The sequence below is a fragment of the Cryobacterium sp. 10S3 genome (assembly GCF_034344045.1).
In the GTDB taxonomy this organism is placed as follows: Bacteria; Actinomycetota; Actinomycetes; order Actinomycetales; family Microbacteriaceae; genus Cryobacterium; species Cryobacterium glucosi.
The window spans coordinates 745,714-857,745 of record NZ_CP133773.1; the positions used below are offsets into that span (position 1 = coordinate 745,714).

At 68.3% G+C, this 112,032-nt stretch carries 108 protein-coding genes and 1 riboswitch (1 of these 109 only partly in view); of the genes, 59 read left to right on the forward strand and 49 right to left on the reverse strand.

Features of this window, described 5'->3' with window-relative positions; genetic code table 11:
* From RHM57_RS03445 to RHM57_RS03470, 6 genes are all read left to right on the forward strand, one after another.
* Window positions 1-163: the 3' portion of a winged helix-turn-helix transcriptional regulator gene (locus RHM57_RS03445; protein ID WP_134448280.1), read on the forward strand. Its footprint begins 479 nt before the window's first position; the window shows 163 of its 642 coding nt (coding positions 480-642); the start codon falls outside the window, past its left edge; its stop codon occupies window positions 161-163.
* Between the two features lie 82 nt (window positions 164-245).
* On the forward strand, window positions 246-602 hold the full coding sequence (locus RHM57_RS03450; RefSeq protein WP_134448281.1) for a VOC family protein: 357 nt from the start codon (window positions 246-248) through the stop codon (window positions 600-602).
* Window positions 603-659: 57 nt separating this feature from the next.
* Window positions 660-1,547: a PRD domain-containing protein gene (locus RHM57_RS03455; RefSeq protein ID WP_134448283.1), complete on the forward strand. Its 888-nt coding sequence runs from the start codon at window positions 660-662 to the stop codon at window positions 1,545-1,547.
* A gap of 201 nt (window positions 1,548-1,748) precedes the next feature.
* On the forward strand, window positions 1,749-3,608 hold the full coding sequence (locus RHM57_RS03460) for a beta-glucoside-specific PTS transporter subunit IIABC (RefSeq protein WP_322136224.1): 1,860 nt from the start codon (window positions 1,749-1,751) through the stop codon (window positions 3,606-3,608).
* Between the two features lie 97 nt (window positions 3,609-3,705).
* Window positions 3,706-5,133 (forward strand): glycoside hydrolase family 1 protein, encoded by a 1,428-nt coding sequence (locus RHM57_RS03465; protein ID WP_134562015.1) that lies wholly within the window; start codon window positions 3,706-3,708, stop codon window positions 5,131-5,133.
* Window positions 5,134-5,211: 78 nt separating this feature from the next.
* Window positions 5,212-6,069, forward strand: a complete 858-nt coding sequence (locus RHM57_RS03470) for a Cof-type HAD-IIB family hydrolase (protein WP_134448287.1) — start codon at window positions 5,212-5,214, stop codon at window positions 6,067-6,069.
* Between the two features lie 53 nt (window positions 6,070-6,122).
* On the opposite strand, the gene RHM57_RS03475 is transcribed toward RHM57_RS03470, so the two are convergent.
* Complete coding sequence (locus tag RHM57_RS03475; protein WP_134448289.1) at window positions 6,123-7,136, reverse strand: LacI family DNA-binding transcriptional regulator; 1,014 nt, start codon at window positions 7,134-7,136, stop codon at window positions 6,123-6,125.
* 243 nt (window positions 7,137-7,379) lie between these two features.
* Here RHM57_RS03475 and RHM57_RS03480 point away from each other — a divergent pair, with 243 nt between their 5' ends.
* From RHM57_RS03480 to RHM57_RS03500, 5 genes are all read left to right on the forward strand, one after another.
* Complete coding sequence (locus RHM57_RS03480; protein ID WP_134558264.1) at window positions 7,380-8,627, forward strand: sugar ABC transporter substrate-binding protein; 1,248 nt, start codon at window positions 7,380-7,382, stop codon at window positions 8,625-8,627.
* Window positions 8,628-8,666: 39 nt separating this feature from the next.
* A complete protein-coding gene (locus RHM57_RS03485; RefSeq protein ID WP_134448291.1) occupies window positions 8,667-9,650 on the forward strand; it encodes a carbohydrate ABC transporter permease in 984 nt (327 codons plus the stop codon).
* On the forward strand, window positions 9,650-10,468 hold the full coding sequence (locus tag RHM57_RS03490; RefSeq protein WP_322136219.1) for a carbohydrate ABC transporter permease: 819 nt from the start codon (window positions 9,650-9,652) through the stop codon (window positions 10,466-10,468). The genes RHM57_RS03485 and RHM57_RS03490 overlap by 1 nt, the downstream gene beginning before the upstream one ends.
* A gap of 75 nt (window positions 10,469-10,543) precedes the next feature.
* Window positions 10,544-12,232: an amylo-alpha-1,6-glucosidase gene (locus RHM57_RS03495; protein WP_322136218.1), complete on the forward strand. Its 1,689-nt coding sequence runs from the start codon at window positions 10,544-10,546 to the stop codon at window positions 12,230-12,232.
* 17 nt (window positions 12,233-12,249) lie between these two features.
* Entirely contained in the window at window positions 12,250-14,178 is a 1,929-nt protein-coding gene (locus tag RHM57_RS03500) for a glycoside hydrolase family 127 protein (protein ID WP_322136217.1), read from the forward strand.
* Window positions 14,179-14,272: 94 nt separating this feature from the next.
* On the opposite strand, the gene RHM57_RS03505 is transcribed toward RHM57_RS03500, so the two are convergent.
* Entirely contained in the window at window positions 14,273-14,926 is a 654-nt protein-coding gene (locus RHM57_RS03505; RefSeq protein WP_198413436.1) for a TetR/AcrR family transcriptional regulator, read from the reverse strand.
* A gap of 124 nt (window positions 14,927-15,050) precedes the next feature.
* Between RHM57_RS03505 and RHM57_RS03510 the strand changes: the two genes are divergently transcribed.
* Window positions 15,051-16,511: an MFS transporter gene (locus RHM57_RS03510; protein ID WP_134563969.1), complete on the forward strand. Its 1,461-nt coding sequence runs from the start codon at window positions 15,051-15,053 to the stop codon at window positions 16,509-16,511.
* A 59-nt stretch (window positions 16,512-16,570) separates the two neighbouring features.
* Here RHM57_RS03510 and RHM57_RS03515 read toward each other — a convergent pair whose 3' ends face one another.
* Window positions 16,571-17,251: a cation transporter gene (locus tag RHM57_RS03515; protein ID WP_134558269.1), complete on the reverse strand. Its 681-nt coding sequence runs from the start codon at window positions 17,249-17,251 to the stop codon at window positions 16,571-16,573.
* A gap of 251 nt (window positions 17,252-17,502) precedes the next feature.
* Here RHM57_RS03515 and RHM57_RS03520 point away from each other — a divergent pair, with 251 nt between their 5' ends.
* Entirely contained in the window at window positions 17,503-18,555 is a 1,053-nt protein-coding gene (locus tag RHM57_RS03520) for an iron-containing redox enzyme family protein (RefSeq protein ID WP_322189591.1), read from the forward strand.
* 11 nt (window positions 18,556-18,566) lie between these two features.
* Here RHM57_RS03520 and RHM57_RS03525 read toward each other — a convergent pair whose 3' ends face one another.
* Window positions 18,567-19,841, reverse strand: a complete 1,275-nt coding sequence (locus RHM57_RS03525) for an MFS transporter (RefSeq protein ID WP_241987485.1) — start codon at window positions 19,839-19,841, stop codon at window positions 18,567-18,569.
* Window positions 19,842-19,905: 64 nt separating this feature from the next.
* Window positions 19,906-20,316, reverse strand: coding sequence for a GNAT family acetyltransferase (locus RHM57_RS03530; protein WP_135100929.1), 411 nt, complete (start codon window positions 20,314-20,316; stop codon window positions 19,906-19,908).
* Window positions 20,317-20,375: 59 nt separating this feature from the next.
* On the opposite strand from RHM57_RS03530, the gene RHM57_RS03535 reads away from it, so the two are divergent.
* Window positions 20,376-20,660, forward strand: a complete 285-nt coding sequence (locus tag RHM57_RS03535) for a helix-turn-helix domain-containing protein (protein WP_134558272.1) — start codon at window positions 20,376-20,378, stop codon at window positions 20,658-20,660.
* A gap of 42 nt (window positions 20,661-20,702) precedes the next feature.
* On the opposite strand, the gene RHM57_RS03540 is transcribed toward RHM57_RS03535, so the two are convergent.
* Complete coding sequence (locus RHM57_RS03540; RefSeq protein ID WP_134448309.1) at window positions 20,703-21,188, reverse strand: aminoacyl-tRNA deacylase; 486 nt, start codon at window positions 21,186-21,188, stop codon at window positions 20,703-20,705.
* A gap of 51 nt (window positions 21,189-21,239) precedes the next feature.
* Window positions 21,240-21,983, reverse strand: coding sequence for an SDR family oxidoreductase (locus RHM57_RS03545; protein ID WP_134448311.1), 744 nt, complete (start codon window positions 21,981-21,983; stop codon window positions 21,240-21,242).
* Between the two features lie 209 nt (window positions 21,984-22,192).
* On the opposite strand from RHM57_RS03545, the gene RHM57_RS03550 reads away from it, so the two are divergent.
* Complete coding sequence (locus RHM57_RS03550) at window positions 22,193-23,056, forward strand: helix-turn-helix transcriptional regulator (RefSeq protein WP_322136213.1); 864 nt, start codon at window positions 22,193-22,195, stop codon at window positions 23,054-23,056.
* Between the two features lie 11 nt (window positions 23,057-23,067).
* Here RHM57_RS03550 and RHM57_RS03555 read toward each other — a convergent pair whose 3' ends face one another.
* On the reverse strand, window positions 23,068-23,994 hold the full coding sequence (locus RHM57_RS03555) for a Ppx/GppA phosphatase family protein (protein ID WP_134448313.1): 927 nt from the start codon (window positions 23,992-23,994) through the stop codon (window positions 23,068-23,070).
* 36 nt (window positions 23,995-24,030) lie between these two features.
* Window positions 24,031-26,199, reverse strand: a complete 2,169-nt coding sequence (locus RHM57_RS03560; RefSeq protein WP_322136212.1) for an Ig-like domain-containing protein — start codon at window positions 26,197-26,199, stop codon at window positions 24,031-24,033.
* Between the two features lie 237 nt (window positions 26,200-26,436).
* Between RHM57_RS03560 and RHM57_RS03565 the strand changes: the two genes are divergently transcribed.
* The 3 genes from RHM57_RS03565 (at window position 26,437) to RHM57_RS03575 (ending at window position 30,815) form a co-directional block, all read left to right on the forward strand.
* Window positions 26,437-27,687 (forward strand): alanine racemase, encoded by a 1,251-nt coding sequence (locus RHM57_RS03565; protein WP_322136211.1) that lies wholly within the window; start codon window positions 26,437-26,439, stop codon window positions 27,685-27,687.
* On the forward strand, window positions 27,684-28,997 hold the full coding sequence (locus RHM57_RS03570) for a D-arabinono-1,4-lactone oxidase (protein ID WP_134562006.1): 1,314 nt from the start codon (window positions 27,684-27,686) through the stop codon (window positions 28,995-28,997). Before RHM57_RS03565 ends, RHM57_RS03570 begins: the two co-directional genes overlap by 4 nt.
* Window positions 28,998-29,150: 153 nt before the next feature.
* Window positions 29,151-30,815 (forward strand): glycoside hydrolase family 1 protein, encoded by a 1,665-nt coding sequence (locus tag RHM57_RS03575; protein ID WP_322136210.1) that lies wholly within the window; start codon window positions 29,151-29,153, stop codon window positions 30,813-30,815.
* A 55-nt stretch (window positions 30,816-30,870) separates the two neighbouring features.
* Here the strand turns inward: RHM57_RS03575 and RHM57_RS03580 are convergent, their stop codons facing one another.
* Both RHM57_RS03580 and RHM57_RS03585 read right to left on the reverse strand, forming a co-directional pair.
* Entirely contained in the window at window positions 30,871-31,605 is a 735-nt protein-coding gene (locus RHM57_RS03580; RefSeq protein ID WP_134449479.1) for an ABC transporter permease, read from the reverse strand.
* On the reverse strand, window positions 31,602-32,408 hold the full coding sequence (locus tag RHM57_RS03585; protein ID WP_134449480.1) for an ABC transporter ATP-binding protein: 807 nt from the start codon (window positions 32,406-32,408) through the stop codon (window positions 31,602-31,604). The genes RHM57_RS03580 and RHM57_RS03585 overlap by 4 nt, the downstream gene beginning before the upstream one ends.
* 171 nt (window positions 32,409-32,579) lie before the next feature.
* On the opposite strand from RHM57_RS03585, the gene RHM57_RS03590 reads away from it, so the two are divergent.
* Together RHM57_RS03590 and RHM57_RS03595 are read left to right on the forward strand one after the other, a co-directional pair.
* The gene (locus RHM57_RS03590; protein ID WP_134449481.1) at window positions 32,580-33,146 is read left to right on the forward strand and encodes a LemA family protein; all 567 of its coding nucleotides are present in this window, start codon (window positions 32,580-32,582) and stop codon (window positions 33,144-33,146) included.
* A gap of 12 nt (window positions 33,147-33,158) precedes the next feature.
* Window positions 33,159-34,043 (forward strand): M48 family metalloprotease, encoded by an 885-nt coding sequence (locus RHM57_RS03595; protein ID WP_134449482.1) that lies wholly within the window; start codon window positions 33,159-33,161, stop codon window positions 34,041-34,043.
* Window positions 34,044-34,052: 9 nt separating this feature from the next.
* Here the strand turns inward: RHM57_RS03595 and RHM57_RS03600 are convergent, their stop codons facing one another.
* Complete coding sequence (locus RHM57_RS03600; RefSeq protein WP_322140704.1) at window positions 34,053-35,264, reverse strand: winged helix-turn-helix domain-containing protein; 1,212 nt, start codon at window positions 35,262-35,264, stop codon at window positions 34,053-34,055.
* A 59-nt stretch (window positions 35,265-35,323) separates the two neighbouring features.
* Between RHM57_RS03600 and RHM57_RS03605 the strand changes: the two genes are divergently transcribed.
* Both RHM57_RS03605 and ilvA read left to right on the forward strand, forming a co-directional pair.
* A complete protein-coding gene (locus RHM57_RS03605) occupies window positions 35,324-36,667 on the forward strand; it encodes an AI-2E family transporter (RefSeq protein WP_134449484.1) in 1,344 nt (447 codons plus the stop codon).
* Entirely contained in the window at window positions 36,664-37,899 is a 1,236-nt protein-coding gene (ilvA, locus tag RHM57_RS03610) for a threonine ammonia-lyase (protein WP_134449485.1), read from the forward strand. Before RHM57_RS03605 ends, ilvA begins: the two co-directional genes overlap by 4 nt.
* A 96-nt stretch (window positions 37,900-37,995) precedes the next feature.
* Here ilvA and greA read toward each other — a convergent pair whose 3' ends face one another.
* Both greA and RHM57_RS03620 read right to left on the reverse strand, forming a co-directional pair.
* Window positions 37,996-38,487: a transcription elongation factor GreA gene (greA, locus tag RHM57_RS03615; protein ID WP_134449486.1), complete on the reverse strand. Its 492-nt coding sequence runs from the start codon at window positions 38,485-38,487 to the stop codon at window positions 37,996-37,998.
* 144 nt (window positions 38,488-38,631) lie between these two features.
* A complete protein-coding gene (locus RHM57_RS03620) occupies window positions 38,632-39,063 on the reverse strand; it encodes a DUF4307 domain-containing protein (RefSeq protein WP_134449487.1) in 432 nt (143 codons plus the stop codon).
* Between the two features lie 69 nt (window positions 39,064-39,132).
* On the opposite strand from RHM57_RS03620, the gene mca reads away from it, so the two are divergent.
* Both mca and RHM57_RS03630 read left to right on the forward strand, forming a co-directional pair.
* A complete protein-coding gene (gene mca / locus RHM57_RS03625; protein WP_322136209.1) occupies window positions 39,133-39,996 on the forward strand; it encodes a mycothiol conjugate amidase Mca in 864 nt (287 codons plus the stop codon).
* Complete coding sequence (locus tag RHM57_RS03630) at window positions 39,993-40,295, forward strand: hypothetical protein (RefSeq protein ID WP_322136208.1); 303 nt, start codon at window positions 39,993-39,995, stop codon at window positions 40,293-40,295. The genes mca and RHM57_RS03630 overlap by 4 nt, the downstream gene beginning before the upstream one ends.
* On the opposite strand, the gene trhA is transcribed toward RHM57_RS03630, so the two are convergent.
* On the reverse strand, window positions 40,286-41,041 hold the full coding sequence (trhA, locus tag RHM57_RS03635; protein ID WP_134449489.1) for a PAQR family membrane homeostasis protein TrhA: 756 nt from the start codon (window positions 41,039-41,041) through the stop codon (window positions 40,286-40,288). The genes RHM57_RS03630 and trhA overlap by 10 nt on opposite strands.
* Before the next feature lie 68 nt (window positions 41,042-41,109).
* Between trhA and RHM57_RS03640 the strand changes: the two genes are divergently transcribed.
* From RHM57_RS03640 to RHM57_RS03650, 3 genes are all read left to right on the forward strand, one after another.
* Window positions 41,110-41,895, forward strand: coding sequence for an isoprenyl transferase (locus RHM57_RS03640; protein ID WP_134449490.1), 786 nt, complete (start codon window positions 41,110-41,112; stop codon window positions 41,893-41,895).
* An 8-nt stretch (window positions 41,896-41,903) separates the two neighbouring features.
* A complete protein-coding gene (locus tag RHM57_RS03645; protein ID WP_134558102.1) occupies window positions 41,904-43,025 on the forward strand; it encodes an aminotransferase class V-fold PLP-dependent enzyme in 1,122 nt (373 codons plus the stop codon).
* A 246-nt stretch (window positions 43,026-43,271) separates the two neighbouring features.
* Window positions 43,272-44,570, forward strand: coding sequence for a PhoH family protein (locus tag RHM57_RS03650; protein ID WP_241984953.1), 1,299 nt, complete (start codon window positions 43,272-43,274; stop codon window positions 44,568-44,570).
* An 80-nt stretch (window positions 44,571-44,650) separates the two neighbouring features.
* On the opposite strand, the gene RHM57_RS03655 is transcribed toward RHM57_RS03650, so the two are convergent.
* The 5 genes from RHM57_RS03655 to xseA are packed head-to-tail and all read right to left on the reverse strand — an operon-like array spanning window position 44,651 to window position 49,003.
* Window positions 44,651-46,069: a class II fumarate hydratase gene (locus tag RHM57_RS03655; RefSeq protein WP_134449492.1), complete on the reverse strand. Its 1,419-nt coding sequence runs from the start codon at window positions 46,067-46,069 to the stop codon at window positions 44,651-44,653.
* A gap of 49 nt (window positions 46,070-46,118) precedes the next feature.
* Window positions 46,119-46,778 carry a carbonic anhydrase gene (locus tag RHM57_RS03660; RefSeq protein ID WP_370294599.1) on the reverse strand — a complete coding sequence of 220 codons (660 nt, stop codon included), beginning with the start codon at window positions 46,776-46,778 and terminating at the stop codon, window positions 46,119-46,121.
* Between the two features lie 23 nt (window positions 46,779-46,801).
* On the reverse strand, window positions 46,802-47,464 hold the full coding sequence (locus tag RHM57_RS03665; RefSeq protein WP_134558101.1) for a DUF4245 domain-containing protein: 663 nt from the start codon (window positions 47,462-47,464) through the stop codon (window positions 46,802-46,804).
* Window positions 47,461-47,706 carry an exodeoxyribonuclease VII small subunit gene (locus RHM57_RS03670; RefSeq protein ID WP_370294584.1) on the reverse strand — a complete coding sequence of 82 codons (246 nt, stop codon included), beginning with the start codon at window positions 47,704-47,706 and terminating at the stop codon, window positions 47,461-47,463. Before RHM57_RS03670 ends, RHM57_RS03665 begins: the two co-directional genes overlap by 4 nt.
* A 10-nt stretch (window positions 47,707-47,716) precedes the next feature.
* Window positions 47,717-49,003 (reverse strand): exodeoxyribonuclease VII large subunit, encoded by a 1,287-nt coding sequence (gene xseA, locus RHM57_RS03675; protein ID WP_322140705.1) that lies wholly within the window; start codon window positions 49,001-49,003, stop codon window positions 47,717-47,719.
* An 89-nt stretch (window positions 49,004-49,092) separates the two neighbouring features.
* On the opposite strand from xseA, the gene RHM57_RS03680 reads away from it, so the two are divergent.
* On the forward strand, window positions 49,093-50,133 hold the full coding sequence (locus tag RHM57_RS03680; protein ID WP_134449618.1) for a 4-hydroxy-3-methylbut-2-enyl diphosphate reductase: 1,041 nt from the start codon (window positions 49,093-49,095) through the stop codon (window positions 50,131-50,133).
* A 45-nt stretch (window positions 50,134-50,178) separates the two neighbouring features.
* Here the strand turns inward: RHM57_RS03680 and RHM57_RS03685 are convergent, their stop codons facing one another.
* The 3 genes from RHM57_RS03685 to fbaA are packed head-to-tail and all read right to left on the reverse strand — an operon-like array spanning window position 50,179 to window position 52,802.
* Window positions 50,179-50,730 (reverse strand): DUF6264 family protein, encoded by a 552-nt coding sequence (locus RHM57_RS03685; RefSeq protein WP_134449496.1) that lies wholly within the window; start codon window positions 50,728-50,730, stop codon window positions 50,179-50,181.
* Window positions 50,708-51,757, reverse strand: coding sequence for a class I SAM-dependent methyltransferase (locus tag RHM57_RS03690; protein ID WP_134558099.1), 1,050 nt, complete (start codon window positions 51,755-51,757; stop codon window positions 50,708-50,710). Before RHM57_RS03690 ends, RHM57_RS03685 begins: the two co-directional genes overlap by 23 nt.
* A 19-nt stretch (window positions 51,758-51,776) precedes the next feature.
* Window positions 51,777-52,802, reverse strand: a complete 1,026-nt coding sequence (gene fbaA, locus RHM57_RS03695) for a class II fructose-bisphosphate aldolase (protein ID WP_134449498.1) — start codon at window positions 52,800-52,802, stop codon at window positions 51,777-51,779.
* A 246-nt stretch (window positions 52,803-53,048) separates the two neighbouring features.
* Between fbaA and glpX the strand changes: the two genes are divergently transcribed.
* Window positions 53,049-53,981, forward strand: a complete 933-nt coding sequence (gene glpX / locus RHM57_RS03700) for a class II fructose-bisphosphatase (RefSeq protein WP_134449619.1) — start codon at window positions 53,049-53,051, stop codon at window positions 53,979-53,981.
* A gap of 126 nt (window positions 53,982-54,107) precedes the next feature.
* Here the strand turns inward: glpX and rmuC are convergent, their stop codons facing one another.
* The 3 genes from rmuC to RHM57_RS03715 all read right to left on the reverse strand — a co-directional run bounded on the left by rmuC (window position 54,108) and on the right by RHM57_RS03715 (window position 56,818).
* Window positions 54,108-55,463, reverse strand: coding sequence for a DNA recombination protein RmuC (rmuC, locus tag RHM57_RS03705; RefSeq protein WP_134449499.1), 1,356 nt, complete (start codon window positions 55,461-55,463; stop codon window positions 54,108-54,110).
* Window positions 55,464-55,563: 100 nt separating this feature from the next.
* Complete coding sequence (locus RHM57_RS03710; RefSeq protein WP_322136205.1) at window positions 55,564-56,175, reverse strand: hypothetical protein; 612 nt, start codon at window positions 56,173-56,175, stop codon at window positions 55,564-55,566.
* Window positions 56,176-56,200: 25 nt separating this feature from the next.
* Window positions 56,201-56,818, reverse strand: coding sequence for an exonuclease domain-containing protein (locus RHM57_RS03715; protein ID WP_134449501.1), 618 nt, complete (start codon window positions 56,816-56,818; stop codon window positions 56,201-56,203).
* A 63-nt stretch (window positions 56,819-56,881) separates the two neighbouring features.
* On the opposite strand from RHM57_RS03715, the gene ychF reads away from it, so the two are divergent.
* Window positions 56,882-57,955, forward strand: coding sequence for a redox-regulated ATPase YchF (ychF, locus tag RHM57_RS03720; protein WP_134449502.1), 1,074 nt, complete (start codon window positions 56,882-56,884; stop codon window positions 57,953-57,955).
* 394 nt (window positions 57,956-58,349) lie between these two features.
* Here the strand turns inward: ychF and RHM57_RS03725 are convergent, their stop codons facing one another.
* Window positions 58,350-58,676, reverse strand: a complete 327-nt coding sequence (locus tag RHM57_RS03725) for a hypothetical protein (protein ID WP_322136204.1) — start codon at window positions 58,674-58,676, stop codon at window positions 58,350-58,352.
* On the opposite strand from RHM57_RS03725, the gene RHM57_RS03730 reads away from it, so the two are divergent.
* Window positions 58,666-59,340 carry an SDR family NAD(P)-dependent oxidoreductase gene (locus RHM57_RS03730; RefSeq protein WP_322136203.1) on the forward strand — a complete coding sequence of 225 codons (675 nt, stop codon included), beginning with the start codon at window positions 58,666-58,668 and terminating at the stop codon, window positions 59,338-59,340. The genes RHM57_RS03725 and RHM57_RS03730 overlap by 11 nt on opposite strands.
* A 221-nt stretch (window positions 59,341-59,561) precedes the next feature.
* Here RHM57_RS03730 and RHM57_RS03735 read toward each other — a convergent pair whose 3' ends face one another.
* Window positions 59,562-60,344 (reverse strand): SDR family oxidoreductase, encoded by a 783-nt coding sequence (locus RHM57_RS03735; RefSeq protein ID WP_134449505.1) that lies wholly within the window; start codon window positions 60,342-60,344, stop codon window positions 59,562-59,564.
* 231 nt (window positions 60,345-60,575) lie between these two features.
* Between RHM57_RS03735 and RHM57_RS03740 the strand changes: the two genes are divergently transcribed.
* The 3 genes from RHM57_RS03740 (at window position 60,576) to RHM57_RS03750 (ending at window position 63,408) form a co-directional block, all read left to right on the forward strand.
* A complete protein-coding gene (locus RHM57_RS03740; RefSeq protein ID WP_322136202.1) occupies window positions 60,576-61,256 on the forward strand; it encodes a hypothetical protein in 681 nt (226 codons plus the stop codon).
* A gap of 63 nt (window positions 61,257-61,319) precedes the next feature.
* Window positions 61,320-61,784, forward strand: a complete 465-nt coding sequence (locus RHM57_RS03745; protein ID WP_322189592.1) for a phage tail protein — start codon at window positions 61,320-61,322, stop codon at window positions 61,782-61,784.
* A gap of 175 nt (window positions 61,785-61,959) precedes the next feature.
* Entirely contained in the window at window positions 61,960-63,408 is a 1,449-nt protein-coding gene (locus tag RHM57_RS03750; protein WP_322136200.1) for an HNH endonuclease signature motif containing protein, read from the forward strand.
* Between the two features lie 22 nt (window positions 63,409-63,430).
* On the opposite strand, the gene RHM57_RS03755 is transcribed toward RHM57_RS03750, so the two are convergent.
* From RHM57_RS03755 to RHM57_RS03775, 5 genes are all read right to left on the reverse strand, one after another.
* A complete protein-coding gene (locus RHM57_RS03755; RefSeq protein ID WP_322136199.1) occupies window positions 63,431-64,195 on the reverse strand; it encodes a DUF2306 domain-containing protein in 765 nt (254 codons plus the stop codon).
* The gene (locus RHM57_RS03760; protein ID WP_134449509.1) at window positions 64,192-64,443 is read right to left on the reverse strand and encodes a hypothetical protein; all 252 of its coding nucleotides are present in this window, start codon (window positions 64,441-64,443) and stop codon (window positions 64,192-64,194) included. The genes RHM57_RS03755 and RHM57_RS03760 overlap by 4 nt, the downstream gene beginning before the upstream one ends.
* A 33-nt stretch (window positions 64,444-64,476) precedes the next feature.
* Window positions 64,477-65,163 carry a hypothetical protein gene (locus RHM57_RS03765; protein WP_322140706.1) on the reverse strand — a complete coding sequence of 229 codons (687 nt, stop codon included), beginning with the start codon at window positions 65,161-65,163 and terminating at the stop codon, window positions 64,477-64,479.
* Window positions 65,164-65,274: 111 nt separating this feature from the next.
* Window positions 65,275-67,989, reverse strand: coding sequence for a LuxR C-terminal-related transcriptional regulator (locus RHM57_RS03770; RefSeq protein WP_322189593.1), 2,715 nt, complete (start codon window positions 67,987-67,989; stop codon window positions 65,275-65,277).
* Between the two features lie 48 nt (window positions 67,990-68,037).
* On the reverse strand, window positions 68,038-69,150 hold the full coding sequence (locus RHM57_RS03775) for a hypothetical protein (protein ID WP_322136195.1): 1,113 nt from the start codon (window positions 69,148-69,150) through the stop codon (window positions 68,038-68,040).
* Window positions 69,151-69,388: 238 nt separating this feature from the next.
* On the opposite strand from RHM57_RS03775, the gene RHM57_RS03780 reads away from it, so the two are divergent.
* A complete protein-coding gene (locus RHM57_RS03780) occupies window positions 69,389-69,961 on the forward strand; it encodes an HhH-GPD-type base excision DNA repair protein (protein WP_322136194.1) in 573 nt (190 codons plus the stop codon).
* Between the two features lie 63 nt (window positions 69,962-70,024).
* On the opposite strand, the gene RHM57_RS03785 is transcribed toward RHM57_RS03780, so the two are convergent.
* Window positions 70,025-70,717 (reverse strand): hypothetical protein, encoded by a 693-nt coding sequence (locus tag RHM57_RS03785; protein ID WP_322140707.1) that lies wholly within the window; start codon window positions 70,715-70,717, stop codon window positions 70,025-70,027.
* Between the two features lie 252 nt (window positions 70,718-70,969).
* Between RHM57_RS03785 and RHM57_RS03790 the strand changes: the two genes are divergently transcribed.
* Both RHM57_RS03790 and RHM57_RS03795 read left to right on the forward strand, forming a co-directional pair.
* Window positions 70,970-71,398, forward strand: a complete 429-nt coding sequence (locus tag RHM57_RS03790) for a DUF1761 domain-containing protein (RefSeq protein WP_322189594.1) — start codon at window positions 70,970-70,972, stop codon at window positions 71,396-71,398.
* 38 nt (window positions 71,399-71,436) lie between these two features.
* Window positions 71,437-71,802 (forward strand): zinc ribbon domain-containing protein YjdM, encoded by a 366-nt coding sequence (locus tag RHM57_RS03795; protein WP_134449516.1) that lies wholly within the window; start codon window positions 71,437-71,439, stop codon window positions 71,800-71,802.
* Between the two features lie 32 nt (window positions 71,803-71,834).
* Here the strand turns inward: RHM57_RS03795 and RHM57_RS03800 are convergent, their stop codons facing one another.
* The 3 genes from RHM57_RS03800 to RHM57_RS03810 all read right to left on the reverse strand — a co-directional run bounded on the left by RHM57_RS03800 (window position 71,835) and on the right by RHM57_RS03810 (window position 74,363).
* The gene (locus tag RHM57_RS03800) at window positions 71,835-73,277 is read right to left on the reverse strand and encodes an FAD-binding oxidoreductase (RefSeq protein ID WP_134559093.1); all 1,443 of its coding nucleotides are present in this window, start codon (window positions 73,275-73,277) and stop codon (window positions 71,835-71,837) included.
* 122 nt (window positions 73,278-73,399) lie between these two features.
* Window positions 73,400-73,900 carry a DUF2231 domain-containing protein gene (locus RHM57_RS03805; RefSeq protein WP_322136192.1) on the reverse strand — a complete coding sequence of 167 codons (501 nt, stop codon included), beginning with the start codon at window positions 73,898-73,900 and terminating at the stop codon, window positions 73,400-73,402.
* 112 nt (window positions 73,901-74,012) lie between these two features.
* Window positions 74,013-74,363, reverse strand: a complete 351-nt coding sequence (locus tag RHM57_RS03810) for a LysR family transcriptional regulator (RefSeq protein WP_134449519.1) — start codon at window positions 74,361-74,363, stop codon at window positions 74,013-74,015.
* 92 nt (window positions 74,364-74,455) lie between these two features.
* Between RHM57_RS03810 and RHM57_RS03815 the strand changes: the two genes are divergently transcribed.
* From RHM57_RS03815 to gcvP, 5 genes are all read left to right on the forward strand, one after another.
* Window positions 74,456-76,132: an ABC-F family ATP-binding cassette domain-containing protein gene (locus tag RHM57_RS03815; protein ID WP_322140708.1), complete on the forward strand. Its 1,677-nt coding sequence runs from the start codon at window positions 74,456-74,458 to the stop codon at window positions 76,130-76,132.
* A 61-nt stretch (window positions 76,133-76,193) separates the two neighbouring features.
* Window positions 76,194-76,796 (forward strand): LON peptidase substrate-binding domain-containing protein, encoded by a 603-nt coding sequence (locus RHM57_RS03820; RefSeq protein ID WP_322140709.1) that lies wholly within the window; start codon window positions 76,194-76,196, stop codon window positions 76,794-76,796.
* 149 nt (window positions 76,797-76,945) lie between these two features.
* Window positions 76,946-77,041: riboswitch (glycine riboswitch) on the forward strand.
* A 169-nt stretch (window positions 77,042-77,210) separates the two neighbouring features.
* On the forward strand, window positions 77,211-78,338 hold the full coding sequence (gcvT, locus tag RHM57_RS03825) for a glycine cleavage system aminomethyltransferase GcvT (RefSeq protein WP_134449522.1): 1,128 nt from the start codon (window positions 77,211-77,213) through the stop codon (window positions 78,336-78,338).
* A 98-nt stretch (window positions 78,339-78,436) separates the two neighbouring features.
* The gene (gene gcvH, locus RHM57_RS03830; RefSeq protein ID WP_134562225.1) at window positions 78,437-78,808 is read left to right on the forward strand and encodes a glycine cleavage system protein GcvH; all 372 of its coding nucleotides are present in this window, start codon (window positions 78,437-78,439) and stop codon (window positions 78,806-78,808) included.
* Window positions 78,809-78,941: 133 nt separating this feature from the next.
* The gene (gcvP, locus tag RHM57_RS03835) at window positions 78,942-81,824 is read left to right on the forward strand and encodes an aminomethyl-transferring glycine dehydrogenase (protein ID WP_416172973.1); all 2,883 of its coding nucleotides are present in this window, start codon (window positions 78,942-78,944) and stop codon (window positions 81,822-81,824) included.
* 56 nt (window positions 81,825-81,880) lie between these two features.
* Here the strand turns inward: gcvP and RHM57_RS03840 are convergent, their stop codons facing one another.
* Both RHM57_RS03840 and RHM57_RS03845 read right to left on the reverse strand, forming a co-directional pair.
* Window positions 81,881-82,654 (reverse strand): CPBP family intramembrane glutamic endopeptidase, encoded by a 774-nt coding sequence (locus RHM57_RS03840; protein ID WP_322136191.1) that lies wholly within the window; start codon window positions 82,652-82,654, stop codon window positions 81,881-81,883.
* On the reverse strand, window positions 82,651-83,046 hold the full coding sequence (locus RHM57_RS03845) for a DUF393 domain-containing protein (RefSeq protein ID WP_322136190.1): 396 nt from the start codon (window positions 83,044-83,046) through the stop codon (window positions 82,651-82,653). Before RHM57_RS03845 ends, RHM57_RS03840 begins: the two co-directional genes overlap by 4 nt.
* A 237-nt stretch (window positions 83,047-83,283) precedes the next feature.
* Between RHM57_RS03845 and RHM57_RS03850 the strand changes: the two genes are divergently transcribed.
* The 6 genes from RHM57_RS03850 (at window position 83,284) to RHM57_RS03875 (ending at window position 91,336) form a co-directional block, all read left to right on the forward strand.
* Entirely contained in the window at window positions 83,284-84,894 is a 1,611-nt protein-coding gene (locus tag RHM57_RS03850) for an ABC transporter substrate-binding protein (RefSeq protein ID WP_322140711.1), read from the forward strand.
* A gap of 137 nt (window positions 84,895-85,031) precedes the next feature.
* Entirely contained in the window at window positions 85,032-85,961 is a 930-nt protein-coding gene (locus RHM57_RS03855) for an ABC transporter permease (RefSeq protein WP_322136188.1), read from the forward strand.
* Window positions 85,951-86,898, forward strand: coding sequence for an ABC transporter permease (locus RHM57_RS03860; protein ID WP_322136187.1), 948 nt, complete (start codon window positions 85,951-85,953; stop codon window positions 86,896-86,898). Before RHM57_RS03855 ends, RHM57_RS03860 begins: the two co-directional genes overlap by 11 nt.
* Window positions 86,895-88,646, forward strand: coding sequence for an ABC transporter ATP-binding protein (locus tag RHM57_RS03865; protein ID WP_322189595.1), 1,752 nt, complete (start codon window positions 86,895-86,897; stop codon window positions 88,644-88,646). Before RHM57_RS03860 ends, RHM57_RS03865 begins: the two co-directional genes overlap by 4 nt.
* A gap of 234 nt (window positions 88,647-88,880) precedes the next feature.
* Window positions 88,881-90,791, forward strand: a complete 1,911-nt coding sequence (gene typA, locus RHM57_RS03870; RefSeq protein WP_134449530.1) for a translational GTPase TypA — start codon at window positions 88,881-88,883, stop codon at window positions 90,789-90,791.
* A 98-nt stretch (window positions 90,792-90,889) separates the two neighbouring features.
* Window positions 90,890-91,336 (forward strand): hypothetical protein, encoded by a 447-nt coding sequence (locus RHM57_RS03875; RefSeq protein ID WP_322136186.1) that lies wholly within the window; start codon window positions 90,890-90,892, stop codon window positions 91,334-91,336.
* Between the two features lie 37 nt (window positions 91,337-91,373).
* Here RHM57_RS03875 and RHM57_RS03880 read toward each other — a convergent pair whose 3' ends face one another.
* The 6 genes from RHM57_RS03880 to efeU (RHM57_RS03905) all read right to left on the reverse strand — a co-directional run bounded on the left by RHM57_RS03880 (window position 91,374) and on the right by efeU (RHM57_RS03905) (window position 98,019).
* A complete protein-coding gene (locus tag RHM57_RS03880) occupies window positions 91,374-92,399 on the reverse strand; it encodes an NADPH:quinone reductase (RefSeq protein WP_322140713.1) in 1,026 nt (341 codons plus the stop codon).
* A gap of 64 nt (window positions 92,400-92,463) precedes the next feature.
* The gene (locus RHM57_RS03885) at window positions 92,464-93,240 is read right to left on the reverse strand and encodes an alpha/beta hydrolase (protein ID WP_322136185.1); all 777 of its coding nucleotides are present in this window, start codon (window positions 93,238-93,240) and stop codon (window positions 92,464-92,466) included.
* 58 nt (window positions 93,241-93,298) lie between these two features.
* On the reverse strand, window positions 93,299-94,165 hold the full coding sequence (gene efeU / locus RHM57_RS03890; RefSeq protein ID WP_134449622.1) for an iron uptake transporter permease EfeU: 867 nt from the start codon (window positions 94,163-94,165) through the stop codon (window positions 93,299-93,301).
* A 219-nt stretch (window positions 94,166-94,384) separates the two neighbouring features.
* Complete coding sequence (efeB, locus tag RHM57_RS03895; RefSeq protein WP_322136184.1) at window positions 94,385-95,803, reverse strand: iron uptake transporter deferrochelatase/peroxidase subunit; 1,419 nt, start codon at window positions 95,801-95,803, stop codon at window positions 94,385-94,387.
* Complete coding sequence (gene efeO / locus RHM57_RS03900; RefSeq protein WP_322136183.1) at window positions 95,803-96,996, reverse strand: iron uptake system protein EfeO; 1,194 nt, start codon at window positions 96,994-96,996, stop codon at window positions 95,803-95,805. The genes efeB and efeO overlap by 1 nt, the downstream gene beginning before the upstream one ends.
* A 165-nt stretch (window positions 96,997-97,161) precedes the next feature.
* Window positions 97,162-98,019: an iron uptake transporter permease EfeU gene (gene efeU, locus RHM57_RS03905; protein ID WP_134559108.1), complete on the reverse strand. Its 858-nt coding sequence runs from the start codon at window positions 98,017-98,019 to the stop codon at window positions 97,162-97,164.
* A 103-nt stretch (window positions 98,020-98,122) separates the two neighbouring features.
* Here efeU (RHM57_RS03905) and RHM57_RS03910 point away from each other — a divergent pair, with 103 nt between their 5' ends.
* The 4 genes from RHM57_RS03910 (at window position 98,123) to RHM57_RS03925 (ending at window position 102,318) form a co-directional block, all read left to right on the forward strand.
* A complete protein-coding gene (locus RHM57_RS03910) occupies window positions 98,123-99,262 on the forward strand; it encodes a hypothetical protein (RefSeq protein WP_322136182.1) in 1,140 nt (379 codons plus the stop codon).
* 97 nt (window positions 99,263-99,359) lie between these two features.
* Entirely contained in the window at window positions 99,360-99,677 is a 318-nt protein-coding gene (gene fdxA / locus RHM57_RS03915) for a ferredoxin (RefSeq protein ID WP_104099174.1), read from the forward strand.
* Between the two features lie 6 nt (window positions 99,678-99,683).
* Window positions 99,684-100,790, forward strand: coding sequence for a succinyldiaminopimelate transaminase (gene dapC, locus RHM57_RS03920; RefSeq protein ID WP_255454132.1), 1,107 nt, complete (start codon window positions 99,684-99,686; stop codon window positions 100,788-100,790).
* A 217-nt stretch (window positions 100,791-101,007) separates the two neighbouring features.
* A complete protein-coding gene (locus RHM57_RS03925; protein ID WP_198413359.1) occupies window positions 101,008-102,318 on the forward strand; it encodes a citrate synthase in 1,311 nt (436 codons plus the stop codon).
* A 72-nt stretch (window positions 102,319-102,390) separates the two neighbouring features.
* Here RHM57_RS03925 and dapD read toward each other — a convergent pair whose 3' ends face one another.
* Window positions 102,391-103,371, reverse strand: a complete 981-nt coding sequence (gene dapD, locus RHM57_RS03930; protein WP_322140714.1) for a 2,3,4,5-tetrahydropyridine-2,6-dicarboxylate N-succinyltransferase — start codon at window positions 103,369-103,371, stop codon at window positions 102,391-102,393.
* Window positions 103,372-103,445: 74 nt separating this feature from the next.
* Here dapD and dapE point away from each other — a divergent pair, with 74 nt between their 5' ends.
* The 3 genes from dapE (at window position 103,446) to RHM57_RS03945 (ending at window position 106,152) form a co-directional block, all read left to right on the forward strand.
* Window positions 103,446-104,573 (forward strand): succinyl-diaminopimelate desuccinylase, encoded by a 1,128-nt coding sequence (dapE, locus tag RHM57_RS03935; protein WP_322141113.1) that lies wholly within the window; start codon window positions 103,446-103,448, stop codon window positions 104,571-104,573.
* Window positions 104,574-104,680: 107 nt separating this feature from the next.
* The gene (locus RHM57_RS03940) at window positions 104,681-105,871 is read left to right on the forward strand and encodes a hypothetical protein (protein ID WP_134449539.1); all 1,191 of its coding nucleotides are present in this window, start codon (window positions 104,681-104,683) and stop codon (window positions 105,869-105,871) included.
* Between the two features lie 104 nt (window positions 105,872-105,975).
* Window positions 105,976-106,152 carry a DUF3117 domain-containing protein gene (locus RHM57_RS03945; protein ID WP_134449540.1) on the forward strand — a complete coding sequence of 59 codons (177 nt, stop codon included), beginning with the start codon at window positions 105,976-105,978 and terminating at the stop codon, window positions 106,150-106,152.
* A gap of 93 nt (window positions 106,153-106,245) precedes the next feature.
* Here the strand turns inward: RHM57_RS03945 and RHM57_RS03950 are convergent, their stop codons facing one another.
* On the reverse strand, window positions 106,246-106,878 hold the full coding sequence (locus RHM57_RS03950; RefSeq protein ID WP_134449541.1) for an O-methyltransferase: 633 nt from the start codon (window positions 106,876-106,878) through the stop codon (window positions 106,246-106,248).
* A gap of 85 nt (window positions 106,879-106,963) precedes the next feature.
* Here RHM57_RS03950 and RHM57_RS03955 point away from each other — a divergent pair, with 85 nt between their 5' ends.
* On the forward strand, window positions 106,964-107,353 hold the full coding sequence (locus tag RHM57_RS03955) for a Sec-independent protein translocase TatB (RefSeq protein WP_134449542.1): 390 nt from the start codon (window positions 106,964-106,966) through the stop codon (window positions 107,351-107,353).
* A gap of 24 nt (window positions 107,354-107,377) precedes the next feature.
* Here the strand turns inward: RHM57_RS03955 and RHM57_RS03960 are convergent, their stop codons facing one another.
* Window positions 107,378-108,277 carry a helix-turn-helix domain-containing protein gene (locus RHM57_RS03960; protein WP_322140715.1) on the reverse strand — a complete coding sequence of 300 codons (900 nt, stop codon included), beginning with the start codon at window positions 108,275-108,277 and terminating at the stop codon, window positions 107,378-107,380.
* A gap of 122 nt (window positions 108,278-108,399) precedes the next feature.
* Here RHM57_RS03960 and ppk2 point away from each other — a divergent pair, with 122 nt between their 5' ends.
* The 3 genes from ppk2 to RHM57_RS03975 all read left to right on the forward strand — a co-directional run bounded on the left by ppk2 (window position 108,400) and on the right by RHM57_RS03975 (window position 110,710).
* Entirely contained in the window at window positions 108,400-109,233 is an 834-nt protein-coding gene (gene ppk2, locus RHM57_RS03965) for a polyphosphate kinase 2 (RefSeq protein WP_174774610.1), read from the forward strand.
* A 118-nt stretch (window positions 109,234-109,351) separates the two neighbouring features.
* The gene (locus RHM57_RS03970) at window positions 109,352-109,627 is read left to right on the forward strand and encodes an ATP-dependent DNA ligase (protein ID WP_241975346.1); all 276 of its coding nucleotides are present in this window, start codon (window positions 109,352-109,354) and stop codon (window positions 109,625-109,627) included.
* Window positions 109,628-109,717: 90 nt separating this feature from the next.
* Entirely contained in the window at window positions 109,718-110,710 is a 993-nt protein-coding gene (locus RHM57_RS03975; protein WP_322140716.1) for a bacteriorhodopsin, read from the forward strand.
* 100 nt (window positions 110,711-110,810) lie between these two features.
* Here RHM57_RS03975 and RHM57_RS03980 read toward each other — a convergent pair whose 3' ends face one another.
* A complete protein-coding gene (locus tag RHM57_RS03980) occupies window positions 110,811-112,010 on the reverse strand; it encodes a P-loop NTPase (protein ID WP_134449546.1) in 1,200 nt (399 codons plus the stop codon).
* Between the last annotated feature and the right edge of the window lie 22 nt (window positions 112,011-112,032).

Genomic DNA, 112,032 nt, shown 5'->3' on the forward strand with positions numbered 1-112,032 from the left:
CGGGCCCGTCGACCTCGCCTTCGCCGCTGGTCCGGGCATCCGCCGGCTCATTTCCGGTGAGCTCGGCCCGGAGCGCGCGATCGAGACCGGGGTCGTCGAGGTGCTGCGTGGTCGCCGTGCCCTCCTCGGTCGCTTCGCGAGCACGTTTCACCTGGCCGCCTGAGCCGAGCGCGGTACCGCTACGGCTGCACCCGGAATGCCCTGCGTCTGGACCTGGGGTCGCGGCCCGGCGTAGTGTGTCCGGCATGTCGCTGTTCTGGGAAGAAGTCGTCGTCGATTGTCGCGACCCGAAGGGGCTCGGGCGATGGTGGCAGGAGGCTCTCGGCTGGATCGTGGTCGGCGAGAGCGACGACGAGCTCGAACTCGCCGCGGCCGAGGGTGCGCACCCGACCCTGCTGTTCGGCGCTGTCCCCGAGGGAAAGACCGTGAAGAACCGGCTCCACCTCGACTTCGTCCCCGACGACCAGGCCGCCGAGGTCGGGCGCCTGCTCGGCCTCGGGGCGACCCGTGCCGATGTGGGCCAGCGAGACGTCCCCTGGGTAGTCCTGGCGGACCCGGAGGGCAATGAATTCTGCGTGCTCTCGGCCCGCACGGTTGGTTAGCGCCCGTGTCCGTCGAGCAGGGCGGCCGCGAAAAGGCGAGCGCCCTAAACTAGCGTTATGGCGAGGCAAGACGGGGCAGCACGCACACCGGACAAGGTGGTGCACAAGGTGCTCAACAACAACGTCGTCATCTCGATCGACGAGTCCGGTCAGGAACGCGTGCTGATGGGACGCGGGCTGGGATTCCAACTGCTTCCCAGCGACACGATCGATCCCGCCAAGGTCGAGAAGACCTTCGTCCTCGATCAGGGCAGTGAAGCCGACCATGCCCGCCAACTCCTCGCGTCCGTGCCGTACCCGGTCATCGAAGCGGTCACGCGGGCGGTCGACGAGGCGGAACGGACCCTGGGCCGAAGCCTCGGTCGCCGATTGCCGCTCGCCATCATCGACCACATCCAATTCGTGCTCGAACGGATGCAGAAAGGCATCCGCATCCCGACGACGTCGATGCCCGAATTACGCGTCCTGCATCCGCAGGAGTTCGACGCCGCGACGGCAATGGCCCGATCGGTCAGCGCCAGCCTGGACACCGCCCTCCCGGACGAGGAAGCGGTGTTCCTCACCATGCATCTCCTCAACGCGACCAGGGACGAGCCCAATGGAACCGCGGCACTGCTCTTCCGTCGGGTGCAGCACGTGGTGACGACGGTCGAGGGCGGCCTCGGCGTGCACCTGGACACGGCGAGCCCGGACTACGCGCGGTTCATCCTGCACATCCAATTCCTCCTGCAGCGGCTGGTGGCGAAGTCGATGTTGCGCGGCTCGGACACGTCCTTCTTCGAATTCGCCAAACACAGCTACCCCCGCTCCTACGCCATCGCCGCCGACGTCAAGTCGTACGTCAGTGCCGCCACCGGCTCCGACCTCACCGACGAAGAGCTCCTGTACGTGATCGTGCACGTCGAGCGACTGGCGAACCAGATGGTGGATGGCGCCGCCACCTGATCGTGTGCTACGTTGAGACCGCAGGGCGACGACGCTCTGTGGAAGCATTTTCGGATTGTTACCGCATCAGCGGGCAAAACCTGAACTCGCATCGCCAGTACGGCGATGAATGAGTTCAGGTCTTTTTTTTGCCCAAAACACCGATTGATCGCTTCCTGAGCATGGAAGTCGCGATGTCGCGGCGGAAGGTGAATGAGACCGATGGACTACTCCAAGACCGCAGCTGCGGTCCTCAAGGGTGTGGGCGGCGAAGAAAACGTCCAGTCGCTCGTGCATTGCGCGACGCGGCTGAGATTCGTCATCAAGGACGACGCGAAGGTCGACAAGGCGGCGGTCAAGGCCACACCCGGCGTCATCGCGACGGCCGAGGCCGGCGGTCAGTACCAGGTCGTCATCGGCAATGAGGTACCCGAGGTCTTCGCCGAGATCACGAAGATCTCGAAGCTCGGCGGCGCCTCCTCCTCCGGCGGCCAGGCCGCCCAGGACGGCCCGAAGGGCAACCTCGTCAACCGCTTCATCGCGATGATCTCGGCGATCTTCACCCCGCTGGTGTGGGCGCTCGCGGGCACCGGCCTCCTGAAGGCCTTCCTGGCGGCAGCGGTCACGTTCGCCTGGATCGACAACACGACGACGACGTACACGATCCTGAACGCACTCTCGGATGCCTTCATCAACTTCCTGCCGCTGGCGCTCGCGATCACCGCGGCGAAGTACTTCAACGCGAGCCAGTTCACGTCGCTCGCCATCGCCGGTTCCTTCGTGTACCCCTCGATCGTCGCGCTCAACGGCGCGCCGGACATCACCTTCTTCGGCATCCCGGTGACGATGGTCAGCTACGTCTCGAGCGTCATCCCGATCATCGTCATCGTGTGGTTGCAGAGTCACGGAGAGCGGTTCCTGTACGCCGCACTGCCGGCCGCGATCCGCCGATTCGTGACACCCATGATCATGGTGATCATCCTGGTACCGCTCACCTTCCTGGTGATCGGCCCGCTCTCCAACCTGATCAGCACGGGACTGGCCGGCGGTATCGGCTGGGTCTTCACGGTCGTGCCCTGGCTCGGTGGAGCCATCATGGGCGGCCTCTGGCAGGTCTTCGTCATCTTCGGCCTGCACTGGGGCTTCGTCCCGCTGATGACCGCCGAACTGCAGAGCACCGGGTTGATCTACATCACCGCGCCGCTCTTCGCCGCGGTGCTGGCACAGGCTGCGGCCGTCGCCGGGGTCTGGGTGCGCACCCGCAACTCGAACCTGAAGTCGCTCGCTGCCCCGGCCACCGTGTCGGGCTTCCTCGCCGGTATCACGGAGCCGGCCATCTACGGCGTGAACCTGCCGCTCAAGCGGCCGTTCGTCTTCGGAGTCGTCGGTGGTGTCCTCGGTGGAGCCCTGATCTCGGCCGGCGGCGTCGCCGCGAACGCCTTCGTGCTGCCCTCGCTGCTGGCGCTGCCAGCCCTGTTCGGTACCGGAAACACCGTGATGCTGATTCTGGGCCTTCTCGTCGCCATCATCGTGCCGTTCGGCCTGACCGTGATCCTCGGATTCAAGGATCCGGCCAACGAGGCCGCCGCAGTCGTGGACGGCACCGACCTCGAGGTGCTGAGCCCGCTCGACGGCACCGCCGTTGCACTGAGCGAGGTTCCCGACGCCGTCTTCGCCGGCGGCGACCTCGGCAAGGGTGTTGCGATCATTCCCCGTGTCGGCGCCGTCTACGCCCCGTTCGACGCTCTCGTCGTAGCCGCATTCCCGACCGGGCATGCCATCGGGCTGCAGCACGCGGATGGAGCGGACGTGTTGATCCACGTCGGCATCGACACGGTCAAGCTCGGTGGCAAGTACTTCTCCCTGAAGGTGGAGAAGGGCCAGCAGGTCAAGGCCGGCGATCTCCTTCTCGAGTTCGACATCAACGCGATCACGGCAGCCGGATACGACATCACGACGCCGGTCATCATCACGAACCCGAAGAAGTATCCGGCCATCGGCTCACCAGCCTCGGGCCCGGTAGCGCACGGAGACCCCCTCTTCCTGGCGATCGCCGAGGAAGAACTGGCCACCGCGAAGTAAGCGAGGGCGGTTTGTACGTCCCGGTGGAGGAGCGGCTCGGCTGCTCCTCCACCGGCCATCTGCGTAATACGTAGTCAGTAGTAAAAGGAGTACACGAATGACCGATTCAACACCCGTCACATTCCCGCAGGGCTTTCTCTGGGGCGGTGCGACCGCCGCGAACCAGATCGAGGGTGCATACAACGAGGGCGGCAAAGGCCTGTCCATCCAGGACGTCATGCCGCAGGGAATCACGACGCCGCGCACCGCGGGCCCCACGGACGACAACCTCAAGCAGGTGGCCATCGACTTCTACCACCGCTATGCCGAGGACATCGCCCTGTTTGCCGACATGGGCTTCCGGACCTTCCGCTTCTCGATCGCCTGGAGCAGGATCTTCCCGCTCGGCGACGAGGCGGAGCCCAATGAGGAGGGCCTCGCGTTCTACGACCGCGTCATCGACGAGTGCGAGAAGCACGGCATCGAACCGTTGGTCACCATCTCGCACTACGAGACCCCGCTGCACCTGACGGAGACCTACGACGGTTGGGTCAACCGTGACCTGATCGGATTCTACGAGCGGTACGCGCGGGTGCTCTTCGCCCGATACGGCGCCCGGGTGAAGTACTGGCTCACCTTCAACGAGATCAACTCCGTGCTGCACGCCCCGCTGTTGTCTGGCGGCATCAACACACCGAAGGACCAGCTCACCCGGACCGACCTGTATCAGGCCGTGCACAACGAGCTGGTGGCGAGTGCGCTCGCGACCAAGGCCGCCCGCGAGCTCGCCCCGTCCGCCCTGATCGGCTGCATGATCCTCGCGATGCCGGTCTATCCGTTGTCGCCCGATCCCGACGACGTGATGGCCTCGCTCACCACCGAGCGCACCAACCTCGCCTTCGGCGACATCCACGTGCGCGGAGAATACCCGGGGTACTACCTGCGCAGCCTGCGCGACCAGGGCGTCGAACTGGTGATCACCGACGACGACCGGGCACTGCTCAAGGAGAACACCGTCGACTTCGTCTCCTTCAGCTACTACGTGAGCGTGGCGGAAACCGCCGACACATCGAATCGTGTCACGGGCGAAGGGAACATCTTCCCCGGGGTCGCCAACCCGACGCTGAAGGCATCCGAGTGGGGCTGGCAGATCGACCCGGTCGGCCTGCGCATCGTGCTGAACCAGTTCTGGGACCGCTGGCAGAAGCCGCTGTTCATCGTCGAGAACGGTCTCGGAGCGAAGGATGAGCTCGTCACGGTCGACGGCCGGAAGACCGTCATCGACGACTACCGCATCGAGTACTTCAACGATCACCTCGTGCAGGTCGGCGAGGCCGTCGCCGACGGCGTCGACGTGATGGGCTACACCTCCTGGGGGTGCATCGACCTCGTCAGCGCCAGCACGGCACAGATGAGCAAGCGGTACGGGTTCATCTACGTCGACCGCAACGATGACGGAACGGGCACCCTCGACCGTTTCAAGAAGAAGTCGTTCGACTGGTACGCCGAGGTCATCCGATCCAATGGTGCGAGCCTCACCCGATAGCGTAGAACCAAACGGGTTCGTCCCGTCGGCTGCCTCCTGGATGCACTGTCCCGGAGGCGGCCTCGTCTGGAGCAGATCATGATTTCCCCCCGCATCGCTTTCCTCGACGTCGACGGCACCCTCATCGACTCCGGCGAGGCGATCGCACCATCGTCGATCGAGGCGGTGCGCAGCGCCCGGAAGAACGGTCACCTCGTGTACCTCAGCACGGGGCGGGCGTCGGTGGAGATCTACCCGGCGATCCGGGACATCGGCTTCGACGGGGCGATCAGCGCCGGCGGCGGGTTCGCCGAAGTCGGCGGCGACGTCGTGATCTCCCGCACGATGCCCGAACCGGCGGTGGCGCGAATGGTCGGGTTCTACGAGGCCGCGGGCTACGACTTCTACCTCCAGTCCTACGACAAGCTCTACCCGAGCCCCGGGGTGCGCTCGCGCTTCGCGACCTACCTCGAGGACGACAGGGAACGAAAGGGTGATCCCCGGCCCGACCTCGCCTCCGTCACCGGGGCCGAGGAACACCCGGTCCTGAAGGCTTTCGGGGACGTGCGGCCGCTGTCATTCACGGGCATCGCCAAGTCGGTCTTCCTGGCCGGTGACCTTCGGGCCTTCGATCGAGTCTCGAACGCGCTCGGCGACGATTTCCACGTCATCACCGGCACCATTCCCCACATGGGTCGCGGCAGCGGCGAGGTGACCCTGGGGGGGGTGAACAAGGGCAGCACGATCCTGAAGTTGCTCGACCTGCTCGGCCTCGACGCGGCATCGGCCATCGGCATCGGCGACAGCAGCAACGACATCGAAATGCTCCAGGTGTGCGGTGTCGGCATCGCGATGGGCAATGCCACCGACGAGGTCAAGTCCCACGCCGACGAGGTCACCACCGCCGTGCTCGACGACGGGGTCTGGAACGCCTTCCGCCGCCATGGCCTGATCTGAGCGGATGCCGGTACCGACAGGGCGCGGCGTCGCCGGTGTGCGAAACGACGGGGTCAGAGCCGCGTCGTGGATGCGCGCGGGATGAGGCGCACCGGGACACGGTGCACTCCCGGATGCGGCTGTCCCTTGATGGCGTCGATGAGTTCGCGTGCCACCGCCCGGCCCAGCTCCTGGAGATTCATGTCGATCGTGGTGATCGGCGGGCGTGAATGCACGCTGAACAGTTCCCAGTTGTCGTAGCCGACGACGGCGACGTCCTCGGGCACGCGGAGGTTCTCATCGCGCAATTGCTCGATGGCGCCCCGGGCGATCTGGTCGCTGGCGCAGAAGATCGCATCGAAGTGGTGCCCGGCCTCGATGAGGGCATGCACGCACTGGCGGCCCCAGTCCTCGCTCCAGTCGCCGTACAGGTTCTCACCGCCGACGAGCTGCAGGCCATGCCGCTTCATCGCCTGGGTGGCGCCGGTGAGCCGTTCGACGGCCGCCGAGAAGGTGGGATCGCCGCTGATCGCGACGATACCGCGTCGGCCCCGGGAGACGAGGTGGTCGATGGCGAGATCGGTGCCCTGGGAATTGTCCGTCGTGAATGAGGAGTCCTTCGGGTCCTGGCTGGCGGCGAACGCATAGGCGACCGGTACCGTCACCTGTTCCGTGATCGAAGGGCGGGACGTGTCACTGTCGCCCAGGACGATGATGCCGTCGACGCGTTTCGCCATGAGGGTGCGCAACTGGTGCGACTCCCGGATGGAGTCGTTCCGGGCATCCGTGAGGATGACCGACGTGGAGTCCGCACCGAAGGCGTCCTCGACGCCGAGAAGAATCGGAACGACGAACCGGTTGGCGAGGTCTGCGGTCAGGACGCCGATGGTACCCGTGATCGACGAATTGAGTGCGCGGGCGAACGGGTTGGGCGTGAAGGCGAGGCTCCGGGCCACCTCCTCGACGTGCTGCCGGGTTGCCTCGCGCACGACGGTCTTGCCGTTGAGAGCCTTGGACGCCGTCGCAATGGACACGCCGGCGGCACGCGCCACGTCGGCGAGGGTGACTGCGTCATTCGTCTTGCCCATGGTGTCCTTTCGCCTATGAAACCGATGTCGAGGCCGGGTCGTTGTTCGGCCGAGTCGCGTGAAACCCTACGAGAAAAGACTGTACCCCGCGTGCCCCGCAATTCACTGACAAAAGAGACAAATTCCGATTGACGTACCGGGAAGCTCAGTGCTAGCCTCGCCCTATTGAAACTAGTTTTATTTGTTTCACAATTCTGCTCTGATATTCCTGCCCTATTCCAATGAAGGAAAAACGTGATGACAATGAAGTTCGTACGTAGCACGATGGCAGTCGCCGGGGTCGCGACCCTCGCACTGGCCATGGCCGGATGCTCGGCTGCCGGTGGCAGCTCCAGCAGTGCCGGCAGCACCGAATACACAGTGTGGGATCCGTATCCCCAGCACGACGCCAGCTCCGACTGGGCCAAGCGCATCGATGCCTGCGGTGTCGACGCCGGCGTGACCATCAAACGCACGGCGTACGACTCCCAGTCGTTGACCAACCAGTCCCTGCTTGCCGCCCAGGAGGGCACCGCAGCCGACGTCATCCTCCTCGACAACCCGGCCGTGACGACCCTGGCAGACACTGGCGCCCTGAACGACATGGAGTCCATCGGGCTCGACACATCCGCGATCGACCCCAATCTCCTCGGGGCCGGTGTCCTCGACGGCAAGACGTACGGCATTCCCGTCGGCGCCAACACCCTCGCGCTCTATTACAACAAGGACGTCCTTGACGCGGCGGGCGTCAATCCTGCGACGGTCACGGACTGGGCCAGCCTCACCGCAGCCCTGCAGCAGGTCAAGACCGCCGGTCACAAGGGCATCACCTTCGCCGGCTTCGCGAGTGAAGAAGGAACCTTCCAGTTCCTGCCGTTCTTCTGGGGAGCCGGAGCCAACCTCAACAAGCTCGACTCGACCCAGGCGATTTCTGCGTTGACACTGTGGACCGACTGGGTCAGCCAGGGCCTCGCGCCGAACTCAGTCATCACGAATTCGCAGAACACCAACTGGGAGGAATTCCTCACCGGTGACTTCGGCTTCGCGGTGAACGGCACGTGGCAGGTCAACAGCGCAGCGAAGGCCAGCTTCAAGACCGGCTACATCACCATCCCGGCCGAGGCCGGGGGAGCGGCTCCCGCACCGACCGGCGGCGAATTCATGGTCATCCCGACCCAGAAGGACACGGCGCGCTACGACGTGTCCAAGAAGATCGTCGAATGCATGAGCACCACCGCAGGCCAGGTCAAGACCGCCGACACGTTCGCGTACTACATCCCCGCGACCACGGCAGGCCAGGCCGCCCTGCTTGTCGAACACCCGGAACTCTCGGTGTGGGTCGACGCCGTGAAGGCAGCCAAGGGGCGCACCAGCGACAACCTCGGTGCCAACTACCCGAAGATCTCAGAGCAGGTCTATACCGCCATCCAGAACGCACTGAGCGGTGCGATGACGCCCACGGAAGCGCTGAAGGAAGCCCAGACTGCTGCCGCAGCAGCTATCGCCAAGTAGACCGAAGCCTCCCACCGAGAACACGAAGGGCATCCCACCATGACCACACTTCCTGCCCGCGTCGGGGCCGCACGCCCCGACGCGGGTGGGGCGGTCGGCACATCCGCTCCACTCCCCCCGAAAAAAAGATCGAGGCGAACTTCTTTCGGCACCAGCCAGTGGGTTGCCCTGGCCTTCGTCGCCCCTCTCATCGCCTACCTCATCATCTTCTACGCGTTCCCGCTCTATCGGAACATCGAACTGAGCCTCCACGACTACACCCCGCGCGCCTTCGTGCAGGGCAATGCCGCGTTCGTCGGCATCGAAAACTATGTCGCCGTCTTCGGATCGAAAACGTTCGCCAAGGCGCTGACCAACACGGCGCTGTTCACCGTCGTCTCAATCGCGTTCCAGTTCGGCATCGGCCTCATCCTCGCCGTCTTCTTCCGGAACAACTTCCGACTCAACGGCGTCTTGCGAGGGTTGTTCCTGGTCCCGTGGCTGCTCCCGCTGATCGTGTCCGCGTCGACCTGGTCGTCCATGATGAACTCGGACAACGGGGTGATCAACTCGGCCCTCAGCGTGATCGGGGTCGCACCCGTGAACTGGCTGACCTCGCCCGATCTGGTGCTTGCCTCCGTGATCATCGCGAATATCTGGCTGGGGATCCCGTTCAACCTCGTCGTCCTCTACTCGGGTCTGCAAAACATTCCCGAAGACCTCTACGAGGCTGCCTCCCTCGATGGTGCGAACGCGTGGCAGAAATTCTGGCGGATCACCTTCCCGTTGCTGCGTCCGGTTTCGCTGATCACGATCCTGCTCGGGCTGATCTACACGCTGAAAGTCGTCGACATCATCTGGATCATGACGGCCGGCGGCCCGGGGGATTCCTCGACCACCTTCGCCACCTGGTCGTACCGGGAGGCCTTCGGAACGGGCAACCCCGACTTCAGCCCGGCTGCAGCCGTGGGCAACGTCCTGATCCTGATCGCCCTGATCTTCGGGTTCATCTATCTGCGCATTCAGAACAGGACGGAGAAATAATGTCTCATCGACGCTCCTGGTGGAACACCGCGATCGGACTCCTCCTCACCGCTGTCATGCTCTTTCCCGTGTACTGGATGATCAACGTCTCCTTCACGAAGACAAGCGATCTGCGCGATTCACCGCCCAACCTCTTCCCATTCTCACCGACGCTCGACGGCTACACCGCGGTGCTTTCGCAGCAATTGCCATACCTCGGCACGAGTCTGCTGATCGGCCTCGGCACGGTTGTCGTCACGCTCGTCATCTCCGCGCCTGCCGGCTACGCGCTCGCCAAATTGCGCTTGCGAGGTGCTGCCCCGCTCACGTTCATCCTGCTGGTCGCGCAGATGATCCCCGGAGTCGTGATGGCGATGGGGTTCTACGCCATCTACCTGAACAGCGGACTCCTCAATACCGTCGGTGGCCTGATCCTCGCTGATTCGACGATCGCCGTTCCGTTCGGTGTCCTCCTCTTCACTGCCTTCATGTCCGGTATCCCCAACGAACTCATCCAGGCGGCCACGGTCGATGGAGCAGGACCGTGGCGCACCTTCCGGTCGATCGTGCTGCCCGTGAGCCGGAACTCCGCGATCACGGTCTCCCTGTTCGCCTTCCTGTGGGCGTGGTCCGACTTCATCTTCGCGTCGACCCTCTCCCGGAGCGGGCAATTCCTGCCGATCACCCTGGGTATCTACAAGTACATCGGCAACAACACCTCGCAATGGAACGCGATCATGGCTACCGCAGTCGTCGCGTCGATACCGGCGGCCATCCTGCTCATCGTCGCCCAGCGCTACGTCGCCGCCGGCGTGACCGCCGGCGCAGTAAAGGACTGACTCATTCCAGGCCAGGGCATCACCGTCCCCACACCCAACCCGACCCCGTCGGGGCCTGACCTGCCGGCCTTCGATGTGCGTGACATTCCCTTCAGCGCGAGGGGAGCGTGGTTCGACATCTCGCCCGTCGTTGCGCTGCACACCGTGCATCAGGACCTGCATCTGGTCGCCCACCAGAACGGAATGCACGCGGTCTTCATTCTCGTGCCGCAGGTGGACGGCGTCCGGACGGAGACGACCGTCACGGCCTCGCCTGCACTCCTGTCGTGGACCGCGGCAGAAGGAAAGATCGATGCGGCCTTCGACGGGGTGGCCTGCCTGCGCATCCGCGGTCGCGGCGTCGACCTGACGATTGGCGATGCGTCGACGGGGCTGACTCCGTTCACGGGCTCCTACCTCTTGCGCGACCCGATGGACGGCGCCGCCGTCTTCACCTCCTACGAAACGGGTCGCCGCTACCGGGTCACGAGCCTGCGCGGCGAGCTCGACGTGCACGGCGCCGAGGCCCTCGGTGCGCATGTCCGTGACGTCGTCGTTTCCGGAGCCGACGGCTGGGAAGTGGCGATCGAGGAGTTCGAGTCCGCCCGGCCGAGCTATCGCCCGGCTCTCTCATTCGACCAGGTCGTCCTGTCGACCCGCCAGGACTTCGCGGGGTACCTGGACCGTGTGGCGGGCTGGAGCGACGCGCGCACGCCGACCGCCGCGCTCGCCGGCTACGTGATGTGGTCGGCGACGGTTCGCCCGCTCGGCTTCCTCGAGCACGAATCCATCCTGATGTCCAAGCACTGGATGGACAAGGTCTGGAGCTGGGACCACTGTTTCAACGCGCTGGCCCTGGCCCCCGGCGATCCCGGCGCTGCGCTCGGCCAGTTTCGGCTCATCTTCGACCACCAGGACTCCTCCGGCGCTCTACCCGACTCCGTGACGCACTCAGAAATCCTGTACAACTTCGTGAAGCCGCCGATTCACGGTTGGGCATTCGACAAGCTGCGCCAGCGGATGCCCGACGCCATTCCCGTGGACGTCCTCGCGGCCGTATACGACCAGTTGTCGGCCTGGACGGATTTCTGGCTCAACTCCCGGCGCATCGCCGGGCACGAGCTCGCGCACTACCAGCACGGCAATGACAGCGGTTGGGACAATTCCTCGACCTTCGACCGCGACCGCGTCATCGAGGCCCCCGACCTCGCCGCCTTCCTGATTCTGCAACTCGACACTCTCGCGCGGCTCGCGGACGAACTGGGCCGGGACGACGGAGCCAGCAGGCGCGGCCAGCGTGACTCCATGGCGACCGCCCTGCTGGCCGAGCTCTGGGACGGCGAGCACTTCGTGGCCCGCGCCCCGCTGAGCGGGCGCACGAGTTCCACGACGAGCCTCCTCAACCTGTTGACGATCGTCGCGGCGGATTTCCTACCGGTGGAGGTGCGCGAGCGTGTGGCCGATTCCATCACGGGTCATCTCACCGATTGGGGACCGGCGACCGAGCTGCCCTCATCACCGCTGTACGAATCCGACGGCTATTGGCGGGGCCCGATCTGGGCGCCCTCCACCGTGATCGTCGAAGACGGGTTACGCAGGGCAGGCTTCGCGACACTCGCGGATACCGTCAGCGAGCGCTTTCGCCGCCTCTGCGAAAGGTCGGGGTTCGCTGAGAATTTTGACGCGCTGAGCGGCGACGGTCTCCGCGACCGTGCATACACCTGGACCGCGAGCTCCTACCTCCTGCTCGCGCACGAAGCGTTCATCCGAGCGTCCGACAACTGACCGAAAGAACACGACACATGCCTTCTCTTATCGCACCCCCGACACTCCGCGGAGGCCCCGTGCGGCCGTCGACGAGCGCGCTGCGGGCACTCGGACCGGACGAAGTGTCTCTCACCGGGGGATTCTGGCAGGAGAAGCAAACCCTGAACTCCGAAGTCATCCTCGACCACTGCCAGCGGTGGATGGAGCGGATCGGGTGGATCGGGAACTTCGATCGCGCCGCCAACGGCGCGCTCGGCAGCGACCACGCCGGGATCGAGTTCGTCGACTCCGAAGTGTACAAATTGCTTGAGGCTCTGGCCTGGGAACTCGGACGAAAGCCCGACGCCGATCTCGAATTCAGATACCGCGCCCTGGTCGCCCGTGTCGAGTCGGCCCAGGAGGCCGACGGATACCTGCACACGAGCTTCGGGCGCTCCGGGCAACCGCCGCGCTATTCGAACCTGGAATGGGGACACGAGCTCTACTGCTTCGGGCACCTCATCCAGGCTGCCGTCGCGCGGCTACGGTCCGGTTCCGATGACGAGCTCGTGCGGGTGGCTCGGCGTCTCGCCGACCACGTCTACGGCGAGTTCGGGCCGGACGGTCGTGACGCCGTCTGCGGGCATCCCGAGATCGAGGTCGCCCTCGTTGAATTCTCCCGAGCGACAGGCGAGCCGCGCTACCTCGAACTCGCCCGCATCCTCGTCGAACGTCGTGGGCGCGGCCTGCTCGTACCCGACAGGTTCGGAGCAGAGTATTTCCTCGATGACATGCCGGTGCGGGACGCCACCGTTCTCCGCGGTCATGCGGTGCGTGCGCTGTACCTGGCTTCGGGCGCCCTGGACGTGGCCGTCGAGACCGACGATTCGGCGCTCGCGAGCGCGGTGGCCGCGCAGTGGGACAACACCGTGGCCAGGCGCACGTACATCACCGGCGGCGTTGGATCACACCATCTCGACGAAGCATTCGGCGAAGACTACGAGCTGCCGCCGGACCGCGCCTACGCGGAGACCTGTGCTGGAATCGCATCGGTGATGCTGAGCTGGCGCCTGTTGCTGCAGACCGGCGACGCCAAGTACGCGGACCTCATCGAGCGCACACTCCTCAACAACATCCTCGCCTCCCCGCGCGCCGATGGCCGGGCGTTCTTCTACACCAACACCCTTCACCAGCGCGTGGACGGTACCGTGCCGGAGGAGGATGAAATCAACGCGCGCGCGCAGTCCAGCCTTCGTGCTCCCTGGTTCGAGGTGTCGTGTTGCCCGACGAACATCGCCCGCACCCTGGCCAGCGTCAACCTGTACTTCGCAACCGCAACGGAAACCGGGGTGCAACTGCACCAATACGGCGACTATGACGTCGCGACGAATCTTGCGACCGGCCAGATCGCCCTCGAGGTGAGAACGGGCTACCCGTTCGACGGTACCGTCTCGGTTCACATCCGCGAGGCGCCGGAAGCGGAATCATCGGTCTCCCTGCGCATCCCACGGTGGGCCATCGGCCGCGCCGTCGTCACGGTCAACGGGGCACGAGTCGATTGCTCCGGATCGACGGTCACCATCAGTCGCGCCTTCCGCGCAGGTGATCAATTGACGCTCGACCTGCCGATGGCGCCGCGGGTGACCCACCCGCATCCGTCGATCGACGCGGTCCGCGGAACGGTCGCCATCGAGCGTGGCCCACTCGTGATGTGCCTGGAATCCTGCGACCTCCGGGAGGGACACGACCTCGCAGGCGTGTCCATCGACGATCGCGTCGGCCTGACCGAGACCGTGCGGGGAGCGCGGGTGCACGCGCAGTCAGCCCAATCGCCGAATCCTGACTGGCCCTATGGCCACGACGGCGGGTTCACGGCTGAGAATGCCGCCTGTGACGTCGAGCTCATTCCCTACTTCGACTGGGCGAACCGTGGCCCGTCCACGATGCGCGTCTGGCTCCCGGTCGCGACGCGCCCTGATCATTGAACCGAGTGTGATGCGAGCCCGGTGACAGCCTCGCAACGAGCCGTCGTTCCCAGCTGTTGCCTTCTCGGGAAAACCTGACCCCACCCGGCGGAAGTCAGGGGCGGGCGTCGGGTGCAGGCTCCAGGAGTGCGGCGAAAACGTCGCCGAGTGGACCGGCCAGGTCTCCTGCGGAGGCCGATGACAGGGCCTCCAATCCCGAGGTGGTTCGCAACAGCACGATGCCGAAGCCGACGGACAGGGCGATCTGGGCGCGCAGCATGAGATGCTCGGTTTCGGCGTCATCCGGCCGCCAGCCGGCGGCCGCGGCCAACCGTTCGGCGAAATGACGGAACGTATTACGGCGGATCCGTTCCGCCGATTCATCCCCGGAGGAACGCAAGAGCAGGAGGAGCCCGAGCGGATGCTCACCGCTCGGCAGCTCCGCGAGGTGCCTGAGCATGGTCTGCAGCATCAGCTCAACGGTGTCGCTCTCCGGGATCGGGCGGTCGAGCTCTTCAACGGCACGGGTCAGGCACGCCTCGAAGAGGCCTTCCTTGGATGTGAAATACCGGTTGATCAGTGCCACGTTCACGCCGGCGTCCGTGGCGATGTCCCGGACCGTCGTCGCCGCGTAGCCGTCGTGCGCGAATCGACGCCGTGCCGCCTGCAGCAGGCACTGCCGCGTATTGGCGGCGTCGCGCTGCCGGACGCCGCCCGGGGCGTCGGACTCGGAGGGGGCGGCATCGATGGTCGGCATACCCGGTGTCATGGCATCCTTTCGTTCCCCTCCACGGTACAGGCCGGCAGAACCGATGTAAACATGCTTTGACTTACGGGCGATCATGGCTATGCTGGCCTAAGTCGCCAACTGTTTACATAGCATCCGGAGAGATATGTCCCAAACAACCGAACGGCCGGCCACGGGCTCGATTCCGACGCCCGCCCGTAGCCGAAACAGCACGCTCATCGTCCTCTACCTGTCCCTCGGTGGCCTGGCCTTCTCGGTCCTGCAGTCGCTCGTCGCCCCGGCACTCGCGACGATCGGGAAAGACCTCGGCGCCTCGACCGCCGATGTCAGCTGGATCCTGACGGCGTATCTGCTGTCGGCATCCGTGTTGACGCCCATCCTGGGACGTCTCGGCGATATGGTCGGCAAGCGCCGGATCATGATCGTCGTGCTCGCCCTGCTCCTCGCGGGCACCGTATTGGCGGCGCTCGCCCCCAACCTGGGTGTCCTGATCGTGGCCCGCGTGCTGCAGGGTGCGGCCGGTGCGGTGATGCCGCTTTCGATCGGCATCGTGCGCGATGAACTTCCGCACGAGAAGGTCGGGGTGACCATCGGGTTGCTGTCGGCGATCTTCGGCGTCGGTGCCGGGGTCGGCATCGTCGCCGCGGGACCCATTGTGGAGAACCTGTCCTGGCCGTGGCTGTTCTGGCTGCCGGGAATCCTCGTCGTCATCGCCCTGCTCGGTGTCATCTTCGGGATGCCGGAGTCACCGGTCAAGCGACCCGGCCACCTCGACGTGCTCGGTGCTGTCATCCTGACGGTCGGCCTCGTTTCGCTTCTCCTGGCGATCAGCAAGGGACAGTCCTGGGGCTGGGACTCCGGCAGCACGATCGGCCTCCTGGCCCTCGGCGCCCTCGCCCTCGTCGTGTTCGTGTTCGTCGAGCTGCGGGTGAAGGAACCCCTGATCGACATGCGCCTGTTCAAGATCCGCGGCGTGTGGACGGCGAACGTGGTGGGACTCGTCTTCGGTTTCGCCATGTTCGGCACCTTCGTCCTCGTGCCGACGCTGCTCCAGCTGCCGACCGTGACGGGCTACGGCTTCGGCGAGTCGGTGTCCTCTGCCGGCCTGTTCCTGCTCCCCACCGTGCTCATGATGGTGGTCTTCGGTCCCGTCGCCGGCATCCTCGTGCGCAAGATCGGCCCGAAGCCGCCGATGGTCTTCGGCGCCCTCTTCGTGACCGCCGCATTCGTGATTCCCGCACTCAACCACGCCGAACTCTGGCAGGTCGTCGTGTCGGGCCTGCTCACCGGTGCCGGCATCGGCCTGGCCTTCGCAGCGATGTCCAACGCGATCATCGAGAGCGTGCCGATCCACCAGACCGGAGAGGCGAGCAGCGTCAACACGATTGCGCGCACCATCGGCAGCAGCATCGGCACAGCCGTGATCGCCGCGTTGATCACGTCGCACAGCACCTCGCAGGGCCTGCCCCTGGACGACGCCTTCACGATCGGCTTCTGGGTCTGTGCCGCCGTGGCCGTTGTCGCGATCATCGCAGCGCTCGCAGCGCCGTCGATGAGCAAGCGCCGCGAGCAGGCACTCGCCCTCGGCGTCGAAGACCTCGACTGAACGCAGTGCCCGGACCGGGACCCCTCGGGGACCCGGTCCCTTCGGCTGTCGGAGAGAGCTCAGTCGCAGGGATCGACCGTGCGTTCGCCGGTCAGTGCGGCCACGGGAACGGCGCAGGTGTCGCCCTTCCACGCTTCGATTCCTTCCCGGACCGCGAAGCCGGCGATGAACAGCGCCGCGAGCGAGTCCGCCCACGCCCAGCCGAGCAGGGTATTCAGTAACAGCCCGATCAGAAGAGCGGCCGAGAGGTAGGCGCAGATCAGGGTCTGCTTGGAATCAGCCACGGCTGAAACCGAGCCGAGTTCGGTCCCGGTGCGACGTTCCCACCAGCTCAGGAACGGCATCACGAGCAGGCTGGCCATGGCGAGCCCGATGCCGACCGGGCTGTGCACGGCCTCCCGGACTCCGAAGAGGGACAGGGTGGCGTCGACACTCACGTAGGCGGCGAGCCCGAAGAACGAGAAAGCGATGACCCGCAGGGCGACCCGTTCGCGCTTCTCCGGATCGGGTGCGGAGAACTGCCACGCGATCGCGGCGGCGGACAGGACCTCCACGATGGAATCGAGGCCGAACCCGATCAGCGCGGCCGAGGTGGCGACGGTTCCGGCGGCGAGGGCGATGATGGCCTCGACCACGTTGTAGCTGATCGTGATAGCGACGATCCAGCGGATCCGGCGCTGCAGGACTCCTCTGCGCCGGGGATCCAGGCCGCGCGACGGCGCACCCGTCTCTGGCTTCATGCTCGGGTATCGCGGCAGAATGGAACACGACTCAGCATTCCCTGACTGTATCGCAGAGCATGACGCGTCGGTGAGGAAGCAACATTCGGATGATCGTGACGATTCGCCTTCGGGGTACGTCCTATTAGTGACTGTTCCCAATTCCGATCCGGCGAACAGTCCACGCCTGCCCCCTCTCTACGGTGGAGGGCGTTTGAATCGTCCCGCCGGCCTGCCGGCGCGACTCGATCGCAGTACTGGAACGAGGCTTCATGCTCCCCTCCACCCTTGCCCGTGCGGCCCTGTCGGCCCGCGGCCCGGTCAGCGAGCGGCTCCTCGCCGCGCTCTCCGAGTCCACTGAAACGGGAGGGTCCGGCCTGGCCGGGTTCGAGGCGCTGGCCGCACGTGCCCTCGGCCGAGTCCCGGACATCCTGGTCGACGAGGACCTGCAGCTGACTCTGTTCCTGCTGTACCGCCTGCACTACGACGGTGTCGTGCCGGGCGACGACGAGTGGGAATGGCATCCCGCCCTCCTGGCTGCACGTGTCGTCCTCGAGCGCGGTTTCGAGGCCGCATTGCGGGCCTCGGCGCCGCAGCCTCCGATTCCCGCGGCGACCCGCGACGACGTCGCCCGTGCACTCTTCACCCTGACCGGGCACGAGCACAACCCAGGCCTGGCACTCTACGTGGCGCGCGCGGCCACCGGGCAGCAGGCCGTCGAGTTCCTCGTCCACCGCTCGGTCTACGCGCTCAGAGAGGCGGATCCGTACGCCTGGGGAATCCCGCGCCTGGCCGGCCGGTCCAAGTCGGCACTCATCGAAATCCTTGCCGGTGAATACGGCGGCGGCCGGGTCGAGCGGATGCATTCGGTCCTTTTCGCGGATGCCCTGAGGGCGGCGGGGCTCGAGGGAGACTACGTCGCATCCGTCGACGCGGTGCCGGCTGTCACGCTCGCTTCCGTCAACGCGATTTCGATGTTCGGGCTCAACCGGCGCCTGCGTGGCGCGCTCGTCGGGCACCTGGCCGCGTTCGAGATGACGTCGGCGATTCCCAGCCGCTTGTACTCCGATGGATTCCAGCGCCTCGGTTTCGACGACAGTGTGGCCCGGTACTTCGATGTGCACGTCGAAGCCGGCTTCGCGCGTGAACAATCGGCCTGCCGGGCCCTCGCCGGTTCGCTCGCCGAAGATGACCCGGAGGCGGTCGGCGACATCATGTTCGGAGCGAGCGTGTTCCTGACTCTTGATGACCGTCAGTCGGCGCATCTGCTCGGCAGCTGGGCGGGCGGCTATCCCTCACTGCGAGCGGAGCGGAGCAGCCGGTAGACACGGCATGCTCAGGCAGCAGCGGTGCGGCGGGCGCCGGCGGCCCGGTTGATCGACCAGGTCACGACGACGCCCACCAGGATCATGGTGGCCAGGCCGAGGCCGGAATAACCGACGGCGCCGAGCACCAGACCGGCCAGGGCGCCGCCGAGGGCGCCGGCCGCGTTCATCGACAGGTCGGAGAAGCCCTGCAGGGCCGCCCGGTCATTCAGCCCGACCGCCTCGCCGATGAGGGCTGAGCCCGCGACGACGGATGCCGACCAGCCGAGGCCGAGCAGGATCAGGCCAGCGGTCATGGCGGTGCTCGAGTCTCCCGCGAGCCAGAAAAGCGTGAGCGACGACAACAGCAGGGCCTGGCCGGCGAGGATGACGGGCATCCGTCCTACCCGGTCGGCCAGCCAGCCGAACACGGGGGAGAAGGCGTACATGCCGGCGACGTGGAGGCTGATCGTGAGCCCCACGACGGTGAGGGTGGCGCCGTGCTCGCGCAGGTGCACCGGAGCCATGGACATCAGGGCGACCATCGTGGCGTGGCTCAGGGCGATCACCGCGACGGCATAGCGCGCGGAAGGGGTGGAGCGCAGGATGTCCAGGCCGCCGCGTGGGCGCGGCGCGGCGGAATCCGTCCCCCGGGACCTGAGCGCCGTCAGCAGTGGGTCGGGCCGGAGCCCGACCGTGTACACGATCGCCGCGCCCACCGTGGCGAGCAGGGAGAACGCGAAGGCACCCGTCATCGGGGGCAGGCCGAGGAAGGCGCCGACGACCTCGCCGGGGCCGAACAGGTTCGGTCCGAGAACGGCGCCGATCGTCGTGGACCAGACCACAATCGACAGATCGCGGGCCCGGAAGGCCTGGCTCGCCAGGTCTGTGGCGGCGAATCGGGCCTGCAGGTTGGCGGCCGATCCGGCGCCGAGCATCATCAATGCCAGGAGCAGGAGAGCGAAGACGTTGACGGAGACCGCGGTGATCGCAAGCACGGCGCCGGCGCCGGCAACGAGCGAACCGGTCGCAAGGGAAAGTCGCCGCCCCCTGGCCTGGGCGAGCCGGGCGAGGGGCACGGCGACGAGGGCCGCGCCGAGAGTGCTCATCGTGGCGGCCATGCCCGACCAGGAGCTCGACCCGGAGAGCTGAGCCGCCAGAAGGGCACCGAGGGAGAGTGTCGCCCCCATGCCTATTCCGCCGAGAATCTGCCCCGCGACGAGTACGCCGACGACCTTGCGCTGCAGCGGTCCGTGGGCGGGTTGCCCGGCCAGCGAGGTCTCGGCGGCTGACGGTTCGTTGGACACAGGTGCCTTCCGTTCGTTGCTGATTCCGGCATACCCATAGGGGTATCGATGACAGGCTATCGCTTCAGCGGAGCCATTTCGCGCGAACCTGGACATCGGCATCCTCGTAGCCGAGGCGATCATAGAAGGACAGTACTGCCGCATTGGCCGAGCGGACCATCAGCTGCAGCTTCACGACGCCACGTTCCCGGAGCCAATCCTCCGCGGCGACCATCAGTCGCCGTCCGAGTCCGGTACCGCGGTGGGTGTCGTCGACGGCGAGGTAGTACACCCAGCCTCGGTGGCCGTCGTGGCCGACCATCACGGTTCCGACGAGGGTCTTCCCGTCGAACAGCCCGAGCACGGTCGATGTCTCCCCGGCCAGCGCGCGCAGCAGGTCGAGCTCGGGCGGGTTCCAGGGTCGGGTGAGTCCGGCCTGGTCCCAGAGCGCGGATGCGCTACCGAGGTCCGCCGGAGTCAGATCGGCTATGTGCATGACCCGATTCTTCCACTTCCGGTCGGAGGCTCTTTCGGAGCGCGACAGATGGCGGTTGAATGTCCGCGACAGCCGCTGTGTCACCCAGCCACCGTGCGATGCGGGAGGAACCGATGCTCGAGCATGCGCCGCGCCGAAGCGCCAGGATCGCCGAGGAGATCCGCGGCGAGATGGGGTACCAGGGCCGGACCCTGAAGGAGCTGTCGGCGGCGACCGGAATCTCGATGGCCATTCTGCGTCGACGGCTCACCGGGGAGAAATCGTTCTACGTCGAGGAACTCGAGCGGATCTGTCGCTACCTGAACATCTCCGTGATCGACCTCATCGAACGCACCGAGCTGTAGCCGGCAGCCGGCCGTCGCCGGCGCTGCGGTTACGCGCCGTGGTTACGCCCGCGGCTTGAACGGGTCGGTGATGTCGGCCACGGTTGCGCCGTAAGCGTCGATCAGGGCGTCGGCGTCGACGAATGCGGAGTAACCATGCTCGCCCGCGCCCATCGCGACCCGGTTGCCGCGCAGGCGTTCGTCGGCGAAGACGGGCCAGGGGGTCGTGCTGCCGAGCGGGGTGATGGTGCCGCGGGAGTAGCCGGTCGCCGCCAGGGCGACGTCCTCGTGCGGGAGCGAGAGCTTGTTCACGCCGACGAGTGCGCGCAGCTTCGCCCAGCTGATCTGCCGGTCGCCGGGCACGAGCGCAAAGAGATAGTCGCCGTCATGCCGCTTGACGACGAGCGACTTGACGATGCCGGACGGGTCGATCCCGAGGAGCCGTGCGGCGCTTTCGAGGCTGTCGGCCGCGGGCCGGGGGACGATGTCGATGTCGAGTCCGCGGGCGCGGGCATCCGCCGCCACCCGCTCACGCCCCGTTTCAGTCATGGGGCGAGTCAACCACATGCGGGGTCTGAGCGGTCGGCGACCCCGCCCGGCTCAGTGACCGCCGAGCAGCCGGAGCACCCGGTCGTACGCGCCGTCGGCCTCAGCGAACCGCAGGAACTTCACGTTCTCCACCGTGACCTGCTCGACGTCGGGTTCGGCCTCGAGTATGCCCATAACCTCCGACAGGAAGTCGTCCAGCGGCATGGCCTGCTCGCTGTTCTCCTGGTTCAGGAGCGTCGTGCGGACGGCGGGGGGAATCAGCTCGAGCACCTGCACCGAGGTGCCGGACAGCTGCACGCGCAGGCTTTCGGTCAAGGAGTGGATGGCGGCCTTGGTCGCGTTGTACGTCGGCGTCATCGGCAGCGGAACGAACGCCAGTCCCGAGGACACGTTCATGATGACCGCGTCGGGCTGTCCGATCAGGAACGGCGTGAACGCGCTCAGCATCCGCAGCGGCCCGAGCAGGTTCGTCGTGACCGTCGCTTCTGCGGTCGCCAGAAACCCGGAATCGAGCAGGTTCTCGGGGAGCATGATGCCGGCCATGTTGACCAACACATTGAGCTCGGGGTGCTCGGCGGTCACGGTGCGGAATGCACTCGCTATCGAGTCCGGGTCCGTGACATCGAGAACGAGAGACTCGATGCCGTCGTTCTCGGCGACGATCGCGTCGAGGAGTTCCTGTCGGCGCCCGGCGACGATCACCGTGTTCCCGGCCTGGTGGAAGCGCAGCGCGAGGCCGTGCCCGATGCCGGACGTGCCGCCGGTGATCAGAATGGTGTTGCCTGTGGTCTTCATGGTGTCGCTTTCTCTCATGCGCTCGTCGACGGTGTCGACGGTGCCGGGTGTCAGTTGTCGCGCGGCGTGCGCCGCCGGTGACGGATGCGCGGTGTTACGACTCTGCCGCCTCCTGTCCGCCGGCGGGAGAGGAGCCCTTGTCCACGGACCGGCGATCCCTGTCACCGGTCGCGTTAAGCGGTGATGATGGGGAGATGGACGTACGAGGAATGGACAGACCGGGGCTGGCCGATTTCCTGCGCAAGCGCCGCGAGCTGCTGCAGCCGGAAGATGTCGGTCTCATGAAGGGACCGCGGCGGCGGGCCACCGGCCTGCGGCGGGAGGAAATCGCGAATCTCGCCGGCATGTCCGTTGACTATTACGCCCGGCTGGAACAGCAGCGTGGCCCCCAGCCATCCGACCAGATGCTGGCCGCCATCGCCCGAGGACTCCGCCTGAGCCTCGACGAACGCGACCACCTCTTCCGGCTGGCCGGTCACACGGCGCCCCCGCGGATCCGGCGGACCGACCACATCAGCCCGGCCCTCCTGCGCGTGCTCGACAGGCTCGACGACACTCCCGCCCTCGTGCTGTCCGACCTCGCAGACACCCTGGTGCAGAACCGGCTCGCCACCGCACTTCTCGGGGACCAGACCCGCCATTCCGGCCTGGCCAGGAGCGCCTTCTACCGGTGGTTCACCGATCCCGACGAGCGCCGGTACTACCCGGAGGCCGCCCATGCCCACCAGGGCCGGATCCAGGCCGCAGGTCTCCGGCTGGCGTTGACGGCCGGCGGCCCCGACCACCGGGCCGAACAGATCGTGGCGCGGCTGCTGCACCTCAGCCCGGAGTTCGCGGCCCTGTGGGACCAGCACGAAGTCGCCGCACGCTTCGACGACCACAAGACCATCGTGCATCCCGAGCTCGGCGAGATCGAGCTCGACTGCCAGGCGCTGTTCACCGAGAACCAGGCTCAGACTCTCCTGGTGCTGACGGCCGCGCCCGGCACCCCCGGCTACGACAAGCTGCAACTACTCGCGGTGCTCGGCCAGCAACGATTCGCTCCCGATCCGTCGGCCGCAGCGGGTGCCTAGCCCAGCCGGGGTCAGCCGAGCCGGTCGAGGTAGCGGAGGATGATGCCCTCGCGGAGGGCCCAGGGCGAGACCTCGAGTTCGTCCACCTTCAGGGCGGCCATCGCTGCCTGGAGCACGATCCCGCCCGCCACGATCTGGAATGTGCGGTTGGCGGTGATACCGGGCAGGGCGGGGCGGGCGTCCGCAGGAATGCGGGCCAGCCGGGGTACCCAGTCCGCAAGCTGGGCGCGGCTGAGCAGCATCCGCTCACCCGAACCGAAACCGTCCGAGGTATACCCTGCGAGCTTCGCCAGGGACCTGATCGTCTTGGACGAGCCGACGACGTGGTGCGGGGCCGGCTGTCCGGCGAAGGATGCGACGGCCTCGGCGAGCACGTCGGCCGCGTGTGCGCGCAGGGCCGCAACCTCCTCGGCGAGCGGGGGATCGTGGTGCAGGAATCCCACGGTCGTGCGCCCGGCGCCGAGCGGGACAGAGAGGGCCACCGCCGGTGTCTCATTCGCGCCGGCGGCGATCTCGAGCGACCCGCCGCCGATGTCGAACAGCAGGATGTCCCGAGCCGACCAGCCGTACCACCGTCGCACCGCGAGGAAGGTGAGGCGGGCCTCGTCCTCGCCGGAGAGGACCTGCAGGGCGACGCCGGTCTCCCTCTCGATCGTCGCGAGCAGTTCCGGGCCGTTCGTGGCGTCGCGGAGGGCGGAGGTCGCGAAGGGGAGCAGGTCGTCGACCTCGTGCCGGCTCGCGACGTCGGCCGCGTGCTGCACCGCGGACAGCACGGCAGCGCAGCCCTCCCCGGTGATCGCCCCTTCCGGGGTGAGATACCGCATCAACCGGAGGACGGCCTTGTCGGAAGCCATCGGGACCGGCTGGGCGCCGGCATGGGCGTCGACGACGAGCAGGTGGACGGTATTCGAACCGACGTCAATGACTCCGAGGCGCACAGTCTGACGATACCAAGCCGGAGGACACGTCGTCGCCTACAGGGTGGGCTCAGGGACCACGAAGCGCTGCCATGCCCAGGCGCTGACGCTGAGGGCCGCGAAGAGACCGGAGGCGACCCACATCAGGGTCACGCTGCCCTCGCCGTGCCACAGTCCGACGACGGGGTTCAGCACGGCGAACATGATCGTGAAGGCGGCGAGGGTCAACCCGATCCAGGCGAGCGGCGACCAGGCGACGATGCTGCGCCCGCTCGTGCTGCCGATCGGGATGAGCACGAGAAGCGCCGATCCGATCGCGGTCAGCACGACGCTGTTGGCGACCTCGGCGGCGAGCAGGTCCCCGAAATCCGCGCCGGTCGGCAGTATCCCGAGCACGAGCCAGCCGAGGAGCGCGAGCGCGAGCAGGCTTCCGGCACGCAGCGCCGCAAGCTGGCCGCGATGGATCGCGCTGTGGCCGCTCGAGACGGCGACGCTGCCGAGCAGCCCGAAGAGCAGTGCCGGATGGATCTCGAACGCGCGCGAGCCGAGCGCGGTCACCGCGACGAGCAGCAGGTACCGCGGCAGGAATGTGACGGATGCCGGCACGCCCCACACCCGCGAGCTCCACCACTGCGGCACGAGGGCTCCGACCGTGTTGACGACGATGAGGGCGAGCATGACCGCGAGCAGCAGTCGCAGGAAGGCCGGCTGACTCGACACGGTGCCGGAGAGCATGATGAGCGTCGCTGCAGCGGCGACCGAGGCGGCCGCGATGAGCCAGCGGTTCACGATCACGGTGGGGGCCTTGTCGAATTCCTCCCTCGCCTGGTTGCGGCCGGAGAGGGCGGCCGTGTTCCAGAGCGGGCGGCCGTCCCGTGCCCGCACGATCGTGCCGCTCAGCAAACGGGCGGGAATGACGAGGAGCACGAGGGCGCCGATGGCGAAGAGTACGGCCTCGAGCCAGGAGAAGTCGGCGTTCGCGCCCGGCGGCAGTACCGCGCTCGTGAACTGGGTGGGGTCGTTCCAGCCGCCGGGGAGGGCGGGATCATGTCCGGATGACGAACCGCCGCCCGGTGGTGCCGGTGCGACCGCCGTCGGGGTCGCCGAGGGTGCCGGGGTGGCGGTGGCGCTCTCGGACGGTGTGCCGGGCGCCGACGCCGGAGCCGTGGCTGTCGGGGAGCTGCTCCCTGCCTCGGCAGAGGGCGACGACGACGGAGGGGTGGCCGACGGTGATGCGTCCGGTGCGGGACCGAAGTCGACGCCGAGGCCGGGGCTTCCCTGGCTCTGGTTGCCTGCGGCATCCTGTTGGGCGGCGATCACGAGGTGGTTGCCCGCGGCGACCGTGCCTGTCGCGGTGCAGGCCCAGGCTCCCGCGGCGACGGCGACGGTGCACAGCGAGTACGGGCCGGCGAACACGGTGACGGTGGCGCCGTCCTCACCCGTCCCCGTGTACGTCGACCCCGTCTGGGCCACCCGCGCGCCGGCGGTCGGTGACGAGACGACGGGAGCGGCGGGCCGGTCGAAGTCGAAACGGATACTGAGCGCTGCACTGTCGTTCGACCAGGAGGGCGCGCTGAACCCGGTCTGCTGCGCTGCCGTCACGGTGTGGATGCCGCTGCTCGGCAGGTCAGGGAAGGTGCACGCCCACGCCCCTCCCGTGTCTGCCGTCGCCGGGCAGCTCTCGCCGGTCGACACCGTGGCGACGACGGATGCCCCCGGGTACGCGGACCCCCGGACGGTTCCGTTCGACGCCGGGTTGCCGAGCGGCCCGCCCGTCACGACGGGTTCACCGAGGACGTCGATGGTCTCCTCGGCGGTGAGGCTCGAATCGCCTGTCACGACGACCTTCAGCCGGACGTTCTGCCCGCTCGGGAGGTTTGCGGGGCAGGACCAGTCCGTCGACGGGGTGGCTTCGATGATGCAGAGCGGGTCGCCCTCACCGGGGTTGAGGAGCTGGATCTCCTGATTGGCCGCGCGAGTGCCGGAGACCGTCGTGGTCGAGCGGCCGACGAAGGTATGGGCCGGAGGACTGTCGATCGTGGGGGATGGCGAAAGCGGGGTTGCGGCCGGCCCGCTCGGGGGCGGGGCGGGGGAGGTCGCGGCGCGGGCGGCATCCGTGCCCGGCAGGAAACCGCCGAGGCTCAGGAGCAGAAGCGCCGCGGTGACGAGGAATACCGGCGCGACCAGCCGGATCGGTGACCGGGCGTGACGAAGCGCGATGGGCATCCGCCGCGGCCGTCGACCATGACGGGCCTGCGGCGGGCCGGGGCAAGCGAAACGTGAGCGATGCATAGGTCCCCCCTGCCTCCATTTCAGGGGTCATCTCCCCGATTGTCAACGTGCAACGCGCAACAGGCACGATCCCGCACGGGATTGTTATCCGGCGCGGGACGCGGGCGTAGGGCATACTGACGGACACGAGGCGGATTCGCCGCCCCTCCGTGAGACAGGCCCGATCTCGCCATGACGCTTCCTGACCTGCGCGTTCCCGCCACCGGAGCGCCCTGGCTCCGACCGGAGAGCTACTGGCCGGCCCTGACCGAGGCCACTCGCCATCTCGACACGCCCGTCGCGGCGCTGCACCTCGGAGCGCTCCGCCACAACACCCACGACATGCTGCGACGCGCGGGCGGAACCCCGATCCGCGTTGCTTCGAAGTCGATCCGCGTCCGTGGCGTGCTCGAGGCCATCCTCGCCGTGCCCGGCTACCAGGGCGTGCTCGCGTACACCCTCGCCGAGGCGCTCTGGCTCGCGGAATCCCTCGACGACATCGTCGTCGGCTATCCGAGCGTGGACCGGGGGGCGATCGGGGTCCTCGGCCGCTCGGCACTGCTCGCCTCCCGGGTCGCCCTGATGGTCGACTCGCTCGCCCAGCTCGATCTCATCGACACGGTGATCCCCCCGCACCGGCGCGAGACCATCCGACTGTGCATCGAGCTCGACGCCGGCTGGAAGAACCCGGTGCTCGGGCACCTCGGCGTGCTGCGCTCGCCGGTGCATACCGCCGCGGAGGCCAGGGACTTCGCGGCGGCCATCGTCGCGCGCCCCGGCTTCGCTCTCGTCGGCCTGATGGCATACGAATCGCAGGTCGCCGGCCTCGGTGACCGGCCGGCCGGTCGCCGCCCCCGTGCGCTCACCACCGGGATCGTGAACCGATGGGTGCGTCGCCACTCGATCGCCGAGCTCGGAGTGCGCCGCGCCGCCGCCGTCGCGGCCGTGCGCGAGGTCGCGCCCCTGGAATTCGTCAACGGTGGCGGCACCGGTTCCCTCGAGAGCACCCACGCGGATGCCTCGGTCACCGATATCGCCGCGGGCAGCGGCTTCTTCGGCGGCCACCTCTTCGACAACTATTCGGCATTCACGCCCGCTCCCGCCGCGGCATTCGCCCTCTCCGTCGTGCGGAAGCCGAGCGCGGCGACCGCAACGCTCCTCGGCGGCGGCTGGGTCGCATCCGGACCGCCGGGTGCCGACCGGATGCCTGCCCTCGCCTGGCCGCCCGGGCTCGCCGTCGTGACGCGGGAAGCGGCCGGCGAGGTGCAGACCCCGCTCGCTGGCCCCGGAGCCGCGGCCCTGGACGTCGGCGACCGGGTCTGGCTGCGGCACACCAAGTCCGGGGAGCTCAGCGAACACGTGACAGAATTCGCAGTGGTGGACGACGGGCGGGTCGTCGACATGCTGCCCAGCTACCGCGGCGAGGGAAAGGCGTTCCTGTGACGAACACCGGTGCTCTCTGGCAGAACTGGGCGCGCAGCGAGTCCGTACGTCCGGCCAGGGTTGAGCGGCCCACGAGCGTCGCGGCCGTGCAGCGTGCGGTGATCGCCGCCGCGAAATCCGGGATGCCGATCAAGGCCGTCGGATCGGGGCACAGTTTCTCCGGCATCGCCGTCGCCCCCGGCGTGCTCCTCGACCTGGCCGACCTCTCCGGCATCGTCGGCGTCGACACGGCCACCGGCCGTGTCACCCTCGCCGCCGGCACCCGACTGCACCGGATCCGCGGCTTGCTCGCGCCATACGGGCTGGCGCTCGCCAACATGGGGGACGTCGACCGGCAGACGATTTCCGGTGCGACCTCGACGGGAACCCACGGAACCGGGTCGGCCTTCGGCGGACTCGTCACCCAGATCGTCGGCCTCACCCTCGTCACCGGCGACGGCGAACTCCTGCACGTGAGCGAGACCGAGAACGCGGAGATCTTCCCCGCCGCCCGCCTCGGTCTCGGCGCGCTCGGGATCCTCGTCGACGTGACGATCCAGTGCGTCCCGGACTTCCTCCTGCACGCCGTCGAACAGGCCGAGCCGCTCGGCGAGGTGCTCGACACCTTCGACGAGCGCAGCCGCGCCGCCGACCACTTCGAGTTCTACTGGTTCCCGCACACCGAGAAGGCCCTCACCAAGACGAACACCCGGCTAAACCCGGCCGCCGGGCGCGCGCCGCTCGCGCCGGTCTCCCGCTGGATCGACGACGAACTGCTCGCCAACGGCGTCTTCGGGGCACTCTGCACGATCGGAGCCGTGCTCCCGCAGTCCGTGCCGACGATCAACCGGGTGGCCGAGCGTTTCATGGCCCGGCGGGATTACACGGATGCCTCGACGCGCATTTTCGTGAGCCGGCGCGCCGTGCGTTTTCACGAGATGGAATACGCGCTCCCGATCGCCGCGATTCCGGCTGCCGTGCGCGAGGTCCGCGAACTCATCCAGCGCTCCGGCTGGCGGATCTCGTTCCCGATCGAGGTGCGGTCCGCAGCCGCGGATGACGTGTGGCTGTCCACGGCCCACGGCCGTGAGACCGGGTACATCGCCGTGCATCGTTTCTACCGGGAGAAACCGGCCGAGTACTTCACCGCCGTCGAGGCCATCATGCGCTCCCATGACGGGCGCCCGCACTGGGGGAAGATGCACACGAGGGACGCCGAATCCCTTCGCGAGACCTATCCGCACTTCGACGATTTCGTCGCCGTACGCGACAGGCTCGACCCCGAGCGCCGTTTCACGAACCGGTACCTCGAACGGGTCCTCGGGCGGTAACCGGCCGGCCGGGCGACCTCGGGGTGCGAATTCTCGCGCCGCGCGTGACAGGCTGGTGACCGCGGCCCACGGCCGCTCCACGAACCGGTCGACCGCCCAGCACCCGACGGACCGCACAGCACCCGACCGACACAGTACAGAGAGTCCTCCGAGATGAGCAGCAAGCCGATCAACACCAACACGGTCGCCGGCCGGGCCTGGCCGCACCGCGCCAGCGAACTCGGCGACCGGCTCCCCGACGGCTTCACGATCGGGGTCGCGAGTTCGGCGTTCCAGATCGAGGGCGCCGCCCGCGACGGCGGGCGCGCCGAGTCGGCCTGGGACCCGTTCACGGCGACCGCCGGCCGCATCGTGGACGGGTCGAACGCATCCGTTTCTGCGGACCACTACAACAAGCTGCCCGGGGACCTCACCCTCCTGGGCGAGCTCGGCGTCGACGCCTACCGGTTCTCGTTCGCGTGGTCCCGGGTGCAGCCGGACGGACGCGGGGCGCTCGCGCGCACCGGACTCGCGTTCTACGACCGGCTCGTCGACGGGCTGCTCGCGGCCGGCATCCGCCCGATGGCGACGCTGCACCAGCGCGACCTGCCGCTTGCCCTGCGCGGCGGCTGGCTGAACCGCGACACCGCCTCGCGCTTCGCCGACTACGCCTACGAGCTCGGGGCCGTGTTCGGCGACCGGGTCGATGCCTGGGTCACTCTCGACGAGCCGGCGACCGTGACGCTCGCCGGCTACGCCCTCGGCACGGATGCCCCCGGCGAGGCCCGCCTCTTCGCCGCACTGCCGGCCGCGCACCATCAGCTCCTCGGCCACGGCCTCGCCGTCCAGGGCCTGCGCGCCGCCGACGTGCGCGGCGGCATCGGAATCGCCAACGCGTACTCGCCCGTGCAGCCGGCGAGCGACAGAGAGGCAGACGAAGTCGCCGCCGCGCTCTTCGACCTGCTGCACAACCGCGTTTTCGCCGACGCCGTCCTCCTCGGGAGCTACCCGGTGCCGCCGGAACCCTACGAGACCGAGCTGCGGCTGCTGCTCGAGACGGAGCCGGAGGACCTGCGCACGATCCACCAGCCGCTCGACTTCTACGGTCTCAACTACGTGCAGCCGTCACGGGTGGCGGCCGGGCCCGTTCCGGTCGTGAGCGGTGCGGTCGCCGGCGGCGGCCCCTCCGGCAACGGAGCGGGCGGGGCGCGCGGGGAGGCCGGCGCTGGCTCGGGTCCGCGCGGCCCCGGCTCCCGCGGTCCCGGCTCCCGCGGTCCCGGCTCCCGCGGGCCGGCGAGCCGGGCGGGCGGCCCTGGCGGACCGGGTGCCGCCGGCTCGGGCGTCGGGCCGCGGACCGCCGCGAACGCAGGCAGGGTCGACGAGAACGCGCCCGTGGTCTCCTTCCCGTTCCACGTGCTCCCGTTCCGCGAGTTCACGGTCACGGGGGCGGGACGCGCGATCGCGCCGGCCTACCTCGGCGTCGCCCTCACCGAGCTCGCGACCCGGTACGGCGACGCACTCCCGCCGGTGTACCTCACGAGCCTCGGAGCGAGTTTCCCTGACCAGGTCGACAGCCGCGGCGCCGTCGACGACCCGGCCAGGATCGACTACCTCGCCGAACACCTCGTGGCCGCACTCGACGCCGTTGCACCGGGCAAGCCGGCGGCGGGGGTGAGCATGCGCGGGGCCTTTGTCTGGTCGCTGCTCGACGGCTTCGAGTGGACCGCGGGCTACACCCAGCGTTACGGCCTGGTGCGGGTCGACTTCGCAGACCCCGAGCGGAAGCGCACGCCGAAGTCCTCGTACCGCTGGCTCCAGAAGGTGCTCGCCGCCCGCTGACCGGCGTCCGGTTCCCGCCCGTTCCCGCCCGCCGAAATCCGCGGCGGGGGATGGGTCAGGGGGTGCGGCGGCGGAGCGTGATCGAGCCGACGACGACCGCTCCCACGATCCACGCCCCGATGATGAGCAGTTCGCCGCCGATGTACGCGGCGTCCTGCGAATTCGAGGCGACCGCCTGGAGGGCGTCGATCGCGTGCGAGAGCGGAAGCCAGTCGCTGATGATCCGCAGGGCGTCCGGAAGCTGGTCGCGGGGGAGGAAGATACCGCCGAGCAGGATCTGCGGGAACACGAGCGCGGGCATGAACTGCACGACCTGGAACTCGGTGCGGGCGAACGCGCTCGCGAGCAGCCCGAATGTCGTGCCGAGAACCGCGTCGGCGACGGCGACCGCGAGAAGCAACCAGACCGAACCGGCGATCGTGAGGCCGCAGACCCAGACCGCGTACCCGACCGCGACCGCGGACTGCAGCACCGCGAGCAGCCCGAAGGCGAGGGTGTAGCCGAGGATGAAGTCGCCCTTGCCGAGCGGCATCGAGAGCAGCCGTTCCAGCGTCCCGGTGCGGCGTTCCCGCAGGGTCGTGATGCTCGTCACGAGGAACATCACGATGAACGGGAACAGGGCGATCATCGCCGGCCCGATCCTGTCGAACACGGGCGTGTCGGAGAAGATCCACGCCACCAGGCCGATCAGCAGGCTCGGGACGACGAGGAGCAGCACGATCGTGCGGGGGTCGTGCCGGATCTGGGCGAGCACCCGTCCGGCCGTTGCGAGCGTACGGCGCGGGTTCACAGCGCACCATCGAATCCGGTCGACCCGGTCCCGGTCGGCCGGCCTTCGGACGACGGGTCATCGGCTTGCGGGTCTTCTGGCGACGGATGCCGCCGGATCAGGCTCAGGAACGCCGCCTCGACGTCGTCGGTCGCGGTCGACGCGAGCAGCCCGGCCGGGGTGTCGTCTGCGAGGATCTCACCGTCCCGCATCAGGAGCAGCCGGTCGCAGCGGCTCGCTTCGTCCATGACGTGGCTCGACACGAGCAGGCTCGTCCCTCCGGCCGCGAGCCGGTGGAACAGCTCCCAGAGCTCCACCCGGAGGACCGGGTCGAGGCCGACGGTGGGTTCGTCGAGCACGAGCAGCTCGGGGGACCCGAGCAGGGCGCCGGCGAGCGACACCCGGCTGCGCTGGCCGCCCGAGAGCGAACCCGCCAGCTGGCCGGCATATCTTCCCAGGTCGGTCGCGTCGATCACCCGGTCGACATCGCTCGCGGGGGCGCCGAGCACCGACCGGAAGTACCTCAGGTTCTGCCGCACGGTGAGATCGTCGTAGACACTCGCATCCTGCGTGACATAGCCGACCCTGTTCCGGAGCGAGACGGAGCCGGCGGGGCGGCCGAGCACGGTGACCTCCCCGGACTGCACGAGCTGGACGCCGACGATCGAGCGCATCAGGGTCGTCTTGCCGCATCCGCTCGGCCCGATCAGGCCCACGACGAGGCCACGGGGCACCGTGAGGCTCAACCCGTGCAGCACCGGATGCCTGCCCCGGCGGGCGAACAGGTCCGTCACGTGGACCGCGGGTGCAGACAGATGGCTCATGCCTTTGATTATTCGCCGGTTCGGCCGGAAAGAACCATGGATCGGGGGTGTTTCTTGGAGTCTGGTGGGAAGCGGATGAGAGTGTCAGGCGGCGTCGTTATGATGGCACCATTGTTCGTATGCCGCCGCGGCCCGCTCGCTCGCACCGCTGAAATACAAGGAGACGCTGCCATGGAATGGCTCATCCCGCTACTCATCGTTGTTGTGCTTGTCGTCATCGTCGGAATCTACTTCTGGGCGACGTACAACTCCCTCGTGACCCTCAAGGTGCGGGTGGACGAAGCGTGGAGCGACATCACGGTGCAGCTCAAGCGGCGTGCCGACCTCATCCCGAACCTCATCGAGACGGTCAAGGGCTACGCGGCGCACGAGAAGGCGGTCTTCGAGAACGTCGCCAAGGCCCGCGCCGAGTCGATCAGTGCGACGACCCCTGCGGATGCCGCAGCCGCCGAGAACCACATGCAGTCCGCCCTGCGCAGCATCTTCGCGGTCGCGGAAGCGTACCCGCAGCTCCAGGCCAGCCAGAACTACCTGCAGCTGCAGGCTGAGCTCGTCGACACCGAGGACAAGATCCAGGCGTCGCGCCGCTTCTACAACGGCGGGGTGCGGGAGCTCAACACGAAGATCCAGGTCTTCCCGAACAACCTGATCGCGAAGAACCTCGGATTCACCCAGCGCGACTTCTTCGAGGTCACCGACTCCGCAGCCATCGCGGAGCCGCCTCGCGTCCAGTTCTAGCGGCAGGCCCAGATGTACAGTGCGATCGCGCGGAACAAGCGCAACACCGTTTTCATCATCATCCTCTTCCTGGGGATCATCGCCGGCCTCGGCTGGATTGCCAACGCCGTCTACGGTCGCGGCGGCTACGGCATCCTGATCCTCACGATCGTCGTCGCCGCGGGTTACGCCCTCGTGCAGTACTTCGCGGCCGGGCGCCAGGCGATCGCGATGAGCGGCGGCATCCGGGTGAACAGCAAGGCGGAGCATCCGCGGCTCTGGAACACCGTCGAGAACCTGTCGATCACGACCGGAACGCCGATGCCGGAGATCTACATCATCAACGACCCCGCGCCGAACGCGTTCGCGACCGGGCGCGACCCGCAGCACGCGATCGTCGCCGCGACGACGGGCCTGCTCGCCATCATGGATGACTCCGAACTCGAGGGCGTGATGGCCCACGAACTCGGGCACGTCCGCAACTACGACATCCGGGTGTCGATGGTCGTGTTCGGCCTCGTCGTCGCGGTCGGCTTCATCTCGGACATGTTCCTGCGGATGGCGTTCTTCGGTCGCAATAACAACAACAACGGCAACCCCGTCGTGATGGTCTTCGGCCTGGTCGCGATGATCGTGGCACCGCTCGTCGCCAGCATGGTGCAGCTCGCCGTCTCCCGGCAGCGCGAATACCTCGCCGATGCCACGAGCGCGCTGACGACGCGGCATCCGGATGCCCTCGCGAGCGCCCTCGCCAAGCTCGAGACCTACGGGCGCCCGATGCAGAAGCAGAACACGTCGATGGCGCACCTGTGGATCGCGAACCCGCTCAAGCCCGGCATGATGGCGAAGCTGTTCAGCACGCACCCGCCGATCGAGGACCGGATCGACCGCCTGCACGCCATGGGCAACAAGTTCTGACGACTGCGCTCAGGCGAGAAGGGCGGCGAGTGCCGGCGCGAGAGTACCCCGCTGCGCGACCGTGATCTCGGTGAGCCCCTGCCAGAGGGCGGTCGCGCGCAGCACCGGCGCGAGGCGCTCTGCGGTGTCGGCCGGGGCATCCGCTTCGGCCCACGCCGCCTGAACGCGCAGCACGCCGGCCTGCCGGTCGTTCTTGAGGTCGACGCGCCCGACGAGGGTGTCGCCGAGCAGGATCGGCAGCGAGTAGTACCCGAAGACCCGTTTCGGTTCGGGGGTGTAGATCTCGATGCGGTAGTGGAATCCGAACAGGCGGAGAGCCCTGGCCCGGTCCCAGACCATGGGGTCGAACGGCGAGAGCACCGCCGCGGCGTCCAGGGCCCGCGGCAGCCGGGCGTCCCGGTGCAGCCAGGCGGCACCGGGCGTGCCACCCGGGCCCCAGCCGGGCACGACGACGGGGATCAGCTCGCCGGCGTCCTCGAGTTCATGGATCGCGACGAGAGTCGCCGGCGTCTTCAGGCGGAAGTAGTCGGCGAAGTCCTTCGCCGTGCCGATGCCGTGCGCCCGCGCCGACCGGCGGACGAGTTCGCGATGTGCATCGTCCCGGTGCACCCGGCGGGCCAGCAGCTCCTGGGAAAGAACCTGTCCAGGCAGCGCGTAGACCCGCTCGAACCGGCTGCGGCCCGCGGTGACGACGTCGCCCCAGCGGAACAGCGTCTCGAGACCGCTCTTGACGTCCGACCAGCCCCACCACGGGCCGCTGCGCTTGTTCGCGTCGTGCTCGATCGCACTCGCCGGCAACGGGCCCTTATCGGCCAGTTCCGCGAGCAGCCAGTCGAGCATCGGCCGGTTGCCCTGCGACCAGGCGCCCGGCGTCCGCGCCGACCGCTCGCGGAAATCGTCCATCCGCCAGGCGAACAGCGGCCAGCTCTCGAGGGGCACGAACGAGGCCTCGTGCGCCCAGTACTCGGTATAGCGGGCCTGCTTGCCGACAGCGAAGGTCAGCCGGTCGAGCTGCGCCTTGTCGTAGCCGCCGAGCCGACTGAAGGCCGGCAGGTAATGGCTGCGCTCGAAGACGTTGACCGAGTCGATCTGCAACAGGCCGAGCCGCGTCACCAGGGCGTCCAGCTGGCGGATGCCGGGGACGGCCGGGACGGGACGCCCGAATCCCTGGGCGGCCAGGGCCACGCGCCTGGCGAGTGCGGGGGAGAGGGACTGGACCATTCCTCGACCCTAGCGAGGACCGGGGACAGTGACTGCCTCCGATTGCCTAGACTGGTCCGATGACGGAATCCGCGGGTAGGCCGGGCTGGAGCGCACTCCTCACCGGGCGGCGCAGACGTGCCGCCCCGATCGGCCGGGAGCCCGGCAGCGGGCCAGGTACGGGAGCTCGCACCGCGGCCGGCGAACGGGCCGGAGCGGCAGCGATCGCCGTCGTCTCTGCTCCGCCGAACGGCGTCGATGAGAACGTCCCGGCGGGAATCCGGCTCGCCGGCGCGTGGTCGTGGCGGCTCCTCGCCGTCTTCGCCGTCATCGCCGTCTTCCTGTTCGTCGTCGTGCAGCTCCGGCTCATCGTCATCCCGCTGCTCATCGCCGTGCTGGTCTCCTCGATCGTGGCGCCCTTCGTCTCCTTTCTCGTGCGGCACCGCTGGCCCAAGGGCCTGGCCATCGCCGTCGCGGTGCTCACCACTCTCCTCGTCCCTGCCGCCCTGATCACGCTCGCGGCGACCCAGCTCGCCGGCGGCCTCTCCGGCCTCAGCGACCGGCTCGCCGGCTCCTACGGCGACCTCAAGGCGTTGCTGCTCGCGTCACCGCTGCACCTCACGGAACCGCAGATCAACGACTACCTGCAGCAGGCGCTTGCGGCGATCCAGGCCGACAGCCAGGTCTTCCTGAGCGGCGCACTCTCGCTCGGCACCTCGCTCGGCCACGGTCTCACCGGGCTGCTGCTCACGCTCTTCAGCCTGCTCTTCCTCCTGATCGACGGCCCCGGAATCTGGGCCTGGATCGTGCGGATCTTCCCGAGGCGGGCACGGGCGGCGATCGACGGCGCCGGGCAGGCCGGCTGGACCACCCTCGGCAATTTCGCGAAGGTGCAGATCCTCGTCGCCTCGATCGACGCCCTCGGCATCGGGCTCGGCGCGTTCCTGCTCGGCGTCCCGCTCGCCATCCCGATCGGTGTCCTGGTCTTCCTCGGTTCCTTCATCCCGATCGTGGGCGCCGTCGCGACCGGCGCCGTCGCCGTCGTGATCGCTCTGCTCTTCAACTCCTGGCCGATCGCGCTCGCCATGCTCGGGGTCGTGCTCCTGGTCCAGCAGGTCGAAGGGCACGTCCTCCAGCCACTCATCATGGGAACGGCGGTCAAGGTGCATCCGCTCGGCGTTGTGCTCGTCGTCGCTGCGGGTTCGTTGCTCGCCGGGATCCCGGGGGCGCTCTTCGCGGTTCCGGTCGCGGCCGTGCTCAATGTCATGATCAACTACATTCAGGGCGGCAGTTGGCGTGCCGACCTCCCTGACGTTCCGCGGGGTACCGGATCGCCGCTGTGGCGGACCGTCCCGCAACGACCCGGCTTCACCAGGACCAGAAGAAATCCGTCCAGCACGACCACTACCGAAGGCACCCCATGACCAACCTGTCCCTCGTCGGGCCGAGCCTCGCCGAGTTCGAAGCCGCCCGCGCCGTGGTCTCCCAGGTCGCCGCCGTGACCCCGATGGAAGGCTCCCGCTACCTGAGCGCGGTCCTCGGCGCCGAGGTGCACCTCAAGTGCGAGAACCTGCAACGCACCGGTTCGTACAAGATCCGTGGAGCGTACAACCGCCTCTCGAAGCTCACCGACGAGGAGAAGGAACACGGCGTCGTGGCGGCCTCGGCCGGGAACCACGCCCAGGGCGTTGCGTTCGCCGCCCGCGAGCTCGGCATCAAGGCCACGATCTTCATGCCCGTCGGCGTCGCCCTGCCCAAGCTCCAGGCCACCAGGGACTATGGCGCGCACGTCATCCTCCGGGGCAGCACGGTCGCCGAGCCGTTGCTTGCCGCCGCGGCGTACGCCGCGGAGACCGGTGCGATCCTGATCCCGCCGTTCGACCACGCGGACGTGATCGCCGGCCAGGGAACGCTGGGCCTCGAGATCCTCGACCAGGTTCCCGACCTGCACACCGTCGTCGTCCCGATCGGCGGCGGCGGACTCATCTCCGGCGTCGCGAGCGCGCTGAAGCAGAAGGCGCTCCTCGACGGTCGCACGATCCGGATCATCGGCGTGCAGGCCGCCAACGCCGCCGCCTACCCGCCATCCATCGAGGCGGGGAAGGCGATCGAGGTGCCGATCCTGCCGACGATCGCCGACGGCATCGCCGTAGCGAAGCCGGGGCTGCTCAACTTCGAGATCATCAGGGACGTGGTCGACGAGATCGTCACCGTCACAGAGGACGACACCGCCCGTGCGCTTCTCGTGCTCCTCGAACGCGCGAAGCTCGTCGTCGAACCGGCCGGCGCCGTCGCGGTCGCAGCCATCCTGGCCGGCAAGGTCACCCCGGATGGCCCCACCGTTGCGATCCTCAGCGGGGGCAATATCGACCCCCTGCTGATGCAGCGTGTCATCAGCCACGGCCTTGCGGCATCCGGTCGGTATCTCACCCTGCGCATCATGCTGCCGGACCGCCCCGGACAGCTCGCCCGCATCTCCGAGCTGCTCGCCGAAGCGCACGCCAATGTCGTCGAGGTCCTGCACACCCGGCACGGCGTCGGACTGCAGATCAGCGAGGTCGAACTCAACGTCAGCGTCGAGACCCGCGGCCCCGACCACCGCCAGCACGTCGTCGACGTACTCACCTCGGCCGGTTACGACCCCCAGATCGACTGAGGGTCGCGTCGCGGGACGACTGTGGCCGTTACGGTCGACTGCGGCCCGTGCACGGGGCGCAGTCGACCGTAACGGCCACAGTTGCCGCGGATGCTGCTAGTCGCCGCCCCAGGTTTCGACGGCGAAGATCTCCACGGCGATTTCCTTGCCGTTCGGGGTGGTGTAGCTCGTCTTCGATCCGACCTTGAGGCCGAGGATCGCGGCGCCGAGCGGGCTCTGCTCGCTGTAGACGTTGAGGTCGCTGTCGCCGGCGATCTCGCGGCTGCCGATCAGGAAGCGCTCTTCGTCACCGGCGATGGTGGCGGTGATCACGGTTCCGGACTCGACAACGCCCTTGCTCTCGGGGGCGTGGCCGACCTCGGCGTTGCGGAGCAGCACGATGAGCGTGCGGATGCGCGCCTCCTGCTTGCCCTGTTCGTCCTTCGCCGCGTGGTACCCCGAGTTCTCCTTGAGGTCGCCCTCTTCACGCGCGGATTCGATCTTCTTCGCGATCTCGATCCGGCCGACGGTGCTCAGGGCCTCCAGCTCGGAGGCGAGGCGGTCGTACGCCTCCTGCGTCAGCCAGGTGACGGTGGTTTCAGTAGTCATGGGTGGGTCTCCTCCTCATGCTCGAGTCATGCGTGTGGTACCGGATGTGCGTGATCGTGCGGTGTTGTGTGCGTGATTCCGGGCGGATCGCAGCAGGAAAACAACGCTCGCCCCGGCGAAGAACGTCGGGGCGAATACGTCAGTCTAGGTCAGCCAGCACCGGTAAATCAATCCGGTGGTGGCGGGCTCGCTCGTCAGTAGCTGCTCCGTGAACGTACGTGAATACTGGTCACTCGGCGGCAGGTCGATCACCTTCCACCCTACGACCGCGAAGCTCTGGTTGAGCGCCTCGACCGCGCAACTCGCCGGTGACCCCACCGGAATCGAGGCCTCGAAGGTCACCGTCACGTTCCGGTCGTCCTGGACGACGTTGCGGATGTCCCTGGTTTCGAGCAGGGGCTGGGAGGCGCCGAGCCCAACCCAGACGACCCAGCCCACCAGCACGACGGCGAAGGCCCCGGCGGTGATCCACAGGGACCGACGGTCGCGCAGGCGCCGGTTCGGGGCGCGACCGTACCGGGAATCCAGGGTGCCCTCGCTGCGGGTACCGCTGTCGACGTTCCTGCTGCCGGTCACTCAGACTCCACACTCACGGTTCAACGATTAGTCTTGTCCCTAGGTTATCCGCCATTTCTGAGGAGTCCGATGACACTGCGCCTCCTGGCCGTTCACGCCCATCCCGACGACGAGTCGAGCAAGGGGGCTGCGAGCTATGCGTACTACCGGAGCCGCGGCGCCGAGGTCATGGTCGTGAGCTGCACGGGCGGAGAGGGCGGCAGCATCCTCAACGACGCCCTCGCCGACACGGCGATGGCCGAGCGAGACATGGCCGGCCTGCGCCGACGGGAGATGCGCCAGGCGCAGAAGGCCCTCGGCATCGAACACCGGTGGCTCGGCTACCAGGATTCCGGCATGAACGAAGACGGTTCGGTCCCGCCGAATTCCTTCTCGACCATCGACCTCGAGTTCTCCGCGGAACCGCTCGTGCGGATCATCCGCGAATTCCGCCCCCAGGTCCTGATCACGTACGACGAGAACGGCGGATACCCGCACCCGGACCACATCCGCTGCCACGAGGTCTCGATGGCCGCGTATCGCGCCGCCGCGGACCCCACCCGGTACCCGGGTGACGGGGAACCATGGCAGATCGACAAGCTCTACTACGATCGCATCTTCAACCTCGAACGCATCGATGCCCTCTTCCTGCTGCTGAGCGTCAAGGAACCGGAGTCCCCGCTGCTCGAGCCGCTCGGGGAGGCCCGCGACTGGATGAAGAACTACCCGGCCCTGGCGACGACCCACGTTCCGGTCGGCGACTTCCTGGACGCGAGGGACGCGGCGCTGCGGGCCCACGCGAGCCAGGTTTCCCCCACGAGCAGCTTCTTCTTCTGGCCGAACGACCTCATCCGTGAGGCGTGGCCGTACGAGGACTTCCAGCTCGTCGAATCGAAAGTTGAAACGGTCATGCCTGAATCAGATCTGTTCGCCGGTATCCGGGACGAGGCATGAGCGCCGTCCTGTTCCCGCACCTCGTCGACGCGGTGACGGGCTTCATGCTCGCCAACACGCCGCCGCCCGAATTCAACCCCGACACCGTCACGCCGGGGCCCGCCGGCTTCCTGGCGATCCTCTTCGTCGTGGTCGCCGTCGTGCTGCTCGGCTTCGATCTGGTCCGCCGCATCCGCCGCACGACGTATCGCGCGGAGATCGCCGAGCGCCTGCAGGCGGAACTCGCTGCCTGCGTCGAGGCGGAGACGCACCCGGGTGAGGCATCCACCCCGCGGGAGACCCAGCAGCCTCAGGGGTAGAGCGGATGCGTGGCGATGATCAGGATCGCCGCCCAGTGGCAGAGGAACGCGACAACGGTCAGGCTGTGGAAGATCTCGTGGAACCCGAAGACCCCGGGAAACGGGTTGGGCTTCTTGAGCGCGTAGATGACAGCGCCGACCGAGTAGCACAGGCCGCCGATCATGATGAGGGTCATCATCGCGGCGTTCGCCTGGAAGAAGTCGACGATGAACATCAGTGAGCCCCAGCCGAGAAGCAGGTACAACGGCACGTAGAGCCAGCGCGGTGCGGTGATCCAGAACACCCGGAAGGCGATGCCGAGAAGTGCGCCGCCCCAGACGAGGGAGAGCAGGAGCACGGACTTCGACGGCGGTAGCGCGAGCACCGTGATCGGCGTGTAGGAACCGGCGATCAGCAGGAAGATGTTGGCGTGGTCGATGCGCTTGAAGACGAGCTTCGTGCGCGGCTTCCAGTTGATGCGGTGGTACAGCGCCGAGTTACCGAACAGGAGCAGGGAGCTGATCACGAAGACGAGGCAGCTCCACTTCGCCGCGGGTCCCTCTGCGAGGGACAGAAGCACGATCCCCGCGACGATCGTGACCGGGAAGGTGCCCGCGTGGATCCAGCCGCGCCAGGTGGGCTTGAGATCCTCCGGCCGGGGCACCTCCGACTCGAGCAGCGGCAGCTGCGGGATGAACTCGTCGTCGGGCGCCTTCAGCGGCTGTCGTGCGGTTGCGTCGTCCCCGGTGCTGCTCTCTGCGGCCATGCAGCCAGAATACGACAGCGAACATGCCGGAAGAAGCACGGGCTGCCCGAGTGGGCTAGCGTAAATACGTGCAGAAGAGGCAGGTCCCCTTGGCGCGCGACATCCTCTACCGGTTGTACGAGCGCCGCCTTCGTCGCGGGCTGACGCCGGAGAACCTGCCACGCCACGTCGCGATGATCATCGACGGCAACCGCCGCTGGGCCCGGCAGCTCGGGCTCGAGTCCGCCGCACACGGCCACCGTGCCGGCGCGGCGAAGATGCGGGAGTTCCTGAGCTGGTGCGACGACCTCGGCATCTCGGTGGTCACGCTCTACCTACTCTCCTCGGACAACCTCACCAACCGCCCGAGCGAGGAACTCTCCGAGCTCACCAAGATCATCGCCAAGCTCGCCGAGGAGCTCTCGCGCCAGCGCAACTGGCGGGTCCAGCAGGTCGGCACGAAGAAGGGCCTGCCCGCGCCGCTCATCGCGGCGCTCTGCGACGCCGAGACCCGCACCGCGGGCAAGAAGGGCATGCACATCAATCTCGCGGTCGGCTACGGCGGACGCACCGAGATCACCGACGCCATGCGCAGCATCGTCGCCGCGCACCTCGAGAACGGGCACACCCTCGCGGACCTCGCTGAGACGCTTACTCCCGAGCTCATCGGCCAGCACCTCTACACCGGTGGCCAGCCCGACCCCGACCTCGTGATCCGCACCTCCGGTGAGCAGCGGATCAGCGACTTCATGCTCTGGCAGAGCGCCCACAGCGAGTTCTACTTCGTCGAGGCGCTCGGACCCGACCTCCGCCAGGTCGACTTCCTGCGCGCCCTGCGCGACTTCGCCAAACGCCAGCGCCGCTTCGGAAGCTAGGAGACCGGATGACCGAGATCGATGCCTATGCCGCGGGGTTCGTCGAGGAGCCCGGTTACCTCGACTACGGCCGCGTCGGACCGCTCTCGGCGACGGTGGTGGCCGAGAGCCTCGGCCAGACCGAGATCCTGTCCCGCGCCCGCTTCGGCAGCCTCGACCACCTCTTCCAGCAGGACGAGCGGATGCGCGAGGCCGTCTCCGCCGTGACCGGTTTCCGGGCCGACCAGGTCGTCTGCGAGCCGAACACGACGACCGGCATCATGCAGGCCATGTTCGGCCTGACCGGGGGCGTGCTGCTCTCGCCCGGCGATTTCCCCACCGTCCCCTTTGCTGCCGTGCGCGCGGCTGAGGCCCTGCGCGTCGTGACCCCGATCTGGCTGGGGACCGAGCACGGCAGGGTGACCCCCGGCGAGATCCGCGAGCAGCTCACTCCCGCGACGGTCGCCGTCGCGGTCTGCCTCGTCGACTCGCGGACCGGATTCCGGGTGGACCTCGACGGCATCCGCCAGGTGATCGGCGACCGTCTGTTGATCGTTGACGCGATCCAGGGCTTCGGTGTCACCGACGCAGCCTATGAGATGGCGGATGTCGTCGCATCCGGTGGCCAGAAATGGGTGCGCTCGGGCTGGGGCACCGGTTTCCTGGCGCTGAGCGACCGTGCGGTCGAACGACTCGTTCCGGTGTTCTCGGGCTTCGCGGGAACGGACGTTGCCGAGCCGTGGGACGAGGTGCTGCCGCCCAGCCACAGCGCCCGCGCATTCCGGGTCAGCAATGGAGACGCGATCGCGCAGGCGCGGTTCTCCGCGGCTCTCGAAGAGATTGCCGTGACGGGCATTCATAACATCGAGGCCGCGGTCGCGGACAACGTGTCGCAACTGATCGACCTCGCCGACGAGTACGCGGTACCCGTGGTGTCGCCGAGGGATGAACGCGAGCGGGCCGGGATCCTCGTGCTCGAGCCCCCTCCCGCCCAGCTCAACACGCTCACGATCGCCCTGCACAACCACGGGATCACCGCAACGACCCGCGACGGCCGGGTGCGGCTCAGCGCCCACGCCGTGCTCAGCGTCGAAACCGTGGACATGCTGCGCGGGGCATTCACGTCGTATGCGACGGCGGCCATTTACTGAGTCCCAGATGCCGCGCCCATTAACGTCTGGTGACAATGTGTGTGTCGCACTTCCGATATTCACCGAGTGTAAGTAGCGTCATCCCCATCAGGTACGGCGCCTGATCGAGACGGCCACATAAGTACGGCTCGAGAACCCCCGTGGCCAGCTCGCCAACACAATCCGCGCCTTTCGAGGCACGGGGTGGGAGTGGTTGTGACCGCTAATCAGACCGACTATCAGGGTTCGAACCAGACGGCTTCCGACATCAAGCAAACCGAGCGCACCTTCGTGCTGGACACCTCGGTCCTCCTGTCGGATCCCAAGGCGATCTTCCGGTTCGCCGAGCATGCCATCGTGCTGCCGGTCGTCGTGATCGCCGAACTCGAATCCAAGCGCAACGACCCGGAGATCGGGTACTTCGCCCGCCAGGCCCTCCGGCTCCTGGACGAATTGCGTGTCAAGCATGAACGCCTCGACTTCCCGATCCCGGTCGGAGAGGGTGGCAGCCTGCGTGTCGAGCTGAACCACTCCAACATGTCGGTGCTCCCCTCGGGCCTGCAACTCGGCGACAACGATTCGAGGATCCTCGCGGTCGCGATGAACCTCGCCAACGACGGTCTCGCCGTCACGGTCGTCTCCAAGGACCTGCCATTGCGGGTCAAGGCGGCATCGATCGGCCTGCTCGCGGATGAGTACCGACACGAGCTCGCGGTCGATTCCGGCTGGACGGGGATGGACGAGATCACTCTCGGGTCGAACCAGATCAGCGAACTCTACGACAACGAGGTGCTCAACACCCGTCTGGTGCAGGACATGCCGATCAACACCGGCCTCGTGGTCCATTCTGACCGCGGCTCGGCGCTCGGCCGGGTCACCGGCAAGGGCGAAATGCGGCTCGTGCGCGGCGACCGGGACCTGTTCGGCCTCAAGGGCCGGTCGGCGGAGCAGCGCCTGGCGATCGACCTGCTGCTCGACCCTGAGATCGGGATCCTCTCCCTGGGAGGGCGAGCGGGGACGGGGAAGTCGGCGCTCGCGCTCTGTGCGGGACTCGAAGCCGTCCTGGAACGCCAGCAGCATCGCAAGATTATGGTGTTCCGCCCGCTCTACGCGGTCGGCGGCCAGGAACTCGGCTATCTGCCCGGTGACGCGAGCGAGAAGATGAGCCCGTGGGCCCAGGCGGTCTTCGACACCCTCGGCGCGCTCGTGTCCGAGAACGTGCTCGAAGAGGTCCTCGAGCGGGGGATCCTCGAGGTCCTGCCGCTCACCCACATCCGGGGCCGTTCGCTGCACGACGCGTTCGTGATCGTCGATGAGGCGCAGTCCCTCGAGCGCAACGTGCTGCTCACGGTGCTCAGTCGCATCGGGCAGAACTCGCGGGTGGTCCTCACCCACGACGTCGCCCAGCGGGACAATCTCCGGGTCGGCCGCTTCGACGGCGTCGCATCCGTGATCGAGACGCTCAAGGGGCATCCGCTGTTCGCCCACATGACGCTCACCCGCTCGGAGCGCAGCGCGATCGCCGCGCTCGTCACCGAGATGCTCGAGGGCAACGACCCGAACTGACCCCGCGATCCGGCGAAGGTGCCCTTTCCGGTCGAGAGTGACCCGCGGAAAGGGCGCCCTCGACCGGAAAGGTACCGGGGCTAGGCGGTGCGCGCGGGGGGACGCGTCATGCTGAGCAGGTCCAGGGCCGTGTCGAGCTGGGCCAGGGTGACTTCGCCGCGTTCCACGAAACCGAGGTCGATGACGGCCTGGCGCACCGGGACGCCGTGCGCGACCGCGTGCTTGGCGACCTTCGCCGCGGCCTCGTAGCCGATCACCCGGTTGAGCGGCGTCACGATGGCGGGGGAGGAGCCGGCCAGGGCCTTCGCCCGGTCGAGGTTGGCCTCGAGCCCGTCGATGGTCTTGTCGGCGAGCACCCGCGTCGCGTTCGAGAGCAGGCGGATCGACTCGAGCAGCGCGGTGCCCATCACGGGGATGGCCACGTTGAGCTCGAAGGAGCCAGACGCGCCCGACCATGCCACGGTCGCGTCGTTCCCGATCACGCGGGAGCAGACCATCAGCACGGCCTCGGGGATGACCGGGTTGACCTTGCCGGGCATGATCGAGGAGCCGGGCTGAAGATCGGGGATCTGCAGCTCGCCGAAGCCGGTGTTGGGGCCGGAGCCCATCCAGCGCAGGTCGTTGCAGATCTTGGTGAGGCTGACCGCGATGGTGCGCAGGGCACCGGATGCGTCGACGAGGCCGTCGCGGTTGGCCTGCGCTTCGAAGTGGTCGCGCGCTTCCGTCACGGGAAGCTCGGTCTCGGCGACCAGGAGCTCGATCACGAGCTGGGGGAAGCCGGCGGGGGTGTTGATGCCGGTGCCCACTGCAGTGCCGCCCAGGGGCACCTCGGCGACGCGGGGGAGGGCGCTGCGGATGCGCTCGATGCCGAGCCGCATCTGGCGGGCGTAGCCGCCGAACTCCTGGCCGAGGGTGACCGGGGTCGCGTCCATCAGGTGGGTACGGCCGGCCTTGACGGCATCGGCCCAGAGCACCGACTTGGCCTCGAGGGCGACGGCGAGGTGGTCGAGCCCGGGGATGAGGTCGTCGATGAGCGCGCTCGTGACGGCGAGGTGCACCGACGTGGGGAAGACGTCGTTCGAGGACTGCGAGGCGTTGACGTGGTCGTTCGGGTGCACCGGGCGGCCGAGGGTGCGGGTGGCGAGGGTCGCGAGCACCTCGTTCATGTTCATGTTCGAGGAGGTGCCGCTGCCGGTCTGGTAGACGTCGATCGGGAACTGGTCGTCGTAGAGACCGGTGATGACCTCGTCTGCTGCTCCGGCGATCGCCTCGGCGATGTCGCCGTCGAGCACCCCGAGCTGCGCGTTCGCGAGGGCGGCGGATTTCTTGATGCGGGCGAGGGCCGAGATCTGCGCGGGTTCGAGGACGGAGCCGGAGATCGGGAAGTTCTCAACGGCCCGCTGGGTCTGGGCGCCGTAGAGGGCGTCGACGGGAACCTGCACCTCGCCCATCGTGTCGTGTTCGATTCGGTAGCCGGCATCTGCGGTTTTTTGCACCACTGTGTGTAAGACCTTTCGATTGGGAGACGGTACTGCCCGGGCTGTGGGATCAGACGTTGCCGACGACGACGTCGGGAACGGCCCGGCCTTCGAGCAGTCGGTAATTGGCGCCGACGATAGCCAATGTACCCGCTGCGACGGCGTCGCTGATCAACTCGGACTGTTCCAGGAGCTCGGTCACGGTGTCGCGCAGGTGTTCTCTGCCGACCATGAGTGCATCGATGCTCCCGGGTTCGGTCAGCGTCGCATCCGTCGCCGCGACCACCCGGTGCACGGCGGGCACGATCTTCTCAATGATCCGGCCGATGTGCACGGGCAGGGGAGCCGCCCCGGGCGCCTGCGCGTCAACGGCGGCCTGGACCGCGCCGCAGCCGTCGTGGCCGAGCACGAGGATGAGCGGGACCTTGAGCACGGCGACCGCGTACTCGAGGGAGCCGAGCACGGAATCGGAGATGACCTGCCCGGCGTTCCGCACGACGAAAAGGTCGCCGAGGCCCATGTCGAAGATGATCTCGGCGGCGAGACGCGAGTCGCTGCACCCGAAGAGGGCCGCGGCCGGGGTCTGCGCGGTCGCGAGCTCGGTGCGCCGGTCGACGTCCTGGCGCGGATGCTGCGGCTCGCCGTCCACGAATCGCTGGTTGCCGCGCTGCAGCCGGCTCCACACCGCTGCCGGGCCCACGGCGTCGCCCGGGGCCGCAGCCTGGCTGATGAGCACGTCTTTGCCCCGTCCGGTCACTGGGTCACCGCCTGTCCGTTGGCACTGATCTGGGCGGCGATCGCGGTCGCGACCGCCGCGAATTCGTCTTCGTCTGCCGTTCCGACGAGCAGGTAGCTGCTCGTCCCTGCGCTCGTCACGAGGGCGTATTCGAAGTTGCCGCGGTCCTTCTCGGCCGCCGGGTTCCGGTAGACGTCCCAGGTGACTCCTGCGAGGGTGAGCGTCTGGGCTGCGGGGGCGTCGTTCAACTGCTGCCCGATCCAGGTCGGATTCGCGCCGAGGGCCTGGGTGAGGCCGATGAACTCGTTGCGGGGGGTCAGCAGGCCGATGTACCAGGACGGGATCTTGTCTGTGCCTCCGAGACGCCACTGGGCGGCATTCGCCCGCCAGCCATCCGGGAGCTCAGGGACCACAAGCGGCTCGTCGATCCCGACCTGCACCTGGCTCGCGACGGCGGCGAAATCGACGGTGCGGTCGACGGGCCCGTCGCTGCGCGGGACGAGGAGGACGAGAACGAAGACCGCACCGAGGGTGGCGAGGAGGGACAGGACCAGGTTGTTGACGGTCTTGCGCGACCGGTAGTTCCGCGAGTTCGTCGCGAGGCGGTCCGCCGTCTCCTGGGCGGTCTCAGGCCTGCCGAGCTCGGCGACGACCCGGGGCGGGCGCTTCGTGGTGGTCATTCGGTGCCGGGGCCGGTCGAGGGGGAGGCGGAGTCCAGTTGGCGCGCGCGAGCGGCGTCGAGGCGGGCCTTGGCTCCGATCAGCCATTCCTCACAGCGGCTCGCGAGTTCCTCGCCGCGTTCCCACAGGGCGAGGGACTCTTCGAGGGTCGAAGAGCCCTGTTCGAGGGCGCTCACGACCCGTACGAGTTCGTCCCTGGCCTGCTCGTAGCTCAGGGTGGAGATGTCGGCGGGAGCGGTCATGGCGTCCATTCTATTGAGTCCTGGCTGTCGTCTTCGGCCCGGTGGCCGGGTCAGCTGCCGGGTCCGCGGCCGGGTCTGCGGCCGGCTCGGCGGACGGGCCTGCTGTGGCCGCGAGGGTTCCCGCGCCGAGCGTGATCCTGAGCCGGGTACCGTCCGGAGCATCGGCGGCGGCACGCAGCACGTGGCCGTCCCGCACCTGCACGATCGCGTAACCGCGGTCGAGGGTGCCCTGCGGGGACAGCGTGCGGAGCCTCGTGCGGAGCTCCGTGACGACGCCGGCGGATGCCTCGACGACGCGTTCCACTAGCTCCGTTCCCCGGGCGACGTACCGGGTGAGGTCCTCGGCACGGGAATCGACGATCCAGGCCGTGCTGCTGAGCACGGGGCGTGACCGGAGCTGGCCGATCCGGTCGACCTCGGCGGCGAGGATTCCGGTCAGCCGGGTGCCCAACCGGGCCCTGGCCTGCTGGACGCGGTTGAGCTCGTCCGAGACGTCGGGAACGACCCGCTTGGCGGCATCCGTCGGGGTGGAGGCCCGGAGGTCGGCGACCTCGTCGAGCAGGGGCCGGTCGGCCTCGTGGCCGATCGCACTGACCAGGGGGGTGGTGCAGGCCGCCGCGGCGCGGAGCACGCGTTCGTCGCTGAAGCCGAGCAGGTTCTGGAAGTCGCCGCCGCCGCGGGCGACGATGATGACGTCGACGTCGGGGTCGGCATCGAGGCGCTGGATCGCGGCGACGACCTCGGCCACCGAGCGGTCGCCCTGCATGGCCGCGTACGCGAGGTGGAAATCGACGGCGGGCCAGCGCAGCTGGGCGTTGCGGATGACGTCCTTCTCGGCGTCGGAGTCCTTGCCGGTGACGAGGCCGATGCAGTGCGGCAGGAACGGGAGCGGTTTCTTGCGGGAGGCGGCGAAGAGGCCTTCGGCCGCGAGCTGCTTGCGGAGACGCTCGAGGCGTTCGAGCATGTCGCCGAGGCCGACGTGGCGCAGGTCGAAGACCTGCATGGTGAGTGTGCCGCCCTTGACCCAGTAATTCGGCTTGACCAGGGCGATGACGCGGTCGCCCTGCTTAAACTCGTCGCTCAGCCGGGCCTTGACGGACGACCACACGGTGAAGCCGACGGTGGCGTCCTCGCTGAGGTCTTTGAGCTTGCCGTACACATTGCCGCCACTGACGCCCCACTGGGTGATCTCACCCTCGACCCAGGCTGTGCCGAGCCGCTCGATGTAGCCGCGGATCTTGTTCGCCAGCAGGGCGACGGGCCACGGAGCCTCGAGGGTGGGTGGTGCATCGGTCATGAATCGTTCCTCCCACGGCCTGTCCAGCCACGCACCCATAGAATGAGCCGGTGACTATCAGCTCGGATTCAAGCGTTATCGGCCTCGGCATGCCCCGGATTCCCCGGGCACGCAACGTCCTCAAGGATACCCCGGTGGATGGGCCGAAACGGGTGCTGCTCGCTGCCCCGCGCGGCTACTGCGCGGGTGTCGACCGGGCCGTCATCGCGGTCGAGAAGGCGCTCGAGCTGTACGGAGCGCCCGTCTACGTGCGCAAGCAGATCGTGCACAACGTGCACGTCGTCTCCGAACTCGAGAAGCAGGGCGCCATCTTCGTCGACGAGGTCGATGAGGTGCCCCGCGGCTCGCACCTCGTCTTCAGCGCCCATGGAGTGTCGCCGGCCGTCGTCAGCGCGGCCGCTGCGCGGGGGCTGCGCGCGATCGACGCGACCTGCCCGCTCGTCACCAAGGTGCACCGCGAGGCCGTGCGCTTCGCCCGCGATGATTTCGAGATCCTGCTGATCGGCCACGAAGGACATGAAGAGGTCGAGGGCACGGCAGGGGAGGCACCGGAACACACGACCCTCGTGGGCAGCCCGGACGAGGCCGACACGATCGTGGTGCGCAACCCGGAGAAGGTCGTCTGGCTGTCGCAGACCACCCTCAGCGTCGACGAGACCATGGAGACCGTGAGCCGGCTCCGCGCCCGGTTCCCGCTGCTGCAGGATCCGCCGAGCGATGACATCTGCTACGCCACCCAGAACCGGCAGGTGGCGATCAAGAAGATCGCCGAGGCCTCAGACCTCGTGCTCGTCGTCGGTTCGGCGAACTCGTCCAATTCGGTGCGCCTCGTCGAGGTCGCCCTCGAATACGGCGCCCGCGCCGCCTACCGGGTCGACTTCGCGAGCGAGGTCAAGCAGGAGTGGCTCGACGGCGTCGCGACCGTCGGAGTGACGAGCGGGGCATCCGTGCCCGAGGAACTCGTGACCGAACTCCTGCGCGACCTCGCCGGCGCCGGATTCGGTGACGTGCAGGAAGTGAAGACCGCCGAGGAGGACCTGCTGTTCTCGCTCCCGAAGGAACTGCGCAAGGACCTTGCGGGCAACAACGACGCACGGGCCCTCGGCGGGCGAGTGACCCGGGTCGAGTAGCGCCGATCATCGTGGGGCGCCGGTGGGGGGCGCCCGCGTGGATGCCTACGGCTGGCTGTAGAAGTCGATCAGCGTCGGGTCGGTGGTCACGACGACCATCATGAAGGCGAAGATCACCACGAGCGCGATCACCGCGCCGATCACCGGGACGTAGAACGCCCGCTTGCGGCGTGAGATGAGCAGGATCGCCGCGGCGGCGGTGAGCAGCCAGACGATCGCTTCGGTGATTCCGCCCGCCGTGACGAGCCCGGCGACGGAGGAGTCCGGCACGTAGGTACCGAGGTGGGACTGGGTGTAGAGCATCTGGATGGCGTCGGGGAGGGCGTTGAGCACCCCGATCGACATGAAGGTCGCGGCGAGGCCGAGCGCGAGCAGGCCGAGGGTGACCCGCCGGTCCCAGGCGGGAACATCGGGCCTGGCCGGTCCGGTCAGAGTACCAAGCGACGGCGCGGAGACAGCGGAGTTCGGGCCAGCGGTTGGCGAGCGTGGCGTTGTGACGCCCGGATCCCAGCTCCAGCCCTCAGGGGCCAGCTCCCCGTAGCGGGGCTGGGGCCGGGGGTCCCGGCGGGGGCTGTCAGGGACGTTTTCGCTGGGCACGGGGGAGCCGTTCGACTAATTTGCGGGTGAGGAAGGCGACGGGGTGCGTCTTCATATAGGTGAGGTGCGCCCGGAGACCGGCTACTTCGCCGGCCAGGGCATCCCTGGCGGCGGAGGTGGCGACGAGCTCGGCCGTCGCGGCGTCCCGTTCGGCCAGGGCGGTTGCTTTGTCAGCGGCGAGGAGGTCCGCCTCGAGGCGGGCCTGGGCGGCTGTGACGAGGGCGGCATCCGTGTTCTTGAGCGCCTCGTTCTCGGCGGCGATCCGGTTCGCGAATCCGAGGATCTCGTCGGGTGGTGTTGCACGCGTGCGGATCGGCGCGGTGTTCCGCGGCAGGGAGGCCAGGGGGATCGCGACTCCGACGTACTGGTAGACGTGGCTGTCCGTGGCCTTGAGGAGGTCGAAGAACGTCTCGTCCGCGGTGAGTCCGAGGCCGGCAAGACGTTCGGTCACCCAGCGTTCCGGATATTCCGAGACGACGGGGTCCTCCTCACGGATGCCGTAACCGGCGGCCGTGAACATGTCTTCGATCTCGAAGGCATCGTAGAAATGCAGGTGGGTCTTGTCGAGCAGCCCGGTCTCCGTGTAGGTGAACCGGCCCTCGAGCAGGTCCAGCCGTACGGAAAGGTGACCCATATTGGGAATCGAGTAGACCACTACTCCGCCGGGCCGCAGCAGGGCGCGAATGGCCACGAGGGTCGCGCGCGGGTCTGGCAGGTGTTCGAGGACGTCGGCGAACAGCACGACGTCGAAAGCTCCGAGCCCGGCGACGGCGGCCGTGTCGCTCACGTCGAGCACGTAGGCCTCGGAGATCTTGCCCCGCGCCTCGTCGATGTCGACCGGATTCAGGTCGACACCGACGACGGTGCAGTTATTCATCTGTTCCAGGGCTTCACCGAAATTTCCGGCCGAGCACCCCACATCCAGCACCCTCGATCCTTCAGGAATGAAGGAGAGCATGTTGGACCAGCTGTTGTTGCGGGTTCCCCGCACGAACAGGTGGCTGGAGTACGCCGATGTTTCGCCCATTGGATGAATTTACTCCGGATTAGCTCTCCGAGTGTCCAGCGGAGCCGAGCTGCTGGGTGGCTTCGACGACGCGGGCGGCCATCGCCGTCTCGGCGACCTTGCCCCAGGCGCGCGGGTCATACAGCTTCTTGTTGCCGACTTCGCCGTCGATCTTGAGGACGCCGTCGTAGTTCTTCAGCATGTAGCCGGCGACGGCACGCGTGAACGCGTACTGGGTGTCGGTGTCGATGTTCATCTTCACGACGCCGTTGGCGACGGCTTCGGCGATCTCGTCGGCGGTCGAGCCGGACCCGCCGTGGAAGACGAGGTCAAGCGGCTTCGGGCCGGTGCCGTACTTGGCGGCGAGGCCGTCCTGGATCTCCTTGAGGAGCTCCGGGCGCAGCTTCACGTTGCCGGGCTTGTAGACACCGTGGACGTTGCCGAAGGTCAGCGCGGCCATGTAGCGGCCGTCTTCGCCGAGGCCGAGGGCGTCGATCATGGCGCTCGCGTCGGCGAGGGTCGTGTACAGGTTCTCGTTGATGTCGCCCTCGACACCGTCTTCTTCGCCTCCGACGGCGCCGATCTCGACCTCGAGGATCGCGTTGATGTTCTTGGTGCGCTTGAGGATGTCCTTCGCGATGACGAGGTTCTCGGCGAGCGGGATGGCGGAACCGTCCCACATGTGCGACTGGAAGATCGGGTTGCGCCCGGCCTTGACTTCGGCTTCCGAAGCGGCGATGAGGGGGAGGACGAAGTCGTCCAGGGCGCCCTTGGGGCAGTGGTCCGTGTGCAGGGCAACGGTAACGGGGTAATTGTCGGCGACGGACTGCACGAAGTGAGCCATGGCGAGCGCACCGGATGCGCGGTTCTTGACCGTGTGGCCGGCGAAATAATCGGCGCCACCGGTGGTGACCTGGATGATGCCGTCGGAGCCGGCTTCAGTCAGGCCCTGCAGGACGGCATTAATGCTCTGGGAAGACGCAACGTTGAACGCCGGGTAAGCGAAACCCTGGGTCTTGGCTTTGTTGAGCATCTCTGCATACTGGTCTGGGGTTGCGATGGGCATGTTTCTGCGTCTCCTCGGTTGTACAGATTCGGTCTTCCCATCCTACCGATGGCGGCTGGATGGCTGGACGGGAAACATCAGCCGTTCCCGCTGGGCGGGCGCTAGGCTCTTAAACGGCAGCGCTGGGCGACCGGCGCCGGCCCAACGCTGGGCCTTGCCACTGCCGCACTCTTCGTCCGGGAAGGACCATCTGTGAACAGCCCCGAAATCGCCCCCAATTTCACCCACCCGGACCGAAACCTGGCCATGGAGCTGGTGCGCGCGACCGAAGCCGCGGCTATCCGCGCGGTGCCGTTCATCGGCCGCGGAGACAAGAACGCGGCTGACAAGGCCGCCGTCGACGCGATGCGAGTCTTCCTCGGTACCGTCAACTTCGATGGAGTCATCGTCATCGGCGAGGGCGAGAAGGACAAGGCCCCGATGCTCTTCAACGGCGAGCACGTCGGAAACGGCACCGGTCCGGCCTGCGACATCGCCGTGGACCCCATCGACGGCACGAGCCTCACGGCCGAGGGGCGCCAGAACGCGCTCTCGGTGATCGCCGTATCGTCCCGGGGCACGATGCTCGATGCCTCCTCGGTGTTCTACATGGACAAGATCGTCACGGGCGCCGCCGGCTTCGGCGTCGTGCACCTGGACCAGCCAATCGGCGACAACCTGCGCGCGCTGTCCCAGGCCACCGGCAAGCCCATCGGCGAGATGGTCGTCGCCGTGCTCAACCGTCCGCGCCACGAAGGCCTGATCGACGCGATCCGGAGCGCGGGAGCCGGCACCCGTCTCATGTCCGACGGCGACGTCGCCGGCGGCATCAACGCCGCCCGTTACGGCACCCGCATCGACATGTGCGTCGGTATCGGCGGCAGCCCGGAGGGCATCACGACGGCGTGCGCGCTCAAGGCACTCGGCGGCTTCATGCAGGGCCGACTCGCCCCCAAGGACGACGCCGAACGTGCCAGGGCCATTGCTGCCGGACTCGACGTCGACAAGGTGCTCGACCTCGACGACATGGTCTCGGGAGACAACACCTTCTTCGTCGCTACCGGCGTGACCGACGGCGGTCTCGTCGACGGCGTGCGTCGTAAGGGTCCGATCATTCGCACCGAGAGCATCGTCATGCGCGGCAAGTCCGGCACCGTCCGCCGGGTCGTGGCCGACCACCTCGCCGCCAAGTGGCTGTAGCCCGCGGGCACTGACCTCGCACTGACCGCACCCCCGCATCTCCCTACAACAATCGCCGTTTCGGCCGAGTACCCCCGTTCTTCGGGAGACGCTCGGCCGGAACGGCGATTGTCGTATTGCGCCCGCTCAGTCCGCGCGGTGGGCGGATGCCTCGAGTTCTGCCTCGGCGAGTCCCGCGGCTTCCAGTTCGGTCACGAACTCCCAGGCGACGAGTTCCCGCGGGGACTCCTCGACGCCCGCCAGCGGGGCGAGCACTTTGGACTCGTCGAGTGCGTTGAGCTTGCGCGCCGTCGGCAGGACCTGGCGTTCCATCGAACCGACGAAACCGTTGTAGTCCTTGACGGTGCGCTCGATGGAGCGCCCCAGCTTCTCGATGTGGGTGGCGGTGACGGCCAGCCGGGCGTAGAGCTCGCGGCTGAGGTCGAAGAGCATTTTCGCGTCGTGCGTGAGCACATCCTGTTGCCAGGTGAACGCGACGGTCTTGAGCACCGACCAGAGCGTCACGGGGGAGGCGAGCGCGACCCGTTTGGAGAAGGCGAACTCCATGATCGAAGGGTCGGCTTCGAGAGCGGACGACACGAGCGACTCGCTCGGGATGAACGCGATCACGATCTCGGGGGAGGCCTCGAGGCCCTGCCAGTATGCCTTGCTGCCGAGGGCGGTGATGTGGTCGCGCACTGCCTTCACGTGGGCGCCCAGGAGAGCCGTGCGCCGTGCGCCCTCCGCACCGGTGGCCGTCGCCGGGATCTGGCTCGCCTCGAGGAACGCCGTGAACGGCACCTTGGCGTCGACGGCGATGTTCTTGCCTCCGGGCAGGTGCACGACCATGTCAGGCCGGCCGGCGCCCGCGTCTGAGCTGATGCTCGACTGCACGTCGAAATCGACCCGCTCGATGAGCCCGGCGGCCTCGACGACGCTGCGCAGCTGGGTCTCGCCCCAGACTCCGCGCGTGTTGTTGGCGCGTAAAGCGGAAGCCAGTGACTCGGCGGTGCTGCGCAGGCGCTCTTCGGATTCAGTGGCACTGCGGAGTTGCTGGCTGAGCTCGCCGTGCTGCAGGCTGCGCTGGGCCTCGAGTTCGGAGACCTTCAGCTGCATGTCGTGCAGGCTTTCCCGCACCGGGGCCAGGGCCTGCAGGACCTTGCTCTCCCGCTGTTCGCGTTCGGTGCGGGCGGCGGCCTCCTCGCGGTGCCGCTCGTCGAACTCGCGTCCCCGGCGCTGCGCCTCGGCGAGTTGCTCGCGGAGGGCATCCGTCGTGGCCTGCACCGAGGCCAGTTCTTCACGCAGGATGGCCGAGACGGCGGCCTCGGAGGACCGCAGTTCGGCGAGGTCGACCTGGTGGCGGGCTTCGAGAACGGCGGGATCGACGGTGGGCGTGGCTGCGCCGTCCCGGGCGGCGCGGCGTTGCAGCACGATGACCGTGCAGAGGGCGCCGAGTACGGCGCCGAGGGCGATGCCGAGAAGGAGGGTGAGCCAGGGATCCATGTCTCAACCCTGCCAGTGGCCACCGACATTGGCGTCGCGGCAGGCGGGAACCCGCCGAGGAGGGTTCACCGGTCTGGCGACCCGGTGAGCTGGGAGCGCGTCAGGCTTCGAGCGCGAGCGCGAGAGTCAGCATTTCCGGGTCGTTCCGGGTGGTCCGCGACACGACGAGGTGTTCCCGGTTGATCCGCTGCGCGAAGAATCCGAGGTACGGCAGCTGGATGATCGTCGTGAGGCCGCCCTGTCCTGCCGTGACGAGCGCGGGGATGACGCGGTTCTCCGGCAGGGCGCCGAGCGGTGCGGGCATCGTCGTGCGCCACATTCCATAGGCTTCCTGGTCGATGCCGGAGTTCCAGAAGTCCGAGGGCCAGGTCGAGGTCGATGTCGCCGCCCACAGCTCCGCGTCGGTGAGGGTGTCCAGGAGGCGCTGGATCTCCTCGTCCGGGATGCTCACGGTCGGTTCGGCCACGTCGAAGTGGGTCCAGGCCCGCCGCCACTCGGCCAGCCAGCGCTGCACGGCGGCGTCGACGTCGAGGTCGGACGGCCGGCGCGAGGTACCCGGGTCCGGCTCCGAATCCAGGCGCGGAACGCTGTCGATCTCGAGGTGCCAGGCGCTGCGCACGAAGAGCAGGAAGGTCAGGGGCGACCAGCACTCCTCGACGTTGATCTGCATGTCCTGGGGCCAGGGGCTCAGTGGCAGGTCTTCGGAGTCCACGATGGCGGCCCGGATCGTCTTGCTGCTAGCTCAGGGCCATCGGCCCGTGGACCGCGGCCTTCGCTGCGATGGCGACGGGCCCGATGGCTCCGACCGCGACCTTGGTGATCCGGGCCAGGTCTTCGACCGTGTCCGCGCCGTGCCGTTTCGCCGCGTGGATGATGATGGCGGCGCACGCCTCCGCGTCGGCGAGGGCGTCGTGGTGCGCGAAGTCCTCGAAACCGGCCGCCATCGCGGCGACCGGGAGCCGGTACGAGTCGAGGTGGTACGTGCGGCGGGCGACCTGCAGGCTGCACACATAGCTGAAGTCGGGCACCGGGAGTCCCGCGACCGTCGAGGCGGTCTTGATGACGCCGAGGTCGAAGCCGGCGTTGTGGGCCACTAGGGTGTCACCGTCGGCGAAGGCGACCAGTGCCGGGAGCTGCTGGGCCCAGGTCGGGGCGCCGAAGACATCCGCCGGGTAGATGCCGTGGATCTTGATGTTCCACTTCAGGAACTCGTCGTGCCCGGGCGCGGGCTGGATGAACCAGCCGACCCGATCGGTCACGAGCCCGTCACGCACCTTCACGAGCCCGACCGAACACGCGGAGGCGCTTGAGGAGTTGGCGGTTTCGAAGTCGATCGCGGTGAAGTTGAGGGGCACCCCTTCATGCTCTCACGGCCCACCGACAGGCCCGGCGGGGCCCGCCCGGTACGATGGATTCTCGTGGCTCTTACTATTGCAATCGTCGGACTGCCCAATGTCGGCAAGTCCACCCTCTTCAACGCGTTGACCAAGAACAACGTGCTCGCGGCGAACTACCCGTTCGCCACGATCGAGCCGAACGTGGGGATCGTGAACCTGCCGGACTCCCGGCTCGCCGCGCTCGCCGCGATCTTCGGCAGCGAACGCCTGCTCCCGGCACCGGTGTCCTTCGTCGACATCGCCGGCATCGTGCGCGGCGCGAGCGAGGGCGAAGGCCTCGGCAACAAGTTCCTCGCGAACATCCGTGAAGCGGATGCCATCGCGCAGGTCATCCGCGGATTCGCCGACCCCGACGTGGTGCACGTCGACGGCGCCGTGAACCCGGCCGGCGACATGGAGACCATCAACACCGAGCTCATCCTCGCGGACCTGCAGACCCTCGAGAAGGCCATCAGTCGTTTCGAGAAGGAGGTCAAGGGCCGCAAGATGCCTCCGATCGTGCTCGAGACCGCGCTCAAGGCGCAGGCCGTGCTCGACGCCGGCCAGCCGCTGTCGTCCGCGAAGCTCGACATCGAGCCGATCCGGGAACTCGGCCTCCTCACCGCCAAGCCCTTCATCTACGTGTTCAACGTCGACGAGGCCGTGCTGCAGGACGCCGAGAAGCTTGCCGTGCTGGCCGCCCTCGTCGCCCCGGCCAACGCAGTGTTCCTCGACGCCAAGCTCGAGTCAGAGCTCAGCGAGCTCGACGCGGCCGACGCCGCGGAGATGCTCGCCTCGACCGGCCAGGCCGAGAGCGGTCTCGACCAGCTCGCCCGCATCGGCTTCGACACCCTCGGCCTGCAGACCTACCTGACGGCAGGCCCGAAGGAGACCCGCGCGTGGACGATCCACAAGGGCTGGACCGCCCCGCAGGCCGCCGGCGTGATCCACACCGACTTCCAGAAGGGCTTCATCAAGGCCGAAGTCTTCTCCTTCGACGACCTGATCGCCGCCGGCTCCATCGCCGAGGCCCGCGCCAAGGGCAAGGCCCGTATCGAGGGCAAGGAATACGTCATGCAGGACGGCGACGTCGTGGAGTTCCGCTTCAACGTCTAGCCTCCGGCATCCCAATTTCTGAGCGACGACCGGCAGAGGTGCCGGTCGTCGCTCTTCCGTTGTTGGCGTCGCGCGGATGGCACCCGAACCGCGCAGGAGACTCCGAGCGCGAAACAGCCGGGCGAACTTTCTTCGGCCCGTAGGATTCACACCATGAGCTCCGGCCAGGTATTTGCGCTCCTATGGGGACCGTTCGCGATTGCATTCGGAGTGACGTTCATCGTGAAGCGCGCTCGGATATCGGAGTTGGCGAGACGCCAACGACGCCAGCAGGGCCTCCGCGTATCGCAGCGAACTCAATCACCCGCACTGATGGCGGTGAGCGGCGCACTCCTCGTGGTTCTCGGTACCTGCGTATCAATCGGAGCACTCACAGGGCAGATTCGGTGAGTGATCACAACGGACTCGGTTGGCTCACTTCACCAAACGGTCGAATAGTAGCGGCGTTGTGGAACATGTTGATCTGTGCGGCCATCGTCGTGGTTTCGGTTGTGATGGGGATGACCGGACCCCGACCGCATTCATCCTGACAGCTCTCGGCCTCATCATGGAGTGGCAATTTGTGCGCGGATATCTGCGCGCGCGGCAAGCGAAAGTGGCCGAAAAGTAACCGGTCGCGGTCTGCGCTCGTCCGGTTGAGACCCGCTTTCGCGTTAGGCTCGTGCTCCTTGCGATAGTCATCGCAGCAGCATCCATCGAAGGAGACCACCGTGCCCGTCATCGCCATCATCGGAGCCGGACCGGGACTCGGCGCCGCCGTCGCGCGAAGGTTCGGGCGCGAAGGCTTCTCTATTGCCCTGATCGCCAGGAATCAGTCGAAACTCGACGCCATGGCAGCCGAGCTGGCCGCCGCCGGCTTCACCGCGAGGGCGTACGCAGCGGATGTCCTCACGCCGGCATCGCTCGAGGCGGCCCTTGCGCGTGCCGAAGCGGAGCTCGGAGCCATCACGGTGTTGCAGTACAGCCCGCTCCCGTCCCGCGACTACCTGAAGCCGGTTCTCGAGATGACTCCGGAGCTGGCTCTGGAGGCACTGCAGTTCTCGGCCCTCGGGCTCATCCACGCGGCGCGTGCGGTGCTCCCGGCAATGCGGCTGGCGGGGAGCGGCAGCATCATCCTGATCAACGGCGGAACCTCTGTGAAGGCCCGCGCCGGCTTCGCGGGAACCTCGGTGGCCTTCCCGGCCGAGAGCGCCTACGGCGAGATGCTCCACGATGCCCTGTCGGATGAGGGCATCCGGGTCAGCCAGCTTGTGATCCCGGGCGGCATTCCCCAGCTTCAGTTGGCCAACGGCATCGACGGCGTCGCCGATCGCATCTGGGACCTCCACGCCGTCGCCGGACCGTTCCGCACCATGCTCATCCCGCTTGAGGACGGCCGGGAGTAGGTAGCCACCCTGCCCAGCCCGCGACCGCAGGCATCGTCCGGGTGAAGGCTCAGGGTGTGGGCAGGCGGGAGAGCGCCGTCAGGAGCGGTTCCTGCTGTCCGGCCAGACAGACCCGGATCCAGCCCTCGCCGGCGGATCCAAAGGCGGAACCCGGGGCGACGGCCACCCGCTGAGTGAGCAGGAACTTCTCCGCCCACTCGGCGACGTCTCACGCTGTCGTTCTAGAGTTCCTTCGTCAGCCCGCCGTCGATTCTGAAGTCGGCACCCGTGACGTTGCCGGCCCGCCCACTGGCCAGCAGGAGCACGAGGTCCGCGACTTCCCCTGGTTCGGTGAAGCGGCCGGTGGAGAATCCGCCGCCGGCTTCGATGATGCGCTTGCGTGCCTCGTCGGGGGAGACGCCCATGGCCTTAGCGACCGTCGACGCCACCCCGGTTTCGCCCAACCACAGCGGCGTCGAAACCGGCCCGGGGCTGACCGTGTTGAAGCGGATGCCCCGGTCACCGAACTCCTTGGAGAGCGCCTTCGAGAGGTTCCAGACCCCTGCTTTCGCGACGGAATAGTCGATGACTCCGGGGTCGGGAAGGTAAGCGTTCACGGAAGCGATGGTGACCACGGTTCCGCCTCCCCGCTCGATCAGCCGGGGAATGGCCGCTCGGGTCGTGCGCACAACGGCCATCAGATCGAGGTTCAGGGTGTTGAGCCAGTCCTCGTCGGTCACGTCGAGGAATCCCGTAGTGCGCGGTGTGAGCGCACCGACGTTGTTGACGAGGATGTCGAGGCCATCGGCGGCTTCGGCGATCAGCCTGTCCGGGCCGGTCGGGGTCGACAGATCAACCGCAACGAATCGGACAGCGTCGCCGAGAGCGTCGAGTTCGGAGGACGACGATCGGGAGCCTGCGATCACCTGCGCTCCCTCGGCGACGAGCGCGGTGGTCACCGCGAGTCCGATGCCCTTGCTGGCACCCGTGACGACGGCTGTCTTTCCGGCAAGATCGAGATTCATGTTCGGGTTCCTCTGCTCGAAGGTCGAATGGTGAATGTCGTTGAGATGATGGGAGGGGGGTTCCGGCATCCGTGGATCCACGGAACCACTGTTCATTCCACTGTGCAATGGGGCGCCCAACCGCCGGAGCCGAAATCCCACATCAGTCGCGATTTTGGCCTATGCGGGCCGGAACTCTGGGTGCGCTAGCCTTCTGGCTAGGTTGATCAGCAAGAACTCGGGGGAATCGACATGGTGCACGACCTATCCGGACTCACCACGGCAAGGCTCGCCGGAATCCTGGCGCTGGGCCTCCTGCTGTCCGGATGCTCCAGCCAGCACGCGGATGCGCCGGCGCCGGGTTCGACCGCTTCTGCCGTTCCGATCGCCAGCACGATCCAGCCCACCGCGGCGCCTACGTCTGCACCTACGGTGACCGCAACAGCGGCTCCACTTAACCTGAACGACCCGAGCTCGTGGATCATCGGCTTCTCCGGTGTCGGACCGATGGTGCTCGGGGCTGATCTGACTTCGACCAAGGAGTCGATGACCGCCTTCAGCCAGACCCTCTGGGACGAGTGCCCCTCACGTTCTGTCGTCACTTTCGCCGAGGCCGGATCCCCCAGCTTCGTCATCGCCGATCAGGGCGGCGACGGCATCATCCAGCAGGTTGTCGTGCAGACCGGGGAGAGCGCGGCTGGCTCCGCCACGTCGTCGGCGCGGACGAGTGCGGGAATCGGAATCGGTGCCACGCTCGACCAGCTCACGATCGCGTACCCCGCGATCACGTACCAGGATGCCGGCACTCCCATCGCCCAGTACGCACTGGCCAGCGGAGAGGGGAAGTGGATCCATTTTGTGGTACTGGAGGACAAGGTGAGCCAGATCATCGTGTCGCCGCAGGCCGGCATCGCTAAAGAACTCTGCGGCTAGTTCGATACTCTGAAGGCGGATGCGGCGCTAGCGTGGGCGGCACCACAAACGAAGAGGGGCCGCATGTCGTACATTGTCGACTTCGTGAACGTATCGACCGTCGGACTTGAATCGTCGCCGGTGACGGACGCGCTCGCCGGCTTGCGGGCCAACGAGGCGCGCTACTTCAAGAACAAATACGATCATGTCTTCACCGTCAGCCCTGTGAGCGACGCTCCGGACGTGCTCGAGTGGGTGAGCCGCATCCTCAGGGAGGAGCGTGACATCGTCATCGCCTCGAGCCCGCTCGAGGTGACCGCCTTCGAAGTCGAGGGAACTCGGATGGCCTACGTGTTCTACGAGTCCGGATTGTCGATCAACGTCATGTACGGCATCGAGGACGGTCAGAAGCGAGCCGTCGGGTTCAAGCTCGCCGACGGCATGGAGGTGCCCGAAGAACTGGCCACTCGATTCAAATTCGCAAGGCAGAAATCGAAACTGGCCGGCGTCATCCGGGGTTCCTACTTCGTGATCAAGGGCGAGTACTGAGTTCCCGACCCGTCGACGTCGATAGTCCGTGGCGCACCTGTGGCACCGTCCGGACGAGTGTGGCTTAGGCGCCGGCTTGTCCTCAACAAAGTGCTTCTGACCGGGTTTTCCACAGGTGATTCGTGGGCGTGCGGATGCCTCAAGAATGTCGGTGGTCGTTCGTAGAGTGACCGGTATGACAACTGAAAATACCTCAGAACCTCAGCCCGAAAGCACGGCGGAACCCCCGCCCGGGACCCCGCCCGACAGTCCTCCCGACACCTACCTGAACCCCCGGCATCTCAGCCTGGTAGAGCCGTCCCTCGCCGATTTCTATGACGCGATCCGGGAGGCGGACCGGGAGATGAACCGGGCCGCCGCGAAGCGGGCGGCCGCGGTCTACACCGCCCAACGGGTGCTCGCCGATGTCGGCCGGGCCCGGGCGGAGGCCGCTGAACGCGCCAGCGGCCTGCGCCCGCCGTGGTCGCCGGAGGAGGCCACGAAGGAGGAGTTCACGTGCGAGGTCGGCGCCCTGCTGCGGCTCCCGCGCCGGACGGCGGAGACCCTGATCGAAGCCAGCCGCACCCTCGCGGAGGACCTCCCCGTGACCCGGGATGCCCTGGCCTCCGGGGTGATCAGTTACCGGCACGCGCAGGTGATCATGGAGCAGGCCTGGGGCATCCGGGTCGATGACCCGGAAGCGGCCGCGCGGGCGCGTGCGGTGTTCGAGGAGGTCCTTGTCCCGGATGCGGAAGTGCTGACCGTGGCGAAGCTCGCCGACCGGGCCCGAAGGGTGCGGGAACGCACCCACCCGGAAACCATCACCGCGAGGCACCAGAAAAGCGTCGAGGACCGGCATGTGGTGTTCCAGGCCCTCAACGACGGCATGGCGTCGCTGTACCTGACCGGGGATGCCGAGAAGGTGCAGGCCGCGTACCACCGCACTCTCGACACCGCCCTGACCCTGCAGGGCCCGGACGAGGTCCGCACCCTGACCCAGATCGCGGCCGATGTGCTCACCGACGTCCTGATCAGTGGGGTCACCCCGGATGGACTGGGCAAAGGGGTGACCGCGCAGGTCAACGTCACCGTTCCGGTGCTGACCTTGTTGGGGAAGAGCGAGGAGCCCGGGTATCTGACCGGGTACGGACCCATCGACCCCGACACCGCGAGGCGTCTCGCCGCCGGGGCGCCGAGCTTCACCCGGCTCCTCACCCACCCGGAAACCGGCGTCGTGCTCTCGATGGGACGCGACACCTACAAACCGCCCGCGGCTTTGAAGAAGTGGCTCGAGGTACGGGATGAAACCTGCACCTTCCCCGGCTGCCGCCGCTCCGCCAAACGATCAGACCTCGATCACAGTGTGGAGTGGCAACACGGCGGGGAGACCGACGCGATGAACCTCGCCCATCTCTGCCCGTATCACCACGCGGTCAAGAGCTACACCCGGTGGACGCCCAGGCACCTCGGCGACGGTCGCATCGAATGGACCTCCCCCGCCGGGTACAGCTACATCGTCGAACCCTCCGCCGACATGAGACCACCCCGGAAACCCAAACCCGAACCGAAACCACCGGTCCCGATCGTTGACGTCTGGAACCTTGACCCCGCACCCGACGACCCCGACGACCCGACACCGTTCTAGAACGGACCTGGGCCGACGCCGTCTAGGGACGGCGACGGCGCCGACTGCGGATGAGGTACTCGGCGACCGTCAGGTTCAGGACCCAGGCGGCACCCATCAGGACCGCGCGGGAGGGCTCGTCCTGCGCCCCGAAAAGGATCGCCCCCGGGATCAGCAGCAGCGCCTGCGTGCCTGCGGCGACGGCTATCGCGTAGGCCCGAGTCATCCACTCGCCGTGCCTGACGAAATCGCGGCGCAGGATCGCGCGGATACCGAGAACGAGGCTCACGGCCATCGCCGATCCGAAGAAGAGCCGAATCACGCCGAGGGCGATGCCGTCACCCGGCGGGTGCGGGTAGAGCACCACCATCCACAGGCCGGACAGCGCGGAGAGCAGGCCGGCGGGGATGAGGATGACTCCCGCGATGCGGTGCCACCTGCTCGCCCGGCGCCGCAGGGCGGGAACGAACTGGAAGGCGCCGAGGAGGCAGAAGACGGTCACGCTGACGATGTGCGTGACGACGGGCATGGGGGAGTCGAGGAACCGGACGTTGTGCTCGGTGGCGGTGGAGCCCCCTGTCAGCTCGGTGAGGCGCGCAGCCCCGGCGAGAATCGGGATGAGGCTCAGCAGGATCAGTCCGGCCGGTGCGAGCCATTGCGGCCGCGGAGTTCGCGTGCGTGCCCGGGTGCGATCAGCGCGAGGAACCGCGGCAGCCGGCCTGTCCTGCGTTGCACCGTCTTGTGTCGGCCTGTCCCGTGTCGCCTTGTCCCGTGTCGACGTGTCTCGAGTGATCTTGTGGTTCGTCACCGGTCACTCCTTGTCAGGACGTTGACCGAGATCAACGTGGCTCCGAGGTCTGCGACCCGTCTCAGTAGCCCGTGCAGGGCGGCCTGGTCCACGACCGGGCCGGTGAGGGTCGTTGTCCCGTCGTTCGCCTCGGTCAGCCGGAAGCCGTCGAACCAGTCGGTCCAACAGGCATCCAGCTGCCCCTGAAGCCGGATCTCGTAGGTGTCGAGTTCACCGCGCCCGAGGGGCGCCACGTGTCCGTTTTTCATGTCATTCCTCCTCGGTGGTCCGGCGAATCCGGGTCAGACCGTCGGCGTCGTGTCGAGCCGTGCAGGGTTGACCGCCGCGGGCGCCGTCGTTGTGCGCAGGTTCGACCACAGGGAGTATCGGAGCCAGATCAGGGCCAGGCCCATGGGGATGGCGGCCATCCGTTCGAGGGTGTGCGGGAGCAGTGCGCCCGCGATGGGCGTCACGGCCGCTGCGACGATCAGAAGGATGCCGGCCCCGCGTGACAGGACACGGGCCCGGAGGATGGAAATGCCGAACAGCAGGGCGCCGACGACGTAGAGCAGACCGCCGACCTGGGGGAGCGCCGCGAGGGGGCCGAGGTCGTTCACGGCCGGGTAGCGGCCGAACAGTCCGACGATGTCCACGGCGAGCTGGGGGGCTGCGGTCGCGACCAGGGGCGCGATGAGGGCTTCGGTGAAGTTGAAGGATGCCTGCAGGATGAAGAAGAATCCGAACATCAGGTAGGCGATCAGGCCGAGCAGCCCGAACTTCTGCACCTGCCGCAGGTAGATTCCGGTGAGACCGATCATGGCCAGAACGGCCATGCCGAAGCTGAGGACGTGCACCGTGATCCACATCTGAGTGGAGAGCGAGGCGACCACGTCGGCCGGGTGGATGAACTGGATGATGATGTAGATGAGCCCGGAGAGTGCGGCCGCTCCGGCGGCCGCGCGGGTGAGGGTGGATGTCGTGATGCTCATGAGAGGCTCCGATGTTCTGCGTGACCCAGGCGGTTGCCTGAAGACACCCTGAATCTAGGGAGACATGTGATGACGGGGCATCACTCCACGTGGTGATCCCTGTGGTGATTGTCAGACGAGGCCGAGCTTTTCAGCGCGACGGATCGCATCCGCCCGGTTGGTGACCTCGAGTTTGCCGAAGATATGCCGGGTGTGGGTGCGCAGGGTGTTCACGGAGACGTACAGTTCGCGGGCGATCTCGGGCCCGCTCAACTCGGTCGCCAGAAGCCTGAGCACGTGCAGTTCGCGTTCGCTCAGCGTTTCGGCGAGCGGCCGGGCGGATGCCCCCGGATCGTCCTCGCGCACGAACGCCGCGCTGAGGCCGCGAGCATAGTCGGGGGCGATTCCCTCGTCGGCTGCCGTTCGGAGAAGCGCGGCCATCGGCTCGCCCTCGTCCAGGAAGAGCCGTACGTACCCCTCTGGTTCCGCCTGGGCGAGGGCGCGCGCGAGCGGGCGGAGCGCCAGGTCCGTGTTGCCGGCTGCCGCGTGCGCCAACGTCTGCAGGACCAGGATCTCGTTCACCCGGCCGGCGCGGCCACCGGCATCCGCCGCTTCGAGCAAGCGGTCGAGCAGGGCCGCTGTCGCGTCGAGGGAGCCGGCCTGTGGATCGGACGTGTGCCGTGCGATCGAGAGCCTCGCCAGCGTGAGGTGGTCGAACTCGCGCAGGTAACCCGGCGCATCCGTTGTCGCGAGCCCCTGGCTGTCTGCCCAGCCCTGGGCATCACCGAGCCGTCCCTGCTTGATCCAGAGCCTGGCCTTCATCGCGGCAAGAGGCCGCACCTCCGGGAAGAACCCGGGCCGGTACAGGCGCTCCGCGGCGCCGAGCGCGTCAAGGGCGTCGTCGAGTCGTCCCTCCGCCTCGTCGATCCGGGACATCGCGGCGAACCAGCGATACCGGTTTTCGGGCAGGGACGCCCGCTCGCCGAGTGCCTGGCCGATCAGTAATTGCTCCCGGGCGGCGGGCAGGTCGGAGCGTTCACGAAGGAGCTCACTGACGGCGACGTGGAGGTCTACCGTCGACTGGGGAACCGGCTCTCCCTGTTCCGCCGCGAGGCGCAGGGCATCCTCGCAGGCGCGCTGGGCGTCTCGCAGCCGCCCCTGTTGGATGAGGAGGTCGGCCATGACGATCGTGGTGCCGAGCATGTCGGCCAGGTTGCCGGATCGCCGGAGGCTCGTCGCGACCTCGCCGAACGCGTCGACCGCGGCGCCGAGGTCGCCGACGGCCCAGGACGCCAGCCCGAGAAAACCGGATGCTGCGCCGCGCCCGAAGTGGTCGTCGGGGCCGGTGAGATCGAGGGCCCGGCGCGCCTGCACCTGGGTTCCCGCGACGTCGCCGCGCGCCTGTGCGACCGCGGCACGGTACAGGGCGATCGTGACGGGGAGTATCCGCAGTTCCGCGCCTGCTGCCGAATCATGGGCCGGCGTGCCGTCGTCCGTTGGTGCGCCGAGAGCCCGCTCGGCGTCCGCCAGCAACGGTTCGACGGCATCCACATCACCGGACACGAGCAATGACCAGGCGCGGTAGACGCCCAGAACGGGCCTGCGCCTGATGACGTCGCCCGGAAGCAGCGCGAGCCAGCCGAGCAGGGTCGCATCCTGCCTGCTCTTGCGCACGCCGGGCACCGTCGACTCGATCACCCTGGCGGCCCGCCCGAAATCCCCGGCGGCCAGGGCCTGAGCGACTGCATCTTCCGGCAGCCCATTCCGTTCGAACCACTCGCTGGCGCGCCGGTGCAGGTCCGGTACCCGGTCGGGACCGTCCGCAAGCACGCGAGCCGTCAGCACGTCGGCGAAGAGGTGGTGATAGCGATACCACTCGCGCCGGTCGTCGAGGGGGACGACGAAGAGGTTGTCCCGCTCGAGGGCCGCGAGCATCTCGCCGCTGTCGGAGCGACCGGTGACCGCGTCGCACAGGGGAGCGCTCAGTCGGCCGAGGATCGCGGTGTCGAAGAGGAAGGCGCGGACGTGATCGGGCTGGCGGTGCAGCACCTCTTCGGCGAGGTAGTCGATCACGAACCGGTGACTGCCGGTGAAGCCCTGGATGAAACCGCCCACGTCCGAGCGGTCCCGCATGGACAGTGCCGCAAGCTGGAGGCCTGCGATCCAGCCCTCCGTCCGGGTGTCGAGGGCGGCGACGTGCGCGGGGGAGAGCCCCAGGTGCATGACCTCGTTCAGGAACGCTGCGGCCTCATCGGGAGTGAAGCGCAGGTCCGCGGCACGCAACTCGGTCAACTCGCCCCGCGCGCGCAGCCTGGCCAGCGGCAGGAGCGGGTCGGAGCGACTCAGGATGGCCAGGTGCAGGTTCGGCGGCAGGTGATCGATCAGGAACACGAGCCCGTCGCGGATCGTGCCGTCCTCGATGAGGTGGAAGTCGTCGAGCACCAGGACCATCGGGTGCTGTGCTGCCGCCACGTCATTGATGAGCGCGGCCATCGTGCCCTCGATCGACGAAAGCGGAAGTGCGTGTGCATCCGCGGCGACCGCGGGATCGGCTCGGTGCAGGGCCGCTACGAGGTACGTGAGGAACCGTGAGGGATCGTTATCGCTCGCGTCGAGCGAGAGCCAGGCGACACGAGCGCCGGGTTCACCGGCCACGGTGTCGGCGATCCACTGGCTCGCCACCGTGGTCTTACCGAATCCGGCCGGCGCCGACAGAAGAGTCGCCCGGTGACCGGCGCGGAGCCCCTCCCGCAAACGCGCGATGAGGCGGGGGCGGGAGACGGCGTTCGGTCGGGGCGACGGGATGAAGAGCTTCGTGGCCAGAACGGGCAGGGGCGATTCGCTCATTCGCTCATCAGAGCACCTCGGCCGGCTTTCGGCAACAACGGCGCCGCGTCACGTGGCGGGCACGGCGGCGACATTGAGCGCCTCGATGTCCGCATAGAGTCGTTCCACCTCCGTGCGCGCCGCCGGGGCTGCGGCTTCGGCCGCGTCGAGTTCGCTCTGACGCTGCGACTGGTCTGACTCCCTCGTCGCGAATTCGGCCAGTCTGCCGGCCAGATAGCTACCATACGGCTCACCGCCCGCGGTGCCGCCGGAGTCTGCAACGTAGGTGCGGGCGCGGACCTCCGGGGAGAGAGCGTTGTACTCATCGGCCTGCCGGTTGTACCAGGCGCGGTCGGCGGCCAGTTGCGCACGGTCGGCCTGCAACTGCGCGCCCGCGTCCGCGTTCGCCTGTTCCCGGATGGCGAGGGCATCCGCTTTCGCGCTGTAGTCGGCCTCCAGGCCGTCGCGGAGGGCGCGGTCGGCGTCGTGGATCGCGACGAGCGCACCCCGGTCGCGGAAATAGCGGGCGTAGTACGCCTCGAGCGCCGGGTCGACCGCATCGGCGATCTCGGTCCCGAAATACGCGAATTCCTCGGTGGACCGGTTCTCGGCCGCCGACCCCACCGAGGAATCGACGCTGGCCTGAATCGGGTCGTCCGCCGCAATGGTGGACCAGCGCTTGTCGAGGAGCGCGTCGAGGCGCGCCTGCTCGACGGACGTGAGCCGGGCGTACGCGGCGTGCAGGAACTCGTGGGCAGCCGTCACCACGATCTGGTCGGCCAGCCTGGCGTCGGTGGGGCGGAAGATCGCTATCCGTCCGAAGTGTTCCCCGAGACCGTAGAAGCAACCGACGGTCGCGAAGTCCCCGTGGACGGTCCCATCCGGTGTCCCTTCGCAGGCCTTGCGAAAATCACCGCTGTCGAGGAGCTGCGGACGTGTGGTCAGGAAGATATCCCTGCCTTCGTCACTGAAGCCGATCCGGTCGGCGATCGGCGAGAGATCCGCCGAGAGCGAGTACGCTGCGGAACCAGCGAGCGGGCTCGATGGGAGGTAGGTGGCGGCCAGCGTCACACCGGCGACGGTCCCGAGCACGATTCCGAAGACGGTGCCCCGCAGTCGCCACCGGGGCGGTCGCCGCGCCGGGCGCGGGGCCCAGTCCTGGCCGGATTCGAAGAGCGTCACCCGCGGAGTATGACACGCGCGCGTGAACCAGGAGGCATCCGCTCCGGTCGGCTCGCCCCTCATGCCCCGAAGGCGGGGTACCGTCGCCGATGCACCCTGATCGGCAAACCGCGCCAGCCGTTTCGGGCGCGGGCTGCCGAAGCGGGCACGCTGATCACTCCGGCAGCCGCTGTCGCTGCCGCTGGTTTCTCGCGGCGTCGACCGCGCGGCCCTGCCCCGCCGGTGCCACAATGGCGGCATGACGCTGCACATCACCGGCGACGACGCCTCAGACGCCCTGCTCAGCGAAGACCCGTTCGCCCTCCTGGTCGGGATGCTCCTGGACCAGCAGGTACCGATGGAGACGGCATTCGCCGGGCCGGCCAAGATCCGGGACCGGATCGGCACCCTGGAACCCGCGAGGATTGCGGCGCTCGACGCCGATTCCTTTGTCGAAGTCTTCCGAACGACGCCGGCCGTGCACCGTTTTCCCGGCTCGATGGCCGGACGGGTGCAAGCGCTCGCCGAGGTCGTCGCGCGGGACTGGAACAGCGACGCCTCCGCGATCTGGACCTCCGGGGCCCCCGACGGCGCAGAGGTGCTCCGTCGACTCAGGGCGCTGCCCGGTTTCGGCGAGCAGAAGGCGAAGATCTTCCTGGCCATCCTCGGGAAGCGATTCGCTCTCGCCGCGCCGGGCTGGCAGGAGGCGTCTGCGCCGTACGGGCAGGACGGCTCGCACGCATCCGTTGCCGACATCGTCGATGCCGAGTCGCTCGCGCGGGTACGGGAGACCAAGCGGGCGGCCAAGGCGGCCGCGAAGACGACGGCCTAATCTCGTCGTTACGCCGTTACGGCCATTACAGGAGGCGGATGCCGGTGGCCGGCTGAGTCCGTGTCAGCAGTAGAACTGGCCGAGGCCGGCGGGGGCCGCGATCGCGGACAACACGCCCCCCTCCCCGACGAGGGCAGCGCCGCCGTACGGCTTGCCCTCCGCGTTCCGGCCGGCGACCTCGAAGACGAGGGGACCGGTGCCGTCGTTGTACTCGTCGATCTTCTGGTCGGCGGGGAGATTCGCGGCGCTCGCGGAGACATCCGTGCCGACGACGAGCCCCGTGCTGGACTGCACGGTCACCCCGGCGGCGCCCACCTGCGCGGAGCGGGCCTGGACTGTCCAGGTGTAGAGCGGCGGGCTCTCGGTGTCTGGAACGTTGACGAGGAACCCGGCGGCCCAGGAGTACGTGGTTGCCGCCCCCGAGCAGCCGGTCTCGGGGTCGGCGCGGGCCACGGTCGGCGCGACCCCGATCGCCGCGGAGAGGAAGGCGACCATGGCCGGGGCGCCGTCGGAGTACGGGGTTGTCGCGATCGTCGCGCCGGTCGCGTCGATGGTGCTGACGGTGAGCGCGCCGATCGAGAGGCGGGCGGCGCTCGCCGTGGCTGTGGGCGCAGGCGAGACCAGCGCAGGGGAGGGGGACGGGGTTGCGAGCGGGGACGAATCGGCTGCGGTGCCCCCCGTGGCCGGCCCGGCGCATCCGCTCAGCAGGAGCGCGGCGGCACAAGCCGCAGCAAGGAACAGGACCGGACGTCTCATCGTGCATCCCCCATCACAGGGACGACGAAAATCACCCCTGACCAGAAGCTTCGCACGTCTTCCCTCTCCTGTCACTGTGAGGGATCCAGCCCGGACCGGTGGGAAGGATCGGTTCCGGGATCGAGACACGCGGCGCCTGCTGCCGGTCACCACGATCGCCGACGGCGAACGGAAGCCCAGTACCGGTAGCCGCGGACATCCGCTTGTCGATACAGTCGAGTTCTTCGCGCCGGACGACCGATAGGAACGATTGTGGACCTGACCCACCTCAACTGGCTGGCGATTCTGGCCGCCACCGTCGCCGCCTTCATCGCGGGCGGCATCTGGTTCGGCCCGAAGACGTTCTTCCCGCTCTGGTGGAAACTGATGGGCAAGGACCCGGCGGCGGTGCCGGGCGCCGCCAGCAACATGGCCGTCGTCTTCGGTGCGACGGCCGTCGCCGCGTTCGTCGAAGCCGTCAGCGTCGCCGTCGTGATCTCGTTCGTCGCGCCCGCCACTCCCGGTTTCGGCCCGCTCCAGGGCGCACTCACCGGCTTCCTGCTCGGCATCGGGCTCGCCGCTGCCTCGTCGCTCTCGCACCGGCTCTTCGCCGGGGCCGGATTCCGGGTCTGGCTGATCGAGGTCTCGAGCGACGTGCTCAATTTCACGATCATGGGCCTGATCATCGGGAGCTGGCGCTAACCGCCTGATGCTCGACCCCGCTCGACTACGGTGGGGAAGTGACCGATACCCTGCCCCCGTGCCCCGAATGTTCCAGCGACCTCGCCTACGAGATGGGCGCACTGCTCGTCTGCCCGCTGTGCGGGCACGAATGGGCCGCGGCCGACGTGAGCCTGACGGCCGACCCGGGTGACGCATCCGCCGAGCGCGTGATCACGGATGCCTTCGGAACCGTCCTCGCGGACGGCGACACCGTCACCGTGATCAAGGACCTCAAGGTCAAGGGCAGCTCGACCGTGGTGAAGGTCGGCACGAAGGTGCGCGGCATCCGCCTGGTCGACGGCGTCGGCGACCACGACATCGACTGCAAGATCGACGGCGTCGGAGCGATGCAGCTGAAGTCGAGCGTGGTCAAGAAGGCCTGACCCGAGGCCACGCAAGGTCACGCGACGACCGGTCAGTCCTCGACGCTCGTGACGCCTCCCTCCTGGACCCCCGGAGCCTGGGTGCCGGCGGACGGGGCACTGACGCGCGGACTGATGTTCTGATTGACGCGGAACACGTTGTCCGGGTCGTAGACGGCCTTCACCTCCGCGAGCCGCTCGTAGTTCGGCCCGTAGTTCTGCGCGATCCTGCCCTGATCGTCGGCGTCCATGAAATTGATGTAGCCGCCGGGCTCGGCAAAGGGGTGCAGCGCCTCCCAGTAGTCCCGAACCCAGCGGATGTTCGCCGCATTGTCCGCGGGGTCGTGCCACATCCCGGCGATGACCGGCGCGAAGTCCACGTTCCGGTAGGGGAATGCCGTCGCCCCCGGTGCGACCCGCTGCACCGCCCCGTCGATCGGGTAGTAGTGGTTCGCGGACTCCATGCTCGGGATCCGGCTGCCGAAGTCGACGGCGACCCGCAGCGCGTCATCGCTCAGGGAGGCGAGGAAGTCCGCCTTCCAGTACGCCTGCATGCCCTTCGGCAGCATCGGGTCGAACAGACCGTTCAGCACGGGGTACGGGAGCGGCCCGACAAACGAACCGGCGACGGGCGCGGCGTCGAGGATCGGCTGCCAGCGCTTCTCGCCCTCGTCGAGGGGTCCGGTCCAGGCGCCGACGATGACGCAGACGGGTTGACCGTGCCACTGCTCGGGCAGGAACGGCACCGGCGGTCCCTGGTGGAACCCGAGGAACACGCCGAACTCCTCCGGGGCGTTCGCGATGAAATCCCGGTAGAAGCGGCCGACGGTGTCTGCCTCCGCCGCGGGGTAGATCACCAGGCCCCCGTAGATGGTGGAGACCGGGTGCAGCCGGAACTCGAGCGAGGTGACCACTCCGAAGTTACCGCCCCCGCCGCGCAGCGCCCAGAACAGGTCCGCGTTCTCGGTTTCACTCGCCACGAGGAACCGTCCGTCCGCGGTCACGACATCGGCGGAGAGCAGGTTGTCACACGACAATCCGAATTGCCGCGAGAGGTACCCGATTCCGCCGCCGAGGGTGAGCCCGGACACGCCCGTCGAGCCGATGATCCCGCCGGTCGTTGCGAGGCCGAAGGCGTGGGTCGCGTGGTTGAAGTCCGCCCAGGTCGCCCCGGGCCCGGAACGTGCCGTTTCCGCGGCCGGATCGACCCGAACACCGGTCTGCGCGACGAAGTCGATGACGAGGCCGCCGTCGACCGTGCCGAACCCGGGGGCGCTGTGCCCGCCGCCGCGAACGGCGACGGGGAGTTCGTGTTCCCTGGCGAACGCGACGCTCGTCATCACGTCGGCGACCTGCGAGGGCCTGACGACGACGGCCGGACGTTTGTTGATCATCCCGTTGTAGACGGCTCTCGCGTCGTCGTACCCCGGGTCGTCAGGTCCGATCACGGATCCGCGGACTCGTTCACGCAGAGAGTCAAGGGTGAAGGGTGCCATGATTCCTCCTTTGGACGGCATGCCCGGAACCGGTCCGGGCCCTCACGGCGTCCGTAGTACACCCATCGCGGGCCGTGGTCAAGGCACCGCAGGAGGGTGGGAATCAGGCCCGTCGGCCGTCCCTACTTCGTGCCGTCGACGACCGGCGACCACACGGCCCTGGCGCCGGAATCGCCCACGACGACGACCGAAACGACGGATCCGACGCTCGTCAGGGCCACTGCGACAGCGAGTACGACTGTCAGGGCCGTGCGGGTTCCCGGGGAGGGGATCCGGGCGCCGTACTTCTGCCCGGTCCCGAAATACCGGAACCACAGCCACTGGGCCGCAGCCACGAGAAACAGCCCGAAGACCCACGGCCGCACGGTCTCGCCGATGGCGACGTGCGCCCCGCTCAGCGCGGTCGGGGTGATGATCTGCGCCAGGGCCTCCCCGGCTTGCACGGTCAGCAGGGTCGCGCCGAGCGCGGCGAACGCGAGCAGCGGCGTGACGATGCCGAGCCGCCGCCGGGCGGCCGGCCAGACCAGAGTCAGGATCGCGCACAGGGCGGCAAGAGGGATCAGGATCACGCTCGCGTGCACGAGAAGTGGGTGCAGGGGAAGCCCGGCGATCACCCAGTTCATGCGGAAGCCATCCGCTGGACGGACTCTGAATCGATTCGCCGTGGTTCTCTGATGATCGTGCCCTTCCTCGGGGTGGACGAGACCACCCTATCGGGCGGGCCGGTCACGCCGCTCAGCGGGACTGGCGGCGCCCCTTGGGCTTCGGCGCGCCCTTGACCGCGGGTGCCCGGCCCTGGCCCTTGGAGGCTTTCGCCTTGCCGCCGGCCTTCGCCGGCTTCTGCGGGGCTGCTGCTGCAGCGGGCTTCCGCACCACGGGACGCGCGACCTCGAGCAGCTCGAGTCCGGCGCTCGTCAGGGTGGGCACGTCGTCGACGGTGACGAACAGTTCGCCGCCGACCTCCTCCTCGAGCTTCCTGATGGAGATCAGGAGGGTGGCGCGGGTCATGTTGAGGGTCTTCGCCGCGGCACCCCAGTTAGTGGCTTCGGCGGTCGTGACGAAACGCCGGAGCAGGGTGGTGTCCACAAGAAAGCCCTTCGAACTGCCGCCGTGCCGGTCACGGGACAGTAACAGGCTACGCGGTGCCGGGAGAACAGGTGCAATGAGACCATGGAGTAATGACCGCAACGCTCGTGGCCAAGGGCCTCGCCGGCGGGTACGCGCACCGTACCCTTTTCGATTCACTCGACCTCACCGTCGCGCCCGGCGACGTCGTCGGGGTGGTCGGGGTCAACGGCTCCGGCAAGTCGACGCTGCTGCGGCTGCTCGCCGGCCGGCTCGCCCCGCAGGCCGGCAGCGTCGGACTCTCCCCGGCGGATGCCTTCGTCGGCTGGTTGCCGCAGGAGCCGGACCGCAGGCCGGGCGAATCGATCGCGGACTACATCGGCCGCCGCACGGGCTGCGCCGACGCGAGCCGCGAGCTCGATGCCGCCGCCGCCCTGCTCGCGGGTGAGGCGACCGTCGGCGATGGCGGCGCCGGCGGTGGCCCCGACGGACGCGATCCCGGCGACGTCTACTCCGCTGCCCTCGATCGCTGGCTCGCGAGCGGCGCCGCCGACCTCGACGAGCGGATGCCCGCCCAGCTCGCCGACCTCGGGCTCAGCCTCGCCGCCGACGCGGCGATGACCTCGCTCTCCGGCGGTCAGGCCGCCCGGGTGGGCTTGGCGGCCCTGCTGCTCAGCCGCTTCGACGTCGTGCTGCTCGACGAGCCCACGAACGACCTCGACCTCGACGGACTCGAACGGCTCGAGGCCTTCGTGCACGGACTCAGGGGCGGGGTCGTGCTCGTCAGCCACGACCGGGAATTCCTGGCCCGCTGCGTCACCCGGGTGCTCGAACTCGATCTCGCCCAGGGCGCCAACCGGGTCTTCGGCGGCGGCTACGACTCCTACCTCGAGGAGCGCGAAACCGACAGGAGGCACAAGCGCGAACACTATGAGGAGTTCGCCGAGAAGAAGGCCGACCTCGTCGGCCGGGCCCGCGTCCAGCGGGAGTGGTCGAGCCAGGGCGTGCGCAACGCGATGAAGAAGTCGCCGGACAACGATAAGATCCGGCGGAAGGCATCCGCTGAATCGAGCGAGAAGCAGGCGCAGAAGGTGCGGCAGATGGAGAGCCGGATCAAACGCCTCGACGAGGTCGAGGAACCGCGCAAGGAATGGCAGCTCGACTTCACGATCGGCGAGGCGCCGCGGTCGGGCGCGGTCGTCGCGACCCTCAACGAGGCCGTCTTCCGCCGGGGCGGGTTCACCCTCGGGCCGGTGTCGCTCCAGGTCAACGCGGGCGAACGGATCGGCATCACCGGGCCGAACGGCGCGGGCAAGACCACCCTGCTGGGCGCCCTCCTCGGCCGCTCGGTTCCGGACAGCGGCACCGCGAGCGTTGGCGCGAGCGTACGGATCGGCGAGATCGACCAGGCCAGGTCATTGCTGCTGGGTTCCCGGCCGCTCGCCGAGGGCTTCGAGGAGCTTGTGCCCGACCTCTCGACGGCGGAGGTACGCACCCTGCTCGCCAAGTTCGGGCTCAAGGCCGATCACGTCACCCGGCCGGCGGGCGAGTTGTCGCCGGGGGAGCGCACCCGCGCGGCCCTCGCCCTGCTCCAGGCCCGCGGCGTCAACCTGCTCGTGCTCGACGAACCGACGAACCACCTCGACCTCGCCGCGATCGAGCAGCTCGAGCAGGCGCTCGCGGGGTACACCGGCACGCTCCTCCTGGTCACCCACGACCGGCGGATGCTTGCCACGGTCCACACCGACCGGCACTGGAAGGTCGTCGCAGGCACCGTCACCGAATCCTGACCCTCGCGCTCCGGGAGGGGAGGGGCTTGGTCCGCGGGCTCGAGCGTGGTTGGGTGGGCGGGTGACCACTCTGCCGATGTTCCCGCTGGGCGCGGTGCTGTTTCCGCACATGCCACTGCACCTGCGCGTGTTCGAACAGCGCTACCTGGTGATGATGGCGCGGGTGCTCGACGCCGAGACCGCGGTCTTCGGCGTCGTGCTGATCGAGCGCGGCCAGGAAGTCGGCGGCGGTGAGCACCGGTTCGGGATCGGGACGGTGGCCAGGATCACGCAGATCGAGGCCCCAGAGGGGTTCGTCGGCGTGGTCGCCCACGGCGAGCGGCGCATCGAGGTGCTCGAGTGGCTCGACGACGACCCGTATCCGCAGGCGAGCGTCCGCGAGCTCCCCGAGCTGGAGTGGGACGACGAGCTGTTCCCTCTGCGGGAGCGGGCCGAACGGGTCGTGCGCCGGGCGCTTGCGCTCGCGAGCGAATTCACCGAGCAGCCCTGGGCGCCCGACGTCGAACTCTCCGGCGACCCGGCTGTCGCGGCCTGGCAGCTCGCGGCGATCGCGCCGGTCGGCCCCCTCGACCAGATCGAGCTGCTGCGGTCGGAGTCGATGGAGGCCCTGCTCACCCGGCTGGTCGAGGTCACCGAGGCGGTCGCCGACTCCTTCGGCGCCTGACCGGGGTGCCCGGCGAGGCAGGATCCGGCGTCGGCGTGCTGCGCGATCGGGCAGGCCGGAGCCGGTCCCAGTGGAACTCCGGCTGCTAAGCTGCTCGCGAAGCGGTTGAGCCCGACCAGGCGCGCCGTCCAACTGAATACCGGGCCGACACGGCCGATGCGGGAGAGTCCGGCGCCTCGGCGGCCGGACACCGAAGGAGCAATCCTCCCCGACAATCTCTCAGGTACTCGTACCGCATCGGACTGGCCACTCTGAAAAGTAGTCGCAGCACAATGCGGCTCGCCCATGGTGAAAGTCACGTCCCGACCAGGACGCGGCGAAGCTCTCAGGCCTGACGACAGAGGGGGAGTTCCCACGGGGTCGCCACGACCCCGAGAATCTCGCTCGGCCGCGGCCGACCTGCCTGGAGAACTCATGACCCCGGATCTGACCGAACGGTATTCCCCGCTGCACCAGGCGCACGTCGACGCCGGAGCCAGCTTCACCGACTTCGCCGGCTGGCAGATGCCGGTGCGCTACTCGAGCGATCTCGCCGAGCACCACGCGGTGCGTACCGCCGCCGGCCTGTTCGACCTCTCCCACATGGCCGAGATCCGCGTGAGCGGGGCGGATGCCGCGGCGTACCTCGACTACGCCCTCGCCGGAAAGCTCTCCGCGATCGCCCTCTTCCAGGCGAAGTACAGCCTGATCCTGAACGCGGCAGGCGGCATCGTCGACGACATCGTCGTCTACCGCACCGGGGAGACCGAGTTCCTCGTGATCGCCAATGCCGGCAACCACTTCCCGGCGCTCGAGGCCCTCACCAAGCGCGCTGCCCGTTTCGACGTGACCGTGACCGACGAGAGCGACGACACCGCGCTCATCGCCGTCCAGGGCCCGAACTCCCTCGCCATCCTCCAGGCGACCGCCGGTCTCACGGCCACCGACGACCTCGGCGCCCTCCGCTACTACCGGGCCATGACGGGCACCTTCACCGACGTCCCGGTGCTGATCGCCCGCACCGGGTACACCGGGGAGGACGGCTTCGAACTGTACGTGCCCATCGATCGGGCCCTCGCCCTCTGGAATGCGCTCACCGCGGCCGGCGCCGACCACGGCCTCGTGCCCGCCGGACTCGCGAGCCGCGACACCCTGCGCCTCGAGGCCGGCATGCCGCTCTACGGCCACGAACTGAGCGAGGCGACCTACCCGGCCCAGGCCGGACTCGGCCGGGTCGTCAACCTCGCCAAGGAGACCGACTTCATCGGCCGCGCCGCGAGCGAAGAGGGGCCGCAGGCGGGGTCCGCCGTGCTCGTCGGACTCGTGTCCGCGGGCAAGCGCGCCGGCCGCGCCTCCTACGACGTCTTCCGCAGCGCTGACGCGCACACACCGGAGGGGATGATCACGAGCGGCGCCCTCTCCCCGACCCTGGGACATCCGGTCATGATGGCGTACGTCTCGCCGTCGATCGCCCGGCTCGGCACCGAGGTCTTCGTCGACGTGCGCGGCACGCGCATCCCGGCGACCGTGACCGCGCTCCCGTTCTACTCCCGCAAGCCCTGACCCCGAGGGCATCCGCCCACGCACTCCCGTCGGCGATTCTCGCCGGCACCCCTCCAGACCAGCACGCACTGCCCGTTGTTCCGCCGAAAGGACACCCCATGACCGACCAGACCACCCTCCAGTACACCGCAGAACACGAGTGGGTCCTCATCGAGGGCGACACCGCAACCGTCGGAATCACGGCGTACGCGGCAGAGAAGCTCGGGGACGTCGTCTTCGTCGAGCTGCCCGCCGTCGGAACCGGTGTCATCGCCGGCTCGATCGTCGGCGAGATCGAATCCACCAAGTCGGTCGGCGAGCTCTTCGCGCCGGTCAGTGGCACGGTCACGGCCACCAACGACGGTGTCGTCGACAGCCCCGAGCTCGTCAACAGCGACCCCTTCGGAGAGGGCTGGCTGATCAAGGTCACCTTCCTCGAGCTGCCGCCCCTCCTCAGCCACGCCGAATACTCCGCCCTCACCGGCGAATAAGCTCCCAGGAAGCAGGCAGCGCCAGATGACCAAGCACCTCAGTCCCACCCTGACCGCCCAGGCCTCAGCCCAGGCCACCGAGCGCCCGTTCACCGAGCGGCACATCGGCACGGATACCGCGGCGCAGGCCACGATGCTCGCCCGCCTCGGCTACGACTCCGTCAACGCCCTCGTGGCCGCCGCCGTTCCCGCCTCGATCCACGTCGACGCGTTCCGGTCGGAGTCGGACACCCTGCTTCCGCCCGCAGCGAGCGAGCGCGAGGCGCTCGCGGAGCTGCGCGCCCTCGCCGGCCGCAACACCGTACAGCGCTCGATGATCGGGCTCGGCTACTACGACACGATCACGCCGGCCGTGATCAAGCGCAATGTCCTCGAGAACCCGAGCTGGTACACGGCGTACACCCCCTACCAGCCCGAGATCTCCCAGGGCCGGCTCGAGGCGCTGATCAACTTCCAGACGATGATCGCCGACCTGACCGGTCTGCACACCGCGAACGCGTCGATGCTCGACGAGTCGACAGCCGTCGTCGAGGGCATGCTCCTCGCCCGGCGCGGCTCGAAGTCGCCGTCCCACCGGTTCCTCGTCGACGCCGACGCGCTCCCACAGACGAAGGCACTGCTCGCGAACCGGGCCGCCGCGCTCGGGATCGAGCTCGTGGAGACCGACTTCGGCACGCCCGGCGCCGACGCGGAGCCCGCCGCCGCCGGTGACGCCGATGCCTCCGCCGGGCTCGGCGACTACTTCGGCGTGTTCGTGCAGTACCCCGGCGCGACCGGGACGGTCTGGAATCCTGCCGCCGTGATCGAGGCAGCACACGCCCAGGGCGCTCTCGCCGTCGTCGTCGCCGACCTGCTCGCGCTCACCCTGATCATGTCGCCCGGCGAACTCGGTGCTGACGTGGCCGTCGGCACGAGCCAGCGCTTCGGCGTGCCGATGGGCTTCGGCGGTCCGCACGCCGGCTACCTCGCCGTGCGCAAGGGCCTCGAACGCCAGATGCCCGGGCGCCTCGTCGGCGTGAGCGTCGACGCGGCCGGCCACCCGGCCTACCGCCTGTCGCTCCAGGTGCGCGAGCAGCACATCCGCCGGGACAAGGCAACCTCGAACATCTGCACCGCCCAGGTGCTCCTCGCCGTCATGGCGGGCATGTACGCGGTCTACCACGGCCCGGACGGGCTCCGCCAGATCGCCCGCGGGGTGCACGAGAACGCCGGCCGGCTCGTCGCCGCACTCCGCGCCGCCGACGTGACGGTGCTGAACGACACCTTCTTCGACACCGTGCGGGTCTCGATGCCGTCCCGTGCCGCCGAGATCGTCGCCCGCGCCTCGGGCGCCGGCGTCAACCTCTACCAGGTCGACTGCGACACGATCGGCATCAGTGTCGACGAGACCACCACCCGGAGCGACCTCGCCGCGGTGCTCGGCGCGTTCGGCGGAACCGATGCCTTCGGACACGTCGACCTCGAGGCATCCGTCACCGGGCTCCCCGAGGAGCTCGCCCGCACCACGACGTACCTCGAGCACCCTGTCTTCAACACGCACCGCTCCGAGACGAGCATGATGCGCTACCTCAAGCGCCTCGCCGACTACGACTACGCGCTCGACCGCGGCATGATCCCACTCGGCTCCTGCACCATGAAGCTCAATGCGGCGACCGAGATGGAGGCCGTCAGCTGGCCCGAATTCAGCGGAATCCACCCCTTCGCCCCACGCGACGACGTCGACGGCTACCTCGAACTCATCCGGCAGCTCGAGACGTGGCTGACGGATGTCACGGGGTACGATTCCGTGTCGCTCCAGCCGAACGCGGGGAGCCAGGGCGAACTGTCCGGGCTGCTCGCCATCCGCGGCTATCACCTCGCCAACGGCAACGCTGAACGCACCATCTGCCTGATCCCGTCGAGCGCGCACGGCACGAACGCGGCATCCGCCGTGCTCGCCGGCATGAAGGTCGTCGTCGTCGCGTGCGACGACCTCGGGAACGTCGACCTCGACGACCTGCGCGCGAAGATCGCCGAGCACGCCGACAGCCTCGCCGCGCTCATGATCACCTACCCCTCGACGCACGGCGTCTACGAGCACGAGGTCGGCACCATCTGCCAGGCCGTGCACGCGGCCGGCGGGCAGGTCTACGTCGACGGCGCCAACCTCAACGCGCTGCTCGGCTTCGCCCGGTACGGCGACTTCGGCGGCGACGTGTCGCACCTCAACCTGCACAAGACCTTCTGCATCCCGCACGGCGGCGGCGGACCCGGTGTCGGCCCGGTCGCGGCGAAGGCGCACCTCGCGCCGTTCCTGCCCGGACACCCGCTCGCCCAGGACGAGGAGCATTACCTCCGGGGCGCCGACGGCAGCGCCGGAACCGTCGTGCACGGCGGCGGCCCGGTCTCGGCCGCACCGTACGGGAGCCCGGGCATCCTGCCGATCTCCTGGGCCTACGTGCGCATGATGGGCGCGGCCGGCCTCAAGCAGGCCACCGGCGCCGCCGTGCTCGCGGCGAACTACGTTGCCAAGGGCCTCGAGGGCGCATACCCGCTGCTCTACTCCGGGGAGAACGGGCTCGTCGCCCACGAGTGCATCCTCGACCTGCGCCCGCTGACCGCCGCGACGGGAGTGACCGTCGACGACGTCGCCAAGCGCCTCGTCGACTACGGCTTCCACGCGCCGACGATGAGCTTCCCGGTCTCGGGAACGCTCATGGTCGAACCGACAGAGAGCGAGGACCTCGGCGAGATCGACCGCTTCATCGAGGCCATGATCGCAATCAAGGCCGAAGCGGATGCCGTCGCCGCCGGAGTCTGGCCGGCCGACGACAACCCGCTGCACAACGCCCCGCACACGGCGCAGTCCGTGATCGAGGGGGAGTGGGAGCACGCCTACGACCGCGAGACCGCCGTCTACCCGCTGCGCAGCCTCATCCGCGGCAAGTACTGGCCGCCGGTGCGCCGCATCGACAACGCCTTCGGAGACCGAAACCTGGTCTGCGCCTGCCCGCCGCCCGAGGCCTTCGCCGACTAGCAGCATCCGCTCGCCCCACCCCCTCGCCCGTACCGGCGAGGGGGAGGGGAGGGGGCTTAGGTGGCGGGAGCCAGGAGGGCCGGCCACCAGGCGACAGCGAGCGGGTAGCCGACGAAAGAGACCACGTCGAGGATCGTGTGCGCCACGACGAGCGGCGCCGTGCGACCCCAGCGGGTGTAGCACCAGCCGAAGACGACGCCCATGGCGGCGTTGCCGACGAACGGTCCGATGCCCTGGTAGAGGTGATAGCTGCCGCGGAGCAGCGCCGATGCCGTGATGATCGTCCAGGTCGACCAGCCGAGCTCCCTGAGCCGGATGAAGAGGTACCCGACCACGATGAGCTCCTCGCTGAGCGCGGCGCGCACCGCGGAGAACAGCAGGATCGGGATCGTCCACCAGAACGTGTTGATGGGGGAGGCGACGACCGCGACCGTGATGCCGAGCGCCCGCCCGGCGAGGTACAGGCCCAGGCCGGGGATGCCGATCGCAAGCACGAGCAGGACGCCGCCGAGCAGGTCCCGTCGCGGCTGGGTCAGGTCGAAGCCGAGGCGGCGGAAACTGCTCGACCCGGGCCGCCAGAGCAGGTAGAGCACGAGGGCGACCGCGAAGAGCTCGAAGAAGATGCCGAGGAACTGGTACGTGAAGTCGAGCCATTCCCGTGTCGACTGCGAGCCGTTGATGGTTGTCGACTGGTTGCCGAGCGGGGTCGTGTCGGTCAGGCGAGCGACGATCGACACGATCGAATAGACGGCGGACGCCCCGAGCGACAGCCCGAGGACGATGACGACTTCCCAGGCCAGTCGCGCCCGGTTGGTACCGCCGGCTGTCACTCGGCGGGTTTCATCCGGCAGGCCGGCGTTCCGCCTGGCAGGCGGTGCCGGTTGCGGGCGACCACCCGGTAGCCGGCCTCAGCGGCCCAGGACCACGGCGGCACGGTGCCGAGCCAGCCGAGGAAACGCAAGCCGGGAGTGGGCTGGTGGCGAAGCAGGGCGGACACTGCGGCGGCACCGCCGAACCGCACTCCAGCGGGGTCGACGAGCCAGACCCGGGAGCGGGCATCCGCTTCGGTGAGCCCGTACGCCGGGAGATCGGTCCACTGGTACGGCGCGGCGTCCGGCATCACGGGCAACAGGCGGCGCATCCACCCGACGGCGGTCGTGCAGAAGGCACAGTCGCCGTCGAAGACCAGCAGTGTCGCGCGCGCACGTGTAGCAGCATCCATACCCCTATCCTCGCATCGATGAAAGCGCGGCGCGGCTGCGCGCGTTCTTCGCGCGACCACGCCAATTTCGGCGAAAGACTCCCTATCTGCGCAACGAATTTGCGCAAGATGTTTCGTCGAGGTAACGATTCCATCCGCGATTGTGCTTTTGGCTCAATGAATACTTAGGGTCAGAAGTATCTGAGGCGTCTTCGCGGTCCCGAATCGCGCGGCGTTTCCCTGCGCACTGGAGGAAAATTGAAAATCAGGAGACTGGGCATTCCCATCGCTCTGGCCACAGCGGGAGCGCTCATGCTCTCCGGCTGCGCCAGCGGCTCGACGACACCCGCGAAGACGGGTGACACGTCTGCGATCATCTCGACCAACGGTTCCGAACCGCAGAACCCGTTGATCACGACGAACACCACCGAAACCGGTGGCGGCAAGATCATGACGTCGATCTACGCCGGACTGGTGTCCTACGACGCCAAGGGCGAGGCCAAAAACGAGGTCGCCAAGTCGATCTCGGCCGACGACGCTCAGCACTGGACCATCACGCTCAACACGGGCTGGAAGTTCACCAACGGCGAGGCCGTCACGTCCAAGTCGTTCGTCGACGCCTGGAACTACGGCGCGAAAATGAGCAACGCCCAGGGCGCATCGTCCTTCTTCAGCAACGTCGAAGGCTACAGCGAAGAAGCCGACACCGAACTCACCGGGCTCAAGGTCGTCGACGACTCGACCTTCACGGTCGCTCTCAGCACGCCGCAGGCGGACTTCCCGCTCACCCTCGGCTACACGGCCTTCATGCCGCTGCCGTCCGTCGCATTCACCGACATGGCAGCATTCGGTGAGAACCCGATCGGCAACGGCCCGTACATGCTGGCCAAGACCGGCGCGTGGGAGCACAACGTCAAGATCGAACTCAAGACGAACCCCGACTACAAGGGCCTGCGCACCCCCGCCAACGGCGGACTGAGCATCGTCTTCTACTCCTCCCTCGACTCGGCATACGCCGACGCCCAGGGTGGAAACCTCGACGTGCTCGATGCCGTCCCCGACGCCGCGTTCGCGAACTACCAGACGGACTTCCCGGAGCGCTTCGTGAACCAGCCCGCCGCGATCTTCCAGGCATTCAACATGCCGTACTACCTCGAGCACTGGAGTGGCGAAGAGGGCAAGCTGCGTCGCGCGGCCATCTCGATGGCCATCGACCGTGATGAGATCACCAAGGTGATCTTCCAGGGCACCCGTACCCCGGCGACCGACTTCACCTCCCCGGTCATTCCGGGCTACACCGACGCTCTCAAGGGCTCCGACGTGCTCAAGTTCAACAAGGAAGAAGCCGTCAAGGACTGGGCTGCCGCTGACAAGATCTCCCCGTACACCGGCACGTTCGACATCGCGTACAACTCCGACGGTGGACACGCCGCCTGGGTCGACGCCGTGGCCAACAGCATCAAGAACACCCTGGGCATCAATGCAGTCGGCAAGCCGTACGCGACCTTCAAGGCCGCGCTCGCCGACCGCAAGGCGAAGACGCTGACCGGTGCCACCCGCGCCGGCTGGCAGGGCGACTACCCGGGCATGTTCAACTTCCTCGCGCCGCTGTACCAGACCGGTGCCAGCTCGAACTACGAGGCATACAGCAGCGCCGAGTTCGACGGCCTCCTCAAGCAGGGTTCGGCTGCCAAGACCGTCGACGATTCCACCGCCCTCTACCAGAAGGCCCAGGAAGTGCTGCTCAAGGACCTTCCGACCGTTCCGCTCTGGTATTCCAACGCCGTTGGTGTCTGGTCCGACAAGACTCAGAATGTCGTCTTCGGCTGGGACGGCGTGCCGCTGTACAACGAAATCACCAAGGGCTAGTTCCCCCGCTCAACCCCCAAAAATAGAACCCAGTTTCATGCGTAGCGATGCCCGGGGCACTCAGTCCCGGGCATCGCTCGCTAGACTCGACCAGTGATTGCGATTCTCATGACCGTTCGTTCCAGTGCGGGAACCTGATGCTCTGGTACACCGGCAAGCGCCTGCTCCAGATGATTCCGGTATTCTTCGGCGCCACCTTCCTCATCTACTTCATGGTGTTCTCCCTCCCCGGAGATCCCATTGCCGCCCTCTTCGGTGACCGGCAACCCGCGCCAGGGGTGATCGAACAGCTCCGTGTCCAGTACCACCTGGACCAGCCGTTCATCGTGCAGTACCTCATCTACATCGGCGGCTTCTTCCACGGGGATCTCGGCACCACGTACTCCGGTCGCGCAGTTTCCGACGTGATGGCCGCCGCCTTCCCGATCACCGCCCGGCTCGCGCTTCTCGCACTGTTCTTCGAGTCCGTCGCCGGTATCCTCGTCGGCCTCGTCGCGGGTCTCCGCAAGGGCAAGCTCTTCGACGCAAGCGCCCTCGTCGTCAGCCTGCTGCTGATCAGCGTGCCGACGTTCGTGATCGGCTTCATCCTGCAGTACGTCTTCGCGATCAAGCTCGGTTGGGCCCGCACGACGGTCAGCAGCGAGGCCCCGCTCTCCGAACTGGTCCTGCCGGCCATCGTGCTCGCCACCGTCTCGTTCGCGTACATCGTGCGGCTCACCCGGGCGAGCGTCTCCGAGAACCTCGGCGCCGACTTCGTGCGCACCGCGACGGCGAAGGGGCTGTCGAGACGCCGCGTCGTCACCGTGCACGTGCTGCGGAACTCGCTCGTTCCCGTCGTCACCTTCCTCGGCGTCGACCTCGGCTCTCTCATGGTGGGTGCGATCGTGACAGAGGGCATCTTCAACATCAACGGTGTCGGCGGCACCGTCTACAAGGCGATCAAACTCGGCGAAGGGCCGACCGTGGTGTCGTTCATCGCCGTCATGGTCGTGATCTTCGTGCTGGCGAACCTGCTCGTCGACCTGCTGTACGCAGCCCTGGACCCGAGGATTCGTTATGCCAAGTAATCGTCAAACGCAGCCGCACTTCGTCGCTGCGCTCGAAGACACCCCCATCGCTGCGGTCGACCGCCTCGACGAGACCGAGAAGGCCCGCAGTACCTGGGCGGATGCCTGGGAATCGCTGCGCGGCAAGCCCAGTTTCTGGATCTCGTCCGCCCTTATTCTGCTGATCGTGATCGTGGCCCTGTTCCCCGGCATCTTCACCCAGGTGGCACCGGACCAGAACTGCCTGCTCGCCAACAGCAACAAGGGACCGGAAGAAGGGCATCTGCTCGGCTTCACCCGGCAGGGCTGTGACGTGTACTCGCGGATGATCCACGGGACCCAGGCCTCCGTCACGGTCGGTCTGCTCGCAACCATGATCGTCACTCTCTTCGGACTCGTCGTGGGAGCCCTCGCGGGATACTACGGCGGCGTGTTCGACGCGATCGTCTCCCGGATCGGCGACATCTTCTTCGCCGTCCCGACCGTGCTCGGTGCGATCGTACTGATGTCGGTCCTCCCGGACCGCACCCCGGTCACGATCGCCCTGGTCCTTTCGATCTTCGCCTGGCCGCAAATCGCCAGGATCATGCGCGGTTCGGTGCTCTCGGCCCGGAACTCGGACTACGTCACGGCGTCGATCGCCCTCGGCGTCTCGAAGTTCCGGATCCTCGTGCGCCACGTCGTGCCCAACGCGATCGCCCCCGTAATCGTGATCGCCACGGTTTCCCTCGGCACGTTCATCGTCGCGGAGGCGACGCTGTCGTTCCTCGGCATCGGGCTACCGCCGCAGATCATGTCCTGGGGCAATGACATCAACGCGGCCCAGTCGTCGATCCGAACGAACCCCCAGGTGCTGATCTATCCCGCCATCGCCCTGTCCCTGACCGTGCTCGCCTTCCTGATGCTCGGCGACGCCGTGCGCGACGCACTCGACCCCGAATCGAGGGCACGCCGATGAGCCAGACCGTGATTGAACCCGTGACCACCGCCGGCCGGGACGAGAATTCCCCCCTCCTCGAGATTCGCGATCTCGAGGTCGGCTTCCAGACCCAGCACGGAGTGGTTCCCGCCGTGCGCGGCGTCAACCTCACGCTGTATCCCGGCCAGACCCTCGCGATCGTTGGCGAGTCCGGGTCGGGCAAGACCACGACGGCGCAGGCGATCATCAACCTGCTCGCCAACACCGGCAAGGTCACCGCCGGCCAGATCCTGTTCGAGGGACGCGACCTCACGACCCTCAAGCCCAAGGACATGCAGGACGTCCGCGGGCGCCTGATCGGCTATGTGCCCCAGGACCCGATGTCGAACCTCAACCCGGTCTGGAACATCGGCTTCCAGGTCGAAGAGGCCATCCGGGCGAACGGCGGCGCCATGAGCAGGAAGGCCGCGAAACTGCGCACCATCGAGGTGCTCAAGGAAGCTGGTCTCAGCGACGCTGAGGACCGGCTCAAGCAGTTCCCGCACCAGTTCTCCGGCGGCATGCGCCAGCGCGTGCTGATCGGGATCGGCCTCTCGGCCCGTCCGAAGCTGCTGATCGCCGACGAGCCGACCTCCGCGCTCGACGTCACGGTGCAGCGCCAGATCCTCGACCACCTCGCGACGCTCACGCGCGACTACGGCACCTCGGTGCTGTTCATCACGCACGACCTCGGCCTCGCGGCCGAGCGCGCGGAACAGCTCGTCGTGATGTACAAGGGCAAGGTCGTCGAGTCCGGTCCCTCGCAGGAGATCCTGGCCAACCCGCAGCATCCGTACACGCAGCGCCTCGTCGCCGCGGCGCCGAGCCTCGCATCGCGGCGCATCCAGTCGGCCAAGCACTCCGTCGCGGTCGAAGCGGATGTTTCCGCAGCCGGCTCGAACGACCAGGTTCTCGTGAACCGCGCGATCGAGCGGGAGCAGACCGCACCGGCCAAGGACCTGATCTCGGTCCAGGGCATCTCGAAGATGTACCGCATTCGCACCAAGGGCTTCAAGTACAACGAACTGCTCGCGGTCAACGACGTGTCCTTCGGCATCAAGAAGGGCACGACGACCGCGCTGGTCGGCGAGTCGGGCTCCGGCAAGTCCACGGTCGCCAAGCTCATCCTGCAGCTCGAATCCATCACGAGCGGGCAGATCGAGTTCGACGGCCAGGACGTCGCCGGCCTCAAGGGCGCGGACCTGCTGAAGTTCCGCCGCCGCGTGCAGCCGGTCTTCCAGGACCCGTACGGCTCCCTCGACCCGCAGTACAACGTCGGCAACACCATCGCAGAGCCGTTGCTCGCCCACAAGGTCGGCACCGCCAAGGAACGCCAGGCCCGGGTGCGGGAGCTCCTCGACCAGGTCTCGCTGCCCTGGGCGTCCCGGCACCGCTACCCGAGTGAACTCTCGGGCGGCCAGCGTCAGCGTATCGCGATCGCTCGGGCGCTCGCGCTCAAGCCGGACGTGCTCGTGCTCGACGAGGCGGTCTCCGCTCTCGACGTGCTCGTGCAGGGCCAGGTGCTCAACCTCCTGACCGAGCTGCAGACGGAACTCGACCTGACCTACCTGTTCATCACCCACGACCTCGCCGTCGTCCGCCTCGTCGCGGACAACGTCTGCGTCATGCAGCAGGGCCGGATCGTCGAGGCCGCGACGACGGACGAGGTCTTCGAAAATCCGCGTCAGACATACACGCAAGAGCTGCTCGCCGCGATCCCGGGCGGCAACTTCGAGTTCGGGCGCTAGACAGGACCGACCGGCTTCAGCGCCCGGAAACGGGGCGGGGACTGCGGTCCCCGCCCCGTTCGTCGTCCAAGCGGATGCCCGGAACACCCCGGAGACGCGGCCACAACGGGGCTCCCAGCCTCCCGGCAGGGAGAGTGCGGTAGGATTATCCGTTGGGTCGGACCTTGACCAAATACATCCATTCTTCGCCGCATCCGTTTGTCCGCGGCATCATTCTTCGTAAGGATTCACTTCATGGCGATTGCCACGCGCAATAACCTCCGAAATGTCGCAATCGTCGCCCACGTCGACCACGGCAAGACCACGCTGGTTGACGCGATGCTCCAGCAGACCAACTCGTTCTCGGACCACTCGCACGTGGACGAGCGCGCGATGGACTCGAACGAGCTCGAGCGCGAAAAGGGCATCACCATCCTCGCCAAGAACACGGCGATCTCGTACAAGGGCATCCACGCCACCGACGGCCCCATCACGATCAACGTGATCGACACCCCCGGCCACGCCGACTTCGGTGGCGAGGTCGAGCGCGGCCTGTCCATGGTCGACGGTGTCGTTCTCCTCGTCGACGCGAGCGAGGGCCCGCTGCCGCAGACCCGCTTCGTGCTGCGCAAGGCGCTCGAGGCCCACCTGCCCGTGATCCTCCTGGTCAACAAGACCGACCGCCCGGACGCGCGCATCGAAGAGGTCGTCGCGGAGAGCCAGGACCTGCTCATCGGCCTCGCGAGCGACATGGCCGACACGCACCCCGACCTCGACCTCGACGCCATTCTCGACGTCCCCGTCGTCTACGCGTCCGGCCGTAACGGCGCCGCGAGCCGCAACCAGCCCGAGAACGGCCAGTTGCCCGACAACGCCGACCTCGAGCCGCTCTTCGAAGCGATCCTCGAGCACATCCCGGCCCCCGTCTACGACGACGAGCACCCGCTGCAGGCCCACGTCACCAACCTCGACGCCTCGCCGTTCCTCGGCCGCCTCGCGCTGCTCCGCGTCTTCCACGGCACGATCCGCAAGGGCCAGACCGTCGCCTGGATCAAGCACGACGGTTCGGTGCACAACGTGCGCGTCACCGAGCTCCTGATCACCAAGGCTCTCGACCGCTACCCGACCGAGAGCGCGGGCCCCGGCGACATCGTCGCCGTCGCCGGCTTCGAGGACATCACCATCGGTGAGACCCTCGCGGACCCCGACGACCCCCGCGCGCTGCCGACCATCACGGTCGACGAGCCCGCCATCTCGATGACGATCGGCACCAACACCTCGCCCATCATGGGCAAGGTCAAGGGCCACAAGCTCACCGCCCGCATGGTCAAGGACCGTCTCGACCGCGAACTCGTCGGTAACGTCTCCCTGAAGGTCGTCGACATCGGACGCCCGGACGCCTGGGAGGTCCAGGGCCGTGGCGAACTCGCCCTCGCCATCCTCGTCGAGCAGATGCGCCGCGAAGGCTTCGAGCTCACCGTCGGCAAGCCGCAGGTCGTCGTGCACCGCGTCGACGGCAAGATCCACGAGCCGTACGAACACCTCACCATCGACTCGCCCGAAGAGTACCTCGGCGCGATCACCCAGCTCCTCGCCGCGCGCAAGGGCCGCATGGAGAACATGGCGAACCACGGCACCGGCTGGGTCCGGATGGAATTCATCGTTCCGTCCCGCGGCCTGATCGGCTTCCGCACCCAGTTCCTCACCGACACCCGCGGTACCGGTATCGCCAACGCGATCTTCCACGGCTACGAGGCCTGGGCCGGCCCGATCATCACCCGCAACAACGGCTCGATCGTCGCCGACCGCAACGGCGTCGTGACGCCGTTCGCGATCATCGCCCTGCAGGAGCGGATGTCCTTCTTCGTCAACCCGACCGAAGAGGTCTACGAAGGCATGGTCATCGGCGAGAACTCGCGCGCCGACGACATGGACGTCAACATCACCAAGGAAAAGAAACTGACCAACATGCGTCAGTCCACCTCCGACACCTTCGAGTCGATGACGCCGTCGCGTCAGCTGACGCTCGAGGAGTGCCTCGAATTCGCCCGTGAAGACGAGTGTGTCGAGGTGACCCCCGCGATCGTGCGTATCCGCAAGGTCGAGCTCGCGGCATCCGCTCGCGCACGCAACGTCTCGCGCATCAAGAAGCAGGACGCGAACTAGTCCCAGCTTGTCGGCGGCGCCGGCGGTTACGCTCTGGTAGACCAGAGCGGCACCGCCGGCGCCGTTTGTTTTGCCCCACGACTGAGGAAGAGAAGAAGATGACGACACCCCTCCTGCACGCCCGCGTCCTGGCGACGATCGCGCTTGCCCTGGTCGGCGGCACGCTGCTGACCGGATGCAGCGCCGACGCCGCGCAGAACGCCGTGAACGGGGCCGTGCAGGGTGCGACAAACGGAGACGTGAGCCTGGGCGGCGCGCTCCCGGCCGGCTGGCCGTCCGAGGTGCCCATCGTCGACGGCGAAATCCTGTTCGCGTCGGCCCAGAAGGGTGACAAGCCCGGCTGGACCGTGACCGTCAAGGCAACCGCCGCCGATCCCGTAGCCGAGGCCACCCGGACCCTGACGGCCGCCGGTTTCGTGGCCGGGAGCGACGTCTCGGCGACGGTGGGCTCCGCAGGTCTCGTCTCGATGAAGAACGATCACTACGCGGTGCTCGTCGCTGGAAACACGGACGGCCTGCTCTATACGGTCACGCCGGTCTCCTGACCGCCGGGCCCCGAACGGCGCCTGCCCGCCGAATTCCTCAGGGGGCGACGTCGATGAGGACCTTGCCAACCAGGCCGGCCTCGACGGCGGCGTGCGCGCCCGCGGTGCTCTCGAGGGGGAAGCGGTGCAGGGGCAGGCCGGCTTCGGCACCGACGTGGAGGGCGCCGTCACCGATGGCCGAACCGATGTCGGCGGCTGCGGCGTCGAGGAGGTCCTGGCCGAGCGTGTAGAGCAACTGGAACTGGTAGCGCACGTTGAGGGTCATCTGGGAACGGATGTCGAGCGCGAGCGGCTTTCCCGTCGTCGCGTACACCGCGATCGAGCCGCGGGTGCGGATCACGGCCGTGTTGAGGACCGCATTCTGCGCGGGAGCGACTTCGACGACCAGGTCGACGCCTTCGGGCGCCAGCGCCCGGATGGCGCGGGCGGCATCCGCCTCGCGGTAGTTCACGACGTGGTGCGCGCCGGCGGCGGATGCGAGTGCGCCCTTCTCCGCGCTGCTCACCGTCGTGATGACGGTCGCCCCTGCCCAGCGGGCCAGCTCGATGGCCGCGTGGCCGACCGCGCCTGCGCCACCGGCGACGAGCACAGTCCGTCCGGTGAGTGCACCGGGGGAGAGGCGCCGGGGTCCGTCTTCGGCGACGGTGAGCGCGCGGTGCGCTGTCATGGCCGGAACGCCGAGGGTCGCGCCGAGGTCGAAGCTCGCCGAGTCCGGCAGCGGGTACACCCGTTCGGCCGGGAGCACGGTGAAGTCCTGGGCGGTGCCGCCGGACGCGAGTCCGTACGCGGCGATGGCCGTCCAGACCCGGTCGCCGACCTCCAGGCGCTCGACGCCCGCGCCGACGGCGTCGACGATGCCGGCGCCGTCCTGGTTCGGCACGACCTCGGGGAACAAGAGCGCTTCGCCGGGCCGGCTGCCCGCGCGCGACTTCCAGTCGGTGGGGTTCACGCCCGAGACGAGGATGCGCACCCGTACCTCGCCGGGTCCGGGTTGCGGAAGATCGCGTTCGACGATACGGAGGACGTCGGGGGTGCCGGTTTCGCTGTAGACGATTGCTCTCATGCAGGTTCCAACGCCGCGGCGGCGGAAAAGGTTCCCGCGGCGGCACGGAATCGGCGGAACGAGGTCAGCGGCCCAGGAAGAAGTCGGCGAGCAGCGGGGCCAGCACGGCCTGGTCGACGTCGTGACCCTGGCCGGGCACGGTCAACACCGTACCGTCGGCGACGCAGGACGCCACGGCCACGGCTGCACGGGCTGCCCAGGCCGGGCTTCTGCCACCGGCGAGTGCCAGCGTGGGTGCCATGATCGCGGCCAGTCGTTCACGAGGGGGCAGGCCGTCGCCTGTCAGGGCGAGTTCGTGCGGCAGGGTGGGGGCGAGGTGGACGAGTCCAGGCCAGAACGGTGCGGACGTGATGGAGCGTACGGCCGCGTCGTCCATTCCGGTGATGCGGAGGAAGAGCGCCGCTGCGGCAGCGGGGTCTCCGGCGTCGAGGGCGGCCTGGAGGCCGAGGTCGTCCGCCGGGGCCGGGTGCTCCGGATCGGCGGTGTATGGCGGCTCGTAGACTGCGAGCCGGGTGATGTGCACGCCGGCGGCGGCGGCCTCGATCGCCAGGATCGCTCCGGAGGAATGGCCGTACACGCCGGCTGCGCCTCCGGCCACGGCGACGAGGGCGGCCAGGTCCTCGATTTCGCGTTCGACCGCATACGGCCCGGATTCCGGGCTCTCGCCCTTGCCGCGCCGGTCGAAGGTGTACGCCGTGACGTGCTCGGCGAGCAGGGTCACGAGCGGATACGGGGAGGACCGGGTGTTGAAGGCACCGCCGATGACGATGACCGGGTCCCCGGAACCGAGGCTGTCGTACGCGATCCGAGTGCCATCGGCCGACCGGACGAATTCGGGCATCTGTGGTCTCCTTTGGCGACGGTGTGACGGTGCGGCGGGTTCAGCGCGTTCAGCGGGCTCAGCGGGCGGTGGCGGCCATCTTCACGGCATCGACGCGGGGGGCGACGACCGGACGCCCGGCCCGGTTGCGGGCGCTCGACACGAGGAAGATCGTGAGCACCGTTCCGGTGTATGCGAGCCAGACCAGCAGCGAGAGCCAGGTGGTCTCCGGCGAGAAGTTCAGGGTGCCCTTCAGCAGCGTGCCGTACCAGCTCTCCGGCGGGATGGCGGCGCTCACGTCGAAGGCGAGGTTGTGCTCGCCGGGGAGGATCCCGGACTCCTGCAGGTCATGCACACCGTAGGAGAGTACCCCGGCCGCGACGACGATCAGGATCGCCCCGCTCCAGGTGAAGAACCGCGCGAGGTTGATCTTGAGCATGCCGAAGTAGATGAGCGCTCCGAGGCCGACCGCGCTGAGGATGCCGAGCGCGGCCCCGATGAGCGGCAGCGTGGTCTCGCCGGTGGACTGCACGGCGGCCCAGATGAACAGGGCCGTTTCGATGCCCTCCCGCCCGACGGCGAGGAAGGCGATCAGGACGAGGCCGACGCCGGTGCCGACGAGGGAGCGGTCGATCGTGCCGCGGAGGTGGCCGCTCAGGTCGCGGGCCGTGCGCAGCATCCAGAACACCATCCAGGTGACCAGGCCGGTCGCGGCGATGGAGAGCGTGCCGGCGATGGCCGGTTCGGCCGATTCCGGAAGGCTCGCGGTGCCGAAGGTGAGCACGGCGCCGATCGTGAGGGCGAGGAGCACGGCGAGGCCGACGCCCGTCCAGAGACGGCCCAGCAGGTCGCGGCGGGCGATCTTCACGAGGTAGGCGACGAGAATGGTGACGATGAGGGCACCTTCGAGCCCCTCTCGGAGTCCGATCAGGTAGTTGGCGAGCACGGCACTCCGGTTCTGGTCTGGATACTGATGCAGCATCACGATAGCACGGGGATGGTTAGCCTACCCTTACCGATCGCTCCACGATCGTGAGAATCCGCGAGGGTTGCTCCGAGATCCCCGGACAGCCAGCGAGAGCGCACTTGTGGCCCTTCTCACCGCGTTTTCAGGGCCACAAGTGCGCTCTCGCGGAAAGGGCGGGCGGATGCGCCGCGGCGGCGGTCAGGCGAAGAGGGCGGCGCCGAGGTAGCTGCCGCGGGCGGCGCCGGGCGGGACGGCGAAAAGGGCTGAACCGACGTGCCGGACGTACTCGTTCATGGCGTCGTGCCGCGCGAGGGCGAGCTGCACGGTCGTGAACTGCGAGGGGCGGCGCTGGTAGCTGATGAAGAACAGCCCGGCCTCGAGCCGGCCGAGGTCGTCGTTGCCGTCCACGAAGTTGTAACCGCGCCGCAGCATCTGCACCCCCTTGTTCTGGGCGGGGTGGGCTAGGCGCACGTGTGAGGCCGGGTCGATCAGCGGGGCGCCGTCCTTGCCGGTGCCGGCGAAGTCGGGCTCGGTGAATTCGGTGCCGCCGGAGAGCGGGGCGCCTTCGCCCTTGGTGCGGCCGAACACGGTTTCCTGTTCGCGCAGTGCGGTGCGGTCCCAGGTCTCGATCGTCATCCGGATCCGCCGGGCGACGAGGTAGGAGCCCCCGGTGAGCCACGCGGGGCCGTCGCCCGAGCCGACCCAGACCTGGTCGTCGACGACGGCCGGCTGTTCGGCCTTGATGTTGGCGGTGCCGTCCTTGAACCCGAAGAGGTTGCGCGGGGTGGCCTGGCTCGTGCTCGTCGACGAGGTGCGACCGAAGCCGAGCTGCGACCAGCGGATCGCCGCGCGACCGAAGGCGATCCTGGACAGGTTGCGGATCGCGTGCACCGCGACCTGCGGGTCGTCGGCGCAGGCCTGGACGCAGAGGTCGCCGCCGCTGCGCGTGGCATCGAGCTGGTCTCCTGGAAAGTGCGGCAGGTCGACGAGGGCGTCCGGGCGAGCGGATGCGAGGCCGAACCTGTCCTCGCCTGCGCTCGTCGCAAAGAGCGTCGGGCCGAAGCCGACCGTGATCGTCAGGCCGGCCGGAGGCAGCCCGAACGCCTCGCCGGTGTCCTCTGGCGGGGCATCGTACGGCCCGTCGACGGCCCCGTACCGGCCGATGTCGTGACCGGCGGTCAGGGCGGCGGCCGCGGTCGTCCAGTCCTGCAGCAGGGAGACCAGGTCGGCGCGGCTGGCTCCTGGGGTCAGATCGAACGCCGCGAAGTGCAGCCGGTCCTGGGCGGGCGTCACGATGCCGGCCTGGTGATCCTGGTAGAACGGGTAGACGGTGCTTCCCGCTGCCGGGGCGCCCGCTGCTGCGAGGGCCTGAACCCCGCGGTCAGCGGCGATACCGATGCCGAGGCCCGCGACGCCTGCCCCGGCGAGGCCGAGGAGGCCGCGCCGGGAGATGCCGCGCGGGGCTTTCGCTGGCGCCCCGACGGCGGGCGCCGTCCCCGACGCGCTCGCGCCGGCATCCGCCTGGTCGTCCCCTTCCTCCCGCGAGAGCGGAGTTTCGGCCCCTTCGGCGCGCGGGAAGGGGCCATTTTTCCGCTCTCGCGAATCGCCGCCCTTCATCACAGGACGAGAGCCGCGGTGAGCTGGCCGAGGGGTTCGGCGAGGGCGTTGACCTGGTCGGCGAGGCCCTTGACGGTGCCGGTGGACAGGTCGGTGTACAGGACGAAGCCGTCGCCGACTCGCTGGGCGTCGAGGAGGCTCTGCAGGGCGGTGAAGCGGGTGTCGAGGGTTGCAGCGAGGGCGGCATCCTTCTGCACGAGGACGTCCCGCACCCCGGCGTAGAGCACCCGGGCGCCGTCGACGTTGGCCTGGAAGTCCCAGAGGTCGGTGTGTGACCAGACCTCCTCCTCGCCGGTGACCTTGCCGCTCGCGACCTCGTCGAGGAGACCGATCGCGCCGTTGGTCTGCTGGGAAAGAGTGAACGTGAGCGGCTGCACCTTCTCGTTCAGGGTCGCCGTGTCCGTGACGAGCAGTCCGGCAAGGCGAGCGCGCTCGGCGGCCGGGTATGCGGCGAAGCCAGCTTCGGCCTCGGTCGGCCAGAGGTCCTTCTCGATGGCGTGCCAGCCGGTCCAGTCCTGGCCCTCTTCGAGGTCGGCCTCGCGGAGGTCGAGCTTCGGATCCAGGTCGCCGAAGGATTCCGCGACGGTCTCGACCCGCTCCCAGTGCGCGCGGGTGGCCGCGTAGAGTCCGCGGGCGGTGTCGTCGTCGCCGGCGGTGTATGCGGCGGCGAACGCGGCGGTCCCGGTGACGAGCTGGCCGATCTGGTCTTTCACGTAGGACGCATAGTTGGCGTTCGCGGTGTCGATGCGCGCGCTGAGTTCGGCGTCGCCGGGGGCGTTCGTCGCGGCATCCGCAGCGCTCGCCGGAGTCACGGTGAACGGGGCCTGGCCGATGCCCGCACCGGTCATGCCGGGCTTGCACGCCGTGAAGTAGCTGCCGGCGCTCAGGTCGACGACGAGGGTACGGCTGAGGCCGGGGCCGATGTTCTCCGCCTCACCCACGATGCGGAGCTGGTCGTCGCCGAGGAGGTAGAACTCGGTGACCTGGTCTCCGGAGTTCGAGACGGTGAAGGTGACGTTGCCGGCCGGGGCCTCCGCTCCGGACACGGTGCACGCCGTCGCGCTGCTGTCGACGGTCAGGGCGGCGTGCGCGGCGCCGGGCGCCGAGGCGTTCGGGACGCAGCCGGTGAGGGCGAGCAGGGAGACGAGGCCGAGGGTGACGCTCCCGGCGAGGGGGAGGATTCGGGGCTGCATGGAGTCCTTAGGGGTGGTGGGGCGGGAACATGGTCCGCGGCGCGGATGCCGGGCGCGCCCGGTGTGCGACGGGCGAGCGAGGGAGCCCGAACCGATTCGAACCGAGCCGATTCGAACCGAGCCGATTCGAACCGAGCCGACGGGAGTTTTCGGGTTGCGGAGCGATCAGGCGCTTGCCAGCACGGTGTCGGGCAGATCCTCCGTCGAGGTGGTTCGGGTGCGGCCGCGGTGGACTGCGCGGGCGAAGAAGGTGAGCGTGGTTCCGACGTAGGCGACCCAGACCAGGAGTTCGAGCCAGGTCGTCGCGGGGGAGAAGTTGAGCGTTCCCTTGAGCAGGGTGCCGTACCAGCTGTCCGGCGGGATGGCGGCGCTCACGTCGAAGGCGATGCTGTGCAGGCCCGGCAGGACGCCGGCCTCCTGTAGGTCGTGCACGCCGTAGGAGAGCACGCCGGCCGCGACGACGATGAGGATGCCGCCGGTCCAGGTGAAGAATTTCGTGAGGTTGATCCGCAGCATCCCCGAGTAGATCAGCCAGCCGAGGCCGGCAGCCGTGACGATGCCGAGGAAGGCGCCGAGGAGCGGCAGGGTGGTCTCCCCGGTCGCCTGCACGGCGGCCCAGAGGAACAGCGCCGTTTCGATGCCCTCCCGGCCGACGGCGATGAAGGCGACGACGACGAGCCCGATGCCGGAGCCGAGCAGGGACTTGTCGATGCTGCCGCGGAGGTGGCTCGAGAGGGTGCGCGCGGTGCGGAGCATCCAGAACACCATCCAGGTCACGAGCCCGGTCGCGGCGATCGAGAGCAGTCCGCCGATCGTCTCCTGGGCCGCGAACGAGAGGCCGTATGTGCCGTAGGTGAGCAGGGCGCCGATGGCGAGCGCGAGGAGCACGGCGAGTCCGACGCCCGCCCAGATTCGCGGCAGAACGTCCTTCCGCCCGATCTTGACGACATAGGCGACGAGGATCGTCACGATGAGTGCGGCTTCGAGGCCCTCACGGAGGCCGATCAGATAGTTTGCGAGCACGGTTTCCTGGTCTTCGGGAGCGGTTGAGTTTGGTAAGGCTATCCTTACTCGAGCGACTCTACCGGCGGTCGGCCGCGAATGTCCAGTTATTATTCTGAGGTGGGTGTCCGCCAATCCGACCCTGGGGAGCTCATCGATGGTCATGTCCGGCAGTGCAGAACGCATCGTCTTCGTGCACGACCGTCCCGGCGACGAGGCCTGGTTCACCGGCGGGACCATCGCCCGCCTGCGCGGCGATGACGCAGGGGTCGTCGTGCTCTTCGGCGCCCGGGCGCCGGGTGACACCGGTGACAGCACCTCGGGGGCGAGCTCCGATGTGCGTGCGGCACTCTCCGCACTCGGCGTCAGCGACTGGCGTGTCCTGCCCCCTTCGACAGACCCCGCCGCGGCCGTGCGCGCCGTGCTCGACGAGGTCCGGGCGACGGCGATCGTGATCGGCGCCCGCAGCGAGCTGCTCCAGGCTGCTGCAGTGGATGCCGCGCACGCCTCCCGGGTGCCGGTCTTCGTGAGTCGCGGGGTCACCGAGGCCATCGGGCAGCGGATCGTCGCGATCGACGTCAGCGACCACATCGAGCAGAAGCTCGCCGCCCTCTCCGCATACCCGGACCGCTGGACCGTTGACGGACGCGTCGTGACGGCCGTCCGTCCCGGGGACCCCGCCGGGTCGGTCACGGGAACCGAAACCTACCTGAGGGCCACACCGCCGCCGGCCGCGCCCGCAGGCCGGGCCGCGGCATCCGCCGTTCAGGCACCACAGCCCGGAGCGGACCCGGAGGGCGCGGCGAAGCAGCCGTCCCCGGCGGACCCGGCGGACCCGACAGACCCGGCGGACCCGGCGCCGCCCCGCGCCTTCGCGACCGGAGCGCTGCGCGCCGTCGCGAGCCTCTTCGCTCTCGCCGCCGGCGTGGTCTTCGGGGTGCTCGGCACGGTGGCGCACCAGGCCACCCTCGTGCTCGGCCCCGTGACCCTGCCCGTCGGCCTCGTTCTCGCGACACTGGCGGCGAGCGCCCTCCTCGTCGGCCTCCGGCTCGTGCTCGACGACCGGGTGGTCGTGCTCGCGTGCACGATCGGCCTCGTCGGATCGATCTTCCTGTTGTCGCTCAAGAGCACGGGCGGTTCCGTGCTCGTGCCCGCCGGACTGGCCGGCACGCTGTGGACGGTGCTGCCGACCCTCGTCGCCTCGCTCGTGCTGGCCTGGCCGCGGCTCCCGCAGCGAAGGGGCCGGTCGGGCCAGGGCGCCTGAGCCAGGGTGCCTGAGCCAGGGCGCCTGAGCCACGACGCCTGACCCGGGGCGCTTGACCTAGACTGGACGTTCAGCTCGTGAAGGGAGCTCCCCGCTCGTGACCTATGTCATTGCCCTGCCGTGTGTCGACGTGAAAGACCGCGCCTGCGTGGACGAATGCCCGGTCGACTGCATTTACGAGGGCGACCGTTCCCTCTACATCCACCCGGACGAATGCGTCGACTGCGGCGCCTGCGAACCGGTCTGCCCCGTTGAGGCCATCTACTACGAGGACGACGTCCCCGAGCAGTGGGCCGAGTACTACAAGGCCAACGTCGAATTCTTCGATGACATCGGGTCTCCCGGCGGCGCCGCGAAGGTCGGCGTGATCCACAAGGACCACCCGATCATCGCCGTCCTGCCCCCGCAGGTCTGACCGGTCGTGCTCAAGCCGCTCCCTGACTACCCGTGGGACCAGATGGCGCCGTTCGCGGCCCAGGCCCGCGCGCACGCCGACGGCATCGTCGACCTGTCGATCGGCTCGCCCGTCGATCCGACCCCGGACGTCGTGCGCACCGCCCTCGCCGCGGCAACGGATGCCCACGCGTACCCGCAGACCGTCGGCACGCCTGAGCTGCAGGCCGCGATCGTCGACTGGTATGCGCGTCGTCGCGGGGTCGCCGGGCTGACGCCGGCCAACGTGCTCCCCACGATCGGTTCCAAGGAACTCGTCGCCCTCCTGCCCTTCATGCTCGGCCTCGGCGAGGGCGACACCGTCGTCCACCCGCTCGCGGCATACCCCACCTATGCCATCGGCGCCGCGATGGCCGGATGCGACGCGTTCGCCTCCGACGACCCGGCCGCGTGGCCGGCAACGACGAAGCTCATCTGGCTGAACAGCCCGGGAAACCCCGATGGCCGCGTGCTGTCGGTGTCCGAGTTGCGTGCCGCCGTCGCGCGCGCACGGGACCTCGGGGCCGTCATCGTGTCCGATGAGTGTTACGCCGAGCTCGGCTGGGCGGGACCCTGGGCGTCCGAGCCGATTCCCAGCATCCTCGACCCGCGCGTGATCGGCACCGACCGGCGCAACGTGCTCGCGATCTACTCCCTCAGCAAGCAGTCCAACATGGCCGGCTACCGCGGCGCCTTCGCGGCCGGCTGCGCCGACGTGCTCGCCCGCGTGCTCACCGTGCGGAAGCACGCCGGCCTGATGCTCCCGCAGCCGCTCCAGGCCGCGATGGTGGCCGCCCTCGGCGACGACTCCCACGTTGCGGCCCAGCGTGAACGGTACCGGGGCAGGCGAGCCGTGCTGCTGCCGGCGATCGAGGCCGCCGGGTACCGGATCGACAGGAGCGAGGCCGGCCTCTACCTGTGGGCGACGAAGGGGGTCGACTGCTGGCAGTCGATCGCCGAACTCGCCGGCCTCGGCATCCTCGCCGGACCGGGATCCTTCTACGGGGACGGGTACCCGCAGCACGTTCGATTCTCGCTCACGGCGACGGATGAGCGCATCCACGCAGCCGCCGCTCGGCTCCGGTCGCTAGAGTAGCAACTGCCCACGGTGTACCCGGAGCGGGTAACATCGACATTCTTGTGGCACTCCTCCGGTGAAACTGCCGAAATTTTGGCGGATGCAACAGTAGGTGGTGGGGCCGATTAGGCTGTATTCGCTTGGACGTCTCTAGCCACACCGGTGTGCCATGGCGGCCACCCCCAGTCCGTAAGGCAGTGATTCAGTGACACTCAGTGATATTCAGGGAGGCGCCGTGAGCGACGTCGTACAGCGAACACCGTCCATCGACCCCTTGGGGGCGACGCTCGCCTTCCCAGGGGGCATCGCCGAGTTCCCGATCGCCCACGGGACCGAGGGCCCCTCCGGCATCGATATCTCGACACTGACCCGGCAGACCGGGCTCGTCACCCTGGACTCCGGCTTCGTGAACACCGCGGCGACCCGTTCGGCGATCACGTACATCGACGGCGGCAAGGGCATCCTGCGCTACCGCGGCTACCCGATCGAACAGATCGCCCAGAACTCCAACTTCCTTGAGACCGCGTGGCTGCTCATCTACGGCGAACTGCCGAGCGCAGGCGAGCTCGAGGCCTTCGACAAGCGCATCCGCAAGCACACCCTGCTGCACGAGGACATGCGCCGCTTCTTCGACGTGCTGCCGTTCAACGCGCACCCGATGTCCGTGCTCGCCTCCGGCGTCTCCGCGATGGCCGCGTACTACCAGGACTCGCTCGACCCGAACGACCCGGACCAGGTCGAAATCGCCACGATCCACCTGCTCGCCAAGCTTCCGGTCATGGCGGCGTACGCCCACAAGAAGAGCGTCGGGCAGGCCTTCCTCTACCCGGACAACTCCCTCGGCTACGTCGACAACTTCCTCAAGCTCATCTTCGGGACCCTCGCGGAGCCGTACGAAGTCGATCCCGTGGTGAGCAAGGCGCTCGAACGCCTGCTGATGCTGCACGAAGACCACGAGCAGAACGCCTCGACGTCGACCGTGCGCCTCGTCGGCTCCACCGAGGCCAACCTCTTCGCCTCTGTGTCCGCCGGCATCAGCGCTCTCTCCGGTCCGCTGCACGGCGGCGCGAACGAGGCCGTGCTCAAGATGCTCGGCGAGATCAGGGCCTCCGGCGAGAGCGTGGAGAAGTTCGTCGAACGGGTCAAGAACAAGGAGCAGGGCGTGCGCCTGATGGGCTTCGGCCACCGGGTGTACAAGAACTACGACCCGCGCGCGACCCTCGTCAAGGAGAGCGCCGACGAGGTGCTCGCCGCCCTCGGCGTCAAGGACGACCTCCTCGACATCGCCAAGGAGCTCGAGCACATCGCCCTCAACGACGACTACTTCCGCGAGCGCAAGCTCTACCCCAACGTCGACTTCTACACCGGCGTCATCTACAAGGCGATGGGCTTCCCGACGAGCATGTTCACGGTCCTCTTCGCCGTGGGCCGCCTTCCCGGCTGGGTCGCGCACTGGCGCGAGATGAACGCGGACCCGACGACGAAGATCGGCCGCCCACAGCAGTTGTACACGGGCTCCCCGGCCAGGGACTTCCCCCGCCGCTAGCTGCACACCCGCAGAACGACGGATGCCCGGCACGCGATCGCGTGCCGGGCATCCGCTTTCGTCGGACCAGGGTCAGGCGTGCAACTGCTCGTTCAGGACGATGCCGTTCCCGCTGCGGGCGAGAACCTCGACGGCGCCCGACATCGAGTTGCGTCGGAAGAGCAGATTCGGCAACCCGGACAGCTCGACGGCCTTCATCGTCTGCATGCGGCCGTCCGCGGTGCGCGGCTGGTCGGGCAGGGACACCTTCGTGCCTGCCGTGACGTAGAGGCCGGCCTCGACGACGGAATCGTTCCCGATCGAGATGCCGATGCCGGAGTTCGCGCCGAGCAGGGCGCGTTCGCCGATGCGCACGCGCTCGGTGCCGCCGCCGGACAGGGTGCCCATGATCGAGGCGCCGCCGCCGATGTCAGCGCCGTTGCCGACGACGACCCCCTGCGAAATGCGCCCCTCGACCATGGAGACGCCGAGGGTGCCCGCGTTGAAGTTCACGAAGCCCTCGTGCATGACCGTGGTGCCGGGGGAGAGGTAGGCGCCGAGGCGGACCCGCGAGGCGTCCGCGATCCGCACCCGGTCGGGGGTGACGTAGTTCAGCAGCGGCGGGAACTTGTCAACGCCGCTGGCCTGGATGCCCGCGCGCTGCAAGGCCGGGCGCAGCCGGTCGAAGTCGGCGGGAAGCATCGGGCCGGCGTTCGTCCACACCACGACGGGCAGGTGGCCGAAGATGCCCTCGAGGTTGATGCTGTTGGGCCTGACGAGCAGGTGCGAGAGCAGGTGCAGCCGCAGGTAGGCATCCGCAGTGCCGGCCGGCGGCGCGGTGAGGTCGATCTCGATCGTCACGGTCTCGAGGCGCACGGCACGCCGCGGGTCCGCCCCGGCGAGTTCGGTGACCGAGGCGGGCACGATCCACCGGTCGCGGCCGGCGGGCAGCGAGCCGAGCAGGGGAGCGGGGAACCAGGTGTCGAGGACCGTGCCGTCCTCGGCGACGGTGGCCAGGCCGTAGCCCCAGGCGGTGGTGGGGACGGCGGACTGCGGGGACTCTGTCTCGGTCATTCCTCTAGATTAGTAGGGTGCCTTCGACCCCCCAGCCCGTGTCCGTGCCCGTATCCCCGCCGGTGAACCCGTACGTGAACCCTGCACCGGATGCAGCGGGCACCCGCCGCGCCCGCCAGCTCGACCTCGCCGCGTCCTCCGTTTCGATCACACAGGCGATCTGCGACATCGAGTCCGTCTCGGGTGATGAGACCCCCCTCGCGGACGCCGTCGAGCAGGCGCTCACCGGACTCGCGCACCTCGAGGTCATCCGCGACGGTGACACGGTCGTCGCCCGCACCCGCCTCGGCCGCGACCGGCGGGTCATCATCGCCGGCCACCTCGACACCGTCCCGGTCAACGACAACCTGCCGACCCGGTTCGAGACCGTCGACGGCGTCGAGCACCTCTGGGGCCGCGGCACGGTGGACATGAAGGCCGGCGTCGCCGTTCAGCTGAAGCTCGCCGCCGAGCTCACAGACCCCGGCCTGGACGTGACCTGGATGTGGTACGACCACGAGGAGGTCTCCGACGAGCTCAACGGCCTCGGCCGGCTCGCCCGGAACCGCCCCGACCTCTTCGAGGGCGACTTCGCCATCCTCGGCGAACCCAGCAACGGCCAGGTCGAGGGCGGCTGCAACGGCAACCTGCGGTTCGAGGTGCGCACCCACGGGCTGCGCGCGCACTCCGCCCGCAGCTGGGTGGGCGAGAACGCCATCCACAAGGCCGCCCCGATCCTCGCCGTCCTCGCCGGCTACGAGCCTCGCGCCGTCGAGGTCGAGGGCCTCGTCTACCGGGAGGGCCTGAACGCCGTCGGGATCAGCGGCGGCATCGCCGGCAACGTCATCCCCGACGAGTGCATGGTGCACATCAACTACCGCTTCGCCCCGAGCCGCAGCTCCGCGGAGGCCCTTGAGCACGTGCGCGAACTGTTCGCCGGGTACGAGATCACCGTCGTCGACCGCGCGGAGGGCGCGCGCCCGGGACTCGACGCCCCGCTCGCGCAGGAATTCCTCGCCTTCGTCGGAGCCGAAGCCCGGCCCAAGTACGGCTGGACGGACGTCGCCCGGTTCTCCGCTCTCGGCATCCCTGCCGTCAACTACGGGCCCGGCGACCCGCTCAAGGCCCACGCCGACGACGAGCGCGTCGCCGTGCACCAGATCACGGACTGCGAGGTCGCCCTCCGGTCCTGGCTGACCGCCGCCCCGGGCCGGAAGCTCTAGCCGTGGCCGCGGAGGCCCCGCCTCGTCCTCCGAGGGGGAGACCGCCGCGCTCGCTGCGCGGGACGTCGCCAACGCCGCGGGTCCCGCCGTCCCAGGCGGCGCAGCGGATGCTGCCGGCCCGCTGGCGGGCCCGCGCCCGGCTGGCCCCGTGGTGGGCCGGTGTCGCCGGCATCTGGGTGCTGTCCCGCGTTGTGACGACCACCCTCGTCCTGATCCTGGCGCGCGTCCAGGGCGCGAACCCGTGGACCGGCGCCAGCCCGGGGTACTTCGACTTCGCCAACATCTGGGACGCCCGCTGGTACAACATCGTCGCCGTGTCCGGCTACCCGGCGGTGCTGCCCGTCACGAGCACCGGCCACATCGGCGAGAACGCGTGGGCGTTCCTGCCCGGCTACCCCGCCGTCGTGCGCGTCCTGATGTTCCTCACCGGGGCGCCGTGGGCGCCGGCCGCCGTGGTCGTCTCGCTCGCCTTCAGCCTCGGGGCCACCCTGGTCTTCTACCGGCTGATGCTGCGCGTCCAGGGCCGCGGCACCGCACTGTTCGCCGTCGTGCTGTTCTGCGTCGCGCCCCTGACCCCGATCCTGCAGTTCGGCTACGCCGAGGCGATGTACCTCTTCTTCCTCACCCTCGCCCTCCTGCTGCTCCTCGAACGGCGCTACGTGCTGCTGTTCCCCGTGGTCGCGGTGATGGCGTTCACCCGGCCGAGCGGCCTCGCCTTCGCCCTCGCACTCGGGTTCCACATCGTGCATCGCTGGCTGACCCGTCGCAGCGACCCGTTCCCAGCGGCAGAACGCCTCACCGCTGCATCCGTCACCGTCTTCAGCGCCCTCAGCGGCTTCGCCTGGCCGCTCATCGCCTGGATCGCGACCGGCTCGGCGACCGCATACACCGACACCGAGCTCGCCTGGCGGTCCTCGTACATCGGTTACCAGGAACTCGTGCCCTTCACAGCCTGGTTCCAGGGCGGGATCTGGTGGCTCGGCACACCGCTCGGCATCGTCGTGGTGCTCGCGCTCGTCGTCGGCTTCGCCGTCCTGCTGTTCACTCCCGCGGTCCGCCGGCTCGGCGTGGACCTGAGATTCTGGCTCGCCGCATACGGGCTCTACCTCTTCGCGGTCTTCTTCCCGCAATCGAGCACCTTCCGGCTGCTGATGCCGATGTTCCCGGTGCTCGGCGCGATCGCGCAGCCGAAACGGCTCTGGTACCGGATCGGGATCGTGGTGCTGTGCGTCCTCGGCCAGTGGGGGTGGCTGCTGATCTGCTGGGGCGTCGACGGTAAGGACTGGACGCCGCCCTAACCGTGCGCGACCGCCTTCGTTACCCGCCCGGACCTCGTGAATTTTCGTCTCGGGCCGCGATGGTCGATAATAGAAGTTCAGACGAATGAGTGGAAGGGGAGTTCATGGCGGCCATGAAGCCACGGACCGGAGACGGGCCAATGGAGGCTGTAAAGGAGGGGCGCCTGATCATTGTGCGTGTTCCGCTCGAGGGCGGAGGACGACTCGTCGTCTCTGTGAACGACGCGGAAGCCAAGGAGCTTCACGATGCACTCGCCGGCGTAGTACGCCCGGTTGCCTAGCGTCGGAGATCACGTCTCCACCTCGTAACCGAGGAGAATTACGGATCGGCCGTGCAGCCCTGCTGCGCGGCCGATCTTTTTCGTGCCGGTGCGCTACGCGCGGAGCTTGGTGATCTGCAGCAGGCCGTCGCCGACGGGCGACAGGGCGCTGATCACGGCGGTCGAGCCGCTGATCTCGCTCAGCAGGGTGCGGAAGCCGGTGGCGACCTCGTCGCGCTGCGCCGGGTTCGCGACGCGGCCGCGCCAGAGGGCGTGGGCCACGAGCACGGTTCCGCCCGGCCGGGCCAGCCGCAGCCCGTGCTCGACGTATTCGATGACCGACTGCGGGTCGGCGTCGATGAAGACGATGTCGTACGAGTTCTCATTCATCCGGGGGAGGACATCCGCTGCCTTGCCCGTGATCAGCCGTACCCGGTTCGCCGGGATCTTCGCCTCCGTGAACAGGGCGCGGGCGTGCTGCTGGTGGTCGACCTCGGTGTCGATCGAGGTGAGGGTAGCCCCTGGCGCCCCGGTCAGGAGCCAGATGCCGGAGACGCCGGCCCCCGTGCCGACCTCGAGGATGCTGCGTGCTCCGGTCGCTGCGGCGATCACGGCCGACTGGGCACCGACCGCCGGGGAGATCGCGTCGATGCCGAGCTCGAGCGACTGCTGGCGCGCCCGGATGACGGCCTCGCTCTCAACGACAGAGTCGTCGGAAAACTTCCAGTTCAAATCTTTGTCAGACACGGTGCAACTCCAGTTTTGTATGGGTCCAGCTTAAGGGGGCTCCCCGCCGGTCGGAGGAGGCCCCGCCGCGCGTTATCCTCAACCTATGCTTGGTTTGACGTTCGAGAAGCTCCTCCTGGTCGGGATCGTCGCCGTCTTCCTGCTCGGACCCGAGAAGCTTCCCCACTACGCGGCCCAGCTCGCCCGGCTCGTCCGGCAGCTCCGGGACCTGGCCAACGGCGCCAAGGAACGCATGCGCGACGAGATGGGCCCCGAATTCGACGACGTCGACTGGAAGAAGCTCGACCCGCGCCAGTACGACCCGCGCCGGATCATCCGTGAGGCCCTCATCGAGGATGAACCGGTCAAGGAGCAGTCCGCCGTCGTGTCCCGGGTGTCGCCGAACCCGAACGGCGCATACCTGTCCAGGAAGCGGGCGAAGGAGAACGCCCTCGCGCCGGCGGAACCCGCTCCGTTCGACTCGGAGGCCACGTAGCAGCACCCGACAACGGCCGTCCGCTCAGGCACGGGCCTGCACGGGCCGTTCGGCGCCGAGCTGCGCCGCGAGAGCGTTCGCCGATGCGCGCAACCGCAGCGTGAGCGCGCCGAGTTCGGCTGTCCCCCACTCCCCGATCACGGCGACACCGAGGGCGGCGATCACGCCGGGCGCCCGCACCGGGACCGCGAGGCACGCGTTGCCGTGGGCCGCTCCCTGGTGCGTGCCGCGGGCATCCGCCGGGCGGGGGAGCGTGACCGTGCCATAGAGGTGCGTTGCCGTGTGTGTGCCGGCGGCCGTGCCCGCGTTCGTCACGCTCGCCGGGCCTGCCAGGTGCGCAGCGTTCGAACCGTTTGCGGCGTATGCGACATGGGCAGCGTGCGCGGCGGGGATGCCACGGGCGTCTGGCGCCCCCGGCGCGGCGTGGGCCCCCGGCGGACGGCCGTGCGCGGCGAGGAAGTCGGCGCGCTGCTCGCGGCTGAGCTGGGAGAGGATCTGGCGGCCGAGTGCGGAGGCGTACGGGCTGGCGCTGAGCCCTGTCCACGGCTCGGATCTCGGGGTGCCCGCGGCGTCGACGATGTCGATGAGGCCCACCCTCCCGTCGCTGAAGCGCGCGAGGTACGCCGTCGCGCCGTTCTCCCCGGCAACCTGGCGGAGGGTGTGGCGCACCCGGGCGAGAAAGACGCCGGCGTCTGCGTCGCGGAGGCTCGGGAACCGGAGCCCGAGGACGAGGCCGTCGGGCTCCGTGCCGAGATAGCCCTCGTGCACGAGGGTCCTGGTCAGGTTGTACGCCGTGCCGAGGCTGAGCCCCGAGGCCTGGGCGACCGCCTTGACGGGCATCGGCCGGGGGGCGCCCGAGACGATGTCAACGATCCTCAGGGCGCGCTGGACCGAGGAAATGAGGGTGCGGTGTTCCAGCGCCATCCCGCTCCTAACCTGTCGCCCGCGACTGTTCGGAACAGGATAGACAGACTCGCCCGCGCCGGATAGAGCCATCCGGGTCGTTCTGGCTCCTAGGCTGTCATCACGCGAACGAAAGGTCGGGGATGGCGAAGAAGAAACCCACACCAGGCAGGATCCGCAAGGCCGAATACAACGCCGAGCTGCGCAGGCTGCAGACGGAGCTCGTCGCCATGCAGGAGTGGGTGCGCGAGTCGGGCGCCCGCATCGTCGTGATCTTCGAGGGCCGCGATGCTGCGGGCAAGGGCTCGGCCATCAAGCGGGTCACGGAGTACCTGAATCCGCGGATCGCCCGGATCGTCGCGCTGCCGGTGCCGACAGACCGTGAGCGTGGCCAGTGGTATTTCCAGCGGTACATCGAGCACCTGCCGTCGACGGGGGAGATGGTGCTGATGGACCGCTCCTGGTACAACCGGGCCGGCGTCGAACGCGTGATGGGGTACTGCACCCCCGACGAGTACCGCCGGTTCCTGCACCAGGCGCCCCTCTTCGAGCGGATGCTGGTCGAGGACGGGATCCTCCTCGTCAAGTATTGGTTCTCCGTATCCGACCACGAGCAGGAGGCCCGGTTCCGCTCGAGGCTCAAGGACCCGATGCGTCGCTGGAAGCTCTCGGAGACCGACCTGCTCTCGATCACGAAGTGGGTGGACTACTCCAAGGCCAAGGATGAGATGTTCGTGCACACCGACATCGCCGAGGCGCCCTGGTGGGTCGTCGAGAGCGAGGACAAGCTCGCGGCCAGGCTCAACATGATCAACCATCTGCTCTCGATCGTGCCGTACGAGCACCGTGAACCGCCGCGGGTCTCGATTCCGCATCGGCCGCAGGGCGCCGACTACGAGCGTCCGCCGCGCGAACTCAACCGCACCGTCCCCGACCATGCGGCTACGCTCGGTGGAGCCGGTGACGCGTCCGGATAGCAGCTGCTAGGCGGCGGGGGATTCGTCCGTTAGAGTAAGCCATCCGGAGGGGGAGCTCATGGGTACGTTGTTGTACGGCAGTCCAGGAATTGTGGTCAGTTTTGAGGATCGTGCCCTGATGCACCTGCAGATCGTCATTACGACGAAACTGCGGCGCAGGGAGGGCTTCATTTTTTCGTGGACGGAGTCGGCCGATGACGAGACCGAGAGCGGGCGCAGCGCCATCTGGCTCGATGCCAGCAGCACACTCTATTACCGCTATTCGGTCAGCCGGGTGCCGAACATCAACCGGGACTGGATCGAGCGGCTGATGGTGTCGGCGAACAGCGCGGGCGGCCTGTTCTTCTCCGTGGAACCGCCGCCGGTCGTCCCTGTCCTGAAATCACGATCCTGACACTCGTTCCACGACCGTTCGCTCCTGGCTCTCCTGCTCGTTCCTGACGCACTCACGTTTCGAAGACACCGTCGCTGATGAAGGGTATCCGTGTTAGTCCGATCCCTGGCCGCCCCGTGGGAGGCCGGACTCTCCCCGGCCCAGTACCAGCTCATCTGCTATTTCGTGGGGATGGGCGCCCTGTGCTTCTTCGTGGGTTTCCTGCGGGCCTGGGTGACCCGGGGGGAGGTCGGCGCCCGGTACCGGACCGCCGTTGTCGCGCGGCTCGGCATCATGAGCGCCATGTTCCTGTCCTACCTCGTCCTCCTGTCCGGTCTTCTCTTCGGGTATACCCGTGAAGGCGCGGAGTTCGTGCCCAACGGGCTTGCGCTCCTCACCTTCGGCGTGCGCTACGTCGAGTGGTCGGTTGCGGTTCCCCTCGTCGTCATCGAGCTCCTCGCCGTGTGCGTCGTCCTCGGCGGCGTGGCCCGGCGCATCCGCCTGATCGCGATGGCCGGCGGTTTCTTCATGGTGTTCCTGGCGTACCTGGGCGCGATCGTCGCCTCGGGGGGCACGGATGCCGCCGCGCTCGTCGGGTGGGGGATCGCCGCCGGAGTGTTCTGGCTGGCGACGACGGCCCTGCTCGCGAGCGTGGTGCGGCGCTCCCTGCCCGTGCTCACGGTGGATTCGGCCGCACTGCTGCGCTCCGCGACCATACTGCTGCTGTCCTCGTGGGCGGTGTACCCGATCGTGTACGCGATGCCGCTCGTCGGCTCCGGTGGGACGCTCATCGTGGTCATGCAGATCATGCTCACCGTCGCCGACATCGTCGCGAAGATCTGGTTCGGCGGCGTGCTCCACCGCGTGGCCAAGCTCCGGACCGCGGAGGACGTCCGTGCGGGCCGTGACGTTCACCCGGAGGCGATCTGGATCTCCTCGGTCAAGCAGTCTGACGCCGGCAAGCCGCGGGAGGTGTACCTCGCGGCCGGTGCGGCCGTGCACGTGCGGCGTCCGCAGCCGCCGACGAGTACGGCCGCGCCGACCTCGCAGCCCGAACTGTTCGCGGACCCGCAGCCCGAGCTGTTCGCCGACCTCGAGCCCTAGCGTCGTCCCGACCCTGAGGTGTCGCACATCGACGTTCGCGGGCCGTGTGAACGTCGATATGCGACACCTCACGCCCGGGCGCGCGGCGCGGTGACCGGCGTTATTTGAGGGAGACGCCGAGGCTGCGGCCGGAGAGGCCGCGGGCGCGGGAGAACAGCCGCTCGGCGACCGCGTCGATCGCGAGGGCCGCCGGGTCGAGCGGGTCGCTCAGCACGACCGGGCGACCGTCGTCGCCGCCGGTGCGGAGCGGAACGCTGAGAGGGACGCTCGCCAGGAGCGGCACCGGCGTGTCCTGGCCGGCCGAGAGTCGCCGCGCGACCTCGGCTCCGCCTCCGGCGCCGAAGAGCTCGAGCAGGCTGCCGTCGGGCTGGAGGGCGCCGGACATGTTCTCGATCACGCCGAAGATGGTCTGCCCGGTCTGGCGGGCGACGACGCCGCTGCGTTCGGCGATGTCCGCCGCGGCGGGCTGCGGGGTCGTCACGACGATGACCTCGGCCTGGGGCAGCAGCTGACCGATCGAGATCGCCACGTCGCCGGTCCCTGGCGGGAGGTCGAGCAGGAGCACGTCGAGGTCGCCGAAGTAGACCTCGGTGAGGAACTGGGTGATCGTCCGGTGCAGCATCGGCCCGCGCCAGGCGACCGCGACGCCGCCGTCCTCCACGAACATGCCGATCGAGATGACCTTCACGTCGTAATTGATCGGCGGCAGGATCATGTCGCCGACCCTGGTCGGTTTGACCGCTGTCCCCTTGGCGCCGTCGACGCCGGGCGTGACGAGGCCGAGCAGTCCGGGAATGGAGAAACCGTAGACATCCGCGTCGACGACGCCGACCTTGAGGCCGCGGCCGGAGAGCGCGACGGCGAGGTTCGCCGTGATCGTCGACTTGCCGACGCCGCCCTTGCCGCTCGTCACGAGGTAGACCCGGGTGAGGGAACCCGCACCGAACTGCGTCGTGCGCGCGGCCGCGCCGCCGCGGAGTTTCTCGGTCATCGTGCGGCGCTGCTCACGGGTCATCACGCCGACCGACACGGTCACGTGTCCTGGACCGGCGACGGACTCTGCCGTCTCGAGCACGTCCCGTTCGATCTGGCGTGCGGCGGGGCATCCGGCGATCGTGAGCAGCAGGTCGACGGTGGTGTGCCCGTTCCCGGTGTGCACCCCGGCGACCATGCCGAGCTCGGTGATCGGCTTGCGGATCTCCGGGTCGATCACCCGGGAGAGCGCAGCGCCGACCCTGGCGTCGATCCCGGCGGGGTCGGCGGTTGCCGTACCCGGTGCCAGGGGCGAGTCAGCGGCCAATCGGGGGTCGCTCCTCGATGGT

Excerpts from the sequence above, each read along its gene's own strand:
- gcvH (WP_134562225.1), top strand. The coding sequence starts at position 78,437 with ATGACCGACCAGACCACCCTCCAGTACACCGCAGAACACGAGTGGGTC.
- efeB (WP_322136184.1), bottom strand. The coding sequence starts at position 95,803 with ATGAAGGGCGGCGATTCGCGAGAGCGGAAAAATGGCCCCTTCCCGCGC.
- RHM57_RS03780 (WP_322136194.1), top strand. The coding sequence starts at position 69,389 with ATGACGCTGCACATCACCGGCGACGACGCCTCAGACGCCCTGCTCAGC.
- RHM57_RS03855 (WP_322136188.1), top strand. The coding sequence starts at position 85,032 with ATGCTCTGGTACACCGGCAAGCGCCTGCTCCAGATGATTCCGGTATTC.
- RHM57_RS03690 (WP_134558099.1), bottom strand. The coding sequence starts at position 51,757 with ATGGGCGAAACATCGGCGTACTCCAGCCACCTGTTCGTGCGGGGAACC.
- RHM57_RS03600 (WP_322140704.1), bottom strand. The coding sequence starts at position 35,264 with ATGGTCCAGTCCCTCTCCCCCGCACTCGCCAGGCGCGTGGCCCTGGCC.
- greA (WP_134449486.1), bottom strand. The coding sequence starts at position 38,487 with ATGACTACTGAAACCACCGTCACCTGGCTGACGCAGGAGGCGTACGAC.
- RHM57_RS03945 (WP_134449540.1), top strand. The coding sequence starts at position 105,976 with ATGGCGGCCATGAAGCCACGGACCGGAGACGGGCCAATGGAGGCTGTA.
- RHM57_RS03520 (WP_322189591.1), top strand. The coding sequence starts at position 17,503 with ATGCTCCCCTCCACCCTTGCCCGTGCGGCCCTGTCGGCCCGCGGCCCG.
- RHM57_RS03540 (WP_134448309.1), bottom strand. The coding sequence starts at position 21,188 with ATGACTGAAACGGGGCGTGAGCGGGTGGCGGCGGATGCCCGCGCCCGC.
- RHM57_RS03460 (WP_322136224.1), top strand. The coding sequence starts at position 1,749 with ATGGACTACTCCAAGACCGCAGCTGCGGTCCTCAAGGGTGTGGGCGGC.
- RHM57_RS03645 (WP_134558102.1), top strand. The coding sequence starts at position 41,904 with ATGACCGAGATCGATGCCTATGCCGCGGGGTTCGTCGAGGAGCCCGGT.
- RHM57_RS03470 (WP_134448287.1), top strand. The coding sequence starts at position 5,212 with ATGATTTCCCCCCGCATCGCTTTCCTCGACGTCGACGGCACCCTCATC.
- trhA (WP_134449489.1), bottom strand. The coding sequence starts at position 41,041 with ATGGCCGCAGAGAGCAGCACCGGGGACGACGCAACCGCACGACAGCCG.
- RHM57_RS03515 (WP_134558269.1), bottom strand. The coding sequence starts at position 17,251 with ATGAAGCCAGAGACGGGTGCGCCGTCGCGCGGCCTGGATCCCCGGCGC.
- RHM57_RS03505 (WP_198413436.1), bottom strand. The coding sequence starts at position 14,926 with ATGACACCGGGTATGCCGACCATCGATGCCGCCCCCTCCGAGTCCGAC.
- RHM57_RS03565 (WP_322136211.1), top strand. The coding sequence starts at position 26,437 with ATGACGCTTCCTGACCTGCGCGTTCCCGCCACCGGAGCGCCCTGGCTC.
- RHM57_RS03845 (WP_322136190.1), bottom strand. The coding sequence starts at position 83,046 with ATGGATGCTGCTACACGTGCGCGCGCGACACTGCTGGTCTTCGACGGC.
- RHM57_RS03605 (WP_134449484.1), top strand. The coding sequence starts at position 35,324 with ATGACGGAATCCGCGGGTAGGCCGGGCTGGAGCGCACTCCTCACCGGG.
- RHM57_RS03800 (WP_134559093.1), bottom strand. The coding sequence starts at position 73,277 with ATGGCACCCTTCACCCTTGACTCTCTGCGTGAACGAGTCCGCGGATCC.
- RHM57_RS03590 (WP_134449481.1), top strand. The coding sequence starts at position 32,580 with ATGGAATGGCTCATCCCGCTACTCATCGTTGTTGTGCTTGTCGTCATC.
- RHM57_RS03530 (WP_135100929.1), bottom strand. The coding sequence starts at position 20,316 with ATGCACATAGCCGATCTGACTCCGGCGGACCTCGGTAGCGCATCCGCG.
- fbaA (WP_134449498.1), bottom strand. The coding sequence starts at position 52,802 with ATGCCCATCGCAACCCCAGACCAGTATGCAGAGATGCTCAACAAAGCC.
- RHM57_RS03805 (WP_322136192.1), bottom strand. The coding sequence starts at position 73,900 with ATGAACTGGGTGATCGCCGGGCTTCCCCTGCACCCACTTCTCGTGCAC.
- RHM57_RS03940 (WP_134449539.1), top strand. The coding sequence starts at position 104,681 with ATGCTGCCGGCCCGCTGGCGGGCCCGCGCCCGGCTGGCCCCGTGGTGG.
- gcvP (WP_416172973.1), top strand. The coding sequence starts at position 78,942 with ATGCTCGCCCGCCTCGGCTACGACTCCGTCAACGCCCTCGTGGCCGCC.
- RHM57_RS03475 (WP_134448289.1), bottom strand. The coding sequence starts at position 7,136 with ATGGGCAAGACGAATGACGCAGTCACCCTCGCCGACGTGGCGCGTGCC.
- mca (WP_322136209.1), top strand. The coding sequence starts at position 39,133 with ATGACACTGCGCCTCCTGGCCGTTCACGCCCATCCCGACGACGAGTCG.
- RHM57_RS03500 (WP_322136217.1), top strand. The coding sequence starts at position 12,250 with ATGCCTTCTCTTATCGCACCCCCGACACTCCGCGGAGGCCCCGTGCGG.
- RHM57_RS03865 (WP_322189595.1), top strand. The coding sequence starts at position 86,895 with ATGAGCCAGACCGTGATTGAACCCGTGACCACCGCCGGCCGGGACGAG.
- RHM57_RS03955 (WP_134449542.1), top strand. The coding sequence starts at position 106,964 with ATGCTTGGTTTGACGTTCGAGAAGCTCCTCCTGGTCGGGATCGTCGCC.
- RHM57_RS03885 (WP_322136185.1), bottom strand. The coding sequence starts at position 93,240 with ATGCCCGAATTCGTCCGGTCGGCCGATGGCACTCGGATCGCGTACGAC.
- RHM57_RS03575 (WP_322136210.1), top strand. The coding sequence starts at position 29,151 with ATGAGCAGCAAGCCGATCAACACCAACACGGTCGCCGGCCGGGCCTGG.
- RHM57_RS03880 (WP_322140713.1), bottom strand. The coding sequence starts at position 92,399 with ATGAGAGCAATCGTCTACAGCGAAACCGGCACCCCCGACGTCCTCCGT.
- RHM57_RS03465 (WP_134562015.1), top strand. The coding sequence starts at position 3,706 with ATGACCGATTCAACACCCGTCACATTCCCGCAGGGCTTTCTCTGGGGC.
- ppk2 (WP_174774610.1), top strand. The coding sequence starts at position 108,400 with ATGGCGAAGAAGAAACCCACACCAGGCAGGATCCGCAAGGCCGAATAC.
- RHM57_RS03740 (WP_322136202.1), top strand. The coding sequence starts at position 60,576 with ATGGTGCACGACCTATCCGGACTCACCACGGCAAGGCTCGCCGGAATC.
- RHM57_RS03585 (WP_134449480.1), bottom strand. The coding sequence starts at position 32,408 with ATGAGCCATCTGTCTGCACCCGCGGTCCACGTGACGGACCTGTTCGCC.
- RHM57_RS03665 (WP_134558101.1), bottom strand. The coding sequence starts at position 47,464 with ATGACCACCACGAAGCGCCCGCCCCGGGTCGTCGCCGAGCTCGGCAGG.
- RHM57_RS03455 (WP_134448283.1), top strand. The coding sequence starts at position 660 with ATGGCGAGGCAAGACGGGGCAGCACGCACACCGGACAAGGTGGTGCAC.
- RHM57_RS03765 (WP_322140706.1), bottom strand. The coding sequence starts at position 65,163 with ATGAGCATCACGACATCCACCCTCACCCGCGCGGCCGCCGGAGCGGCC.
- typA (WP_134449530.1), top strand. The coding sequence starts at position 88,881 with ATGGCGATTGCCACGCGCAATAACCTCCGAAATGTCGCAATCGTCGCC.
- RHM57_RS03680 (WP_134449618.1), top strand. The coding sequence starts at position 49,093 with ATGCCCCGGATTCCCCGGGCACGCAACGTCCTCAAGGATACCCCGGTG.
- RHM57_RS03550 (WP_322136213.1), top strand. The coding sequence starts at position 22,193 with ATGGACAGACCGGGGCTGGCCGATTTCCTGCGCAAGCGCCGCGAGCTG.
- RHM57_RS03535 (WP_134558272.1), top strand. The coding sequence starts at position 20,376 with ATGTCCGCGACAGCCGCTGTGTCACCCAGCCACCGTGCGATGCGGGAG.
- RHM57_RS03760 (WP_134449509.1), bottom strand. The coding sequence starts at position 64,443 with ATGAAAAACGGACACGTGGCGCCCCTCGGGCGCGGTGAACTCGACACC.
- dapD (WP_322140714.1), bottom strand. The coding sequence starts at position 103,371 with ATGACCGAGACAGAGTCCCCGCAGTCCGCCGTCCCCACCACCGCCTGG.
- RHM57_RS03510 (WP_134563969.1), top strand. The coding sequence starts at position 15,051 with ATGTCCCAAACAACCGAACGGCCGGCCACGGGCTCGATTCCGACGCCC.
- RHM57_RS03735 (WP_134449505.1), bottom strand. The coding sequence starts at position 60,344 with ATGAATCTCGATCTTGCCGGAAAGACAGCCGTCGTCACGGGTGCCAGC.
- ilvA (WP_134449485.1), top strand. The coding sequence starts at position 36,664 with ATGACCAACCTGTCCCTCGTCGGGCCGAGCCTCGCCGAGTTCGAAGCC.
- RHM57_RS03560 (WP_322136212.1), bottom strand. The coding sequence starts at position 26,199 with ATGCCCATCGCGCTTCGTCACGCCCGGTCACCGATCCGGCTGGTCGCG.
- RHM57_RS03485 (WP_134448291.1), top strand. The coding sequence starts at position 8,667 with ATGACCACACTTCCTGCCCGCGTCGGGGCCGCACGCCCCGACGCGGGT.
- RHM57_RS03815 (WP_322140708.1), top strand. The coding sequence starts at position 74,456 with ATGACCGCAACGCTCGTGGCCAAGGGCCTCGCCGGCGGGTACGCGCAC.
- efeO (WP_322136183.1), bottom strand. The coding sequence starts at position 96,996 with ATGCAGCCCCGAATCCTCCCCCTCGCCGGGAGCGTCACCCTCGGCCTC.
- RHM57_RS03725 (WP_322136204.1), bottom strand. The coding sequence starts at position 58,676 with ATGACGGGCACGGTGGTCTCCTTCGATGGATGCTGCTGCGATGACTAT.
- RHM57_RS03595 (WP_134449482.1), top strand. The coding sequence starts at position 33,159 with ATGTACAGTGCGATCGCGCGGAACAAGCGCAACACCGTTTTCATCATC.
- RHM57_RS03630 (WP_322136208.1), top strand. The coding sequence starts at position 39,993 with ATGAGCGCCGTCCTGTTCCCGCACCTCGTCGACGCGGTGACGGGCTTC.
- RHM57_RS03490 (WP_322136219.1), top strand. The coding sequence starts at position 9,650 with ATGTCTCATCGACGCTCCTGGTGGAACACCGCGATCGGACTCCTCCTC.
- RHM57_RS03770 (WP_322189593.1), bottom strand. The coding sequence starts at position 67,989 with ATGAGCGAATCGCCCCTGCCCGTTCTGGCCACGAAGCTCTTCATCCCG.
- gcvT (WP_134449522.1), top strand. The coding sequence starts at position 77,211 with ATGACCCCGGATCTGACCGAACGGTATTCCCCGCTGCACCAGGCGCAC.
- xseA (WP_322140705.1), bottom strand. The coding sequence starts at position 49,003 with ATGACCGATGCACCACCCACCCTCGAGGCTCCGTGGCCCGTCGCCCTG.
- glpX (WP_134449619.1), top strand. The coding sequence starts at position 53,049 with ATGGAGCTGGTGCGCGCGACCGAAGCCGCGGCTATCCGCGCGGTGCCG.
- RHM57_RS03450 (WP_134448281.1), top strand. The coding sequence starts at position 246 with ATGTCGCTGTTCTGGGAAGAAGTCGTCGTCGATTGTCGCGACCCGAAG.
- rmuC (WP_134449499.1), bottom strand. The coding sequence starts at position 55,463 with ATGGATCCCTGGCTCACCCTCCTTCTCGGCATCGCCCTCGGCGCCGTA.
- RHM57_RS03670 (WP_370294584.1), bottom strand. The coding sequence starts at position 47,706 with ATGACCGCTCCCGCCGACATCTCCACCCTGAGCTACGAGCAGGCCAGG.
- RHM57_RS03745 (WP_322189592.1), top strand. The coding sequence starts at position 61,320 with ATGTCGTACATTGTCGACTTCGTGAACGTATCGACCGTCGGACTTGAA.
- RHM57_RS03860 (WP_322136187.1), top strand. The coding sequence starts at position 85,951 with ATGCCAAGTAATCGTCAAACGCAGCCGCACTTCGTCGCTGCGCTCGAA.
- RHM57_RS03970 (WP_241975346.1), top strand. The coding sequence starts at position 109,352 with ATGCACCTGCAGATCGTCATTACGACGAAACTGCGGCGCAGGGAGGGC.
- RHM57_RS03785 (WP_322140707.1), bottom strand. The coding sequence starts at position 70,717 with ATGAGACGTCCGGTCCTGTTCCTTGCTGCGGCTTGTGCCGCCGCGCTC.
- RHM57_RS03750 (WP_322136200.1), top strand. The coding sequence starts at position 61,960 with ATGACAACTGAAAATACCTCAGAACCTCAGCCCGAAAGCACGGCGGAA.
- RHM57_RS03545 (WP_134448311.1), bottom strand. The coding sequence starts at position 21,983 with ATGAAGACCACAGGCAACACCATTCTGATCACCGGCGGCACGTCCGGC.
- RHM57_RS03480 (WP_134558264.1), top strand. The coding sequence starts at position 7,380 with ATGAAGTTCGTACGTAGCACGATGGCAGTCGCCGGGGTCGCGACCCTC.
- RHM57_RS03875 (WP_322136186.1), top strand. The coding sequence starts at position 90,890 with ATGACGACACCCCTCCTGCACGCCCGCGTCCTGGCGACGATCGCGCTT.
- RHM57_RS03960 (WP_322140715.1), bottom strand. The coding sequence starts at position 108,277 with ATGGCGCTGGAACACCGCACCCTCATTTCCTCGGTCCAGCGCGCCCTG.